Source organism: Pseudomonas sp. 34 E 7, assembly GCF_900005715.1.
In the GTDB taxonomy this organism is placed as follows: Bacteria; Pseudomonadota; Gammaproteobacteria; order Pseudomonadales; family Pseudomonadaceae; genus Aquipseudomonas; species Aquipseudomonas orientalis_A.
Genome location: NZ_CVTX01000150.1, coordinates 37,812 through 146,754, shown reverse-complemented (window position 1 = coordinate 146,754; position 108,943 = coordinate 37,812). Strand labels below are relative to the sequence as shown.

Here is a 108,943-nt window from a genome sequence, read left to right as displayed (position 1 = left end):
CGGGCGACTACGCGGATGAGGAGATTCTTGCGGCCATCGCCCAAGTGGCGCCGGCGTTCGAAATCGCCGACTGCCGCTGGCAAGGCTGGCGTTTCGGGCTTGGCGCGTTCCTGGCCGATAACGCCGCCGCCGCACTTTACTGTGTAGGACCGCATGTGCCGTTCGACCCTGTGCGGCATGCCTGCGTGGCGTATCACCTGGAACATGAGGGTGTGTATCTGGGGAGCGGCGATACCCTGGACCGAGAAGACACGCCCCTGTTCAACCTGTGCTGGCTGGTGCGACGCCTGCTGGCCGATGGTCATCGCGTGGAGGCCGGGCAGGTGGTGCTCTCCGGTGCGCTACTGGCGCCGATGGATATTCAACCGGGCACTTATCATCTGCACATGCTTGGCACGGAACTGGCTTTGGTTTTCCAGGCGGGCGTTGTGCCTGTCTAACGCCAACCAATGTCACGGACGACTGAGCCCCTTCGGGCCAATAGCAATAACCCGGCGGCCGAGGAGTGACGAATATGCTCGCTGAAGTCCGAACCTTCAATGACTCCCAACAGCACGCCGGCTCGATCCATGGCTGGCAGCAGGTGTATGACCAGCTCGGTCGTGGCTGCCTGACCAGTGAGCTGCGGCAGCTGTCCGGCGATCGCTTCCAGATCTTCCAGGAGGTGCTGGACAAGCGCGTGGTGCAGCATGGCCGCTCGCCCCAGGGCCGCTTGTGCGCAGCCATGTCACTGGGCAACCCTCCGGTGGTCCAGGGGCAGCGGGTAAGTGCGCAGAGCGTGGTGCTGCTGCGTGATGCCGAAGAGTTCGTATTGCATGCGCCGGAAGGCACGCATTTTTTCGCGTTCAACGTCGATGCCGTGCGTTTCGCCAAGCTGGCGGCCTTCGAGTTATCCAATGAGCAACTCAAGCGTTTGACCAGCGTGCCCGCGCTTAACGTGGATGAAACGTTACTGCTGCGCATTCGTCAGCGCATTCACCCCTTGTTTCGTCACTTTCTGCAACACGCGGACGCCATCAGCCCGGCGTCGGAAAAAATCCTCGAAGACGAGCTGCTTGGTGCGTTCCTCGACCTGTTCAGTCACGCCAGCGATGAAGTCCGTTGCCGGCGTGGCAATTTTGCCGTCAGCGCCTATCTGGTCAGGCGCAGCCAGGAATTGATCATCGCCAGTGGCGATACCCCGTTGAGCATCCTGGACCTGTGCGAGCAGTTGCGTGTCAGTCGCAGGACGCTGCAGAACAGTTTTCAGGCGGTAACCGGCATGCGGCCGGTTGAATACTTGCGCAATTTGCGCCTCAACGCGGTCAGGCGACGCCTGATCGAAACCTGCCCGAGCCAGAAAAACGTCGGAGATATCGCCGTGGCCATGGGCTTTTTTCACCTGAGCCATTTCGCCACGCATTACCGCGAGCTGTTCGGTGAATCGCCCTCCGAAACGCGCAGGTCACCGCGCTGAATCACGCCAGGCCTGGGTCCACGCGCTTGCCGATATCCTTGAGCCGCGCCAGTTGGTCGATCATCGAGGGGGCTTCATCCAGGCAACTGACGAAGGTCCACAGGTAGGTCATCACCGCATAGATATGCCCGGCTTTCACCGCCGGCGCCAAGGCCAGTTGGGTGATCGCGACCACGAACAGCAGCGCCGCCAGAATGCCGATGGACAGGAAAGCCACGGCTTCACGATCCGATAGCCAGATGCGCAGCCGCGACAGCACCTGATAGTGGCGGTGCAAGGTGTGCGCACCGACCGTTTCCACCAGGCCGATTTCCTTTTCCAGTCGATTGTTCAGGCGTTCATGCAGGCGTTGATTGCGTCGCGCAAAACCCGGCATGAGCGTGACGCACAGCAGCAGCGCCAGCAGACAGGCCAGGCCGACCCAGGGCTCGATCACCAGCAGCATGCCCGCCGCCCCGACGATTGACACCAGCGCGGTGGCGATTGTCGGCACGTGCTTTTCAAAAAAGTCGACGAAGTCCCGTGCCAGCACGACCCGCGCCGCCGCCTTGGAGGTGCTGTGGCGCTGCAGGCGCTGGTTGAGAATCACCGGCACTGCAAGGTCGGCGTAGATGCGCGTAAAGGTCCGCGTGTCCAGCGCCCGCCGCGCCGCGCCGACTACCCAGAAGCCAAGGACCACGGCGGCATACCACAATGCACTGGCGGCATCGCCGCGGATGATCGAGTCCACGGCAAACCCGGCGAACAGCGGGTAGGCCAGCAACAGCGCATTTTCCAGTGCGACAAGCGACAAGGTGCCGAACAATTTACCGGGGTAGGCCCGGGCGATGGCCTTGAGCGTCTGGCTGGCGGATTGCTGCCCCAGCTTTTTACTTTCTTCGAGCAGAATCGGCGGTGTTACGGATGCCATGGTGCACCTGTGGCGCGCGTTGCGCGTTGATCATCGTCGCGGGAGATGCCCAGGCGATAACGCGCTTCATCGGTCATCAACAACAGATCGGTCTGGACTTCTTCGATAATGATTTCCAGGGTGATCAGGATGCAAATGGCCGGCGCCATCAACAGCCAGTGATAATAGGACTGAGTGATCAACGACGCACAGACGCCCACCAGCCACAGCGCCAGGACACACGACGGCGCATGCCGCTGCAATGGAATCCAGAAACGCTGCAACTTTCTGAGTTTGAACGTATAGAGCATCAATGACGCTTCCAGTTGTTTAAGGGTAATAGTGTTGCGAGCTGAATGCATTGTAGGCATAACAGTTATCCACGCTAGAGCGTTAAACAAGGGAGCCGGGCGTTACACAGTGCGGTTATTCGCTGCCTGGCGTTCCAGTTCAGGCAGCGTTTTATTGAGCCAGGCGAGATTGACTGCTTCGACTTCCACCCAGTCACCCGGGCTTGGTACTCCTTCGCAACTCATGAAAGCGATACAACGTCCGTGTATGTCCAGTAAGGCAAAGTGGCGATATTTAGTTGCTCTTTTGAATAGGGAAATACACAGGCGCATGCCATCACCTTGGTGAGTGCTGATAAAGCAAACCTCGCTCTACGGTTGTCAGGATTGGATAGTCAAATGGGTGCCGTTGGCCAACTGAGTTCAAATAACGTGCCGCCATGTACAAGTGTTCGACAGGCCACGGCGCCGCCATGGGCCAGTGCAATCGAACGCACCACGGCAAGGCCAAGGCCACTGCCGCCCTGGGCCCGGGAACGCGAACTGTCGCCGCGTTGAAACGCATCGAAAATAAGCTCGGCGAACGGTTCGGCGACCCCCGGCCCCTCATCCGCAACCCTGAGGAAATGACCGCGCTCGTCACTGCCGAGCTGGACGCTGACCTTGCCCGGCGTGGCATGCCGGCGCACGTTGTCCAGCAGCGCGAGCAATGCCTGGCGAATGCGGGCAGGGTCGCAGTTCACGGGGCCTTTGCGCAGGTCCAGCAGCAGCACGAACCCGGCAGCGTTCAGGCTGGGTTCGAACAACCGCGCTTCGGCCTCCAGCGCATCGGACAACTCGACTTGCCGGATTTCAAGTTTCAGGTAGCCGTTATCCCCCATGCCCACGACACGTAAGTCTTCGACCATGCGGGTCAAGCCTTCGACCTGGCTCAGCAGGCTGTAGAACTGCGCGGTGTCCGGCTCGAATACGCCCTCGGCCAACCCCTGCAAACGGCCACGCAGGATGGTCAGCGGGGTGCGCAGTTCATGACCAATCGCGGCGTTCCAGAAGGCTTGTTCTTCGGCCATGCGTTTCAATCGGTTCGCCATGCTATTGAAGTCATTCACCAGCCGGGCGGCTTCGCCCGGAGAAACGTCGGGCGCCACTGCCCGTGCATCCAGGTCGCCGTCAGCCAGGCTGCGCAGACTGGCCGCCACCGAGTTCAGCGGCATGAGAATGCGTCGGGCCAATTTGACGGCCACCGCCACGCCGACGCCCAGGCTGACGCAGGTGATCAAGCCCATCCAGGCCCATTCCACGCCGCTGGGCAGCCATTCATCCGACTCCAGCTCCAACTGCGTCGGCGGCGACAGCGCCCACAGCAACGAATAGAACACGTAGGTACCGACGACCGCGAGTGCGATGACGCAGAGCACCACGGCGGTCATCGACAAGATAATCTGGCGGCTCATGCCGCTGCCGACGTTCATGCCTGGCTCCCGAAGCGGTAACCGACGCCACGGATGCTGGTCGGTACGCCGCGCAGGCCGAGGTCTTCGATCTTGCGGCGCAGCTTGCTGATATGGCTGTCGACCGTGCGCTCCAGGCTGTCGCTCTCGGGGGAGCAGAGCACCAGCAGTTCGGCTCGGCTGAACACGCGACGCGGCGACTTTGCCAACTGCGCGAGCAACCTGAATTCGGTCACCGTCAGCTGCAACGGCTGTTTTCGCGTGCCGATGCGCACGCTCACCTCATGGTTGTCGATGTCGATCTCGAAGGGGTCGACGCGCAGCACACTGTGGCCACCGCCATGCCCCTGGTCGGCGCATCGACGCAGCACGGCCTGGACCCTGGCGATGACTTCCGCCGGGTTGAAGGGTTTGACGATGTAGTCATCGGCGCCTATGCGCAGCCCCATGAGCTTGTCCATGTCCTGATCCTGGGCCGTCAGCATGATCACGGGCGTGTTACCGCGATGACGAACTTCGGCCAGCACCATCCAGCCGTCCAGCTTCGGCATCAGCACATCGAGCAGCAACAGATCGGGCTTGAGCGTCTGATGCAGCTCCAGCGCGCGCCGCCCGTCCTGAGCATGCGCGGTTTTAAAGCCGGCGCGCTTGAGGTAGGCCGAGAGGATGTCGGCAATTTCCGGCTCGTCTTCGGCGATCAGGACCAGTGCCTGGTTGGAGCTCGATGCAAGGAGTGATTCAGTCATGGTGTGCTCGGTCGATGTGCTGGGCGGTGGCTCAATGCTGCAACGGCGCGCAGGCGTTCAGCAACGGATAGGATGATGCCTCGTCAGCATGCACGTTCAGCGTAGGATTTATGGAGAAATGATGGAGGCGCTAAATAATTTTTTCGGCGAGGGCAGGGGACAGGGATTCAGGCGAAGCAGATGCGGTCGTTATAGGCGTTTCGCAGCATTTTGCGTTGGTATTCGCAGGGCGTGGTACTGACCAGTTTCTTGAAGTCGCGCAGGAAGTGCGACTGATCGGAAAAGCCCAGGTCCAGGGCCAGTTCCGAGAACGACACATCGTGTTGGGTATTGAGGGTTTCCAGCGCCGCCTGGCAGCGGATGATCCGGCAGAAGGTCTTGGGCGACAGGCCCGTGTCCTGGCTGAACTGACGATGAATGGTGCGGCTGGTGTAGCCACTGAGGTGTTCCAGCTGTTGGATGCGCAGGTCGCCGCGATGGGCGAGCGCCTGTTGAATGACCATGGCCGTCAACTTCGAGGTCCTGCCCATCAGGCGCGGGATCAGATAGTCGTTGAACAGCTTCATTTGCTCCTGCAACTGCGGGGCCTGGACGATGCTCTCGAAAATGCGCTGAGCAAACGCAGACACCTCCAGCAGGTCCCATTCCCGTTCGGTCAGGTCCTCGGCCATTACGGTGATAAAGCCGGGAATCACCCCCGGCGAAAAGCGCACGCCAAAATAATGATGACCCTGCAGCAACTCCACGCGCTGCGCCACCAACGGCGTGCCGCAAATCCTCACGCTGGGGCGCGTGGGGTCACAGTCGAACACGATGTCCACACAGCCATCCGGAACCGCCAGCAGGTCGGCCGAGTGGGCAACGTCGAAGGCGTAAAAATGCGAGATCGCCGGGTGATCCGAAGGCATTACCGAATAGCGCGATGAATTGAGTACGAACCAGGGTTGTTCGTATGCAGTGTGGTGCTTCAGCGGCGCACACAGGTTGACCATGACCGGACCTTTAAATGGTGTTATGCGCGAATATTCAGGCATTTATCGCGCCAATTCCTGCGCGCGGAATAGATGTCGATGTCCGAAATTTACAATACCGCCCAAGTTCGCCCGCTGATACTCAAGGTCGATAGCGTGGAGCCGCGCCTACCGCGGTGATATCACCTTCAGTCCGAGAATAATTATGTCCATTACTACAAAAATAGACTTCATCTACTTGTCCGAGCAGGACATGATCCGCGCCGGCGTGACCGACATGCTCGCCTGTGTGAACACCATGGAAGAGATGTTCGCGCTGCTGTATAGCGGCGACTATCGCATGGCTGGCCCGAACAACGATTCCCACGGCGCAATGGTGATATTCCCCAAGGAATCGCCGTTCCCGAACATGCCCAAGCCCACCGCTGACCGGCGCATGATGGCGATGCCGGCCTACCTGGGCGGCAGTTTCTGCACCGCAGGCGTCAAATGGTACGGCTCCAATATTGCCAACCGCGACAAGGGCCTGCCCCGCTCGATCCTGATGTTCACCCTCAACGACCCCGACACCGGAGCACCGTTGGCGCATATGTCCGCCAACCTGCTGTCGGCCTATCGCACCGGTGCGATCCCCGGTGTGGGTGCACGCCACCTGGCGCGCAAGGACTCGAAAGTGGTCGGCCTGCTCGGCCCGGGCGTGATGGGCAAGACCACGCTCGCCGCATTCATCGCCGTTTGCCCGTTAATCGATACCTTGAAAATCAAGGGCCGTGGCGAGAAGAGCCTGAATGATTTTCTTGCCTGGGTGAAGGACACCTACCCGCAGATCACCACGATTAAAGTGGTCGACAGCCTCGAAGAGGTGGTCCGTGATTCCGACCTTGTTACTTATTGTAGCTCCGGTGAGACGGGCGACCCCTCAAAGTACCCAATTGTGAAGCGCGAGTGGGTCAAGCCGGGTTGCTTCATGGCGATGCCGGCGGCCTGCTCGCTGGACGAAGGCATGGAGCGCGCCGACGTGCGCAAGGTGCTGGACAACACCGGCCTTTACGAAGCCTGGTTCGAAGAACTGCCCAAGCCTGCGCACCACAACGTGCCGGTGATTGGCGTGCGGTTCATGGACATGATCGCCGAAGGCAAGATGCAGCTCGAGGAGCTTGAAGACATCGGCAAGATCATCGCCGGCGATGCCCGGGGCCGCCGCAACGATGAAGAAATCATCATCATGTCGGTCGGCGGCATGCCGGTCGAAGACGTGGCCTGGGGCACGGTGGTGTACCGCAATGCGATCGAAAGAGGCATCGGCGTGAAGTTGAATCTGTGGGAAACCCCGGAGCTGCGCTGAGCCATTCCCTTTACAACTGACGAGACCTTCGACATGACAAAAATCATCAAGCTCAAGACCGGTTCCCCGTTTGAAGACCAGGCCAGCTATTCGCGCCTGGTGGTGGTGGACAACTGGATCTATGTGTCCAACACCGCCGGCCGCAACCCGCAAACCAAGCTGATCCCCGAAGACATCCTCGAGCAGACGCACCAGGTGTTCGCCAACATCGAGTCGGCCTTGAAGGCAGTCGATGCCAGCCTGGCCGATGTGGTGTGCTCGCGGGTGTTCATCCAGGACCCCAAGGATGTGCCGGCGGTAATGGCCTTGATCGGCGAGAAGTTTCGCGGCGTCGACCCTGCCAGCACCGTCACGTGCCCGCCGCTGGGCTCGACGGTCTACAAGGTGGAACTGGAAGTGACGGCTTATCGCAACGCTTCCAAGGCGCAAGTCGAAGTCATTCGCCTGTCGCAGTAACCCGTTATGCGGCCGTGCGTGTGCGCGGCCGACCTCTATTGCTTATCGAGTCTTGATCATGGCCCCGACGATTGCGCCCGTGAATACGTCCACCGAGTTTCCCACCGCGACCAGCGTCGTCATTATCGGCGGCGGCATCATTGGCCTGACGGCTGCACTGACGCTGGCCGAACGCAATATTCCGGTAGTGGTGCTGGAAAAAGGCCGTATCGCCGGCGAGCAGTCCTCACGCAACCTGGGCTGGGTGCGCAAGACCAGCCGCCACGCGCACGATATTCCGCTGGCCCTGGCCGCAGACCGTTTGTGGGCACAAATGCCTGAGCGAGTGGGCGCGGATGTGGGCTACCGGCAAGAGGGCATCATGTTCGTCGCCCGCAACGACACGCAGCTGGCCATGCATGAAGGCTGGCTCAAGTCGGTCGACCACCTGTCCCTTGATTCTCGGATGCTGAGCAAACGCGAGATCGAACAGTTGGTGCCGGGCGGCGCGGGCAATTGGTCCGGCGGCATCTACACGCCGTCCGACGCGCGTGCGGAGCCGACGCTGGCCAGCAGTGCGATTGCCAAGGCCGCCATGGCCCTGGGCGTGGTCATCATCGAGCAGTGTGCGGTGCGTACGTTGCAGATGTCTGCCGGCAAAGTCAGTGGCGTGGTCACGGAAAAAGGCGAGATCCGCTGCGACCAGGTATTGCTCGCGGGCGGTATGTGGTCGCGGCGCTTCTTGGGTAACCTCGGGGTGTCATTGCCGACCCTGGCCTTGACCTGCTCGGTGTTGCGTACCCACCCGATGGAGGGCCCGACGGAAATTGCCGTGGGCGCTCCGGACTTTTCGTTTCGCAAACACAAGGATGGCGGTTTCATCGTTACTCAGCGAGGCAAGCTGGACGCTTTTCTGACCCTCGATCACCTGTTGCTTGCCAAGCAATACATGCCGCAATTTCGTGCGCAGCGCAGCGTGTTGAACGTGTCGCTGGGCAAGTATTTTTTCAACGACCTGGCGCTGCCCAGGCGTTGGTCGGCCGACAGTGTCAGCCCGTTCGAACGTGTACGCATGCAAGACCCCGCCGCCAACCCGCGGCTCAACAATGATGCGATGAACAACCTCAAGGCGGCCTGGCCGGTATTCGAGCAAGCCCGGATCGCCCAGACCTGGGCAGGCACTATCGACGTGACTCCGGATTCCAACCCGGTAATAGGCCCGGTCGCACAGATTCCCGGGCTGACCGTGGCGACCGGTTTTTCCGGGCACGGCTTTGGTACTTCACCGGCGGCGGGTCACCTGGCGGCGGATATCGTCAGCGGGCACACGCCCATCATCGATCCAAGCCCTTATCGTTTCGACCGTTTCTAAGTCGACCCAGGCCCCTGATGCCACTGTAGGAGCGAGCTTGCTCGCGAAGAACTCAAATGCACCGCGTTCATACAGGATGCCCGCGTTATCGTTGACGTTTTTCGCGAGCAAGCTCGCTCCTACAGGAAAATCTTAACTGTACTTACGGAGCAAACCCATGTCCCCAGACAGCCGCTTTTTCATCAATCGCACCGGCTTGCGTTTGCATTTTCTACGTTGGGGCGATCCGAGCGGCGTGCCGCTGGTGTTGTTGCATGGCTTGCGCGCCTATGCACAGACCTGGGAGTCGCTGGTCGAGGCCTTGGGTGCCGGTTATTGTGTCTACGCGCTCGACCAGCGCGGTCGCGGCCTGAGTGACTGGGGCCCGGCCGCGAGCTATCACACGCAATCCTATGTCGAGGACCTGCAGGACTTCGTCGCTGATGTCGGCTTGCAGCGCTTCGTGTTGCTGGGCCATTCGCTGGGCGGCGCCAATGCCCTTGAGTACGCACGGCAGGCACCGGGACGCTTGATGGGGCTGATCATCGAAGACATCGGCCCCGGGTCGTCGAGCCAGGGCGACGGTGCGGCGCGCATCCGCCGCGAGATGAACCAGACCCCCCTGCGGTTCGACGACTGGCAAGCCGCCCGCGCTTTCTGGCAGGCGTCCCGCCCGGGCTTGTCGGAGCAGGGCCTGGCGTCACGCCTGGCGCATTCGATGAAGGAGAGCGAGGGCGCGATCATTTGGCGCCACGATCAGCAAGGCATCGCCGAGGCGCGCCTGAGCATCGAACCGACGGACTTGTGGCCGGCGGTGCGCGCCCTGGATTGCCCGACCCTGTTTATCCGCGGCGCGCGTTCGGATTTCCTGCCGGCGGCGACGCTGCAAGCGATGCGTGACTGCAATGCACAGGTGCGCACCGCCGAAGTTGCGGATGCCAGCCATTATGTGCATGACGATCAAGGCGAGGTGTTCAACGCGCTGGTCATTGAATTCCTTGAAAGCCTGGCGACGCCGGCCCCGTCAGCGTAGGTATCTATTTACAGCGCTCCTGGTCCAAATGTGGGAGGGGCGGTGCGACGATTCGACTTGCTCCCAATGGCGGCCTCAGAGCCGACCAGGATTTTGAGTCGATCCTGGCTCAAATGTGGGAGGGGGCTTGCTCCCGATGGCGGCCTCAGGGCCGACCAGGATTTTGTGTCGATCCAGGCCCAAATGTGGGAGGGGGCTTGCTCCCGATGGCGGCCTCAGAGCCGACCAGGATTTTGAGTCGATCCTGGCTCAAATGTGGGAGGGGGCTTGCTCCCGATGGCGGCCTCAGAGCCGACCAGGATTTTGAGTCGATCCTGGCTCAAATGTGGGAGGGGGCTTGCCCCCGATGGCGGCCTCTGGGCCGACCAGGATGCTGGATCAGTCGAGTACATATCCGTTGCTGCGGTAACGGCCACTTAGGGTTCCGCCCTGACGGCGGCTCACTTTTGAAAAGCGCAAAAGTCCAGGTTCTATCGGTTCGACCTACGTGCACGGCCTGGATGTGGAAGAGAAATACGCCTTCGGAGATCGGGCTGAGCGCAAGGGCATGAACGTCTACAGCATCCGTGGACAGGGCAATGCCGGGATCGAGAACGCCGATTTTGCGTTCGAAGTGGCCCGTCAGGAAAAGCGTTCGGGCTCGCAGCGGGCGATGTTCTTCGACGCGGGTTACACCTTCGTCGACAAGCCATGGCAACCGACCGTCAGCTATCGTTATTCGCGCTATTCCGAAGGCTGGGACTTCCTGTTCCAGGGCGGTTATCGCAAGCGCCTGCAGGGAGAAATCGGGCTTAATTATGCGGGCTCCGTAACCTCGAATATGGAGATCCACGACGTGCTCCTCTCGGTCAAGCCGAGGCGTTCAACTATCACCAGCTGTCCCGTCGCCATGAGTTGGACTTCGCTGCGCAGGAGGTCGATTTTTTTGTCGATTGGGCGGTCACGGAGAACATCACGCTGTCGCCGCTGATTGGCTTCTACAAACCGGAGAAGTGGCTGGGCAACGGTGGCCGGCAGAGCGGCGACGCCTCAACCAACACCTACATGCAGTTCATTGTGTGGGCGACGTTCTGAGTCGTCTGAGTCGTCATTGAGGGCTGGTGCAGTCAGGGCAGGCGTTGACGTTTTGCGTCAACGCCTCCTTGCGTTCATGCCCATGGTTTCTCGAATCTGCTCAACCCCTTCTCGTGTCAGCTCAACCCTTCGGCGCGGCAATAGCCGCGCCGCTGCGGTCCTGCAAACCCCCTCCCAGAGACTTGTACAGCGCGACTGTGTTGACGATATCGTCACGTCGCAACTCCAACAACGCCTGGCGTGCGGCGTAGAGCAGGCGCTGTGCGTCCAGCAGCTCCAGCCTGCCATCCAGCCCCGCCTGATAGCGCAGGGTTGACAGCCCAAGGCGGCGTTCCGCGGTCTTTACGGCACGTAGTTGCGCTTCGATTTGTCTATCGAATGTCGCTGTACCGGCCAAGGCGTCCGCGACCTCCCGAAAAGCCGTCTGGATGGTGCGCTCATAGAGGGCAATGGCTTCGGATTTACGCACCTTGGCCAGGTCCAGTTCGGCGCGCAGCTGCCCGGCCTGGAACAGCGGTTGGGTCACCTGAGGCACGAATCTCCAGACCTGCCGCGAGGGGTCGAACAAATCCCCGATTGATGAGCTGGCATAACCAAAAGAGGCAGTCAGTGAAATTCGCGGAAAGAACGCCGCACGCGCGGCGCCGATATTGGCGTTGCTGGCGATAAGGTGTTGTTCGGCCTGGCGCACATCGGGACGCGTCAAGAGCACGTCAGCCCGCAGTTCGGCGGGCAGTCGTGCGATGACGGGTTGCCGTTCCAGCGGCAGTGCCGAAGGCAGATCGTTGGGCAGCTCGCTGCCGACAATCAATTGCAGGGCGTTGCCGGCCTTGGCAAGCGTACGCTGACGTGCCTGCAAGTCGGCTTCGGCCAGTGCGACCTGGTTTTCGGCCTGGGCGACGTCCAACTCACTGCTCTGCATCGACGTCTTCATCAGGCGAGCCAGTTCCAGGGACACTCGCCAATCCGCGAGTGTGCGCTCGGCCAGTTGGCACTGCTCACGGGCCAGTTGCTGTGCGAAATACGTCTCGGCAACGGCACTCACCAGGATGATCTGAGCAGCGTCACGGCCATTTTCACTGGCGAAGTAGCGTGCCAGCGCGGCATCGGAAAGTGCCCGTACACGTCCGAATAGATCCAGCTCGAACGCATTGATGCCCACGTTCACACCCACCTGCTGAGTGACTTGGCGATTTTCGCTGCCCTGGCCGCTCACGCCTGCGGCCCGCTCGCGAGTGGCGCTTGCATCGGCGGACACGGAAGGAAAACGTCCGGCGATTTGAATCTGTGACATGGCCCGGGCGGCTTCGACATTCAGCGTAGCCAGACGCAGATCACGGTTGTTCTGCAGCGCCAGGTCAATCAACCGCTGCAAACGCAGATCGCCGAACATCGTTCGCCAGCCCAGGGCTGCAGCCGCCAACGAAGCGCCTGAGTTCATCGCGGCCCCTTCCTGCAGTGGAAAGTGCGAAGGAACGGGCAGCGCCGGACTGTCCAGCTTGGGCGTCAGCACACAGGCGGACAGGCAGCCAGCCAGGGACAAGCAAACCAACAGGCGCATGTTTAATTTTCCGGGGTCATGGTTGAGGTGCTTTTGGAGCGTCGTGCACGCCATGCCTGGAAGCGTTCCTGGCTGCCGATTACGAAGACGAAGAACGCGGGCACAAAGAACACCGCCAGCAAGGTGCCACTGAGCATCCCGCCGAATACGCCAGTGCCGATTGCATGCTGGGTTTCCGCGCTGGCGCCCGAGGCGAGCATCAGGGGGACAACGCCGAGAGTGAAGGCCATGGACGTCATCAGAATCGGGCGCAGGCGTAGCCGAGAGGCGGTGACTGCCGCGTCGATCAACGTTCGGCCTTCAGCATGCAACTGGCGCGCGAACTCTACGATCAAGATGGCATTTTTCGCCGACAAACCAATGATTGTGATCATCCCGACTTTGAAAAATACATCGTTGGGCAAGCCTCGCAGCATCACTGCGGCGACTGCCCCGAGCAGGCCCAATGGCACCACCAGCACCACTGAAAGAGGAATCGACCAGCTTTCGTACAATGCCGCGAGTACCAGGAAAACCACCAACGCTGACAACAACATCAACAACGGCGCCTGCGCCGCCGACTGTTTTTCCTGTAGCGATTGGCCTGTCCACGCCACGGCGAAGCCCTGGGGCAACTGCGCGACCAGGCGCTCCATTTGCGCCATCGCCGCTCCGCTTGAGACACCTTCGGCAGCGCCACCGGTAATGCGCACCGCCGGGAAACCCTGGAAGCGCATCATTTGCTGGGGGGACTCGGTCCACACCGGCGTCACCACTTCGCGCAACGGCACCATGCCATTTGTCGAGTTGCGTACACGCAGGCTCAGTACGTCTTCCAATTGCATACGCGCAGCGGCATCGGCTTGCAAAATGACGGATTGCAGGCGTCCTGCGTTGGGAAAGTCGTTGACGTAGAGTGAGCCCATGGCCGAAGACAACGTGCTGTTCACGGCGGCGAACGACAGGCCCATTGATTCGGCCTTCTGCCGATCAATCTCCAGTCGGACGCTCTCGCCAGGTGGCAGGCCATCGGCGTAAACGCCGCTGACCAGCTTGTCCTGCGCGGCCAGTTTCAGCAGTTGCGCCTGGGCCGCCAGGAGCGCTTGCTCTCCACGATTTGCCCGATCCTGTAGAAAAAAGGTGTAGCCGGACGACGTGCCCAGGTCATCTATCGGCGGCGGCATCAGGCTCATCGTGGTGCCTTCGACACTGTCGGTCATCGCGCTCTGGGCCAGCGCGGCCTCATTGCTCGCTGTCGCACCATTGCGTTGATTCCAGTCCTTGAGCATGGTGAACGCCATGGCCGTGTTGGGGCCGGAACCTGCGAAGCTGAAGCCCTGCACCACCAGGTTGGCGGCAAGCGCCGGACGTGACGCCACATGGGCTTCGAACGCCTTGACCACATCCAATGTGCGCTCGCTGGTTGCGCCGGTTGGCAATTGGATCGATGTCATGAAATAGCCCTGATCCTCCTCAGGCAGAAACGAGGAGGGCAACTGCGCCATGGCAACGGCCAATACGGCGCATATCGCCGCAAAAATCAGCATCATCCTGCCGCTGCGCCCGACCATTTGGCCTACGCGCTCGCTGTAGCGGCCAGTGAGTCGCTCGAAGGCTCGGTTGAACGCACCGAAAAAGCCGCGCTTGTCGTAATGACCAGGCGTGACCGGGCGTAGCAGCGTTGCGCAAAGCGCGGGCGTCAGGGTCAACGCCAGCAGCGCCGAGAACAGGATCGATACCACCATGGACAGGGTGAATTGCTGGTAGATGACGCCGACGGACCCGGTGCCGAATGCCATGGGTATGAACACCGCCGTGAGCACCAGGGTGATCCCGATCACCGCACCGCTGATTTCCTTCATGGCCTGGGACGTCGCCGCTCTTGGCGATAACCCCTGGGTAGCCATCAGGCGTTCCACGTTTTCCACCACGACGATGGCATCATCGACAATGATGCCAATGGCCAGCACCATGCCAAACATGGTCAATGCGTTGATCGAGAACCCCGCCAGCAACATCACGGCGAAGGTGCCGAGCAGGGCGATGGGTGCAACGATGGCGGGGATCAACGTGTAACGTACTTTTTGCAGGAACAGGTACATCACCAGAAATACAAGGACCATGGCTTCGAGCAAGGTATACACGACCTTCTCGATAGAGACCTTGACGAAGGGTGCTGTGTCGAAGGGGATGGAGTACGACATGCCTGTCGGCATGCTGGGTGCCAGCTCGGCCAATCTGTCGCGCACCGCCTGGGCGGTGCGCACGGCGTTTGCGCCTGGCGCGAGCTGAATGGCGGCGCTGGTCGCGACCTTGCCGTTTTCTCGATTGGAGAATGCGTAGGATTGCGCACCCAGCTCGACACGCGCTACGTCGCCAATCAGCACTTTTGAACCGTCCACATTGGCGCGCAGTACGATAGCCGCAAACTGCTCCGGGGTTGATAGCTGCCCTTGCACGGTCAACGGGATTGTCAGGCGCTGGCCGGGCAGTGTGGGTTCGTCACCCAATCTACCCGGGGCGATCTGCGCATTCTGCTGCTCGACTGCCAGGGCCACATCACTCATGGTCAAGCCGAACGCCGTCAGCTTGGCGGGCTCCACCCAAATACGCATGGCCTGTTCAGCGCCGAATAACTGCACGCGACCCACGCCTTTGATCCGTCGTAGCTCCTGCACCACATTACGTGCCAGGTAATCGTTGAGGGCGAGTTCACCGAAGCGCAAGTCGGGCGATGTCATGCCGATCATCATCAGAAAACCCGACGCCGCCGACTCGACCTGCATGCCGTTCTGACGCACCACCTGCGGCAGGCGTGTTTCGACCGCCTTGACGCGATTTTGTACATCGATCTGGGCCATTTCGGGGTTGGTGCCAGGCACAAAAGTGGCGCTGATCTGCGCGGTGCCCGATGCGTCGACAGCGGATTCGAAGTACAGCAGATTCTTCACGCCTGATAGTTCACGCTCAATCAGGCTGACGACCGAGTCGTTAAGCGTTTGCGGCGAAGCCCCCGGATAACTGGCCGTCAGGCTGACTGACGGAGGCGCTACCGAGGGGTAACGCGCGATCGGTAGTTGCGGAATGGCAATAAGGCCGAACAATACAATGAACAACGCGATCACCCAGGCGAACACCGGGCGATTGATGAAAAACTGAGACATGAGGGGGTTCTCTGCCTAACGCGCAGTGGCGTTGAGTGGGAGCGCAGCGGCATTCGCCTGCCAGGAGGCGGCGCTGACTTGCGCGTTTTCGGTCAGGCGCTCCAGACCCTCGATGACCACGAGCTGTCCAGCGCTGAGCCCGGACACCACGCGGTAGCGGCGATCGACCAGTTCCCCCAGTTCGATTGCGACAGCGTGTGCCTGCTCCTTGGCATCTATCACCCACACGCGTGCCTGGCCGCCGCTACGCAGTACGGCTTGCTGCGGTACGCTCAGCGCCTGCGGATAATCGGCCAGTGGCACCCGCGCTTGTACAAACAGGCCTGGCAGCAGCTGGCGATGGGGGTTGTCGACCAGTATGCGGAGCAACACGTCTCCGGTACCTGCATCTACATTAATCCCGGAGAACAGGATGCTGCCGTTGAGGCCGGTGGGGTTGCCGGAACTGTCGAGAATCTCTACGGGCAAGCCAGGCGCGCGTTGACCGTCCTGGGCGCTGAGTGATTCACGCAGCGAGCGCAGTGTCGATGCGGTTTGACGAACATCGACATACACTTGGTCAATCTGCTGGATTCTCGCCATCGGTGCGCTGTCAGTTGATGACACAAGCGCGCCTTCGCTCACCAGGGTCTGGTCAATGCGTCCGGCAATCGGCGCGTCGACTGTCGCGAACCTCAGGTCCAGCCGGCGTCGAGCCAGGGTTGCCTTGGACTGGGCGACATCCGCCTCAGCCTGATCGCGCAGTGATATGGCGTCGTCGTAGACTTGGCGGCTGACTGCCTCGGCGTGCATCAAAGGCGAAAGCCGTTCGGCCTGGATACGTGCGCGTTTCAATGCAGCCTGCGCTTTGAGCACCAGCGCTGCAGCGCTATCGACTTCGGCTTTGAAGGGGGCCGGGTTAATCTGAAACAAGGCCGTGCCGGCAGTCACTTCAACGCCCTGATCAAATAGACGCTTGTTCACGATGCCGCTGATCTGCGCGCGAATGTCGGCAGTGCGAACTGCCGAAACACGGCCAGGCAGTACCTCGCTGACTTTTATGGAAGCGGGTTCAAGGGGCATTACGGAAACCTGTGGGATAGGCACGTCGTCGGCGACTTGCCCCTCGGGGTGACACCCGGTTAAGGCGAACATAAAAAGCCCGATCCATAAGGGACACGGTCGCCTGGATCTAAAAGACATACCTGAATAACCTCATTAAAAATATTGCCAGGCTCAAGGCCATGGCGCTCGAATGGAATGTTCAACTAAAAGAGTTGGGATTCATTCGACGTTATGTGTAGGTAGTGTGGATTTTGAAACTAACGTGGCGGGCGGTAATGATGTTCGGAGTATCCGAAAACAGTAGCGTGGTTAAATCTCCATCAAAACTCCATCGTTTCTCCACACGGTCTTGGCATTGTTCATGGAGCATGCGTTATATATAAATAGCCCCTGAAAACCTGGCGCTGAATCGATCTGGCTGTTGGCAATAACGGTTGAGTCAGGGTGCGCAGAGGCAAGTTGGCACAGGTCGATAGAATGAAATTTGATGGTTTTAATCAGCGGCTTAGACAGGCGATTGGCGGTGAAACAATTTATTCATTCGCGAAGAAAAGTGGTATTTCCGAACCCTTGTTGCGCAAATATTTGAGTGGTGAATCTGTCCCGAGTCTGGAAAAAGCCTGGAAAATGGCCGTCACGGCCAATGTCTCGCTTGATTGGTTGGCGGGGAAGGGAGCCCCGCACGTTATCCAGCAATCAAGCAGTATGGTATCCCTGGATCACAACTCACAACGTTTGAGCATTCCTCCTGGTGACGGCGCTGTCAAAGAATTTGGCGGGTTCAGCGCACGCTTGAAAAAAGCGCTGGGCGATGAAACACCCCACGCATTTTCAAATAAATGCGGAATTGCTAACAGTTCGCTATACAGTTATCTAAAAGGACGGGTTGTACCTAATATTGAAAGGGCCTGGAAAATGGCTGTCGTCGCCAACGTATCACTTGATTGGTTGGCGGGTGGGGGCTGTAAGGAGAGTCAGCCCGATCAAAATGGAGCAGGCAGTGGGGATAATGACGCCTACGTCTATATTCCACTTTACGAGCCTGTTTTGCGTGGCCGTAAGGGTCCAGGGAATCTCAGCGCAAACGTTCTCACCCACCTTGCGTTCCCCGCCGACTCATTGCACAAACAGAAACTGTGCCCGCAGCAGCTTTTAGCGATTCCAGTAATGGGTGATTCGATGGCTGGAATATTGAATGCGGGCGATATCGTAATGATTGACCTGGAACGCAACCAGCTCGATGCCGATGCCCTCTATGTGATTCGGTTGAACGACCAGTTGTATGCCAAGCGGTTGCAGCGACTTTCGGACGGTTCGGCATGCATCATCAATGAAAACAAGGCATACCGTGATGTGCTCGTAACAAAGGCTCAGGTCAATGATATTGACATTATGGGCCGTGTGATATGGACCTCCAGCTGGATGTAGGCGCTCAATATCGGGAAGCCTGCGTAGCGGCGTTGGCGCACAAGCGACATGCCGCAGGCAGAAGCGAGTGCGTTATTCCGCATCAGCGGGAAAAGGGCTATGGAAGCGTTTGCGCTGGCTGCGATCAACGCCAAAATGTACCAACATCCTTTGTCCTATACGTACGGAAGCGGGCACCGCCTGATCGAGCACCAATATGCATTCGACGGTACGCAGATTACCGCGTGTCTGCGGATCGTCCTCAAGCGTGCTATTACCAAACACAGGGCTGACACGCAGTACATGGGCAGATATGGCCGGTAGTCCGCTGCCGGTATCATCGGTGACTTGTGCCTTCATACCCGGGACAACGATGCCGATAAATGACTCGTTCAACTCGGCCCGTATGATGCGCTCTGTAGTGGGCAATAATATGAATGCGGGTCCTGATGACGCGGAGAGAGACGCGCCCAGTTGAACAAAACTACGAACAATCTGCGCATCCGCGGGTGAAACAATATTGCGCTGTTCCAGTTCATAGCGCGCACTGGCCAGTTTTCTCTTGGTGACGGCTGCGTCCGCGTCATTATCTTCAATGCGATCGTGCAACTGCTGCGCAGCTTCACGCGCATCGTCAGCACTCTGTTGATCGCCGGCCCCGACGCTTGCAGCGGTCGTCAACCGTTTGGCCTTTAGATCAGCGGCCTTGAAGTGTCTGGCCAATTGCTTGGCGCGAACCTCGAGTTGTTGTTGCTCGGCCTGCGCCGCACTGACGGCCAGTTGCGCAAGTTCGCTGTCCAGGGAGGCTAGCAATTGGCCTTTACGTACCTGATCGCCCTCGCTTACCCAGATTTTTTTCACGACACCCTCTCGCTGCGTGCCAAGCTTCAAGACCCCGCCTTCAACATCGAGACGGCCGCGCGCGATGGCCAGGTAGGGAGGGGCGGCAGGCACTGCGCCTGAAGAGGTGTCTTCCATACCGCAGCCGGTAAGACCCAGGGCGAGAACCAGTGCCAGCAATGGCCGAAACGAACCCGGATTCATAACACATGTTCCTTTTTACTGACGATGTTGATTGCGTGGGAGAAAGAGGCGTGGTCAGCCAGGATTCGACCGTCTTCAATGGTCAAGACACGGTCGCTATGATTTATCAGTCGTGGGTCATGGCTTACGCACAACACCGTTGTGCCTCGATTGCGCGCAATCTTGTGCAGTATGTCGATAATGATCTGGCCGTTGGCCGCATCCAATGCGCTGGTGGGTTCGTCGGCGAACAGCAGTTCAGGTTCCTTTGCCACGGCTCGCGCAATGGCGACGCGCTGCTTTTCACCGCCGGACAACTCGGAAGGACGCAGGTGCATGCGCGGCCCCAGGCCAACGTCTTCCAAGGCTTGGGTAGCACGTCTGGTGACGTCCTTGGCCGAGAGACCGAGGTAGCTCAGGGGCAGCTCGACCTGTTGCAGCGCATTCAAGGCAGGAAACAGATTGAAACCCTGGAAAATAAATCCCGTGTGTTGCAGGCGAAATTTTTCCAGCTCATGGGTATCGAGTTTCCCAAGGTCATGCCCCAGCGCGGTAACGCGGCCTTGTTCCGGCCGTTGCAAGCCGCTGAGAATTGCCAGTAACGTACTCTTGCCACAGCCGGACGGTCCTGAGATCAACGTCAGCTCGCCTGGCCTTATCGCCAGATTGACATCATGCAGCACAGCCGTAGTCACGCCACCCGCTATAAAGGATTTGCGAATATTGCTTGCCTGAAGTGTGGCTGGAATTGCTGATCTTAACGGTTTCATAAGGCCTATCTCAGAAGACTCGCCGGATCGGCTTGACGTAAGGTTCGAATGGCTGCCAGTCCGGATACCAGCGCCAGAATCATGCTTAGCAGCAGGCAAGCCCCCACCGCAGCGGGTGAAATTTCCACGGGAACGTTGAAATGCCAGGCGATGGCGAACAATCCGCAAGCCAGGATGCTGCTGCCCAGCAGGCCGATCGCCCCGACCCAGAACGCTTGCTCCATCACCACTTTGCGCAGCGCGTTGACGCCGACGCCAAGCGCGTTCAAGGTCGCGTATTCACGAATGGAACCGGCCACTGCGGCCACCAGGGTTTGGCTGGTAATCACCGCACCGACCAAAAATACGATGGCGGCCATGAACAACACCCCAGCCCCGGCCCCGGTGTCGAAAATCCAATACATCTGTGAGCGATGAGCAAATTGCTCTGCAGTCCAGACCGCGTAGCTGCCGAACGCCGTCGCCCCTTCGAGACGACCGGCAACCGCATCCGCCTGGGCCGGATCGCGCACTTTGGCCACCAGGTAGGTGGTGCGGTCACTGGCGATGGCGGTATCGAGTAGCCGGGCGGTGGACAACGACGTCAGCACATTCACACCCCCCAACGCCCGCAGTCCGCCGGTGATGCCCACGACGTGCACGCGACGGCCGTTAATGGTGGCCACGTCCCCCAGATTGACGCCCAGGGTGACCAGGTCGGCGCGGTCGACGATGACGGCTCCCGGCTCGTTCAAAAGCGCGCGTAGCGGCGTAGCCAGTAGTTGCTGAAACATCAATCCACGTGGCCCTGTCTCAATACCAGAGACAAATACCGAGACACCGCCGGTATCGCGTGCGCCTCGCCAATCGGCATCCAGCCATTGAAATTGCTCAACCCTGGTGATGTCGGGATCCATGCGCAGACGCATCTCCACGCCGGCGTCTATCGTTCGGCCCAGGTTGACGCTTTGAGTGCCTGGGAATCCCACCCAGAGATCAGCGGCGGAGCGGGTGATATAAACACTGGCGCTACTGAAGATTCCCGTCACCAGACCCACCTGGAGCAATTGCAGCAATCCGGCAAAACCCACCGCAATAATCGCGGGAAGGAACCGGCGCCATTCGTAGAGGAGCGTTTGACGCGCAAGGGCAACCATCAGTCAATGTCCTTCAGGGTATCTGCCGGCAATGGCGCACCGCCTAATGCTTTGTACAACGTGATGTAGGCCAAACCTCGCTCGGCGTTGGCGCGAGCCACCTGTTGCTGGGCGTTCAGCTTCTCAATCCGCGCATCGTCGATGTCCAGTTCACTCAGTAAACCCAATCGAGCGCGTTGCTCCAGCGCGTCAAGGTAAGCTTGAGATTCGGTTAACGCGTGCAGGGACGACTGTTCATACACACGCAACTGTTCGAGGTCTCCCAGCGCGGTTTCGGTTTCAGCGACGCCCTGTAATACGGATTGTTGATAGGCCAGGACCGCGGCCTGCAGTTGATGGTCCTTGGCCTGTGCATTGGCCAATCGCTGACCCCAGTCGAACAACGGGATACTTATCCCAGGTCCGGCCGAGAAGATGCTGTCGCCACTGCGCGTTCGTTTGCGGTTGCTGGCAATATTGACTGACCACTGCAATGACGCACCCAAACTGATACGCGGATAGATATCGGCCCGACTCATACCCAGTTCGCCCGCGGCAATGAGTACCTGAGCTTCGGCAATACTGATTTCAGGCCGCGTTCGCAATAGGTCAGCCGGTAAGCTGGTCAGCTGCCAAGGCCCCAGTTTGGGTGGGGGGCCGGGCTGCAGCCACAGCGGATCCGGCTCGCTTTGTCCGACCAGTAGCGCTAACTGTTGCGCGCTTCGGTTTATGGTTTGTCGTGGTGCATTCAGCGCCATTGTGGAACGCGCCAGTTCGGCACGCGCCTTTGCAATTTCAGTCGAGGCGGTGAGATTCAGGTGCTCGCGAACAAGCAATAATTCCAGCTTTTTACGTTGCACTTGCTCAATGGCGCTCAAAGTGGCTTCAAGCTGCTGCGCCGCGCGCAGTTCGATCCAACGACTGCTCACCTCTGCGACCAATGACACGCGTACCGTGCGTAAGTCGCCCGTCATCAGCGCTTCATGGCCATGGGCAAGACGATCGGCACTCTGTTTTGCCCCAAACAACGGGAGCTCCCATTGTGCGTCGAGCCCCAGGAGCAAGTAAGACGTGCTGGTGTCGGGGCTGACGGCATCGGTGGTTTTTATTCCCAGTGCGGGCAAATAGGGCGACTGCGCGCGCTGACTGAGTATTCGTGTTGCCCGTAATCGCTCTGTTGCCTCGGCAACATCCAGGTTTTTCTGTAAGGCGCGAATCACCAATGCGTCCAGCTCGGGATCACCGAACGCATGCCACCATTGCTTGAACTCCGGGTGTGCAGGCGCGGTGTAGGGACGTGAGTTACGCCATGCGTCAGGCGGCGCCGGGTTCAGCGGAGGCAGCGGCGCCACGGAGCAACCGGCAAGCACCAATAGCACTATTAGCGAAAGAGCCAACCTAGTCCTACTTGTTCTAAGTCTGATAAAAGGCTTGATGTTCTTCACCTGGTAGTAAATGGCTGTTCGAAGCTTTAGGGGCATGTGGTTAATTGCAAGAACCGCATCGTAGGTAGCGGTTCTGTATGGTTATTTTATTTTTTCAATAAGGATGGATCTTCTGAGCGCAGAGGTAGGGTTTTGCCCGCATGCTGATAGTTGGGTTTTAAGCGTTATCGTTGCAAATGGCGGATGTCCCGCAGCGGATGCAATGGTACTTACCCAATGTGTGCTTTTGCGCAAGGCTTGATGGAGAGTTTGTGGAGAAAGTGCTTTTGATTAGCGAGGCGGTGTAGTGATATGGGGTATTACAGGAACCGGCATGGAGCCGCGTCAGAAAAAAGTGAGCCATAAATTGTCTGAAGAATTTCCAGAATTCTCGCTCAGGAGAATCAAGCTGAGAAAAGTCCGCCCTGGGGATGTTGCCTCTGTTTACGCAGGACTGTCGGATCCCCGTGTGGTCGCTCAGTACGGTGTTTCCTATGCAAGCCTGGCTGCTACCGATGAGCAGATGAGGTGGTTCGAGCACATAGTCGTGCAGAAGACTGGAATGTGGTGGGCTATCGCCCTGAAGACCGATGACGCAATGATCGGAGCATGCGGCCTGAATGATTGGTGCCACAAGCACCGCAAGGCTGAAATCGGCTATTGGTTGATGCCAGAGCACTGGCGACAAGGCCTTCTGACTGAAGCTCTGCCGTCAGTTGTGCGGTACGGCTTGCGCAATATGGGCCTCCATCGTATCCACGCAGACGTAGAGCCCGATAACGAGCCCAGCTGCGCGCTTTTGAAAAAACTTGGGTTTCACCTTGAAGGAACGCTTCGTGACGTTGAGCTGAAGGAGGGCAAGTTTTTAAGCCTCCACCAGTTCAGCTTGCTTGCATCAGACGCGGGTGCAGAGCGGTTCCTGGATTAATTAGCGCGACGGGTTATGTGGGTCTAATCATCGCGGAGCACAAAAGATAAGGGCCTGCCCAGGTTTCCCCGGCAAGCCCTTGATATCTATGGTGCCCGAACCCGGAGTCGAACCGGGACGCCTTTACAGGCGGGGGATTTTAAGTCCGCAATTTAATCGTTTAAAAACAAGCATATAGCGTCAATTCTGCACCGCTATGAGTTATATTCCTCACCCTTGCAGCCCTTTGTTTTCAAGGGGGCGAAAATGATTGCGGTGCAGAATTCACCTCGTCGGCGTGACCTTTTTGCCGATCCTTTTGCGGATGTAGTTCTCGGTCATGACCACGGTGGTGTGCCCGAGCTGATCACGAGCTTGCAAAATGTCGCCGCTCGATTCTGCCTTGTCGGTACCTGCCTTAGCGCGCAAGTCGCGCATCTGAAAATCTCCTTTCTCAACACCGGCTGCTTCCCGTGCCGCGTCAAACCTTCCGCGCAGCATGCTGCTGGTCATTGGCTGCCCGTTTTCCATAACGATGAGCCTGCTTGTCCTGATCTGGTACCCATCCTTCCTGGCCATGATTCGATCAATCACAACCTTCAGCTCACCCGTTATCTCAATTCTCCTTTTTGCATTGGTCTTGCCTTGCTTTACGGCCAGCCTGTTGTCGCGGATGTCTCGCTCATCCATTTTCAGGGTGTCAGCGATGCGCTGCCCGGTCAGGTAGAACAAATCGAGCGCGTCCCGTAGCGGCTGTTCAGCGTGCTGATACACCAGGGCGAACATCTCGTCCTCGATGTATTGATCTCGTCCAGATTCCTTGTGACCCTTAACGCCGGCGCACGGGTTGGCCAAGGCCGTATAGCCGCTGCTGCGGGCAAAGTTCCAGATGGCGCTAAGTAACGCCTTCTCGCGATTGGCTCGCACTGGCGCAGTCTTGCCGCGCTGGCGCAGGTACTGTACGACGTGCTGCGGCTCGATCGCTTCCAGCGGTGCTGGCGGATCGTCGAAGAACTTCAGCAGTTGCTTCAGCTCTCTGGCGTTATCCTTCTGCGTGGCCAACCCTTTGGTGGGCACCACCTCGAGCATGTAAATGTTCGCAACGTAGGCAAAGGTGAGTATGCCCTGTACCAGGGCCGAGGACGCGCGGCTCTTTTCGAGCTTTGCGTACTCCACGATAGCTATTCCGTAGTCGCTGCCCAGGGCGATCTCTTTTCTGGGCGTGCCTCCGAGATCGTAGTAGTAATAGATGGTCCCGCTGCGTTGCTTGCGCTTCCTGAGGCGTGTGACGCTGTCAGGGTTTGTTGGCTTCCTTCCCATTTAACTCACCAGGCGTGGCTGCCATTTCGGTTTTTCTGCTGATGCTGCAACCGGTTCGCCGGTGAGGGCGTTGGCAATGACGCAAGGCCAGCCGCTGCGCTTGATGGTGTGGCGAATTCCGTTTCTTTTGAGAACCTGCACCTGGCCAGCTTTAGTTTTTGCGCCCGTGAGCGTGCAAACTTCCTCGTGCGACAGAAAATGAATATCCATACTCTACCTCGCTCCGGCCGTGGGCCGCGCTGTCTTGATGATGTGGATTGCCATGCCGAAGCTGATCAGCAGCCAGGTGATGAAGCCGCCAAAGGCCGCGATGATTTCCGCTGTTCCGCCGGATTCGAGCAGGGCAGGGATGCCCACGACAAAGCCTACGACGGTGCAGATTAGGTACACGGACAGCCCCAGCAGGATCAGGGTGAGTTTGATTGCGAACATGTGGTGTCCTTGCCGCGCTGGGCGGCAGAAGGTGGGTTAGATTTTGAATTCGGCAGCTGGGGTGAGTTTTCTGGCGTAGTCCAGTAGGTCAGCAGACCAGTTCCGACCTACGCCGTCATCGAAGGCGAACAGCATCCCGCTCAAGGCTTTTTTCAATTTCAGGTTTTCATCCATGTGGTCGGTGCAGATCCTTACTGCATCCAAACTTGCACTGGTGAGCGCTGCAACTTGCCCTTTCAGAACGGCATGCTCTTGAGCGATTTCGATAAGCTGCTCCATCGACTTAATGATTTGTTCAGACATAGGAATACCTCGCCCGCCGCTCACCGGCAGGCATATAGGGGATTGGAGTAATGGCGTTTTGCCCGGATATCTGTGTCTTTTGGATGGGTGTAAAACGGATATTCATTCCACCCAGTCGCCAGGAGGGCGCGTGCCCCATCAACTAGATGCGCCAATTGCGCACGCGTACCGCGGCCAAACGATGTTTCTCAAGTTCGTCTGGCGGCGCCCTAACGACAAAGCACCGGTCGCTGCGAAGATCATCGAGCCGGCGCCCATTCATGGCCTGGGCGAAGTCGCAGCTGAGCTGATGGGACCTTGGCCCGACTACCCGTCCGCTATTGATGATGCGATGGCGGCGGCTGAGCGATGGGTCGATAGTCAATTGCCATGAAGTACCGCACCGGCAGGTATGTAGGGGGATTGGGGTTAGTCGCCGCAGAAGCAGTCGATGTCTTCGGCGAGATAGTCAAAATCGAAGTCGGTTTGCCTGGCGCGCTGCTCAGCTGACCAGCCCATCGTTTTGTAATCGGCTCGGTCTTGGCGGAACACCTGGCCGAAGCGTTCTTCGGTGCCCGACCACCAGATCACCCGGGACGGGTCGTCGATGATGGTCTTTATCAGCTTTCCTTCGCTTTTCTTCCAGCACAGGTCGCAGTTTCCGAAGTCAGAATCCATGCCCAGATCGAACGGCTGAGCTTTCCAGAACTCCGCAACGTCCTCCTTCGTGATGCCTGCGGTGTAAGAGGGGCAAAGGTTGTCCCATCGTGTGCCGCCGCGTTCGTTGGCAGCCATCATGCGGTGATAGCGCTTAGGCTCGTCGTAGCGGATGCCAACAACGCAGTCCCACTCGTCGTAGCCCAGGGCGCGCATGTGCTTCTCGCCGATTTTCACCTTCAGGTAAGCCGTGCACATGTTGTTCGAGAAGTTCGGCAACACCGGAGGAAGGTTCTTGACGTCTTTTCGGTATGCCGCGTAGTACTCGAGCATCATCGTGAAGGGCTCGCCATTGCGGCTGGCCGTCTCGAAATTAACCAGCTTGTACCACGGCGCATCGTCAGGCTGGCCGTACACTCGGCACCACTCCATCCAGACGATACCGACGTTCCATCGCTTGTCTATCTGATCAATGAACACCAACGTTTTTTCGCTCTCCTTACCGGTATTCTGGAAGAAGGCGTGAACATCAGCAGGGAGCTTTCCGCCGTGGGCGTCGAGGATCTTGCGTAGCATCTGCCCGCTGGTTCGGCCTCCGGAGACGCCGATCTGTGCCGGGCCGGTGATCAGGAAGGGATTCATGGCCTTGGCCCCTTGTAGATGAAGACGTAGGCGAACCAGAGGGTGGCGATCATAGTAAGTGCGCTCCTGCTTCCAGTAGGCCGTCCCGGTCTAAGCGCAGGTTTTCGCGCTCATGCCTGAGTTCGTCGCGCTCCCTTATCAAAGCCTTTATTGCCGTTGAGATGTTCCGGTGGCCGAGGGTGATTGTGATGGCCTGGGCTTCGTCGAAGAGCTTGACCTTCTGGTCTCGGTCGTCCGCTGCTCGCGCGGCCAGCTCTTTTTCGTGGATCTTGAGGCAGCGCTTGCAGGTGACGTACCGCCAGTCATTGGTGAGCTGTTCGTCGGCCATGTCGCCGTCTGTGCCGCAGTAGACGTGCTCCGGCGGATCCTGATCTGCCTCGGTTCCGCCATCCCATGGGTATAGGTGAACCGCGCGCCCGCTCATCAGCATTCACTCCAGTTCATGGCCTGGATGTATTCGCAGGGAATAATCAGGCGATCAGTCGGCACGGCGCTTTCGGTCTTGGCGTCGCCGAAATACGCGATGGCCGCCTGAGCTCGCTCGATCGACAAATGGGCATGCCGCAACTGCCAGGACTTCCGGGCTTTGTACGAGCGCAGCGCCAGAGCCCTGTTGGTGTAGGCGAATCGCCGCCCGTGATCGCCACCATCCTTCAGCACGCGTTTGCGGTACTGCTTCAGCATCGATTCACGATGCGGGCCGCCGAAGAGGTTGTTGTGGAATTCCTCCACGATGTACCAGCACTGATCGGTTTCGCCGATAACCACGTACTTTTTGCAGGTGACTTCCAGGCCTTTCGGGTCGAGCTCGTCGACGTAGCGATAATGGTCCGGGCCGAGTTTTATCTTTTCCATGGTCGAGCTCGTCCTTGCCGCTATAGCGGCTGACTTTGAAGGGGGAGGGGTTACAGGTTTTGCGGGTGGAGTACGGATGTACTCTTTTCAGGATTTAGCGATTACTGCAGCCCTTGCCTGCCAGCCAACCCAAGCTCGCTGGAGAGCTTCGTCGCAATACTCGCCGTAACGCGGGTCGTCTTTCGGCAGCAGGTCGCGAACATTGCTGAGTGGCGCCTGCGGCCACTCTTGGCGCACCCAGGACACGAATTCATCTCTCTCGTCTAGCACCGCTGCTATCGGCGCGAGCTGCTCGGCGCCGAACGCCAGATACGCAACCCACAGACCCTGCACATACTCGTCGGCGTAACCGGTTCGGTCGTCTCCACGGGCCAGGGATCGACCATCGAGGAAACCGTAGACCGGGTGCTTGGTTGCCATCACCCACTTCTGGAATCGCTCACGCTTACCTTCAACTTGCGATTTTGCGCAAGGTGCCGATTCAGCCTCCAATAGGGCGCGCAGTCGATCCCAAGCTTCTTTAGACTCGGTGGTCGAATGCCCGTGGATCAATACCAGCTCCAGATCCTCACGCAGAACGCCGTCAATCGTTTGGTTAGACATAAAGCCCTGCTCCTTTAAATGCCATGTCGCGACGCGATTCCCGGCAGCAAGTTGGGATAGGCGTTTCTTCAGCGACTGGAAAAATGGGTTGATTGATCCGTTTTTTGCAGGTGCGGCATTCGTAAAAAAAATGGGTTGGCTTCGGCGCACTCGCCATAAATCACCTCAGCAAATCAGTTGTGCCAGTGCCAGCAGGCACCAGCATTAGGCGGGGAGTTGGGTTTCACTGCTGGTTCCCGTCGCCTTGCATCAACCATTCAAGGCCTTCCGCCGTGAGCGGGTCTTGCGCACGCGTTCGGCTTTTTGCGGAGCGGTGGGCTACGCAAAACGGCGAGCTGGCACGCCTTGCAGAATCGCAGCCTGGGCAGGCGCAAGGCTTGCCGTCACCATCTGCTGGCTTGAAGAACTTGGCGATATCCCTTTCAAGGTCCGCCCACCCGCCACCCTCAATGACTGCGCGTGCGCGCCGGATCAGGTCAATTGCCAAGTCATTCCTCTCATTCGCTGCGGTCAGGCGCTGCTGAAGGGCGTCACGCTCCCGGATCGCCTGAGCATGCTTGCCGCGCCAGTGCAGCACGGCGTCCAGCTCTTCAACTGTTTGAATTGGCTTACTCATGCTCATGACCTCAATTGTCTGTGCCGGTGTAGGTGCGCCATGGCACCTTCACGCCGTTGACCAGAAAGCCCCAGTCACCACGCCACTTGCTGGTGATGAAGAGGGTGTAGACGCCGCCGGGTGAGACTTCATCGATTCGGTGGTACTCACCGTGCCGCAGGCTCGCGGTATCGCCAGGCTCTCGCCAGTAATTAATATCGGTGTGTCCTCCGGACTCCCATGTATGCCGGCGCTGCTCTTTGTAGAAGCCGCGCAGGATGACGGTGCGGGCGTTCCAAGGGTGGTCATGCAGGTCCTGGTCTTGGTCGTGCCGCATGATGTGGTGGATGCGGAACGACCACGGGCACCACCACAGCGCGGGCTTGTGCGTTTCGCGGGAGTAGGGGTTGAACAGCCACCAGCGGCCCATGTACATCTCAGTGCCGTCGGCGGACATGATGTGCAGGTATGGGGTGCGTTGGGCGCGGGCGATGAGCCAGGCGGCAACCGCCGGGCGCGCAAGCAGCTTGGCGACAAAGCGCCAGAACAGGTTGATCACGGGTAGTCCTTGCCGGGCCATGCCCGGGCGGTTGAGTGGGGGAGTTGGAAAAAACCCAAGAGGAAGGGTCGGCCGAGCTTTGAATTAATTGGGCACTTATAGACTACGAAGCCATATCGTTGGCTTTGAGTCTTCCAAGGAAGCTCAAGATGAAAAAACTTACCAAAGTGATAGACCTGGTCATCGCCATTATTCGGCTGGTCGATATGATCATCCGTACGGGCTGGTTGTGATCTGATGCAGAAGGCGCCTGCCGATCCAGCGAACCACGGTGACGGCCTTGCTGTTGCCGATCGCCTTGTAGCGGGGGCCGTCCGGGCATTCGCTGGCCGGCGCGAACATAGTCAACTGCATCTGCAAGCTCCACGTATTTGATGGTGAGGGCGCCGCGCGGGTCGGTGAGGCCTTCCCGCATACCGGCGACCGAGAAAGCCTGGCATGGGGTGCCGCCGACCAGCACGTCCGGCGCCGGTATCTTGCCGGCCAGCACCAGGGCGGCCAACTTGGTCATGTCGCCGTGGTTCGGCACGTCGGGGTAGTGGTGGGCCAAGACCGCCGAGGGGAAAGGCTCTATCTCGGCGAACCAGGCGGCCTTCATGCCCAGCGGGTGCCAGGCTACTGTCGCTGCCTCGATTCCAGTGCAGACGCTGCCATAGATAATGGGCATAAGGTATCCTTGATATCTATAAACATCGGGTGAATGTCCATGGGCGAAGTAAGTGATGAAGCGATGGCCGATGCCATACGAAGAATTCAGAGCGAAACGAAAGGTGACTCACATGCCCAACTATTTGGGACGGAGCATCTGGAAGGACGTAGGTTGGATTACGAACAGAGGTTCAGGAGTGTAAGACTTGCTACACTATCCGTCGCTCTTCTAGGTGTTCTTTCATCAACGATAGCCGTCACTTACCAGTTTCTAAACTGGGATAAAAAGACATCCGCCTTAAGTGATCTGATGGGCGGTGCGTTGCCGAAAAAATTTGCGACATCAGATCAAGTTGACAAACTAAGGTCCGAAATTCCAGATTGGGAAAGTGTTTTTAAGAGAGCCAAGACGTTGATCGCTAAACAGCGGGAGACTGATAATTCTCAAGGTCTTGATTACTTGCAGTATTCCGCGCTTGAGTCAAGCGTCATAAAAATCGACTCGAGACTTTCAGTTTTGGAACGTTCAATCTCTGATAATCCCGAAAAAGCATTATCAATTCCAATGCTTCGCAAGGATCAAGAAAATATGGCGAAGTCTATCGAGGCTAATAGAGTGGCAGTTGCTGTAGAGGTTGATCGTATCTACGATATGCAAAAGTGGATCTTAGGGGGAATTGGGACTGTTCTTTTTGCCGTTGTTACGGCGCTGTTTGCTGCTCTCTACAAGGCGGTGATGGGCAAGAGGGATGCCGATGGATAGTAGATGTTATTTATTAGCTCTCCATTGGCACATAACCCTCGCCAATCTGGCATTATATCGCTGATATGGGGTATTACGGGTGACCGGCATGGAGCCGGATCGAGGAGAAACAGATGGGTGCAGTTGAGTGCCTCTATGAGAAAGAAATTCTTAAACATAGGAGGTGGTTCATTTTTTACACTCTATTGGCGTTAGCCACTCCAATCGCCACGCTAATACTGGTTTCCACTCTGGATAAACCGAGTCTTTGGATTTCCCGGTCTGGCGCAGTAATGGCGGGTATTGCGTTTCTTGCTCACTTAAAATCAGCGGACATGATGGGGGTCTTGACCCCGGGCATGATGGTTGACAACAGCTATACAGCCACGCGAGCACGGTACTATTCGCAGCTTGTCTGGTTCGGTCGAATCGCGATCGCGGTGGTACTCATCGGGACAGCGGTATGGGGGTTTGGAGATTTGCTCCCGATTGGATCAGCGCCCACTCTATAGGCTTAATACACTCAAGGCGTGTTGCTTGCCCCGCAGTTCCGGCAGTCTTCGCGATAGCGCTGCATGTCGCTGACGAAACGGCCGCAACCGCCACAGTTGAAAACTTCTCCCCGTGGTTTTTTCGGTTTCGCTAATTTGATGCCGGTGCCTCGGAGTGCCTGCTTAAGATCAACGTCCTGGCGCCAAACCAACCGTCGGCGAATGGAATCTATGTAGTCGGCAGACCATAGTTTTCGCGTTCCGGCTGTGAGTTCGGCGGCGAACTCAATCCGCGATTGTTCCAGATTCAGATTGCAGGCGCGGCCAAGATCGGCGGTGACTTGACCCCTGCTCCAGCCGATCCAGTAGACGTCATTGCCGTTCCAACTGCCTGGCACTTGCAGGTAGACGCGGCACCCTGGCTCCAGCATGGAGTTGCTGGCTTGTTCGTCCATCAACTGGCAGTCGACGCCATAATGGGCGCGTTCGTCGATGTACTGCTTCGGCCATGGGATGTCGGTGTCACGGTGCCCGCAGGCCTTTTCTTTGGTGTACAGCTCGCACTTGTCCAAGTCGGTGTAGTAGCCGCGGTGCTCCTTTCCGTGGAAGGTCAGGCCATCACCGACGTGACTGCGGCTGTCTTGTAGGTAGAACTGATCGTCCATGGATTATCTCCAGTCAGGCGCCGCCCTCCGGTTACCGGATGCAGCGAGTAGGGTGGGTTATGCTGGTTCGATACCGGTCTTGCTGAATTCTTCAAGCTGTCGCGACTGCTTTTCTGTTATCTCGAAATCAGGTCGCGACATGTTCACGAAACGGGCCGACACTTCGGCGGGTGCTGCCGCCAGATTGATCAGGAAGGTTGATACCGTTTCCTGCCATTCCTCAAAGTCGTGACGCTCACCCAGCACTTGAAGCGCGTCATCGAGCGCTTTCGAGACAATCAGCGTTCGCTTCTCGGCGCCGATCCTGTCGAGCAGCGCCTTCTCTTTCAAGCGCTTGTCCCGCTGGATCTGCGCGTTGTCCTTGGCCATGGCCTACCCCTTCGATTTCATGTGCTGGCAAATCAAGCCATGCCTGCCGCCGGCGTTGTCGCACTTGGTTGTTGATCCGCCTCATGGGGTGTCGGCGAACTTGAAGCCGTTCTCCTGGGCGATCAGTGTCACGCGCTTGATGTGCATCTTCAGGTTCTTCGCTGCCACGCTGGCTACGACACCCTTGGCTGCTTCTGCGCGTACGGACGGTGCCAGCTTGTCGCGTTCTTTGCGCAGGCGCTCATGGTGAGCCGTGGTGCCGTTGTAGGGACCATCGACGCCAACACCGTTCGGGATGACCTGGTCTGTCTTGCCTGAACCGAAGAAGGCGTCCAGCTGCTGTTTCAGCTCGTCGATGATCGACCGCCGTGGATCCGGCATTGGCTCGCCGATCATGGCTGTGCACCGTAGTAGGCGAACAGCACAAGCAGCGCCGAGAAGCCGGCCGTCCAGCGCGCCATTCGCCATCCGAAGCGCTTCGACGTGGCCGTGACTGCGCTGAAAAAGTCAGCGTTGCGCTCGAGCTGATCGGCGTACTGGCAAGCACCGTCGTGGCCGGTACGTGCACCGCGGGAAACGCCTGTGGAGCGCTCCACCTCATCGAACAGGTTCTTGCCGAGCGGCACCACGTTGAAGCGCGGCACCTTCACTGGCTGTTCGCGACCGATCTTCATGTACATCTCCGAAGTGGAAAGCGAAACACGTTCCCGCAGGGCCTGCAGAACGGCTTGGCTTTGTTGGATGGCTGGGTTCATGCCGACTCCTTGGTTGTGGTTGCGTTTATTCGTCAGCACCCTGACCGCCTGGCGGGTGCCGGTGGGCCCAGGGGAGGGTGCTGACGGGTAAAGGCCAGTCGTAAAAAAGCCCAGTCGAAACCGGGCTTTCAGTGCGCTTCGTAGACCTCCCTACGTCACGCGGTCGACGCTGTGGCGTCTAGGGTTCGTTGTGGTTCACATGGCTGCCAATCCTCCCTCTGTTCGCTCACTGGGCTGGCAGTGGCTACCGTTCTCTAGGCTTGTTGGATGCAGGTGGCCGGCGCGTGCCGTATGTTCGTCCGCATCGGGGTGTGATCTGTCGTCCGGTCTGGGCTGCCCGGCTTACTGGCTTTCGCCTCCCATATTCCTCCGCTCCGGCTTCCCATTACTGGGCCCACCCATTGCGGGGCAAACAGATCACATCCCGATGCGGCCTGGTGCTGGGGAGTACCAGGTGCTCGGGCAGTTAACGACAGGCTGTCGTGGCGCTGGTTGTTTAGGCTGCGCTTTCCAGCGCGCAGCATTCCGCGTAATGCGCCATTGCAATAGGCATGTGGTAGCTATCGAGCGGCCACTTGTTGACTTTGCACCCCTGTCCGGCAGGGCAATAAAAAACAAACAGTTCACCCGCGTTCTTGTCCATCTCCATGCTTACCTGTGCACCGCCTGCGAACTCATCTTTGATGATGATCATCTCTTCTTGCCCTCGTTTTTCATCCCGCTGCCCACTCGTTGAATGGGCAGAAGTGATGCTTATTCGGCCTGTAGCGTTTCGATTGCCTGGCGGTAGTCGGCAGCGTTGGAACGGTTGGTGGCGGCACTTTCGTGTTCGCCTTCGCGCTCCTGGATGGCTGCGTTGTTTTCGCAGTTGGATGCGTGGGTTTCGAGCTGGGAGATTGCTGTTGCGTGCTTCATGGGCTGTTACCTCTCGGTTGTCATCCCGCTGCACCCTGTTTCCAAGGTGCAGAAGTGATGCTTTCCCTCCTATTGCCGCCGGAAGGGGCGGGGCGCATTGCTTGCCGGGTCACTCACTCGGTTCAGGCGTTTCACCATCGAGCAGCCGTACAGGGTTTTCCCTATCGTTGGCAGGCTTTCGGGCCTGTCTGCTCGCCGGTCGCCGGTAGAGGCAATGCGGTCTGTTGTTTGTTGCGCTGACTGTTAAAGAGCGGTTCAGGCCTTGAGGCCCTTCGCAGTCCCTCGTTAGTCGCTGCGATGTCGCCAATTTAGAAAACTAAACAAAATTCGTCAACATATATTTTAAGAAAACTAAATAGGCAGGCCGAAGCTTGCCTTTGAGATATGTCGGTAACTAGTGGTTTACGTGTGGGAAAACAGCAGGGTATGATCGCCAAATTACTGTATAAAAATACAGCTATAAGGGACTTAGAAATGGCAAAAAAGAAAAGACAGGAACAGCAGGAGAGGGTGGTAATGACTGGTCTTGAGAGTCTCGGGCTGCGCGTATCATCAATGATTAATCACCCAATCGCCCAGCAGCAGCGCTGGGTAACTATCCATCGCCTGGACAACGACGGCGAGCGGGAGTGGGACGAAGTGATGGGGCTGCTATCGGATACCGACGGCATAGAAATGACGTTCAATGACGACGGCGCCGTCACCTTGAAGTGGGAAGCGTCTACTGAGAATGACCCGGCCGTTCAGCAACATGAAGAGCTTTCGGTAGTTGAAGAAGAGCCAGCGCCTTTTTGAAAGGCGCAAAAAAGCCCGCTCTCGGCGGGCTTTCAAGATCAACGCTGGTCAGAACAGTGGAAACAGCGTGCCGTTTGGAAGGCGAGAAACCCCTTTTACCATAGCGCCGTTTTGGAACAGGAATTGATATCCCTCGGCGCCTGTGTAGCCGCCATAGCTATTCTTCGCATTCACGTTGACGGAGATAAGATAGCCAGCGTAGAGCTTACGACCGTCGAAGACATTACCAACCATGTACCCTTTCTCCACTTGGGAAAATTGGTACTGGGCAGAGTAGGGGTCTTTAAGAGTACGGCTGAAATACTGTTTGATCCGCGATTCCGCTTGATCCTGCTCAACCGGGAAGCCGTAGTCAGCTTGCGCGATATCTTGCGGGGTCGGACCAGCAGCACAACCAGCCAAGGTTGCGAGCGCTAGGATCGCGAAAAATTTCTGAAGCTGAAAAAGCATTGGCATCCCTCCCATAGAAGGAGGTAATTCTAGCACCAGGGCCAATTGCTATCACGCCTTCTTGGCGTTCCAAATTAATAAAACTTTCGCGTGGATCGTAACGTCGTCAATGCGCGCAGTCTGGTTTTCATAGTGCGGGTTGTCGGATATAAGCCGGTAGTGGTATTCGTCCAGTCGCATCATTCGCTTAATGTATAGCTCCTGGTGCCAGGTGACCACATAGATACCCTCGCCGATGAATTCGACGATTCCACGATCCACAATGACCAGATCCTTGTCGTTGATTGTGCCTTCCATGCTCTGACCCCAGCCGGTGATCATCGCCAGAGCTGTGGTGGACGTATAGGTTACGCCTTTCTCGCGCAGCATCTCCTCTCGCACCACCAGGTTACGCACCGCCTCGTTATAGTCGGCCGGCACTTGTCCATGGCCCATGGCCCCGCGTACGTCGTACTGGGGAATCAGGATCTCTTCTTTGAGCGGGCGCAGCGACGCAATATTCGCGGGAATGTAGGACTGATCATTCGCATCCGTGATATCAGCCTCGACCGCTGCGGCCAGTACCATTTCTCGCGCCTTGTTCGATAGGTTTTTACCCGCCTTAGACGCCAGCATGTGTGCTACCAGCTCCGCGCTGGATGAGCCGGCCTTTGGTCCATCGACCGCCACGGCATCACCCGGCTGACCTGTCCCTTCCGATAGCCAGTCCGGCGAGCACTCCAATGCCTTCGCCAGGGCGAGCAGATTCTTGCCCTTGGCGCCATTAGTTCCGCCCACCCAAAAACTGACCGTGGCCTTTGATACACCAGTCAATTTGCTGATATCGGTAGCGGTGAGGCTCAGCTCCCTCATTCGCTTAGCAACTCGATCTTTGAATTCCATATTTAGGATTCTAAACAGTTCCCTGTTTAGATAACTTGCCTTGTGTTGTTAAGAACTCTAAACTCGCCAAAGACCCTGGAGACGAACCATGACCTACGACGAAGCCCTGAAATATTTCGGCACTGGCCGCGCTATCGGCGACGCCCTTCGCGTGACCGGTAGCCGGGTATCGCAGTGCCGTACGGCGGGAGGCTTTTCCTACCCAATGCAATGCGTTCTCGAAAAAGAGTCTGCGGGTCAACTTGTTGCCCGACGTGAAGACGACCCAGCTCAGCCGATGAACGACTCGGCGGCCTGATCGATGAGCCAATGATCGCCCGAGTATCTCAAGGGCGCCACGGAAACAAATTTGAGGTTTTACGAATGGAAGATTTCTTGAGGGCTTGCCACACCACCATCAAGGAAAGTGGGGCAGAGGAGCTGGCGGGGAAGATGTGTCTTGCGCATGTGAGCCTGCTGCAGCGCTCGAACCCGGATAACTCCGCTCACCACCTGACCATCGAGCATCTGTTCGGTGTCTTGCTGCATACCGGCGACATGCGGCCCTTGATGGCACTCGCGGACAAGTTTGGTTATGAGCTGGTCGCCCGTGAGAAGCCTGCGGCCAAACCGTTGATGATGGCCCTGGGCCACCTGTCCGCCGAGTGCGGTGACGTCGGTCGATTGATCTTCGATGCGGCCGCTGACAACCACATCAGCCAGCACGAAAAGGCACAGGGCGAGAAAGCAATTCAGGAAGCAATCGAAGCGCTGCACATCCTTCGCGAATCGCTGAAGGCCGCCTGAATCGCAGGCATAAAAAAACCGCCTGGCAGGGCGGTCCTTTCAACAGCAAAAAAACTTGTGGGGCCATTATGAACACACTTGTTGCTCCAAGCAATACCGTCACCATGTCGAGCCGTGAGATCGCTGATCTCACTGGCAAGCAACACAAGGACGTCATTCGTGATATCCGCGTGATGCGTGATGCACTTCAGAAAGATGGCGCAACTTTGCTCCATCTTCAGGAAGAGAAGGATGGGCGCGGCTACACCGCCGAGTTCCTACTCGACCGCATCCTCACTGAAAACCTACTGACCGGCTACAGCATTCCGCTTCGTCATCGTGTCGTGACACGACTTGGCGAACTTGAAAGCGTGTCGCGACACTTAGCTATTCCTCAAACTCTTCCAGACGCCCTGCGTCTCGCGGCAGACCTGGCCGAAAAGAACGGTGAGCTACAGCGCCTGGTTTCAGTCCAGGCGCCAAAGGTTGCGGCTATCAAACGTTTGGCGGCCGCTGGCGGAGCTATCTGCATCACTGACGCGGCCAAACAGCTTGGCATTGCACCATCTCGGCTCTTTGCATGGCTCGAACAGAATCGTTGGATATTCCGCCGCCATGGATGCAAGCGCTGGGTTGCGTACCAGCCGCGCATCACTTCCGGACATATGACCCATAAGGTCACTGCCCTGAAGCCTGATCCAGAGACCGGCCTAGAGCGCGCCGCGTTCGATCCAATGATCACCCCAAAGGGGCTCACACGCCTCGCTGAACTTCTGCAGGAGGCCGCGTAATGGCCGGCGACTGGATCAAATTCGAACTCACCACCTTGGACAAGCCCGAGGTCTGCCAGATCGCTGACCTGGCCGATATCGACCCCGATGCTGTAGTCGGAAAGCTGATGCGCGTATGGGGCTGGTTCGACCAACAAACAGAAAATGGTAACGCTCCAAGCGTTAGCAAAAAGTTACTTGATCGTCTGGTTGGGGTTATCGGTTTCTGCGAACACATGAAATCGGTGGCCTGGATGATCGAGGTGGACGGTGTTATCAGCCTTCCTCATTTCGACCGTCACAACGGCAAGACCTCTAAAAACAGGCTTCTCACGGCAAAGCGTGTGGCAAACCACAAGGCAAGTAACGCAAAAGGTAACGGTTCAAGCGTTAGCGGCGCGTTACCTAAAGAAGAGAAGAGAAGAGAAGATCAAAACCCTATCTCTGCGCAGGAGCCTGTTGACCCTCGAATGCCCAGCGAGATGACGCTCGACTGGGTGCCGGACGAAAAGTTACTGACCACCTACGCATTCCACCGTGGCCTGGCACTCGACCTGTTCACCGAAGAAGTGCGCATCGCGTTCACTGCTCACTACGAACCGCAACACCAAGTAAACACCCAGGCCGAATGGGTGAGCATGTTGGTCAAGTGGGTGAACAACGACAAGGTCCGCGCTGCAGCGAACAACGTCACGCCCATTCGGCAGAAGACCGTACCAGCCTCCGACTTCGACGATGACAGCACTGACTGGCAGAACGGGGTGCAATCATGATGAAGCAAGTATCCGCCGTAACCCAGGGCCTTTGGGCCAACCCCAAGGCAGGCGAATTTATCTCGGCCGACGAAAGCGCTTCGCCCCAGGACGAAGGCCGCCGCCAAATGGCCTCCGCGATCAACGACCTATTCACTGAGCTTCGCCTGATCCGCTCAGCCTGGCGCCAAGCATGGCCCGACAAGGAGACCTACCGCGCAGCCAAGGTCCAGTGGATGCAAGCGTTCCTTGACGAAGGCATCCGCACTCAGGGGCAGATCGAATTCGGCATGATCAAGGCACGCAAACAGGTATCTGATTTCATCCCGAGCCCTGGGCAATTCATCGAATGGTGCAAGCCGTCTCCCGAAATGCTGGGTTTGCCATCGCTTGCAGCTGCTCACCGCGAAGCCGTGCGAAATGCTCACCCGAGCATGGCTGGCCAGGGTAAGTGGTCACATGACGCGGTGTGGCACACGGCCAAGGAGTGCGGGTTTGAGAGCCTGAACAGGCTCGAAACGGCGCTAAGCCTCAAGCTGTTCGAGCGCAACTACACGATAACAACTCGGCGCCTGCTTGACGGTCTGCCACTTCAGCCAATGCCCAAGGCGCTGCCAGCCAAGGTTGACGGGCGAATCACGCCTGAGGTGGGTAAGGGGGCTCTGGCCGAGCTTCGCGCCAAGCTCGCGGGCGGTTCGCGATGAGTCGCCTGACCAAAGCGGCCCGCGACCGTGACTGCCAGGTTCGGTTTCCTGGCTGCTCTTGCGAACCGTCCACCACTGTCCTGGCGCACTACCGCCTTGGCGGCACCTGCGGTATTGGCATGAAGCCGAACGACTTCCAGGCCGCCTGGGCATGCGGGTACTGCCATGACATCGCCGACGGCCGCCTGCGATCGCCAGTTCAGTTGACCCGAGATGAGGTTCGCCTCTACCTAGCAGAGGGCGTGATGCGCACCCAGGACATCCTCATTCGCGAAGGGAAGGTGAAGCTTTGAAGCCGTTCACCGCGAAGCCATTCAGCTCGAAGCCCACGCGCGCCAAGTCAGTGGACCGCGAGGGGCTTGAGCAGGCCGCGCTGATCAAGGAGATCAGCCTGCGCTATCCGGCCGCCGCCAAGTTGATCTACCACGTCCCGAACGGCGGGCACCGGCACAAGCTGGTGGCAATGAAGCTGAAAGAGCAGGGCGTGAAAGCGGGCGTGCCTGACCTGGTGTTGCCGATGGCCCGCGGCGGGTACTTCGGGCTGTACATCGAATTCAAGGCCACGGCGCCGCATGACGCCGCCGTTTCCCCGGCCCAGGACGCATACCTGCAGGCGCTGACCGATCAAGGTTACCTGGCCATCGTCTGCCGTGGGCACTTCGACGCCATTGAGGCCATCCGCGCCTACCTACTCCAACCACAAACCAGGGCTGCGGCATGACCCAGACAATGCTCACCTCGTTTACCGACGCCGAGATACGGCGCCAGGCCGGTAATGCCGGTATCCGTGACCTGCGGGATGCTCGGTACCCGGGCGTGTATTTTCGCTTCCATCAAAACCGCGAGCGCGGCACCTGGTACCTGGTGACGGGCAACAAGTGGGACAAGATCGCCGGGTTTCCGCAGCTGCCTGTGAAGGGGTTGGTCGGCGCGCTGCCCAAGATTCGCGAGCGCCTGGCCGCCGATCCCAAGGCATCCGCCGCTGCCGGTACGCTGCACACCGTTGGCGAGCTGCTCGACTGGTTCACTGGCCGCCAGTCCGTTGATCGCAGCCTCTCAGCGAAGCGCCGCTCCACCAACACATCGATCATCTCATGCCATCTTAAACCACGGCTCGGCACCTTGGTGGTGGAGGACGTTGACCGGGCCACGCTCGACAAACTGGTTATGTGGCCGATGCAGGCCGAAATGTCGCTGTCCTATGTGCGACTGATGTGGGGCGTGCTGGTCGTCGCCTTCCGCCAGGCTGAGAAGCTGCGCCTGATCACCACCAACCCCATCGCCGGGTTCAAGTTCACCGACTTCACCAAGGCCCGCATTCAGCCGAAGCCGTCTCGCTTGCGTGCGGTGCAGCTCGAGCAAGTCATAGGCCAACTGGCCGACGGCTTCGATCAGCACCCGCAGGACTGCATGCTGGCCTTGATGATGCTGTGCCATGGCACCCGCGCCGGCGAGACCCGGCAAGCACAATGGTCCCACCTGACCCTGGGTGAGCAGGGCGAGTGGTTCATTCCCACCGAGAACACCAAGACCCGCTGTGAGCATCACCTGCCGCTCACCCATCAGGTTTGTGCGCTGCTGGAGCGGTACCGGGACTGGCAGGCGTCCAAGGGCTACAAGGGCACCTACCTGTTCCCCGCCCGTATCCGTGGCCCGATGAGTGATAGCCAGGCCTGCGCTGTGTTCACGCGCCTGGGTAAGGGTGAGTGGACGAGTCACGACCTGCGCAAGGTGGCCCGAACCGGCTGGACTGACCTGGGCGTCGACTTCCTGATCGGCGAGATGCTGGTGAACCACACGATGACCCGCAACGTGCAGACCTACATCCATACCTCGGCGGAACTGCTCAAGCGTGAGGCGCTGAACAAGTGGCACGACTGGTTAGACGGGAAGGGTTTCAACCTGATTCACCGCTCGACCATGACTAGAAACGGAAATTCGCACAATGGCGCCGAGGCCTTAAATGGCGCGGCCTCTAGCCAAATTCAGAAACCATAAAAGGCGAGGTTTAAAAATGATGATTTTGCTCGAAAGGCACACCGGCCTCGCCGTGAATCCCGCCGATGTCAGTTCGGTGGTGATCCGCAGTTCGAACGGCTGGCAGGTTCTCGACGTGAAAATGTCGACGGGCGATCGGCACTTGGTCAGGCACACCGCCCATTGTTCGGACGGTGACGACATCTACGCGCTGCACAAGCTGCTGCTGGAGTCCAAATGAAGAAATCCCACGGCCCGGCATTCCGCCGCACCCTGATTCCGCTGGAGCATTGCAAGTCCTGCAAGGGAAAGGCAGTGGTCCAAGGCCTCTTTCATCACCTGGACTGCATTGACTGCCACGCCTCGGGTTGGGTCCGGGCGGATGGCGGTGAGCCGCTTTCACTTCAGGATTTGGTGACCCAATTGAGTTTCAACCTGAATGCCGCGCATGACATGTTCTTAGCGAGCAAGAGCGACCTAAAGCCCGTGGGCCTTCTCAACTATTACGACCAGAACAACCGCCGCGGCGCCGGCGGCACCAACTACACAGGGGATTGAGCCATGGCCTTCACGCCGACATTTAAAGAACGCACCGCCGAGGATCTGCTGGAGCATTGGGGCCGCTGGGTTGTGCTTGGCTCTGGCGTGGCTTGCTGTGCGTCCCGCGAGAACACCATTCTTTCGCCGATGATCACCGATGACGATGCATTGATGATTGACGGATTGATGGGCCGCCTGCTCAAACGCTACCCGGAATGCGGCCAGGTGCTGATGAAGTACTACACCACCCGCGACAGCTCGCTGATGGAGGTCGGCAAGAAAATGGGCTTCGGCGAAGAGAAGACGCGCGGGCTCTGGAAGGCGGGTATCGCGTGGATTGATGGGGCTTTAGACATTCGCCGTCAGGCCGCTTGACAGCCCCGGTCCCTGCATATAGATTTCAGTTACTTTGCGGTTTTTCCGCGAGCAAAGCCCGACTCTAAAGTTGGGCTTTTTGCTTTCTTATGCAGCGAAGCATTGAGGTTGATTGCAAGTTGGTGTGGTGGCATGGTGATGGCTGATTATCGGTAGCCTAGAAGGATGTGCGTCATGCCTGATCTTTTCCTGAAGACCCTCAATACAACAGTAAATAACCACAACTATTCATTTGGCATAACGCTTGTCATCGCTGGTGGAGTGATTACCGGGACGTTGATCTCTGCCAAAGATTTCTTCGATGGTTTTGCCGACTCGCTTTCCCAGGCCTGGCCCAGCGGTCCAAATGAGGATATTCGTTCGAGCTTCGCGGAGTGGGGTCAACCTGAGGCGGCGAGTCTTCACGAAGACTTTATTCACCTCAAAGATGCTCGATACGTCAGTGGTAGAGATATGGTTCCAGCCATGCCTGAGGGGCTTTTGTGGCGAGGTCGCCTCGATGCTGTTAGTGGCTTCTCGCTAGGAACGTATAGCCAACCCTAATTTCTGATTCCCATAGTTTTTTAACTGAGCCTCGGCATTTGCCGGGGCTTTTTCGTTTTCGGCCCCACCACACCCATCGCCCCGACCTGGGAGTGCTGCTGGAGCCGGACCTATCACGCTCCCCCAAAGGGAGGACTGCCGGATGTCCTCGAACATGCCTGAGAAAAACCCCGACTTCTGGGCCCAGGTCTGGCTGGTCCTCTCGAACCCACTGTGGCAGGGCGCAATCATGGCCTTCACGATCACGCTGTTGCGCGTGCTGTACGACGCCAAAGAGCCGAACTATTGGCGCATCTTGTTCGAGGCGCTGCTGTGTGGGGCCTTGAGCCTGTCAGCCAGCAGCATCATCGAATGGATGGAGTGGCCGCCGAGCTTGTCGGTGGCGGCTGGTGGTGCCATTGGCTTCATCGGCGTCACGGCGATCCGTGACCTGATCATTCGGTTCCTGGGCAGAAAGGCGGACTCAGCATGAAGGCGATCGCAGTAGCAATCATCGTCGCCCTGGTGGGCCTGTTGCTTGTCGGCATCCAGCAGATGCGGGTCGAGGATCTGCGAGACGAAAAGCTCGTTGAGACCCAGGCGAAGGTGGACGCCATCAAGGCCAACACCGAGAGCCAGGCCACCATCACAACCCTGCGGGGCGAGGCCCAGCGCAACGCTGACTACCTGAAAGACTTGACCAAGCGCATCAGGGCCAGCGAGAAGAAAGCCGACAAGGCGAGGAAAGACTTTGAAAATCTCAAGCGCAACAGCAAGCATGTTCGTGACTGGGCTGCTCAGCCTCTGCCTGACGGCCTGCGCGGCAAAGCCGGCGGTGGTGACAAAGACCCAGGCCGTAAGAATTGAAGCGCCCGAACTGATTCCCTGTGAGCGGGTGGACCAGGCCGAAGCCGACCTTCGCATCAATGGCGATGTGTGGGAGTTGAAGGACAAGGCCATCAAATTGCTGGATACCTGCGCTGACCAGGTGGATGCGCAGATCGTGCGCAGCCAGAGCAAGTAGTTCGCGCCACGATTTCGAATGCGCCTAATCGTGGCGCGCAACATGAGGATTCACCCATGGACAACCAGCACAAGAAAATCACCGGCTATCGCGACCTGAACCAGTCCGAAATCGATGGCATGAACTCCATCAAGGCGCTGGAAGCTGACACCGGCGAACTGTTCAAGCAGATCGGCCAGATTGAGGGCGTCGACCAGCGCCTGCTGGCACTGGCCAAGACGAACTTGCAGCAGGGATTTATGTGGTTCGTTCGCTCGATCGCCAAGCCTGCCGATCCTTTCAGCTGATGTGCCTGTCCCGCCACGCTGAACGCCTTCCACCGCCCACAACTGAAAGGCACGGGCGGCCGTCGCCTCTGCCACCAACCATGCGCACACCCCGGCCCGCATCGATCATCCCAAGCATCGGCTCGATGCTGTTGGTCCTGGTCTTTATCGCTGGTGTGGCTGTAGGCGCCAAGATGGCAGGAGGCTGGTGATGAGCAGGTTGACTAGCATCAAGCCTCGCATGAGTGCAGCAGAGTCCCGGCCCTTCGCTTTGCCAGTGGCACCCGAGGGTGTCGATGGTTGGGGTTCCGGTCGTGGCGGTCGTCCTTGGCGGCGAATACGTGCTGCGATTCTTCTCAGGGATAACTACACATGCCAGGCGTGTGGCGTTATCACTCAGCAGCTTGAGGTTGACCACATCCTCAACAGGGCCAGGGGCGGCACGAATGATGATGCGAACCTCCAGGCGCTCTGCATCCCCTGCCACAAGCTGAAGACTGCTTCGGAGTCAGCTGAAGGCTTGGGGAAGGCGCGCTGATGGAGCGGCGCGCGTAAATGAGAACCCATATCGTTTTGGTGTATGTAGCACGCCAGTACCCCATGGGGCGGGTCTAAACCGTGGAAGGTTTTGTACAGGACACCGCCCCCGATCTCATGTAGAGATTTTTTCCCTCTCACAGGTTTTTTGTTAATGGCGTTAACAACTAAACAGCGCGCATTTGTCGAGGCTGTTAGGAGAGGTGCGTCCAATCGTGACGCGGCAATAGCCGCAGGATACGCAGCTTCCAGCGCTTCGGCCGCCGGATCTAGGCTGGCTAAGCATCCAATGGTTATGGCTGCGTTGGCAGGCGCCCCCGTTAACAAGAATGTTAATGGCGGTGCCACCGCCCATGTCCCTAAACAGGCCCCCCTTGATCTGGATGAGGGCGCCGAAGCGTTCTCATTTGATGCCGCCAGGGTGTTGTCATTTTCCGACCCGAAAGATTTCTTGTTGGCCACCATGAACGACTTCAGCACCGAGCCGAAGTTGAGAGTTGATGCCGCCAAAGCATTGATGCCTTTCGTGCATCCGCGCAAAGGCGAAGGAGGCAAGAAGGACGAAAAGGACCAGGCCGCGAAATCGGCGAGCAAGGGCAAGTTCGGTGCTGCCGCACCACCTCAACTGAGATCGGTGAAGTAAATGAGCGAGCCCGTCTGGAGTACCAGTTGCCCAGATTGGGAAACGAAAATTGTAAATCGCCAGTCGCTGGTGCCTTTTGCGCCACTGTTTCCTGACGAGGCCCGGGCCTGCATGCAGGTCATGGGCGATCTTCGCATTGTGGATGCTCCAGGCAGCCCGCTGATCAGTCAGTCATGCGCCCCATGGATTGATGATTTAGGAAACGCAATTTTCGGTGCATACAACGCTGAAACCGGTGAGCGCCTCATTAAGGAGTTCTTCCTGCTCATCAGCAAGAAGAACGCAAAAAGCACGATTGCCGCTGCAATTATGCTTACGGTGCTGATCCGCAATTGGCGGCAGTCCGCAGAGTTCATCATTTTGGCGCCCACCATTGAGGTAGCCAATAATGCATATGCCCCTGCCAGGGATATGATCAAGCACGACGAGGAACTGAGCGCGCTGCTGCACGTTCAGGACCATGTTCGAACGATCACACACCGCGAATCGGGCGCGACCTTGAAGGTCGTAGCCGCTGACCAGAATACAGTTGGCGGTAAGAAGGCTGCGGTTGTCCTGGTCGACGAATTGCACCTGTTCGGCAAGAACCCACATGCGGCGAACATGCTTCGAGAAGCGACGGGTGGATTGGCTTCCCGGCCAGAAGGTTTCGTGATCTACCTCACGACTCAGTCGGACCAGCCGCCGGCGGGTGTTTTTCGCGAAAAGCTGATGTACGCCCGTGGCGTGCGAGACGGCACGATTGTTGATCCGAACTTCCTTCCGATCATCTATGAGTTTCCGAAATGGATGATTGATGCCGGAGCGCATCGTTCACCCGAGAACTTCTACGTGACCAACCCCAACATGGGTTACTCGGTCAGCGAAAAATTCCTGATTCGTGAAATGGGCAAGGCTGAGGAGGCGGGTGAGGCCGAGGTGCTTGGTTTTATGTCCAAGCACTTGAACGTTGAAATCGGTCTTGCGCTGCGCTCTGATCGCTGGGCTGGTGCGGATTTTTGGGCTGCTGCGGCTATCCCTATTTTGACCTTGGACAAGCTGATCGAAATGTCCGAGGTGATTGCGGTGGGTATTGATGGCGGTGGGCTTGATGACCTTCTTGGGTTTGCCGCCGTAGGTCGTGACAAGCGAACACGCGATTGGTTGGTCTGGACTCATGCCTGGGCTCACCCGTCAGTGCTCGAGCGGAGAAAGGCCGAAGCCCCACGGTTTAAAGATTTCGAGAAGGACGGGAATCTGACGCTATCTGAGCGAATTGGTGATGACGTAGCGGATGTGGCTGACCTGGTAGAGCAGGTAGAGGCATCCGGGCTCCTCGACAAAGTGGGCTGCGACCCAGTCGGTATTGGCGCGATTTATGACGCAATGATTGAACGAGAAATTCCTCCGGAAAAGATCGTTGCGATCAGTCAAGGCTGGAAGCTCGGCGGGGCGATCAAGACCGCAGAGCGGAAGCTGGCCGAGGGCGGTATGAAGCACGGGGGGCAGGCGATGATGGCCTGGTGCGTGAGTAACGCAAAGGTTGAACCCAGAGCCAACTCAATCCTGATCACTAAGCAAGCCAGCGGGTCGGCCAAGATCGACCCCTTGATGGCTCTATTTAACGCCGTGACCCTGATAGCTCTGAACCCTGAAGGCAGGGGTAATGACGACTTCATGGCTGCCATTCGGAATCCAATAATCGTATGAATCCATTGCACGTATTTGTTGCCGCCGCTCTGTGCGGATTCGCCCTGGCCGTCGCGGGGATTTACGTTCTTGCTGGTTTAGGTTGGTCCCTGCTCGCGGGATCGGTGGCATTACTTCTCATCGCTGGTTTCGTGCGCAAGGGGCTAACAGATGGCTAAGTCTCTTTCGTCAGTCATTGGGAGCGCCGCGCGAAAGCCAAGCGCCTCGGTCACTGACTGGATCGGCAAGACGATCAAATTGACGGATGGTGGCTTCTGGGGGCAGTTTCTTGGGGGGCAGTCCAGTTCTGGCAAGACAGTAACGGTCGATAATGCAATGCACCTGTCTGCTGTTTGGGCGTGCGTTCGTATTATCTCCACCTCCGTAGCCGGTCTACCACTAGGGGTGTATCAGCGGGATGCTGACGGCGGGAGAAAGGATGCCCGTGACTTCGCAATATATGACGTTATCCATAACAGCCCCAACGAGGATATGACGGCGTTCCAGTTTTGGCAGGCAATGGTTTCGGCAATGCTGCTGCGCGGAAATGCCTTTGCAGAAATTCTGCGAATTGGTGGCCGAGTTGTAGCTCTGGACTTCCTGTTGCCCTCGCGGGTCGACTTGGATCTGGATGGCGATGGAAGAATTGAGTATTGGTATTCGCCTCGCAAAGGGCCCCGTCGCAAAATTGAACGCTCCGATATGCTGCATATTCCAGCATTCAGCCTTGATGGGCGGGTGGGGCTGTCGGCAATTCGTTACGGTGCTGATGTATTCGGGTCAGCAATGTCTGCTGATGACGCTGCCAACGGCACCTTTAAAAACGGTTTGCTTCCCGCGGTCGCTTTCAAGATTGATCGGACTTTGAAGCCTGAGCAGCGCGAAGAGTTTCGTGACTACGTCAAGCAGGTGTCTGGCGCCCTAAACGCCGGCAGGTCGCCCGTGCTTGAACAGGGCATCACGCCGGAAACGATCGGCATCAATCCTGTGGATGCACAGCTCCTGGAGTCGAGGGCCTATAGCACTGAGGAAATCTGCCGCTGGTTTGGTGTTCCGCCCTGGATGGTTGGCAAGACGGATTCAGGCAGCAACTGGGGTACCGGCCTTGAACAGCAGATGATCGCATTCCTCACGTTCAGCATCAGTTCGGTCACTAACCAAATTCAGCAATGTATCAACAAGCGCCTGCTGACACCGGTCGAGCGCCGCACCTATTACTCGGAGTATGCGCTGGAGGCCTTCCTGAAGGCTGACAGTGCAGGGCGCGCTGAGTGGTACAGCAAGATGACCCAGAACGGCGTGATGACCCGCGACGAATGCAGGGTCAAAGAGAATTTGCCACGGCACGGAGGAAACGCCGACGTGCTCACGGTGCAAACCAACTTGGCGCCGATTGATCAACTCGGCAACAAAACCGATGGCCAAGCCGCGCAGGCTGCCTTAAAAAGCTGGCTCGGCCAGAGCGAGGAGTAAACATGCCGAAATCAATCAAGGCGAACAGCATGCGTTGTGAAATTACGCCGCGTGCACTTGAGATGTGGAACCCAGGCATCCAAGCGGCCCTTGAGGCCGACACAGACACCATCACTATCTACGGAATCATTGGTGAGGATTGGTGGGGTGAGGGCAACACTGTAAAGCGTGTCGACGCAGCGCTTCGTGTCATCGGCGATAACCCGGTCACCGTTTACATCAACTCGCCAGGTGGCGATATGTTTGAGGGTATCGCGATTTACAACCGCCTGATGGAGCATTCTCAGGAGGTCACCACGAAAGTTCTGGGCTTGGCTGCCTCTGCCGCTTCAGTGGTTGCCATGGCCGGCGCCAAGCGGGAAATTGCCAAGAGCGCTTTCTTGATGATCCACAACTGCTGGACTTACTTCGCCGGAAACCGACACGCGATCCGCGAGCTCGCCGATACGATGGAGGAGTTCGACCAAGCTATGGTCGGTGTATATGCCGATACGAGCGGCCAAGACGAAAAGGACATTGAGAAGATGCTCGATGCCGAAACCTACTTGAATGGCACCACGGCTCTCGAAAAGGGCTTTGCCACCGGGTTAATTTCGGCGGCAGAAGTCAAAGAAACAACGGATGAGTCCCGGGCTCAAGCGCAAGCTGCGCGCAAACTCGATGCAGCCTTGGCCAAGTCAGGGATGCCGCGTAGTGAGCGACGAAAACTGATTTCCGAAATCAAGACCGGCATGCCTAGCGCTGCTGGCGGCGACACGCTTCGCGCTGTCGTGCCGGGTAAGCCTCGCGCTGCCCTTGATGTATCCGCGTTTGAAGAAACCGCAACCCAGGCGTCAGCACTACGGGACCTCCTTCCCATTCGCTAGACGACTGTGTCAGCAACCCGATTAGTAACCGCCCAAGTGGCGGTTTTTTCATTTTTGAAGGAAACAAACCATGCCAGTAGATCTGTCCCAAATCGAAGCGTCTCAGAAGCAAACCCAGTCTGACCTGAAAGCCGTCGGCGATCAGATCAAGACTTACGCCGAGCGGACCGAGAAGGAAATCAAAGCCTCCGGCGAGATGCAGGCCGAAACCCGTGCCAAGGTGGATGAGCTGCTGACCAAGCAAGGGGAGCTGCAGGCTCGTATGCAGGACGCCGAGCAGAAACTGGTCAATGCAGGCAAACCGAACGAGCCGGAGACTCAGCAGTCTGCCGGCCAAATGGTTGCTGCCAAAATGCAGGAGGAGGGCGTAAGCAGTTCTTTCCGAGGTTCTCGACGTGTCGAGGTACCGCGCGCAGCAATTACTTCGGCACCAGCTTCCGGCGGAGCTCTTGTTCCTGCTGAACGGGTTGGTGTGATTTTGGCTCCCCAGCGTCGACTCACCATTCGTGACCTGGTAGCGCCGGGTACTACTGGTGCAAACGCCGTCGAATATGTCCGCGAGACGGGCTTCACCAACAACGCAGCCATCGTTGGCGAGGGCTTGGCCAAGCCTTATAGCGAACTGACCTTTGGTCTCGAAAATGCGAACGTGCGCACTATTGCCCATTTGTTCAAGGGCAGCCGGCAAATTCTGGATGACGCCGCCGCGCTGCAAAGCTACATCGATGCCCGCGCTCGTTACGGCCTGCTGCTGGCTGAAGAGGCTCAACTGCTTTACGGCAACGGTACCGGCAATAACCTGCACGGCATCATCCCCCAGGCCCAAGCATATGTGACCCCGGCAGGCATCACGGTAGCGGCTGAGCAGCGTATCGACCGCATCCGCCTGGCCTTGCTGCAAGCCACCCTGGCCGAGTTCCCGTCTACTGGCATTGTGCTCAACCCAATTGACTGGGCGGCAATTGAGCTGCTCAAAGACGGTGAAAACCGCTACATCATTGGCAAGCCGCAGGAAGGCACCTCGCCACGCCTTTGGAATCTACCGGTGGTTGAGACCCAGGCAATTGTTCAGGGCCAGTTTCTTACCGGCGCCTTTAGCCTTGCAGCCCAGATCTTTGATCGGATGGGTATCGAGGTTCTGGTCTCGACTGAGAACGACAAAGACTTCGAGAACAACATGGTCACCATCCGGGCCGAGGAGCGATTGGCCTTCGCGGTCTATCGTCCAGAAGCTTTCGTTACCGGCCCTCTGGTTGCTGCTCCTTAACTTGCTACCGGTTCAGGTCTCAATGGGAGGCCTGGATCGATTGGAGAATTGTTATGAGTCGAGCAAGAAAGAACGAGGCAACTCAGCAAAATAATGAAGCGGAAAAGACGCTGACTGCAGATCAAATAATTGTTGCCAGTCAGTCGGCCAGCGCCCAGCCTGACGCTGCTGACGCTGCTGACGCTGCTGACGCTGCTGACGCTGCTGACGCTGCTGACGCTGCTGACGCTGCTGACGCTGCTGACGCTGCTGACGCTGCTGACGCTGCTGACGCTGCTGACAGCTTCATTACCATCTATCCACTGAGAAGCTATCTAGACGGCAAGGAAATTCGTAATGCTGGAGGTGACGGCTATAGATCACCGAAGCATGAAGCGAGCCTTCTGATTGCCAAAGGATTGGCTACAACACTCAACCCGAAGTCCTGAAATGAACGTCATTCCGACCGATGAAGCGATGCGACACCTGCGAGCCGAAGAGGACGATCGTGCGGATGTTGAGTTGTACCTTGCTGCGGCCGAGGACAGCGCGGCGCAGTTTATGAATCGTCGTTTTTACGCTGATCAGGGGGCGCTGGATGTGGCGATCGCAGAGGGGTCTGCAGGGGATCGCCCGATCCTGATCAATCCAACCATTCGCGCCGCCTGCCTGCTCATTGCCGGCAACCTTTACGGAAACCGAGAAGATGTTGTTGTGGGCACAATCTCTTCAGAGCTTCCTGGCGGATCCCGATCGTTGCTAACGCCATATCGTATTGGCTGGGGGGTTTAATGCGCGCTGGACGTTTGCGTCACTCTTGCAAGATGTTCAAGCCGGTGCTGACCAAGAATAAATCCGGCGGCTTTGATACCACATGGGCCGAGATCGGCAAGCTGTGGGCAGAGATCGCAGTGCCAACTGGACGTGTATCACCCGTTGCCGAGCAACTGAAAGCTGTGATCACCGCCGAGATTCGCATCCGGCCCCGGGCTGATGCTGTCGCGGGCAATCGTCTTGTGCACGCGGTGAAAGGAGTCACCACAACTTACTTGATCGGTGCAGCGCTGCTCAATAATGAGCGCGACATGCTTCGATTACTTTGCTCAAACGTACCCAATCCATAGAGGTGAATCATGAAAGTAGTTGCCCTGGGCACTCTTTCCGGCGCTGCTGGCGACCGGGAGAAAGGCGAGGAATTCACGGTGGACGCCAAGCTTGGCGCCGAACTGATCGGTCGCGGACTAGTTGAGTCTGCTCCTGAGTCGCCCGCCGCCGAAAAGGCCGGAAAGGTCAAGGAGTAGAGTATGGCCGCCCGCCGCTCGCGTATGTCGGGCGACTTCAAGCTTCGCCGTATGCTCCACACAATCCACCAAACCATGGATAACGAGCTTGCCCCGGCTATGCTTGATTCCGCAGACCGCATCTTAACTACCATGAAAGAGTTAGTCCCGAAGGACACGGGTGCCGCCGCGGCAGCTCTCAAAGTGTTCGTTTCGAAAAGTGGCCTTGATGCGCAGATTGGTATTCGCGGAAAGCGAGACAATAGTCGATTTTTCTACCTAAAGTTCATTGAGTATGGAACTAAGGGTTATACGGGCGGGAAGCGTTCTGGCGGGCGGAATCGTCGCGACACAAACAAAAGTGATGGAACTCACTTCTTTGGTAAAAACCCAGATATTCCAGCTCGTCCAGCGCACCCGTGGCTTCGACCTGCAAAGGACGTGAACCGGGAATATGTGATTGCCAATATCCAGGCAGCAATAGGCCGGACGCTCAGCAAGGCTAGCAAGGGGCTATCTAATGGCTGATCCGTCTGTTGCGCTGCAGGAGGCGCTCTACGCTCGGTTACTTGCCGAGGTGTCATGCCCTGTCTACGACGGCGCCCCCATGAACTCACCGATGCCATATGTCTCCTTTGACCGGGAGATATCCACCAACATCTCGCCTATTGCCGGTAGGAAGCGTGAGCAACGGCTGATCTACCTGTCGGTCTGGTCTGACGCCCATGGCCAGGCCGAGGTGAAGCGCATCCTCGGCGAGGTTGCTGCTGCTCTGGACGAGCGCCGCCTGCCGTTGACCGTCGGGCGTGCTGTATCGGTCCGCGTCGAGCAGGCCGACGCCCAGCGCGATGCTGATGGCGTCACATATCAAGGATCGGTAACGGTCCGCGTCATCACCACTCACTAATCCCAACACCCGGCCGCACCGCGGCTTTATCCAATGTGCCCTTGGAGGAACCCCCATGGCCGAAGACAACCTCAACACAGCCGCCGGCTGCCGAATCGGTATCGGCAGCAAAAACGGCGCTAACACTGAAGCGCTCTATAAGGCGGACACCTATGTCGATATCGGGGAGGTAGAAGACCTGGGCGAGTTCGGCGACACGTTCAGCTCTGTGAACTTCACGTCGCTTCGCGATGGGCGCGTGCGCAAGTACAAGGGCACGGCGGACGCCGGCGACCTGACCCTGGCCGTCGGCCTGGACAACGGCGACCTGGGCCAGGCCAAGCTGAAGATCGCTCACCGCGATCGCAGCAAGGGCGATTACAACATCAAGATCACCCTGAACGACGGCGACCCTTCCGCTACCCCGCCATTGCTGCCGACCACGTTTTACATGCGCGGCAAGGTTATGAACAACACTGTCGCAGCGGGCGCAGCTGACAACGTCGTCCGCCGGAACGTCACTATCGGCATCAACTCCGATATTTTCGAAATCGAGCCAGAGCCGGCCGCCGCTTAATCACGGGGCTTCGGCCCCGAATCCTAAGGATTCGACACATGAGCAAAACCCTTTACGGTACCGTCGACATCAAGTTGGGCGACGAAACGTACACTTTGACGCCTACACTCGGCGCCGTACGTGCGATCGAGGCCCACTTCGGCGGTCTGCGCGGTGCGTCCCAGGCCATCAATGCATTGAGCATCGTTGGTTGCGCTGTGATTATCGCCGGTGGTGCTGGCTTGAATGGCAAAGACGCCGAGGCCGTGCCTGATCTGGTGTGGAAGGCGGGCGTGCTGAACGTTTCCGTGCAACTGAACGCGTACCTGGTGGCGCTGTACAATCCGAAAGACCCCGATGCGGGAAAGGAAAAGCCGGCGGCGGCGTAAGTGCTGTCGAGGACGACAGCTACGTCGACCGGCTCTACGCTGTAGCCACCGGCTGGCTTGGATGGCCGCCACACATTGCCTGGTCCACTCCTATGCCCGAATTGTTCCTGGCCATGGATGCCAAGATCGAGTGGGCGCAGATGACCAACCCGTTTGGCACCGGCAAGACAAAGACCAAGTCTGAGAAGCCATCGGCGTCTACCGTGGCGGATAAGCTGCGCCAGGCGCTCACAGGTAGGCAGGCTCAGTAGTACGAGAGTAGCAATAAGTGCTTTTTGAGATCAGGCAGTGGTAAATTCCCTGAAATACAGGGAGTGAAGCGATGCGTGTTTCTATTTTGATTGCTGCAATGGCAGTGTTGTACGGGTGCTCAGGTCCACAGCCTGCTGTACGGTCTTCTGCGGGCAGCGCCCAGGTTTCGCCTACTCAAAAAGAGGTGTTCATAAAGTTCGACCCTGCTGGAAAAAACGTTCAAGCCAAAAGCTTTTCTTCCGCCAAGGACCTCTTAGGGGAGATAAAAAGGCTCGGCGGTCCGAGAGGGGAGTATGAGACCGACGCTGAGTTCGCTAGCAGAATGGCTTCGTTTGGAAACTTTTCCGTAAACGGGGTCGTTCTTCCATCATCGATCAAGTTTGATAGGGTTACCGGTGAGTTCTCGTTGCGTGTCTCAATGCATGACGCTCAGGCGAGGGGATTTAAGAGTGGGCTGGATGCATTGAAGGCGGCCAATACAGACTATCCGGCGTTCGATCTGGGGGAGAACACGTATTCTAGAGGTACCTATTCTGGACAGAACTCTTTCGGGGCGACGGCGCTGATCGAGAAGCAGAAAATTGACCGATATTTTCTAGTGTTCAACCCTGTCCCTAAACCTCCTGGAACCATATTTTTCTACAACGTTTCAGGGAAGTTGAAAATATCTGCAAAAGAAATGGAGAGCGAGCGGGACAATATTCGAGTCAATTTTACCGTGATGCCGGTACCGGGATTTGTGCAGACCGCCAGGAACTATCACGCGCCAACTATCAGTAGTCCGCATGAATCGGAGATTGATAGTTACTTTTTCCAAACAAAAGTTTTTTGGATTAAGGTCGTAAATATCAGAACTGGCCAAGTTTACGACGAAGAAGCAAAAATGAGTATCGAGACAATCTGATTTAATTTATTCATCAAGAAAACCCACTTCGGTGGGTTTTTTATTGCCTGGAGAAAAGCATGGCTGATACCGACGTACAGGGGATGCTCGTCCGCATCGAGGCGACCACCGCCCAGTTGCGTCAGGAAATGGCGCGTGCCGATTCCAGTGTTGCTCAAGCCTCGGGGAAGATCGATAAAAGCTTGGGCCGCGTTGATTCTGCCTTCGATCGTATCGGAGAGCGGGCTCAGCATGCTTCAGGATTGATAAAGGGGGCACTCGCTGCAGCAATTGGTGCTGCTGGTATTGGCAAGATCATTGAGGCGGCCGACTCCTACGGCCAGATGTCTGATCGTATCGGTATGGCGACTGCGAGTGTGGGCGAATACGATCTGGTGCAGCAGCGCCTGCTTGATACCGCAAAGCGCACATACCGACCGCTCGCAGAGGCCCAAGAGCTTTACATCCGAACCTCGGATAGCCTGAAGTCAATGGGTTACAACACCAGCCAAGCGCTGGACGTGATGGACAGTTTCAGCTTTCTGCTTGTCACAAACTCAGCATCAGCTGACAAGGCCGGCGCCGCTATTGATGCGTATTCGAAAGCGCTTCAAACGGGGAAAGTAGAGGCGGACGGTTGGCAATCCATTCTCGCGGCCATGCCGACTGTAGTCGACACCCTCGCAAAAGCCACCGGTAAAAGCGCTGAAGAGATCCGAAGTCTCGGCGCCCAGGGAAAGCTCGGACTCGATATCCTGACGGAGGGTCTTCAGAAGGCTTCAAAGGCGAATGGTGAGCTTGCAGATGCGATGAGCGTAGCTGTTCACGATGCAGTACAAAACCTCTCTAATGCGTTCAGCGTATATGTCGGAAGGCTGGACGAGACGATTGGGTTTACTGGCGTTCTTGGCAAAGCCATCGGCGTGGTGGGTGAGAATTTCGAAACCATCGCCGATGTTGCAATCATGGCCGCCATCGCTGCTCTTGGGCGGTATGGCGCCCTATCTGTCTCATCTGCTGCGTCAGCCACATATTCGGCGCTCAAAGACGTTGCCGCCAGAAAGGCTCAGGCCACAGCTGTGTTGCTGGTGGCGCAGGCCGAGCAGCAGAAAGCCCAGACTTCGGTTTTCTTGGCCGAGAAGGAAGCGATCGCAGCGCGCGGTACCGCAGTCCAGACTCAAATGTCGCTTCAACTGGCCGAGGCAAGACTGGCGGAGACGCGCGCCACTAACGCCGTTGCCGCTGCCCAGACCGGTGTTAGTCGTGCAGGCTTCGGTCTCCTCGGTATGCTCGGTGGCCCCGTAGGCGTAGCCGCGCTCGCGATCGGCGCCGCGACTGCTTTCCTGACTCTGCGCAACAATACAAGCGTTTTAGAAGAGAAACTGGGCGATCTGGGGGACCCCCTTGATAAGCTCGTTGAGCGATTCAACAAGCTCAATCGCGCAACTCAGTCGGTCACGCTGCGCGAACTCAAAGCCTCCATTGAGGATGCCGAGGGCGATTTGACCACGGCCGCCGGCTCGATCGCCTTTGAGTTTCAGAGCAGCCTGACCAATGCTGGCCTCGCCGGTGCTTCTGGGTTCATGGCTGGCATCGCTCCTTTGCCGCCGGAATTCCAGTCGGCAATGGACATCATCAAGAAGGCATCGTCCGACCAGTCGGCCGGTATGGTTGTTGACTGGAAGGCTGTTGCCGACCAGGTGCGCGAAGTTCCCGGAGTGACTGCCGAAATGGCAGACGCACTTGAAAAAAGTGGCGGGGCCGCAGCCGAGAAGGCCGAGTTAATCGCCAAGCTCAGGACCGCACTGGCTGAGCTCACCGGTCAGACCGATGAAAATACCAGGTCAGAGCTAGAAAATGCCGCAGCAAAGGCTGCGGCGGCTGGTGTCGGTCAAAAATATCTCGAACTTTTACAGAAGCAATTAGGCGCAGCCCAGGACAAGACGGCTCTCGCGGCGGCCAATCGGTTCATCTCAGAGAACACGCTTCTAACAGAAGAGATGATTGTTGCCATCCGGTCAGCGGCTGCCGCCAAGGATGCCCAGAAAGCGGCAGACGACGCTGCAACAAAGGCCAAACAAAAGAACACCAGTGCCACCGAGTCTGCCGCCAAGCAGCAACTGAAGTCCTTCGAGACGGCTGAGGAAGGCTACAAGCGTCAGATCGAACTGATCAACACCACCGGCGACAAGCAGAAAGACGCCACAGAGGTCATGAAGCTTTCCTTCGAGCTGCAGGAAGGCAAGCTTGGCAAGCTGAGCGAGGCGCAAAAGAAAAAGCTCATGGGCATGGCTGCCGAGCTGGATGCGCTGAACAAGCTAAAGAAGGCCAATGAGGATGACCTTAAGCTGACGGCCTTCAAAAACGCCCAGGCTCTGACAACCCAGACAACGAAGGATGGTTTTGACCAAGAACTGGCCGGCGTCGGCATGGGGGATAAGGCCAGGGATAGGATGCGTGCCGACCTGGCCATGCGGCAGAAATACGCTGCGGACGTGGTCGCACTCAACGAGCAGCGGAATACCGGGCAGATCGGCGCCGAGCTATACGCCAGCCAAACTCAAGTTCTTCAGGACGAGCTGAACAAGCGATTGCTGGCGCAGGAGAACTTCTACGCCGCGACTGACGAGCAGCAAGCCAATTGGATGAACGGCGTTAATGAGGCGTGGGCGAACTACGCCGATGCCGCCCGCGACTACTCGGCCCAGGCTGCGGACATCACCATCACGGCGCTGCAAGAAGGAACCAGCGGGCTTGGCACTTTCTTCGCCGATGTGGCCAGCGGTGCGGAGGATGCCGACGACGCGCTGGGTGACATGGTTGGCAATTTCGCCAAGTCGATGCTCAAGGCCTTGGGCGACATGGCGGCGCAGTGGTTGATCTACCAGGGTGTGCAGCTGCTCGTTGGCAAGGCAACCCAAGCAGGGGCCGCAACCACGCTGGGGGCGAATGCCGCGGCGATGTCGCTCCAGGCCGGGCTCAACGCGTACGCGTCGACGGCGGCTATTCCGATCATCGGGCCAGCAGCTGCGCCTGCCGCTATGGCCACAGCACTGACCGTCACTGGCCCCCTGGCGCAGGCGGTTGGCATGACTGCCCTCTCGGGTATGGCGCACGACGGTATCGACTCGGTTCCAGAAGACGGCAGCTGGTTCCTGCAAAAGGGCGAGCGGGTGACCACTGCTCAAACCAGCGCGAAATTGGATGCAATGCTGTCCAGGATCGACAACAGCCTGAGCGGTGCCCAACCCGTTGCACGTATCGGGGTTGGCAGCTTGGAATCGGCTGGCAATGGCCGGGCTGCGCTGGTCGGTTCTTCTGCTGATCCGGCGCCAAGCGGACCCACGCAGATCGTCTTCAACGCTCCATTCACCGTTCAGGCCCAGCCAGGCATGAGCAGTCAGGATGCGCAGATGCAGGGTGATTCCATCGGGGCTGCATTGGAGGCACGTATGGGCAAGTTCCTGGATGCAGAGATGCGTCAGGGCGGCCGGCTGTGGAGGCGTTGATGGCTGAGACATTTACTTTTGACGTTGAGGTCGGTGCCGACGGCGATGTCAGCCAGCGCACATGGGAGAACCAGTTCGGCGATGGCATGGCCCAGGCCGGGGGGATTGGCATCAACACCAAGAGCCAGTCCTGGAACCTGGTGCACACCGGCGAGGACTATCCCGGCGAGGAATTGCCGGAGTTGATCAAGTTCCTCGATCGACACGAAGGCTACAAGGCCTTCCGCTACTCGCCGCCCGGGGAACCGGAAGGTTGGTACCGAACCAACGGCTACAAGAAGAAAGCGCTGGGCGCGAACATCTACACCGTCACCTTCTCGGTGAAGCAGGTTTTCAACCCCAGCCCCTAACCCTTATCGAGCCCCGCCCTGTGCGGGACTTCTTGTTTGTGGGGCCACATGATTTACAACTCCGACCTTCAAAAGCTGGAGCCTGGCAACCAAATCAGGCTCTACGAGCTGGACGCTACACGTCTGGGCGCCACGATCTGGCGATTCCACGGCCACGCCCATGAGGGCGACATCATCTGGCAGGGCCAGCTGTACTCGCCGTTGCAGATCGAGGCCAAGGGCTTTGACATCCGCGGCGACGGCAGGCCTGCCACGCCCACGCTGCAGGTGGATGACGAGCTCGGCGGGGTGCGCGGCGCAATCACCGCGCTGTGCTTCCAGTTCCGCGACCTGGCCGGCTCGAGGGTCAAGGTCATCGAGACGTTCCGCCACTTCCTGGATGCGGCGAACTTCCCAGAGGGTAACCCGGAAGCCAGCAACCAGAGCAGGACGAACCTCTGGTTTATCGAGCAGAAGCCAGAGGCGCTGCCCAGCATCTCGGTGACGTTCGCGCTGTCGAGCCCCACCGACATGGAGGGGCAGATGCTGCCCGCCCAGCAGATCACCAAGTTGTGCAGATGGGCTTGCCGTGGCGGTTACCGGCAGGAGGCCTGCGCCTATACCGGCACCGCGATGTTCGACAAGAAGAATCAGCCCACGGATAACCCGGCCCTGGACCGCTGCGGCGGCTGGTGGAGCAGCTGCAAGATTCGTGGCAATACCCGCCGCTTCGGTGGATCCATGGGCGCGAGCCTTATCGCAACTTCGAGGTAGCCATGCGTATCAACCAGAAATTACAGGACGAGATTCGCGCACACGCGGAGCGTGTCTACCCCGCTGAAGCCTGCGGCGTGCTGATCAAGTCGGCCGCCGGCCGGGAGTACGTGCCCTGCGCGAATCTGGCCACGACGCCGCGCGAGCACTTCCAGATTGATCACAAGGACATGGCGGCCGCCGAGGATCGCGGCGAAGTGCTGGCGATCATCCACAGCCACCCCGACAAGGCGCCCACGCCGAGCATGGCGGATCGCGTCAGCTGCGAATTGCACGAACTGCCCTGGGGCATCGTGGGCTGGCCGGGCGGAGACTTCGAGTGGTTCAAGCCATCGGGCTTCCAGGCGCCGCTGCTGGGCCGCGACTTCTCCCATGGCCTGCTGGACTGCTGGGCAGCCTGCCGCGACTGGTACGCGCGCGAGGCAGGCCTGGACCTGCCGAACTTCGAGCGCACCGACCTGTGGTGGGAGCAGAAAGACGGACCCAGCCTCTACGAGGACAACTTCGCGGCTGTTGGTTTCTACCAGGTGAGCGAGGCGCAGCGCGGCGACATGCTGGTGCTGCAGGTGCCAACACCGGGCCGGGAATGCTACTTCCCCAACCACGCCGCCATCTACCTCGGCGACCAGCCAGCTTTGAACAGCGAGCCAGCACCGGCGCTCGGCGGCTTTGGCCCGTTCATTTATCACCACATGGCCGGCCGCCCGGCGGCGCGCGAGATCTACGGCTGGTCGATGGCCAGCCGCGTTCAGCTGATCCTCCGGCACAAGGACTACCGCCCATGACAATGCGCACCATCAAGCTCGGCGGGGTGCTGGGCAAGAAGTTCGGCAAGGAATACCAGCTTGATCTGTACGGCATCCACGACGCCATGACCGCGCTCTGCATGATGAAGCCTGGCTTCGAAAAGTACATGCGCAGCGCCGAAGAGCGCGGCATGGTCTTCGCGGTGTTTGTCGACGAGCGAAACATTGGTACCGAAGAGCTCGAAATGGTTGGCCGGACCGAAGGCGACATTCGGATTCAGCCAATCATCCAGGGCAGCAAGCAGGCCGGCCTGTTTCAGACCATTCTCGGCGTTGCGCTGATCGTAGGCGGCCTGTTCACCGGCGGCACATCTTCGGCCTTGGGTATGGGCTTGCTGGCCGCCGGCGCGGCGGTAGGCCTGGGCGGTATGGTTCAGATGCTTTCGCCGGCCACCACGGCCACCACCGACAACCAGAACGACGACGGCAACAACCCAAGCTACGGTTTCGGCGGCGCCGTCACCACCATTGCCCAGGGCAACCCATACCCATTGCTGTACGGGGAGCGCGAGATCGGCGGCGCGGTGGAGTCGGGTGGGATCTACACCCAGGACAACATCTGATCCAGCCACTACCACAACCCGCTTCGGCGGGTTTTTGCATTCTGGAGGGCGCATGAGCGCAGTAGCAAAAAAGGCGCCCCGCGCAATCACCCCCAAGCGCCGCGCCGTGCACGGCAGCAAGGGCGGCCAGGCCAAAGAAAAAAAGCCCAGCATCGCCCAGAACAGCGTGCCTTCGATATCCACCGCGCGCATCGTTTACATGTGGAGCTGGGGCCCCATCGTTGGCCCGGTCAATGGGTTGCGTTCGGTCAAGCTCGACGGAACACCGATCCAGAACGAAGACGGCACCATCAACTACCCCAGCGTTAAATGGCAGTTCCGTAACGGCGAGCTCAATCAGGAGCGGCTGCAAGGCATCACTGAAGCCAGCAACGAGATCGACGTCAAGCAGGAGTTGATCTTTGGCACTCCCTGGCTGCACACCGTCACGAACAAGGTCGCTGACGCGGTTCGAATCCGCCTGAGCTGGCCAGCACTCCGCAGCCAGGACGCCGCCGGCAACATCAACGGCGTGCGCATCGACTATGCCGTGGATATTGCGACTGACGGTGGCCCCTACGTGGAGGCCTTGTTGTCGTTCGTCGACCGGAAGAACGTCACCGAGTATGAGCGGGCTCACCGCCTGGAACTGCCAGACGGCAACCGGTGGACCGTTCGCGTTCGCCGGCTCACGCCGAACGCGAACTCCGATCTGGTGGTTGACCAGATGGTGGTCAAGGCGATCGCCGAGGTGGTCGACAGCGATCAGGAATACCCACTTACCTCGGTCAGCGCTATTGAGTACGACGCACAGACATTCGGCGGCGATATCGCCAAGATCGCGGTCTTGATGCGCGGCCGGATTGTCCGCGTGCCGAGCAACTATGACGCGTCGACTCGCACTTACGCGACGTCGGGCACCGGTACCAGCAACGGCATCTGGGACGGGACATTCAAGGAGGCCTACACCAACAACCCGGCCTGGGTCTTTTATGACCTGGTGCTGCACCCTTACTACGGCCTGGGCGATCGCATCGATGCAACGATGGTTGATCGCTGGTCGCTCTACCGCATCGCGCAGTACTGCGACCAGATGGTGCCGGACGGAAAGGGCGGCATGGAGCCGCGCTTCACCTGCAACTTGTACCTGCAAAAGCAGGCCGAGGCCTACGCGGTGCTGCAGGATTTGGCATCGATCTTTCACGGCCTGGCCTACTGGGACGGGAGCCAGATCGTGGTCAACGCCGATATGCCCGGCGACCCGGTGTACACCTACAACCAAACGCAGGTCCTGAACAACGGCGCCATCAAGTACGAGGGCACCCGCGCGCGAGATCGCCACACGCTGTACATGGTGGCCTGGGACAACCCAGAGCAGGGGTTTGAAACCGACAAAGAGCCGGTCTTTGACGATGAGGCGATGGTCGAACTCGGCGGCATCGTTCGCGAAACGGCCGTAAGCGCTATTGCCTGCACTTCCCAGGGCCAGGCCCAGCGCGCAGGCCAGTGGGCGGCGCTGACAGAAAAGTTGCAAACCCAGGGAGGTGTGTTCCGTGTCGGCCTGGACGGCGGAATTCCAAAGCCTGGGCAGGTCATCGCCGTGGCAGACCCGATGTTGGTGGGCAGAAACAACGGTGGGCGCATCTCAGCGGCCGCCGGCCGTGTGGTGAACCTCGACCGGGATACCGTCGTTCCGGTGGGCGCTCGTTTGATGGTAAACCTGCCCAGTGGGAAGTCCGAAGCCCGGGTGGTCAAGTCGGTGGCCGGCCGCGCCGTTACCGTGATGGCTGACTTCAGCGAGCAGCCGGCGCCAGAGAGCGGCTGGATCCTTGATTACGAAGACCTGAAGCTGATGCAGTTTTACGTCCGCAACGTCACGCGGCCGGAGTGGCACCAGTACCAGCTCGAGGTAATCCAACACGATCCGAGCAAGTTCCCGGCGATCGATAACGGTGCCGTGGTGGATACCCGGCCAATCACCGGCATCCCCGTGGGCACGCAGGATGCTCCGGCGCGCGTGATCCTGAGTCAGCACGTCGTGATAGAGCAGGGCATCGCCGTCACGGTGATGTCTATCGCCTGGGATGCAGCCCCGGGTGCGGTCGCCTATGACGTGGAGTGGAAGTGGGGCGCACGTGAGTGGGTGCCGTTGCCACGCACCGCTGAACTGATGGCCGACGTTCGCGGAATCTACTCGGGTCAGTACATGGCGAGAGTCAGGGCGGTAAGCGCCCTCAACGTATCGTCGATCCCGAAAACCTCGGCCCTGACCAACCTGGAAGGGAAAACCGGGGCGCCGCCGGCGGTGTCGTTCCTGACCACCACCAGCCTGGTCTATGGCATCGGCATTCAATGGGGCTTTCCACCAGGTGCAGAGGACACCCAGCGGACGGAGATCTGGTACAGCCAGTCGGCCGACCTGAGCACCGCGATCAAGCTGAGCGACTTCAGCTATCCGCAGGCGAAGCATGAGATGCATGCCCTGTTGCCTGGCGCGATCCTGTTCTTCTGGGCTCGCCTGGTGGACCGGACAGGCAACGTCGGTCCGTTCTGGCCGATACCTGGTGCAGTCAATGGCCAGGCCAGCAACAAAGAGAGCGACTATGAGGCGTACTACGCCGATAAGATCGGTAAGGGCGCCCTGTACCAGAGTTTGCGCGAAGAGATCGAGCTGATTACAGGCGATGGGCCAGGGTCCGTAAATGAACGCCTTGAGGAAGCCAAGCAGGAGCTGAAAGACCTGATCGATCAGGTGAACGACGCTCTGGCCTACGACCCTGCTAAGCCATATGTGAAGGGTGACATTGTCCGGCTTGATCAGCGACTGTACCAAGCGAAAGGGCCTGTGCCGGTGGGAGCGACGCCGCCCGACGCTGATTACTGGATCGATATCGGCACCATCGTTGAGACCACCGATGCACTGGTGTCTCAGGTCAAGATCATCGAAACCACGATCGAAGAGATCGACGGAAAAGTGCAGGCTACCGCCACCTCTGTGGAGGCGTTGCGCTCTGCTGCTCGTGGTGATGACGGCGCCGGCGATCTGGCCGACGCAATCAAGGGCTGGACTTCGACGGCAGATTTGGCGGTCGAGCGCAAAACGCGAGCCAGCGAAAACGATGCAATGGCTCAGCAGTTGCTCACCCTCGGTGCGCAGGTAGGCGATAACAGGTCGTCGCTCACCGTTCTTGAGCAGGTGGTGGCCAGCAACCGCGAGACGTCTGCGGCGCAGATCACCCAATTGAAAAGCGATCTTTCTGCGATCGATCAAAAGGCGATCGGCAATGCCCAGGCGATCACTAGCCTCGATAGCAAGGTTACCAACCTTGACGGAAAGATCACTTCTCAGGCGTCGAGCAATGAGGCGCTACGGGCTTCCGTCCGTGGCGACGATGGAGCTGGCGATCTTGCGGGCGCTATCAAGGCCTGGGAGTCGACCGCAGCCATCAGCACTGAGAAGAAGGTGCGAGCATCTGAAATCGAGGCCCAGGCCAAGGTTTCGGAAACGCTGCAGTCGAGCATCGGGCAGACGAGTGCTTCTGTGCAGGCGGTGAGCGAGACGGTTGTCCGGCTGGACGGGAGAGTGTCGGCACAGACCACCATGAAGGCCCAGACCATCGTGGATGGGAGGAAGGTGGTGTCGGGGCTTGCGTTTGGATCGAACGGAGAGCAGTCGGAGTTCTTGATTTTTGCCCAGCGGTTCGGCGTCGTTAACGAGGTTAACGGCAAGATTGATCCGATGTTCGTCATCGAGAATGGCCAGGCTGTTTTCAACACGGCGATCATCAGCAAGGCGATCATTCAAGAAATTATCCTGGGCATGGTGCTTCGTTCGCCTACGGTGGATTCGCTTGGGCGCCCCCTTCTGGAAATCAATATTCCTGCTGGTACGTTCACGCTGCGAAGCGCGGGCACTGGTGGCTCATCGTTGCTCAATAACGACGGATTGACGGTGTTTGATGCGGGCGGTGTCGACCGGGTTGTGGTCGGGAGGACTTCAGTATGACGTTCGGAATGAGGATCAAGGGGGCTACTGGCCTTGTTGAACTTGATGAAACGTCCTTCACAATGAGGGTCGTGTACTCCGAAATAATCACCCCTCAAACATGGGGGGCAAAGTTTATAGATATACCGATTCCGGGGATTACACCGCAAAACGCCGCTGCTTTTCCCACGCCAATACAAGCGGTCGATTCTCGATATGATGCGCAGGTAGAACCGGAGGTTCTAAATGGGATGGTGCGAGTTTGGAGAACCATTAAAGGCGATCCGTACAACACCTCGGCCATTACTATTACGAGGCAGCGACTGACAGTTGTGAGGTTTAAATGATATGGCAGAATCGTATGGCCTTGTGTTTAAGGCAGGAGACGACAATCGAATAGTACTTGATTCAGAATATTCGAGACTTGTTGTTATGTACAAGGGGAGGTATGTGGGAACCGAAGAGGATGGAAACTCATCTTCAACGTACTTCCCTTCTCCCATCACAACTCAGGAACAGCCCCTTGTTTTCATTAGGCCCGATAGTGCAAACGGCATCATCGGGATGAGTAACCTTGAAATATTTGGATCTGCGGGCAACTGGACCGGTTTTAGGGTGCGTATCTTTAACATGTATACGATCAAGCCGGTGGGTCGGTGGTTCGTTGCTGGGTACGTGGCGCAACCGTTGTCCACCTTCGGTGCAAGGCTTCGTGATGCAAACCGAAAATTGCTTTTCGATACGGGGACGCCAGCCGCTCAATTTGTCAGGGCAAGTAACACTTGGACTTACGCAGGCAGCAGCACTACCAATCAGGGGTTGACGATAACCTACTTCAACTCTCAGTTTGATCTGAATGAAAACGAGTACATGCTCATAAACAATTTGTGCATGCAAGCGGTCACAATTGCCGCAGGCACCGCAAATCGACAGATTGCAGCTATGTGGAACTACCCCAGTAGGATACTTACTCTCGGGATGATATCTCTACAGAACGCAGTTGTTACAGGTGTAACTGTGATGATCGGCAGGATCGCTCAGTAGTATCCGGCGGTATGTTCGATATAATTTATCAATTTATGGGGAAACCTATGCCATCTTGGTTTACAGAAGGAACGGTAACAGTCACTAACGGTAACGCCGTGGTGAATGGTGTCGGCACTAAGTTTTCTAACTGCCGATCTGGCGATATGTTTGTCGGGCCTGACGGCGGAATCTATCAAGTCGGCAACCCGTCCAGTGACGTGTCTGTGTCAATCATCCCGGCCTATCGTGGCGCTACTGTTGCCGGAGCCTCTTACGGCATCGTCCCCGTGAACGGCTATCCCAAAGCGTTGGCTGATGCAGTCAACCTTATGGTGCAACAGTGGGGCGCAACCCTGGCCGGCCTTGGCCCGGTCGCGAGCATGACCACTGTGCCCGTGGCAAACGGTGGGACCGGGGCTACAAATGCCGCAACTGCCCGAACTAGCCTCGGGCTTGGCTCGGCCGCTACACGTTCGGTGGGCGTCGTAACGGGCAACCTGCTTGAGGTTGCGGCGTCGCCGGCTGTGGTGGGCAACTCATCATTTGCAGTCGATGGAAGTCGGTTTACCTCCTACTTGGACGGCACCACGACAGGCGGGGCACCTGGTTCTCCTAACTCCGTCGGGATTCGTTCTAGATTTGCGGACAATAGTTTGTGGGCAATGGACATTGTCGCGGGCGTGTACCAGACCGCCGCAGGCCTGTACTGGCGTCAGGTGAACGCAAGCGGTGTGTCTCTGGGCTGGCGGCAGATATACGACACCACGAACACCACCCGTGCCCAAGACGGCACCCTCAAGGCGATCTAATCATGGCAAGAGCAGCAATCAACATCGTGGGCGAAACCGGTGCCCTGTTTGACATCACATCGCTCGGTGGCAAGGATGTGGACAGCTACCGGTCCGGTGTGGGCGTGTACTGCGTCACCGGCACCCTGGGCATGGTTCCATTTCCGCCATTGGACCAGGGCTGGGGATACTCGCTGCATCCTTCGGAGAACACCGCGAAGGTCGATATCGTTTTCGCTGAAGGCCTTTTGATCGTGACCGTCACCATGGATGGCGAGCCCTACGATCTGAAAACGATGGTCACGCTTCATATTCTCGTTCCCGATATTCCGCTGGAGGAAGTACCGCCGCTGCCACCAGTCGTGGTGGATCCAGTGGAGGTCGCCCAGGCAGAGATCGTGCGCCTGCGGGCCATCGCGGATTACTCCATCGCGCCGCTCCAGGATGCGGTTGATGTCGACGAAGCCACCGATGCAGGCATGGCCGCCCTGAAGGCGTGGAAGAAATACCGCGTGGCGCTGAGCCGAGTTCCCGAACAACCGGATTACCCTCAAACGATTGAGTGGCCGCACGTCCCCGCGTAAACCCTGGAGCAGATCACCAGCCGCCTTGTGCGGTTTTCTCGCCTGGAGAGAGCAATGGCAGGCGCATCGGCCCAGACTTCGTGGCTTTAGACTTTATTCGAACAGACCGCCGAAGTAGCATGCAGTGACGCCTGCCGCCACCAAACAAATAAAAATTAATCCGACCCTCAGAGTCATGGGTTTTTCGTTGCCGTCAAGGTTGAACATTTCTTCCATTGCTTCAGCTTCTTCCGAGTCTGTGGGCTGGTGCCTCATGGTAAATGCATCCTTTTCTGTTTGATTGAGCGGAGGCTACGAGCGAGCCTAGCCCACGCCTATGACGACACATAAATCATTATTGGCGCCATTCGCCGAGATGAACAGCGGAAAACGGCAGTAATCTGCTGAGGTGGCTCGCAAGCGAGCAGTGATTTGTGAGGCGAGCTATGTACAATGCATGCCTCGAATACGGAGGTTCCGATGCGCAACGCAGTTTTGATGCTTATGATGCTTATGTCTACTGTGGCCCTGGCTGAAAAGAGCCAGCTTGATGAGAACGTGTATTGCCCTAAGCCAGTCAAAGGAACCTACCGGGTTTTATTTGTCGGTGACAGCATTACTCGCCACGCTGTTAACCCATCGACTGTGAAAGATTTGAATTGGACGCATGTCTCAGGCATGGCCTCGTCTTCGCCAAAGTCCGATTTTGTCACCCTGTTGTCGGCAAAAATATCAAAAGACAGAAAACAAAAAGTGGTTGCGTGCTTTCATACCTATGGCGGTGGCGGATCAGTTGCAAGCCGTGTCGCAGGAATGCCGATGGTTCAAACCACAAGTCCTGACTTGGTTGTGATCCAAATCGGGGAGCATGACAGCGCTCTAAGCGATCCTGTCTTGTTTCATCGCCAGTTCGCCACGCTCGTTAGAATGTCTAGGGCCTTGCCCAGCAAGCCAAAGGTAATCGCTGTTGGCCCATGGGCATTAGTACCGCTTAATAAAAATGGTGAATACTCGGACCCAGATGCTGCCGCGGTTGATCGAGAGATGTATAACGTCGCCATTGAAGAGTCGCTTGAATACCTGTCGGTCCGGGATATCGCACAAATTCCCGAGGCGCATGGATATGGTACTGATGTCGGCGTGCAGTGGCACCCGAACGACTTAGGGCACGCAATGTACGCCGCCCGTTTGTTCAGGCTATATAAAGCAGTCGAACAGTAACTAAACGAAAGCACCGAGCCCGGCCACTGCGCCGGGCTTTTTTTCGCCTGGAGAAAAGCATGCCTATCACCGAGCAGCAGTTGCTGCAGATACTCCCAAGCGCCGGCCGCAATGCCGGCGTTTTTGTTCCTGTGCTGAATGCGGCCATGGGCCGGCACGCGATCGTGACCCCGCTGCGCATCGCCGCATTCATCGCCCAGGTCGGGCATGAGTCGGGCCAGTTGCGATACGTGCGGGAGATTTGGGGGCCAACGAAGCAGCAGGCCGGATACGAAGGCCGGGCTGATCTGGGCAACACCGTGAAGGGGGACGGTTCCAAGTACCGTGGGCGCGGCCTGATCCAGGTCACCGGGCGCGCCAATTATGCCGCTTGCGGCGAGGCCCTGGGCCTGGACCTGATCAACAAGCCTGAGCTGCTCGAGATGCCGCAGCATGCCGGCATGTCAGCGGCTTGGTTCTGGTCCACCAAGGGCCTGAACACGCTGGCGGATCAGCGGCAGTTCGAGAAGATCACCAAGCGCATCAATGGTGGGCTCACCGGACAGGCCGACCGCCAGGCGCTGTACGACAAAGCGCTGAAGGTGCTGGCATGACGCCGGTGCAGAAGCTGTCCGGCCTGGTCGCGCTGATCCTGCTGCTGATGGCGAGTGCCGCCGGCGGCGCCTGGCAGATTCAGGACTGGCGCCTGGGCAAGCAGCTTTCGGAACAGCTATCCGCGCAAAGCGCCGCGCACCATATCCAGCTCGACGCCATCACCAGCGAGGCCTGGCGGCAGCAGAAGGCCGAGCAGGAAAAGCGCCTGGTCACCGAGCCGCAGATTGCGGTGCAGGACCAACAACACGCTCAGGAACTATCCAATGCCCAACGCCACCAAGCTGCTCTGCGTGATCGTCTTGCCACTGCTGATGTTCGGCTGTCAGTCCTTCTCGACGCCTCGGACACAGCCAGTCGCTGCGACGTGCCTGCCACCCCCGGCGCCGCCGGCGTGGTTCATGCAGCCCGCCGAGCCCAACTTGACCCAGCGCATGCGCAACGAATTGTCGCCATCACCGACGAAGGGGACAACGCCATAATCGCCTTACGTGCGTGCCAGGCATATGTCAGGGCTATTGCGCGCTGATCGCGCTGAACTACTCTTTCACGGCACTCTAGTATCGCGATCATCGGAGGGGGGGCGACAGGGCATCATGGATAAGCGGCTCGCAGGCCTTTCATTTCTGCTCACCCTTTGCTGGGTGGTCGCCGTCATATCTGTGATTTGGTATTTCTCCTAAGCTAGGCGATAGGCACTATCAATTCGCGGCCTTTGTTTCTGACGTTACCAACGGCTGTGTCAACCTTGAACCACTCAAACACCTCAGTCGGCTCGCCCTGGTGCAACACCATCTGTTCGGCGCGCTCTTTAGGCGTGGCAGGATTCAGCCATTCCCGGGCGAGGTCAGCCGTCAGCACTACGGGCCGTCGGTCGTGAATGTCCACCATGCCCCCGGCGCTGTCCGCGGTGATGATCACAAAACCGTCATGCTCGCCTGGGCCTTCATCGGCATCCGGCAGTTGGCCGATGGCAGCACAGAATATCGGCCCACCATCCCGCCGGCGGATCAAGTAGGGCTGCTTCTTGGGGCTTCCTTCATCCACCCACTCAAACCAGTTGTCGATAGGCGTGATTGCTCGGTGCGGCCAGATCGCCCGAAAGAAGGGGCCGTGGGCGACCTTTTCCACACGCGCGTTGATCGGCGCGGCGCGGTCCTTGGCCCAATGCGGTCGCCATCCCCAACGAACCGGGTCGGCGTGCAGCAACTCGCCTTGCAGGCGTAGCAGCGCCACGGCGGTCGTCGGCGCCACGTTGTATCGCTCTATCGGCTCGTCGCCCAAGGAGTTCGCCAGAGCATTGGGCATGCTTAGCGCCGCAACGAAGTCATGAATCCCGCTGTATTGTGAAAGCCTTCCGCACATAGGCGCCGCTCCGTCTGTCGAAATCCCCTACAGAAAAATTGACCACAAGCCTTCTGCAAAGTTAACTGTACATTCATACAGTTCGTGTAAAAGGCTGCATCATGAGCTTCACCATTTTAGGCCCTATATCCGAAGGCGGCACGAAGCTGCCTTTCTGCTCGTTTCGGGTGCCAGCTGGGTTTCCATCACCAGCAGCCGACCATATCGAGCAGCACATCTCATTGGATGAGGTCCTAAATATCCGCGCGCCTCACGTTTACTTGATCGCCATTACCGGCGAAAGCATGCAAGGCGCTGGCATTTTCGAGGGCGACCTGGCTGTTGTGGACCGCTCTATTGAGCCAGCTCACGGGCATATAGTCGTGGCCCTGCTCAATAACGACCCGATGTGCAAGCGCCTGTGCAAGCGTGGGGCCGAGGTTATCCTGCTGTCAGAAAACCCTAAGTACCCAGCGCGCTACATCCTCGAAGGTGACGAGCTATCCATCTGGGGCGTGATCACCAGCACCGTGCGTAGTCATGTCTAACCCGCCGGTCTTTGCCCTTATCGATTGCAACAGCTTCTATGCGAGTTGCGAGCGGGTATTCCGGCCCGACCTGGCCAAAACACCAATTGTCGTGCTGAGCAACAACGATGGCTGTGTGATCGCTAGGAGTTATGACGCCAAGCCATTTATCAAAATGGGCGAGCCGTACTTCCAAATCAAGCACAAGCTCAAACAGCACGGCATCGTGCCTTTCTCCTCGAATTACGCGCTTTACGGCGATATGAGCGAGCGCGTGATGACGCTGATCGAGACACTGGTACCTGCGGTTGAGATTTACAGCATAGATGAGGCGTTCGCCGACCTTACGGGTGTATCGGGGCTGGATGCCCTGGGGCGACAGATCAGGGCACAGGTATTGCGCTGCACTGGTATCCCCGTCGGCGTCGGCATTGCAAACACCAAGACCCTGGCCAAGCTGGCCAACCACACCGCAAAGCGCCTACAGGCGCAGACCGGCGGGGTGGTGAATATCACCGATCCGGTCAAGCGCGATTGGGTGCTGCGCAACACTGACGTATCGGAAGTGTGGGGTGTGGGCCGAAAAATGAAACTGCACCTCGATGCGATGGGCATCAAGTCAGCTATGGACCTTGCCAAAGCAGATCCCTGGACGCTACGCAAAAAATTCAGCGTTGTGATCGAGAAGACGGCCCGAGAACTGGCCGGTACGTCCTGCCTGGAACTGGACGAGCCAGACCCGCCGAAGCAAGAAATTTGCTGCAGTCGGATGTTCGGCAAGCGCCTGACCGAGCTGCCCCCCATCAAGGAGGCGGTCGCCACCTACATGATGCGGGCTTCGGAAAAGCTCCGCGCCCAGAACTCTCTTTGCAAGAAGGTCCGCGTCTGCATTCGCACAGGGATGTTCAACCCCGAGGAGGCGAAGTATGCCAACGGCGTGGTGGTCGATATGCCGTACCCTACCGATGACGTGCGCCTGCTCACGAAAGCCGCTGTCGATGCGCTCGATAGGATCTTCCGACCGGGCTTCAAATACAGCAAGGCCGAGGTAATGCTGCTCAACCTGTGTCAGCCAGGAGAATACACGGACGATCTGTTCGCTATATCGCAGGCGGCCGAGGCAACCCGTGTAATGACCGTGCTTGATCAGATCAACGAGCGGTGGGGCAGAGGTACGCTTCGGTCTGCCAGCGTGCCGACCAACCCCGACTGGGGGATGCGTCGGGAGATGATGAGTCAAAGCTATACCACCAAACTGGACCAGTTATGGACTGTTGCCTGCAAGTAGAGCTCATTCCGGAGCCTGCAAAACCGCCAGGGTCATTTTTATGAATTCTTCGTTGTGGCCGATGGTGAAAAGCGCGCCGCGGACGTTATCAGCAACCTCGGCAGAACCGTGCTGACCCACCCAATTCGAAAGTTCCAAAATGGCGGCTTCGAGGGCGAGTTGGTTCTCGTAGAGCTTGGAAAGCAGGGAAGGGAGTAAATCTGTGTTCGGCATCATTGTTCCTCCGTGGAGTGAACAGAGTAGCAGGCAAATCATGGGTTGGAAGATAGGTCGGCAGGACGCCGAAGGAAGGGAATTGCGGAGCGGGCTCTAAAATTGCGGAGCAAAAACGATAAGGGCCTGCCCAGATTTCCCCGGCAAGCCCTTGATATGTATGGTGCCCGAACCCGGAATCGAACCGGGACGCCCTTACGAGCGGGGGATTTTAAGTCCCATGCGTCTACCAGTTTCGCCATTCGGGCGGTAGCGCGGTGCAGCAGGGTTGCGAATATATAGATCCAGACGCTTCGGTGCAACCTCGATGCATCCTTTCCTGCACAAACACAGGTCTGAAAAAACCTGCCAGATCAGTGATCTACGCTGCTAGGCAGGCTCCGCTCAGTCAATCAGCGCGAGCAGGTCGGTATCACCCACGTCCACGCCGGCTTGACTCAATAATGTGGTGACCTGGCCGCGATGATGGGTCTGATGGTTGAAGAAGTGCATCAGCAGGCCGAAAAACGGTTTTTCAGACGCTACGCCGCCCATGGTGTGATAACTCAATCGCAGGTCCAGGTGAGCGTCGCGCAAGCTGTGGGCCCAATCGAGGATGAGTTGATCCAGCCAGGCCCGATGGGCCGAGAGTTCACGGATGTCTGCGAACGCCAATTGCCTGAGGTCGCCGGGTGTGGCGATGGCGTTCAAGGGCGCCAACGCGCTGAACCCGGCCGGGTGCTGGGCAAAGCGTTTGAGCCAGACGGTGTCGCCCAGTGCCAGGTGATTGAGGGTGCCGAGGATCGAGCCGAAAAATGCCTGGCGGTCCGCAGTCAACGCCGCGTCTGTGAGGGTGCCGGCAGCCTCATAGACCTTGCGATTCATCCATTGATTGTAGTTGGCCATCAACCCGATGTGCTCGATGCGGTTCACCTGGGTTCTCCCTTGAGGTTGTTGTGGCGCCATCATAAAGCTTGCCCGCCCGGCGGTCATGGTGTTCCATCAAGGGCGGACTAAGGTTGATTAACGCCACTACGTACCTGGGAGGGCGACACCATGAATACCGGCGATTTACTGGAGCAATTGTTGCGCGGCGCAGGGCAGGGCGGTTCGGGCGGCGGTTTGGGCGGGGTGCTTGGAGGACTGCTCAAGGGCAACCGCGCCGGTAATGCTTCGGGCGGCGGCCTCGGCGATTTATTGGGTGGGCTCGGCGGCATGCTGGGCGGTGGCGCGGCTACGCGTCCAACACAAGGGCGCGCGGGTGGGATGAACTATGCCGCGTTGGCGTCTCTCGGGATGATGGCCTACAAAGCGTATCAGGCCTGGCAGAGCCAGCAGGCGAGCCAGGCACAACCAGCGTTCCAGACGGCCGACCAGCTCTCGGGCGCGCAAGTCGAAGCGCACAGCCATGCAGTGCTGCGCGCACTGATCGCTGCCGCCAAGGCCGACGGCCACATTGATGAAAAAGAGCAGCAGCTGATTTCCAATGAGCTGGGCAAGCATACTGACGACCCGCAATTGCAGCAGTGGCTCGACGCTGAAGTCGCCAAGCCGCTGGATGCTGCGGATTTCGCCGAGTTTGCCGCAGACCCGGCGGTGGCGGCCGAGGTGTATCTGGCCAGTGTCCTGTTGGTCGATGACCAGCAGGATGCAGAGCGCAATTACCTGGACGACCTGGCGGGGCAGCTGCACATCGATCCGCAGTTGCAACTGCACCTGGAGCAGCAGGCCAAGGCTTAAAACCTCAGGGTTGCCGCCGTGGTCAGCCACTGGTCACGCTCACCGATCAGGCTGCGCCCGAGTACCAGGTCCACGTCGACACGCTTGCCGACGTGGAATCGCGGCCCGGCCTGCCAGGCCTGATCGCCGCCTTCCTGGCCGTAGCGCTCGGCGAGCAGCGTAAGGACCTCGGCCACGCGATATTCAAACCCCGCGCCCCAGGTCAGCCGGTGCTGCTGGTCGCCATCGTGGTAGGCATGAGTCCAGCCGGCATTCAGATTCAGGCGTAACGCGTCCAGGGCTTGCCACGTCAACGGCAGGTTGAAGTCAGCACCATCGAATGTGTGCTGCCTGTCCAGGGCAAAGTGCGCCCCGGCGGCAACCGCCAGTTCAAGCCCCCAATCGTCCCGCGACAGCACCTGTACCTTCACTTGCGGACTGATTTGAGTCTCGCCCTTGCTCTCGGCAGTTGCGCGCGACAATGCCGTTCCCCACTGCACCGATTGCATCTCGTTGAACGTACAGGCCGGCGACAGCGTTTCGTTATGGGTACCGCCAGCGTGCCGGTTGGCGGTGTACCAGGCGTCGACATTACATTCGCCCGGGGCATTGATGGCGCCATCGTCGACCACATAGGCGCCGCCTGCCGCATGAGCCTTCGCAAAAAACACCATGAGCAGGACAACGCCCAGGCTCACCCCGATAAATATCAGATTGCGCTGCAGCGCCCGGCGCCTGGCCGGCGGCAACAGCAGCAGGCTGGGACGTGCGGGGCGCGAGTGACGCGCGCGGTATTTGGCAAACCCGTCCGCCTGCTTTGGTTTGTGAGGGTTGTGCATGATGCACCTCGCTTGAATTTCAGTTTTCTACGCTCAGCACCGAAATGCCGCTGGCTTTGGCCTGGCAGACCAGCTCCGAGGTGTCATCACCGCCCGGCAGGGCGATGATCACGTCGGGGCGGCTGTCGGCCAGCATGAAATGATTGCGCTGGCGTTCCGCCTGCTTGCCGTGGCGTTGCCAATTCGGCGGATAGCGCACCACGTCAATCGCGTTTTCGCGGGCCCATTCCTCGATGTCGCTGCCCAGGAACTGGTTGCCCCCATGGATCAGCACCTGCACCGGGCGCAGGCGGTGGTAAGCGTCCAGCACCTGGCGGGACTTTTTGCTGTCGGCGTAATGCCGACCTGCACAGATCAACACGCGCATGAGTAAATCCTTGTGTTGCACGGTGAGGGCCGGGCGGCCTTCACCGTTTGAACGGAGGGGGTCAGTACCACTGCTTGAAGCGGCGGATGTAGATCGTCTTCATCAGTTGGGCGACGCAGCAGTAGGCGAGCAGGGTGCCCACCAGCCATGGGAAGTACGCCAGCGGCAGCGGTTGCAGGCCCACCAGGGTGCCCAGGGGCGAGAACGGTACGTAGATGCCCAGGGCAATGACGATGCAGGTCATCATCAATACCGGCCAGGCGGCCGTGCTCTGGAAGAACGGGATCTTGCGGGTGCGCAGCATATGCACCACCAGGGTTTGCGAGAGCAGGCCCTCGATAAACCAGCCGGACTGGAACAGGGTCTGCATTTCCACGCTGTTGGCCGAGAACACGTACCACATCAGGGCAAAGGTGGTGATGTCGAATATCGACGAGGTTGGCCCGATCCAGATCATGAAACGGCCGATGTTCTTCGCATCCCATTTACGCGGCTTGGCCAGGTATTCCTTGTCCATCTTGTCCCACGGCAGGGCCAGCTGGGAGATGTCGTACATCAGGTTTTGCAGCAACAGGTGAATCGCCAGCATCGGCATGAACGGAATGAACGCACTCGCCACCAGCACCGAGAACACGTTGCCGAAGTTGGAGCTGGCGGTCATGTTCAGGTACTTCATGATATTGCCGAAGGTCTCGCGGCCTTTTAGCACGCCTTCTTCGAGCACCATCAGGCTCTTTTCCAGCAGGATGATATCGGCCGACTCCTTGGCGATATCCGTGCCGCTGTCCACCGAAATGCCCACGTCGGCATCGCGCAGGGCGGGCGCATCGTTGATCCCGTCGCCGAGGAAACCGACGGTGTGGCCGTTGGCTTGCAGCGCCTTGAGCACCCGCGATTTCTGCAGCGGCGTGAGCTTGGCAAACACCGTGCGTTGTTCCACGCAGCGCAGCAGCGTCGCGTCGTCCATCGCTTCGATTTGCGGCCCCAGCAACGGTTGGCCGGGTTCGAGGCCGACCTGGCGGCAGATCTTGCTGGTCACGACCGCGTTGTCGCCGGTCAGCACTTTGACCGCCACACCGATTTGTTGCAGCGCTGCAATCGCCGGGCCGGCGGTTTCCTTGGGTGGATCAAGGAACGTCAGGAAGCCATGGATCACCAGGTTGCGTTCATCGGCGGTGGTGTACTGCTGGCGCGCCAGCGCTGCAGGGATAGTGCGGGTGGCGACGACCAGTACGCGAAAGCCGTCTTCGTTGTAGTCATTGGCGATCGCCAGCAACTGCTCGCGGCGGCGCTCATCCAGCGGTACGGCGGCGCCGTTTTCCAGGGTGTGGGTGGAAATGCTCAGCATCTCTTCCACGGCGCCCTTGCACACCAGCAGATGATCGCCGGCGGCGTCCTTGACCATGATCGACAGGCGCCGGCGGACGAAATCGAACGGCAATTCATCGACCTTGCTGTAGGCAAACGGCACTTCGAACCTGGGATTCTGCGCAGCGAACTGCACCACGGCCTGGTCCATCAAGTTCTTCATGCCGCTCTGGTGAAAGCTGTTGAGCCAGGCCAGGGACAGCACCGCATCATCGCGCTGGCCGCAGGCGTTGACGTGATGCTCGAGGATAATCTTGTCCTGGGTCAGGGTGCCGGTCTTGTCGGTGCACAGCACATCCATCGAGCCGAAGTTCTGGATCGCATTGAGGCGCTTGACCACCACTTTGCGCCGGGCCATGGCCGTGGCGCCCTTGGCCAGGTTGGCGCTGACAATCATCGGCAGCATTTCCGGGGTGAGGCCTACGGCAACGGCAAGGGCGAACAGGAAGGCATCGCCCCAATCGCCTTTGGAGAAGCCGTTGAGCAAGAACACAATCGGCACCATCACCAGCATGAAGCGGATCAGCAGCCAACTGACGCTGTTCACGCCACGGTCGAACGCGGTTTGCACCCTTGAGCCGACAATCGCCTTGGCCAGCGAGCCGAAATACGTGCGCGGCCCGGTGGCGACCACCACGGCTGTCGCCCGGCCGCTGACCACATTGGTGCCCATGAAGCAGATGTTCGGCAGGTCCAGCAGGTTGTCCGGGTCGGCAGACAACGGGGACGCGGACTTTTGCGTGACATCGCCCAGGGTGTCGTATTTTTCCACCGGCAAGGCTTCACCGGTGAGCACTGCCTGGCTGATAAACAGGTCGCGGGATTCGATCAGGCGGATATCGGCGGGGATCATGTCGCCGGCCGACAGGTGCACGATGTCACCGGCGACCAGCTCGCGCATCGGCACTTCGCGCAGGGTCGGCTGGGCGCCTACCTGTTCGCGGCGCAGCACCGTGGCGGTGGTGCGCACCATGGCCTTGAGCGCCTCGGCGGACTTGGCCGAGCGGTGTTCCTGCCAGAAACGCAGCAGGCTGCTGAGCAGCACCATGGTCATGATAATGATGACCTTGGTCGGGTCGGCTGCTTCGCCGTCCTGCATCGGCAGCCAGCAATCGGTGATGAAACTGATGCCGCCCAGGGTCAGCAATACATAGATAAACGGATTGTTCAGTGCCTGCAGGAACTGGACGAGGGCGTGAGGCGGCTTGTCATGGGCCACTTCGTTGTAGCCTTCGCGATGCAGGCGTGCCGAGGCGTCCAGCTCGGTCAGGCCATCCTGGGTGGCGCGCACGTTGGCCAGGGTGGCGGACAGGCCGTTGCGGGCCTCACGGGCGGCGCGCATCGACAGTTTGGGGGTGCTGCCGTCGCTGCCTTTTTTGTGCTGCAGTGGCGTGTTTTTTACGGCGCTCATGGTGGGTACTCCTGTCGCCAACTCTCGACGCAACATGCCCGATACTTGCCTGATAACAGGCGAGCGAAAGCACGCCGAGCCGCGAACTTCGCGATCGGTTTAAATAAGGTCTGGACAACCCTTAATAGTAAATACTGGCGGCGCGTTAATTAACGTGCGCGCAGCCATCCACGACTGGGAAAGTTCATGAGGAACTCCAGTGCATCAATAAGAAAGTTGCTGTTTCCAGTCAGGTCAGGCGGCGCGAGCGCTCAAGTAAAAACCGAGCATCACGTCAGCCTGGGCCAGGCTGGAAACGATCGGTCTCTGCGGGTCCTGAGGGTCGGCGTGATCCCACTGCTGCACCAATTGGCCGCTTTGCGGGCAGACACGCCAATGCGCCAGCGGGCGGGCCGGACGCACTTGGAGGGAGGATGAATCAAAGGCCGCGCGGGCAGGGCGCAAGCCAGTAGGCGCACGACGCAGCTTGGCGCGCAGGGCCGCGGCCAGGGTGCATACATCAGGTAATACAAGGGTTTGCAAGGTCATAACACACCTCGGGACCGGACACGCGACCGGCGAGGCAGTTACGGTGGAGCATCAAGCTCTAGCGCAGCTTACCGGGCCTGGAGGGCAAGTCCCGTCATGTTCTGGGTTTGGCGCCCGACGCCCGCTGAGGCGGTGCTCGGACAGCGACTAGATACTGTGTCCATTGGCTTCTTTTGTGAGGTTTAAAAAAGGCCCCTGTTGCGGGCAGGGGCAATTTACTCAGGCAGTTACAGAATGTCAACGCATGGTTAATTAAATGAGTCGATATTCAGAATTTATTCAGATAAGTGGCGGCCTATGTAACTTCAAATACTCTGTGCCGCGAGGACTGCCAAATAAATCAATACAATACCGCAAGCGCCATAGCTGATGCGTTGCCAAGTCGGCGAAGCATTCTTGCGCAGCAAGTTGACCAGCGCGGCAGTAAGAAAGCAGGACAGCACCGACGCAAGCATAAAGCCTGCAAAAAACATCAGCGTTTGCCCATGGCTCGGAGTAGCACCAACGATGCCCGACAACGCGCTGCCCAAGGCGCCCCAGTAAACGATGTTCTTGGGGTTGGCCAGGGAGATCGTCGCGCCCACGACCAGTGCGTTTTTTGCCGAACTGGCGGGTGCGCTTTCGACTTGAGGTAGCTGCCAGGCATCGATCAGGCTGCGGATGCCCAGCCAGGCCAGGTAAAGCGCGCAGATCACCGTCAGCGGCACGCGTACCGCCTCATGCTGGATCAATAGCGCGATGCCCGTCAGCCCGATCACCGCCCAGACGGCGTCGCCCACCAGCGAGCCAACCTGTACCAACAGGGCCGGTGTGAAACCGTGGAGCAAACCACGGCGCAGGGTTTCGGCGAGCACTGCGCCGGGAGACAGGCAAAATACAAAGCCGAAAACCAGCGCGTAGAAAAAGATCGTCAGCATGCCCGTGTCCTTTCGAGAAAGTGCGAAAGCATACGTCAGTCCGAGGGCAGGAAACCATGCAGCATTGAATGTGCAAGAGCGGGCGCCTAGCTCTTGCTCGCGAAAAACTCATAGGCACCGCGTTCATTTAGAAAGCACGCGTTATCGTTGACGTTTTTCGCGAGCAAGCTCGCTCCTACAGACGGCCGTATACGCTCAACTGAATGGCATTCCTCAGACACTCAGGCGCAAGGCGAGGGCGGCGAGGGTGATCAACAGCACCGGCACGGTCAGCACAATCCCGACCTTGAAGTAGTAGCCCCAGGTGATGGTGATGCCCTTGCGTGCCAGGATATGCAGCCACAGCAGGGTGGCGAGGCTGCCGATAGGGGTGATTTTCGGGCCCAGGTCGCTGCCGATCACGTTGGCGTAGATCATTGCGTCCTTGACCACGCCCACGGCATGGCTGGACTCGATGGACAGCGCGCCGATCAACACCGTTGGCAGGTTGTTCATCGCCGAGGACAACAGCGCGGTCAGCACACCGGTGCCCATGGCCGCGCCCCACACGCCGTGGGCGGCGAAGGTGTCGAGCCAGGTGGCCAGGTAATCGGTCAGGCCGGCGTTACGCAAGCCGTACACCACCAGGTACATGCCCAGGGAAAAGACCACGATTTGCCATGGCGCGTCTTTCAAGACCTTGCGCGTGGAAATCGTGTGGCCCTTGGCGGCGATCACCAGCAACAGCACGGCGCAGACCGCGGAAATCGCGCTGATGGGAATGCCCAGGGGCTCCAGCGCGAAGCAGCCGACCAGCAGAATACCCAGCACCCACCAGCCGGCACGAAACGTCGCACGGTCGTGGATGGCACTGTCGGGTTGTTCCAGGTCGGCCGGGTCGTAGCTCTGCGGAATATCGCGGCGGAAAAACCACAGCAGCACCGCCAGGGTCGCGGCGACGCTGACCAGGTTCACCGGCACCATCACGGCGGCATATTCGTTGAAGCCGATCTTGAAATAATCCGCCGAGACGATATTCACCAGGTTCGACACCACCAGCGGCAGGCTCGCCGTGTCGGCGATAAAGCCTGCGCCCATGACGAATGCCAGCGTCGCCGCCGGAGAAAAGCGCAGGGCCAGCAGCATCGACATCACAATCGGGGTGAGGATCAACGCCGCGCCGTCATTGGCGAACAGCGCCGACACCAGTGCGCCGAGCAGCACCATATAGGCAAACAGGCGCCGGCCTCGGCCACGCCCCCAGCGCGCCACATGCAGCGCGGTCCAGGCAAAGAACCCGGCTTCATCCAGCAACAGGCTGATGATGATCAAGGCGACAAAGGTGCCGGTGGCGTTCCAGATGATGTGCCACACCACCGGGATATCCGCCAGGCTGATCACCCCGCAGGCCAGGGCCAGGATCGCGCCCAGGCTGGCGCTCCAGCCCACGCCCAGGCCCTTGGGTTGCCAGATGACCAGCACGATGGTGACAAGGAAAATCGCAATTGCGACAAGCATGAATTAACGCTCCGATGGCTCAGCAGCAGGTGCTGGCCGGTTATGGTCTGTCGCCCAGTGCATCCGGACGCGGCGCGTCGTTCTGCCAGCAGGGCCGGCTGTCATCCAAGGCATGGATCAGTTCGCCTACGTAAAGTTCGCGCACGCGCAGGATTAATAGCGTCGGACGTGCTCAGGCGGCAGCGGCCAGCATTTGAACAGGATTGCGGATAAAGGGCCACGTAGGTCAAATCCTGATTTCGGTTGACGTGGATCAACTGCCCGATGATCGACCACAAGTGATTGAAATTAAAATGAAACATCAATGTCCTAAAGTGCCCGCCCATTGCTGATGAAGGAAGCTCCCGCGTGACCCGAGCCACTCGTAACCTGCGCAAAACCCTGGATTCCGTCGCGGATAATAACGAAACCGCGGCGTTTGACCTGATGCGTGCCGTCGAAAAACTCGGCGATGAAGTGCTGCGCCAGCGCCTGCTCAACACCATCCACCGGTTGAACCAGGACGCCTACGAACTGCGCGAAGCGCGCGACTCGGTGGAACTGGTCTCGGTAAAACTGGCCTGAGCAAGATCGTTCAAGACAAGCCCCCGCGTGCACCGGCATGCTGGCCGACTGTTTGTCGATGAGCCCCGTCCATGCCTGCTGCCCTCCCTTATGACGCGTTCACACGTGGCGCGATTGCTGTCATTCCGTTATCCCTGGCCTGCGCCCCCTGGGGGTTGCTCGCCGGCTCCATGGCCATCGATGCGCAGTTCACGCCGCTGCAAGCCCAGGGCTTGTCCGCCATCGTGTTTGCCGGCGCGGCCCAACTGGTGGCGATCGGCATGGTCAAAAGCGGCGCCAGCCTGATCTCCATCGTGCTGACCACCTTGCTGCTGACTTCCCAGCATTTGCTCTACGGCATGCACATGCGCCCGACGCTGTCCTCGCTCAACACTCGCTGGCGCATGAGCCTGGGTTTTCTGTTGACCGACGAGTTCTTTGCCCTGGTCAACCACTATGACCGCCAGACCTTCAATCGCTGGTATGCCCTGGGTGTGGGCCTCACGTTCTATATCATCTGGAACCTGTTCACCCTGGCAGGCATTGTGCTGGGCAAAAGCATTCCCGGCCTCGACCAGTTGGGGCTGGAGTTTTCGATTGCCGCGACCTTTATCGCCCTGATCACGCCGGTAGTGCGCGACGTGCCGACGCTGGTCTGCGTCGCCGTCTCGCTGTTGTGTTCGGTGTGGCTCAGTTACCTGCACTGGGAATCGGCGGTGGTGGTCTCGGGCGTATTGGGGATGAGTGCAGGGTTCGCCTGCAAACGCCTGGGAGTCGGGCAGCGATGATCTACCTGATGATTGTGGCAATGGCGCTGGTGGTGTTTTTCAACCGCTACCTGTTTATCGAGCCGCGCCTGCCGGTACGGCTCAATCGGGGGACGCGTGAGTTCCTCGGGTTTGCCGTACCGGGCATGCTCACCGCGATTTGCGGGCCGATTATTTTCATCAAAGACCACCAGCTAGACCTGAGCCCGAGCAACCCCTACCTGCTGGCCGGGATCTGCGCCGTGGTGTTGATGCTGTGGACGCGCAGCGTGCTGGTCACGGTGCTGTCGAGCATGGCGCTGTTTTATCTGCTGCGCTGGTGGTTGTGAACCGCAGGCGAAAAAAAGCCCGCGGGAGGGCGGGCAGAAGGGAGACTTCTAAAAATGAGCGTGGCCACTATAAGCGGCCGGCTTTGCCTTTACAGTGAAACAAAGTTCATGGGCGCGTCAGTTGGCGGCGGCGCAATGGTAGAGTCACGGTTTTTCCAAGGAAGCACAGGCATGTACAAAGTGGTGATAGGCGCAGTGGTACTGGCGACGCTGGCCGGCTGCGCGGGTTCGAAGATGAAGGAGGCGCGCGCGGGCAGCCCTTACAAGACCATGGCGTCGGACAAGGCCACTCTGGTGGTCGCCCAATGCATTCAGTACGGCTGGCAGGACGAAGGCGTGTTCGGCGTCGATGCCGGCGGCTTCAAGGAAGCCACCGAGGCCGGGGGCTTTACGGTGTACACCACGGGCGGTGATTACTTTGTGGATGTGCTGAGCACGGGCGCAGGTTCTACCGTCAAGTATTACGCCGCAGAGGACACGATGCCCGCCAAACGTCGTCTGGCTGCGCTCGCCACTTGTCTGTAATACCTTGCCTTAGTCATATTCAGAAACGCCCGGCGGGACAGCCGTCGGGCATTGGCTTATTATTCACCGGCTCGCCCGACGTGATGGCTCTTTACCGGTACACGGATGTCGAGGCCGAAACGTCGGGCGGGCACCTTTTTTCCATACCCTGCTGTTCAGCGTGGCATGAAACCCAACTGCCAGCGCCGGGGTATCGCCAGGGTCGCCAGGCCCAGTGACCCCGCCAGCGCGCCACTGACCCACAGCGCGCGCAGCCCGATCTGCTGTTCCAGCAGCGCCCCGATCACCGCGCCGACAAACATCCCTGCCCACGGCACCAGCTGCATGCGCCAGCCATTGCGGCGTTCGCCCATCAACCAGCGGCCCAGCCCGCGACCGAAGCGTGAGAGCGCCCCGGTGACATAGGTGAGCCCCACGGGCACGCCATTGACTTGCTCGACGGCCGCGTTAAGCATGCCCATGGCGATAATCGCCGCCAACAGCGCGGGCAGCTTATCGGACCATGGCAGCAGGGCCGCACCACAGAGCAGGGCGCCGATGCTGAGCAGCAGGGGCAGCGCGTGGCGCTTGCTCAAGCGGCTGACAATCACCCCCAACGCGTTGCCGATGATGAAGGTGGCAACCAGCAATACCAGGCGTGCGGTCAGCCCCCCGTCGCCTGCACTGATCGCGACCGCCAGGCGCGTGGTGTTACCGCTCATGAACGAGACAAAATCGCCGCTGGCCATGAAACCAATGGCATCGGTCATGCCGGCAAGTACCGACAAACCAGCCACCAGCAGCAGGCCCACGCGTCCACGCCAGCGTTGTCGATGGGCGAGCGCGGCATTGGCGTAAGGCTTGACGGGTGAAGGCAGCATCGGCCGGTTTCCAGTGAGATTATCCGGCCACTACCCTAGGACGCTTTGCGACGGCGTGCAATCAGATCACACAGGCTCCAGGCGCCACCCGGTGCTGTACCAGCTCAAGTAATGGCTGGGTTGGATCGCCTGCAAGAACGCCTCGTCGTGGGACACCGCCATCAGCGCGCCAGTAACCCCCTGCAAGGCCTGTTCAAAGGCCATCACCGTCTCCAGGTCCAGGTGATTGGTCGGTTCGTCCAACAGCAACAGTTGCGCCGGTGCCCCGCGCCATAAAGCGATCGCCATCGCCGCTTTCAACCGCTCGCCACCGCTGAGTTGCCCGGCGGGTTGGGTCACGCGCCGGGCATCCAGCTGCTGCAAGGCCAAGCGTGTGCGCAGTTCAGCTTCCATCAGCGGCGTGTCGAGCAGGTTGAGCTGTTCGACGATACTGCGCTGGTCGTCCAGCAGCTTCAGGTGCTGGTCGATATAAGCGCAGGGCACCGTGACCGCGCAGGTGCCACTGACGGCGTGCCATTGCCCGGCAAGCAGCTTGAGCAAGCTGGATTTGCCGCAACCGTTCGGCCCACGCACTGCCACGCGCACCGGTCCGGTCAGGTCCAGGCTCAGGTAGGTCGAAGGTGCACGCGGGTCCAGCCAGGGCAACTGCGCCTGGTGCAGGCTGACCACCTGGCGACCGTTGGCCAGCGCCGAACCGGGCAGGGCGAGCAGGGTCGGCGTCTCGTCCACCACACGTGCGTAGGCCTGGCGCACCTGCGCGTCGAGGGTGTCTTTGTGATCGCGATGGGCGCTGCCCCGTGCGCTGACGATTTGCGTGGCCGCGCTCTTCCAGCGCGCCCTGGTAAAGCGGTCGACGTTGGCAATCTCTGCCTGTTTGCGTGAGCGCGCCGCGTGGCGCTGCAGGCTGTCATGGGCCTTTTGCAAGCGTTGACGTTCGCGGCTGCGCTGCTCGCGGGCGTATTCCCACGCTGCGGTAGCCGCCTGCTGTTGCGCGTCGCGTTGCTCAAGATAGGCGGCGTAGTTGCCGCCGTAAGCCTGCACACCGAGGGGCGACAGTTCGATGATCCGGCCCATGGTGTTAAGCAACTGCCGATCATGGCTGACCACCACCAGGCCACCGCGCCAGGCGGCCAATTGCTGCAGCAGCCAGGCCCGCCCGCCACTGTCGAGGTGGTTGCTGGGCTCATCGAGGATCAGCAACGGCGGCGCCGCGAGCAAAGCACCGATCAGCGCCACCCTGGCCAGTTGTCCTCCGCTGAGTTGATCGACCCGGGACGCGGCGCTGAGCGATGGCAACCCCGCCGTATCCAGGGCCGTGCGCAGACGTTCGGCCAGGTCCCAGCGCTCATCGATCAGCGCCAGGTCGCCGGCCACACCCACGCCCTGATGCATGCGTTCAAGGGCGGCCAGGCACTGGGCGGTACCGGTGAGGTCCGCGACGCTCGCGCCGGGTCGCACCACCACCGCCTGAGGCACGTACGCCACATGGGCCGGGGCCTTCAGCGTACCGGAGGTGGGCTGCAGGATGCCGGCCATCAATTGCGCCAGGATACTTTTGCCGCGCCCGTTGCGACCGACGATTCCGGTGGGGGCCCGGTCTATGGACAGATTGAGGTCTTCCAGCACGGTTTCGCCATTGGCGAACTGGAAACACAGGTGTTGCAGGGAAATCAATGCGGGCAGCCGGTTGACGTGAGTCATCAGCACCTCCAGGAAAATGTCGAACAGGCCAACAAGCGCGCCAGGCGGCTCGTTGCAGATGCATTTTTGGAAGGCTTAGTTGTTCACGTCGGCAATCATCCCGAGAGTCATAGGGGCTTTGGATGCTAACCCACCTTGGCGGGCTTGGGCAAGTCTGCGACCAGTTGCTCAAGGAACATCGCCAGGGCGACTTCTTCGGCCTTGAGGCCCTTGCGCACCCTTGGCTTGGGCAGCTTGGACAGCTCACCCAGGCTGAAATGCTCGAGCACCGCCGGGTGGATATAGCACTTGCGACACACCGCCGGCGTATTGCCCAGTTGCCGTGCGACGTCCTTGACCATCGCCACCACATGGCGCTTGGCGTCGGACTCCGGTTGCCACGCCAATTCGCGCAACACCGCCAGCGCCATGGCCGTGCCGGCCCAGGTGCGGTAGTCCTTGGCGGTGAAATCCTCGCCGGTCAGGCTGTGCAGGTACGCGTTGACGTCCTGGGAGCTGACGGTATGGCGCTCGCCGTTTTCGTCCAGGTACTGGAACAGGTTCTGCCCGGGCAGTTCCATGCACCGCTTGACCACACTGGCCAGGCGTCGGTCCTTGACGCTGATCTGATGCTCCACGCCGCTCTTGCCGCGAAACTGGAATTTTATCTCGCTGCCCTTGATGTCCACGTGACGGTTGCGCAGGGTGGTCAAACCGTAGGATTTGTTGTCGCGGGCGTACTGGGTATTGCCGACGCGGATCAGCGTGGCATCAAGCAACATCACCACCGTGGCCAGCACCTTGTCGCGGGTGAATCCGGGCTGGGCGATCTGTGCTTCCAATTGTTTGCGCAACTTGGGCAAGGCCGCGCCGAACGCCTGCAGACGTGCGTACTTGTCGCTGTCACGCACCTCGCGCCAGCGCGCATGGTAGCGGTACTGCTTGCGACCACGGGCGTCGCGGCCGGTGGCTTGCAGGTGACCACGCGGGTCGGCGCAGATCCACACATCGGTGTAGGCGGGCGGCACCGCCAGCGCATTCAGGCGCTTGATCTCATCGGCATCGGTGATGCGCTCGCCGTCGGGACGGAAATACTGGAACTTGCCGCGCAGCTTTTTGCGGCGAATGCCGGGTTGGCTGTCGTCAACATAGTGCAGGTCGCGGGGCAGATCGGCGGGCAGCGAAGAGTCGGGCATGGTGCGGGTTCCTTGGCAACGGATCAGGCCGGTATGTCTGATTGACCGCGTCGTCCTGCGGTCGTGCCAAATGGTTTAGGCGAGCACCGCCACCGCCTTGATGTGCGCCCACAGCACTTGCCCCGGCTGCACATTCAACTGGTCCCGCGAGAACCGCGTGATGCGTGCCAGCAACGGTGTGCCGGCGGCATTCAGGCGCACCAGTACATGGGCGTTGTTATCCGCTGCGACGTCCTGGATGACCGTCACCGGCAGGCGGTTGAGGATGCTGCTGTGCGCTTGCGCCTGGTGGCTGAGGCTTACGTCCCGTGCCTGAATCTTCACCCGCAACTGTGTGCCCAAAGCCATCGGCGTGTGGGCTACGCGTATCTGCAAGAGGCAATCGGGCAGTTGCAGGGTGAGCAACTGATAGTGCTCGTCGTAGGCAATCACGCGGCCAGTGACGACCACACCGGCATCGTCGCCCCGCGCCAGGGGCAGGTCGAGGCGCGCCAGGGTTTCGCCGATGGGGCCGCTGGCCAGGGCCTTGCCGTCGCCGAGCAGGACGAGGTGGTCGGCCAGGCGCGCCACTTCGTCCTGGGCATGGCTGACGTACAGCACCGGAATATCCAGTTCGTCGTGCAGGCGTTCGAGGTAAGGCAGGATTTCGTTTTTGCGCTGGCTGTCGAGGGCCGCCAGGGGTTCATCCATCAGCAGCAAGCGGGGACTGGTGAGCAGGGCGCGGGCGATGCCGACGCGCTGGCGTTCACCACCGGACAGGTGCTGCGGGTCGCGCGCAAGCAAGTGAGCGATACCCAGCAGCTCAGTGGCCTGGGCCATATCCACGCGCCGCTGCGCACGTGGGATGCGCTTGAGGCCGAACGCCAGATTGGCCTGCACCGACAGATGGGGAAACAGGCTCGCCTCCTGGAAGACGTAGCCCAGGGCGCGTTTGTGCGGCGGCACGAACACCCCGTTACGGCTGTCTTGCCAGACCTCGTCGTTGATCTGCACAACGCCGTCATCGGCGCGCTCCAGGCCGGCGATACAGCGCAGGCAGGTGGTCTTGCCGGAGCCGGAAGGGCCGAAAAGGGCGGTGACGCCACGGCCCGGCAATTGCAGCTCCACGTCCAGCGCAAAGCCTGTGTACTTCAGGTGCAGGCGTACCTCAATCATCGCGATCAGCTCCAGCCCATTTTGGTTTTACGGCTGGAGTAGAGTGCCAGCAATACAAGGAACGCGAACACCACCATCGCCCCGGCCAGCCAGTGGGCCTGGGCATATTCCATGGCTTCGACATGGTCGTAGATCTGCACCGAGACCACCCGGGTCTTGTCCGGGATATTGCCGCCGATCATCAGCACCACGCCGAACTCGCCGACGGTATGGGCGAAGCCGAGAATCGACGCGGTGATAAAACCTGGGCGAGCCAACGGCAGGATCACCGTGAAAAACGTATCCCACGGGCCCGCACGCAAGGTCGCCGCCACTTCCAGCGGGCGCGTGCCGATGGCCGAGAACGCGTTTTGCAACGGTTGCACCACGAAGGGCATGGAGTAGATCACCGAGCCGATCACCAGCCCGGCGAAGCTGAAAGTCAGAGTGCCCAGGCCCAGCCACTGGGTGAACTGGCCGACGTAGCCATTGGGCCCCATGGTCAACAGCAGATAGAAGCCGATGACCGTCGGCGGCAGCACCAACGGCAGTGCGACGATTGCGCCGATGGGGCCGCGCCACCAGGAACGGGTGCGCGACAGCCACAGGGCGATTGGCGTACCGATCAGCAGCAGGATCACCGTGGTCAGCGAGGCCAGTTTGACCGTCAACCAGATCGCGGAAAAATCAGCACTCGTGAGCGGCATTTACAGTTCATAACCGTAAGACTTGATTACCGCAGCGGCCTTCGGGCCTTTCAAATAATCGACCAGGGCCTTGGCGGCGGCGCTGTCCTTGCCTTTGGTGAGGATCACCGCGTCTTGTTTGATCGGGTCATGCAGGGACGACGGCACGATCCACGCCGAACCGCTGGACAACTTGCCATCCTTGTAAATCTGCGACAGCGCCACGAAGCCCAACTCGGCGTTGCCGGTGGACACGAACTGATAGGCCTGGGTGATGTTCTGGCCTTCGACGATTTTGTCCCTGACCTTGTCAGTCAGGCCTTCCTTGGCCAGCACCTGAGTGGCGGCCAGGCCGTACGGCGCGGCTTTCGGGTTGGCGATGGACAGGTGCTTGAACGCATTGCGCTTGAGCACTTCACCCTGGGCATCCACGTAGCCTTCTTTCGCCGACCACAGGGCCAGGGTGCCGACCGCGTAGGTGAAGCGCGAGCCCTTGACGGTATCGCCTTCGGCCTCGAGTTTTTGCGGGGTGGTGTCGTCGGCACTGAGGAACACCTGGAACGGCGCGCCATTCTTGATCTGGGTATAGAACTGCCCGGTGGCGCCGAAGGACGCGACCAGTTTGTGGCCGGTGTCTTTCTCGAAGTCGGCGGCAATCGCCTGGATCGGCGCGGTAAAGTTGGCGGCGACGGCCACTTGCACTTCATCGGCCTGCGCCGAACCCAGGGCGAAGACGGCAAGCAGGGGGGCCAGGCGCGCGGCGCGGATCATCATGAAGCAACTCCTTGAGGGTGTACGGCCGATTGCCGCTATGTACGAGAATATATAGCGGTTACCGGCTGCCGGTACAGTACGAAATTGCGCCACGTGCCGACAGGCCTAGCGCAGCCTGGCCAATGCCTGCTCGGCCAGGTCGCGGGTCAGGTCATACGTCGAGCGGTCGTGACCCAGACGCAAGGCCTGGCCCGCCCACAGGTTGCTGAAGCCGGCTTCGTCCCTGGCCTTCAGCGGCAGCAATGCGCCACCGGCCCGTGGAAAGGCAGGCGCGGCGGGGTTGATCGCGCCCAGCTCGCGCATCACGCGGTTGACAATGCCCCGTGCCGGGCGCCCGGTGAACAGGTTGGTGAGGGCCGTTTCGCTGGCCTGGGCATGGCGCAAGGCATGGTGGTGGGAAGCGCTGACGCTGGCTTCGGGGGTGAACAGGTACGCCGTGCCGATCTGCACCGCCGAGGCGCCCAAGGCAAACGCGGCGAGCATTCCGCGCGAATCCGCGATACCACCGGCCGCGATCACCGGCACGCTGACGGCGTCGACGACTTGCGGCAGCAGCGCCATCAAGCCGATCTGGCTGTTGAGGTCGTCACTGAGGAACATGCCGCGGTGGCCACCGGCCTCAAGGCCCATTGCGATAATCGCATCACAGCCGTGCTGTTCCAGCCAGATCGCTTCCTCGACCGTCGTCGCCGATGAAAGTACCTTGGCTCCGGTGGCTTTTACCCGGTCCAGCAAGGCTTTTTCCGGCAGGCCAAAGTGAAAGCTGACGACGTCGGGGCGAAAGGTTTCGATCACTTCACACGCCGCTTCATTGAAGGGCGCACGATTGGAGACCGGGGTCGGCGCATCAAAATCGGCGCTCAGCTCGCGGTAGTAGGGCTCCAGCAGCGCTTTCCAGCGCCGCTCGTGTTCCTCGTTCGCTGCGGGCGCCTGGTGGCAGAAGAAGTTGACATTGACCGGGCGGGTGCCGGCCTGGCGGATGGCGGTCAACGCCTCACGCAGTTGCTCGATGCTCAGCGCAGCGGCAGGCATGGAGCCCAGTGCGCCGGCCTGGCTGGCGGCAATCACCATGGCGGTGGTGGTCGCGCCCGCCATGGGGGCCTGGATGATGGGCAGGTCGATGCCCAGCAGGTCGAGAATGCGCGTGTCTGGCCAGGTGCTCATGGGGTGCGTCTCCAGCGTCAGTGAGGCTTTTCGCTGTTTTAACAGGCCCCTTGGCACCCGGCCACTCTGTTTTATTCACTGGACGAGGGCAGTGCTTTATGCAGCCGGGTCAGTCCGAGGTTTCCCGCGCCAGCAGCGTGCGCTTGCGCTCTACGCCCCAGCGGTAGCCGGACAGCGCGCCGTCGCTGCGCACCACGCGGTGGCAGGGGATTGCCACCGCCAAGTGGTTGGCGCCACAGGCCTGGGCCACTGCGCGAAATGCCGTGGGCGCGCCGATACGCTGGGCAATCTGCGCATAGCTGGCCGTGCTGCCCACCGGAATATCCCGCAGCGCCTGCCACACCCGTTCCTGGAAGGCCGTGCCGCGTAGATCCAGCGGCAAGTCCAGGCCCAGGGCGGGCGCTTCGATAAAGCCCACGACCTGGGCGATCAATTGTTCGAAATCCCGGTCCGCGCCGACCAGTTCGGCGTTGGGGAATTGGTCCTGCAGGTCGCGCACCAGCGTATCCGGATCGTCACCCAGCAAAATCGCACACACGCCGCGTTGACTCTGCGCCACCAGAATCGCCCCCAGCGAGCATTGGCCCACGGCAAAGCGAATCAGGTTGTTGGCACCGCCGGCCTTGTACTCCTGCGGCTTCATGCCCAGCACCTGGTCAGCCGCCGCGTAAAAGCGGCTGTTGGAATTGAAGCCGGCGTCGTACAGCGTATCGGTGACCGACTGCTGCGCCTTGAGCCCATCACGCACCTTGCGCGAGCGCAGGGCACCGGCGTAGCCCTTGGGGGTGAGGCCGGTGACGGCTTTGAACACGCGATGGAAATGGAACGAACTCAAGCCGGCCTGGCGGGCGAGTGCCTCCAGGCTGGGTGGTGTTTCGGCCTGTTCTATCTGGCGACACGCGTCGGCGACCAGCTTTGCATGGTGGGCGGCCAGTTGAGTCTGGTCGCCGGCGGCGCGGCGGCTGGGACGATAACCGGCAGCTTCGGCGTGTGCCGGGGTGTCGAAGAATTCGACATTTTCCGGACGCGGCAAACGTGAGGCGCTGCTGGGGCGGCAGTACACGCCGGTGGTTTTCACAGCGTAGACAAACAGTCCATCGGCTTTGGCATCGCGGGCAACGATGGCGGCCCAGCGTGGGTCTAGTGAGTGGTTCATGGCCTGCACTCTTGAGTGGTGATCGGCAGATTAACCCTACAGTTGGCGCTCGACACTCCGAAGCTTGCGGTCAAATCAGCCGGCGGTGCGAAAGGTCAGGTTGATGCGTTGAGGTCCCATGATCGGGTGCTCGCGTTGCTTGATCGGCATCACGCCATGGAAGCGCAGGCGATCCACCCCACCCCAGACCACCACATCACCGTGGAACAGCGAGACTTTTTGCGTCTTGTCACTGCGCTGATGGCCGCCGAACAGGAAAATCGCCGGCAAGCCGAGGGACACCGACACCACTGGCGCGTCATAGCGCTGCTCGTTCTTGTCCTGATGCAGCGACATTTTGGCGCCGGGTACGTAGCGGTTGATCAGGCAGGCATCCGGCGAGAAATCGCTGAAACCCGCCGCGTTTGCCGCCGAGATGGCCAATTCGCGCAGCGCGTCGGGCATTGCCGGCCAGGGTTGCTGGCTGCGCGGGTCGAGGGCGCTGTAGCGGTAGCCGCGGGTGTCGGTGGTCCAGCCCAGCGCGCCACAACTGCTCAGCGCGGCCGACATGGTAAAGCCGCCGGGCGTGACCATTTGCCGAAACGGCGACTGGGCCAGGACACGCCGCAATTCGGGCAACAAACGCTCAATCCAGGGCAGGGCGTAACCTCCCAGGACGTAAGACTCTTCGCCAATCTGTTCGCGCCTTGCCGGTTGCTGCAAGGCCTCATCGGCGAACAGGTCAGCGGTAGGCCCGGCCATGGCTTACAGCGCCTTGCTCACGTTGATGTCAGTAATCTCGTCGCTGGCATCGTGGATTTTCGCCAGGGCTTGCCGGGCCTGCTCGACGCTGTTGCTGGTCAATTGGGCAAATTCGAAGCGACGTTCGCCGTTGAGCTTGTACTTGATGACGTATTTGGTGGTGTTCACAGCTTTTTTCCTTACGGTGTTCAGGTCAGCTCAGCTTGGTGCTGGTGCGACGAACGATGCGAATCTTGTGGGACAGCGCCGGTTTGCGGGTAACGCTGATGGCGCGGCGCGTGACCACATCCAGGGTGATGTTCCAGAAACCGGTGCTGGGCGCGGTGATTTTCGCCGGGAATTTATCGAAGGCGCCACCGTGGTAGGTATGCCGGCCACCGTTCTTGAAACTGCGAAAATTCGCATCGCTCATTAGACGAATATTACAGGTCTGTGAGCATTCGATGACGACAATGTCTCCCTCGTTGAGGTGCTCACGCTGGTGGATGAATTTCATGGGGTGTCTCCAGAAGGGCTTTTTCTGAAAAATCAGAACGATACGTAGGTTAAGATGGAGTTTATCAGCCCCAGCGCGTTTATTATCGGGCCGTCGTCGACGACTTCGACAATTTAAAACAGTTATTTACCGAGTTTTTAGAGATAAATCCTACATTGGCGGGAGAAATTTCCTATGCCCGCTGTCGTAGGGTCTTTATCGGAGGTTTTAGTATGAAGTGGAGTGTGTTGGTGCTGGCCTTGGCAATCGCTGGGTGTGCTTCGGTTGCAGATATCAAGCAGACCCCACCCACGTTGGTGGTCATTTCCGGGAAAAAGCCGCAGGAGTATGCGGCGTGCGTCGTGCGCAAGTTGGAGGCGACACGTCGTCCGCCACAGATCGAACCGCATAAGGAAGGTATTCAAGTGATCGTGCCGCAGAAATTTTCGTCCGATCCATCAGCGATCTTCGAAATCGAGGACCGCTCCAGCGGCAGCAGCATCAAGCTCTATGAAAGCATGTCCAACGTGCCGATTCGGCCGGGCGACGTGAAAAAAGCCGGGGAGGATTGCATTTCCGGTTAAGCCAGGGCGTATGTCCACGAACTGAATCCGATGAGAACCCCACCCGGCAGGACGAGCCTCTTCGCGCCTGCCCGGTGGGGTTTTTTATGCGTTATTCGGTATTGAGGCTATAAAGCCGAGCGTGCTGATGAGAAGGCCCAATGGCGTGTCGATCGGCAGAGCATCCGTTAAACTGTCGGTCACTGCCTACAAGAATGCCGCTCAAACCCATCTGGGCAGCATCGCACCGCCTGGAATATCCCATTATGAAGCGAGAACACGTCAAAGCCCGCCATGCCGAAGGTCAGATCACGGCGACCCACGTCATCCAGAACCCTGCCGACCTGGGCGAGTGGATTGTCTTCTTCAAGAAAAGTGACGGCCGCAGTTACTTCCTGGTGGACGATCAGGATGAGGTCGAGTCATTCCCGCGCCTCGATGACTTGATCGAAACCCTGCGCGGCCTGGGGATCAAATTCGCCGAAGTTCACCTGTAACACCAAGGCTTACTTGCACACCACCACGACGCTGCGGCCTTTGAAATTGCCTACATCCTTGCCCAGGGTCTGCTCGCTTTCCTTGAGTGACGGAGTGCCGTCGGTGCCGACGATGCGGTAACCGGTGCCCGCGCAGGAGGCGTCGGCTTTCTCATAGCAACTGGCCCATGAATTGGCTTCGCCCGAGCAGTCGATGGTCAGGCCTTGTTCACCATTTTTCAGGTAAGTGTCGGAGGTGGTGGTGCAACCGGCCAGCGCCAATACCGCAGTGAGTGCCAGGATCTTGTTCATAGCCAGCATCTTGTTCATAGAGAGTCGTCTTCGAAGGTGTGGGGGAGAGCGCTGACACGGACGTGGGGCGTTGGCGGAAGATTATAGCGAACTGCCATCTAGGTACAGCCAAACACAAAAAAAGCCCCGCTCTGCGGGGCTTTTGCTGCAAGACCGCGTGGCTTACTTGCCCTTCGGCCGCTTGCTCGACGCGTGACCGGCTTCATCCACGAATACCTCAGCCACCGCAATCGCCATGCTTTCAGTCTCGAAAACGCCCGCGACGCTGTCGCCATGGAAGTTGATCAAGTGCCAACCGTCCGCACGCTGGGTGATCAGGTAGCCGTTTACGCCTTTGGGTTCTGACATCTAATTAGCAATCTCGTAAGCTGATTCAAGGGTGCAATGATAGCCGCAAATACCCCGCCGTTGCCCAAGTAATTCCAGCCCGGTGCCAGGCTTGGAAAAGCGTGCTACAAAGGATCAGGCCCTTTGGAAAATCAACACTTGAGCGCCGGCCAGCCTGCCGGTTGAAAGATCAGCGGAACTTACGCCGACATTTTTTCTCTATGATGACATCGCGGCGCCAGCAGGACCCATTGTAAGGTGACTGCGGCCTGATTAGACTGCGCCGAATTCCGTACGCACAGCCCTTTGTAAGGACTCATATGATCAAGAAATGCTTGTTCCCGGCAGCCGGTTACGGCACTCGCTTCCTGCCAGCGACCAAAGCCATGCCCAAAGAGATGCTGCCGGTGGTGAACAAGCCACTGATTCAGTACGGCGTCGAAGAGGCACTGGATGCCGGCTTGAATGAAATCTCCATCGTGACCGGCCGCGGTAAGCGCGCACTGGAAGACCACTTCGACATCAGCTATGAGTTGGAAAACCAGATCAAGGGCACCGACAAGGAAAAATACCTGGTTGGTATTCGCAAGCTGCTCGACGAGTGCTCGTTCTCCTACACCCGTCAGACCCAGATGAAAGGCCTCGGCCACGCCATCCTCACCGGTCGCCCGCTGATCGGTGACGAACCGTTTGCCGTGGTACTGGCCGATGACCTGTGCGTAAACCTGGAAGGCGACGGCGTGCTGACCCAGATGGTCAAGCTCTACCAGAAATACCGCTGCACCATCGTCGCCGTAATGGAAGTCAACCCGGCGGAAACCAACAAGTACGGCGTGATCGCCGGCGACGACATTGGTGATGGCCTGATCCGCGTGCGTGACATGGTCGAGAAGCCAGCGCCGGAAGATGCACCGTCGAACCTGGCGATCATCGGCCGCTACATCCTGACCCCGGACATCTTCAAGCTGATCGAAGAAACCGAGCCAGGCAAGGGCGGCGAGATCCAGATCACCGACGCCCTGCTCAAGCAGGCCAAAGATGGTTGCGTGATTGCCTACAAGTTCAAGGGCCAGCGTTTCGACTGCGGCGGCGCTGAAGGCTACATCGAGGCGACCAACTTCTGCTACGAGCACTTCTACAAGACTGGCAAGGCGTACTGATTTCACGCTTGCCGATCTGTTTCAACTGAAAGCCACCTTCGGGTGGCTTTTTCGTTTTTCAGCCCCATGTAAGTCAGTATGCTGGTGTCCTGCCGAGGAGAATGAAATGGCCTATGATTTTGACCTGTATGTAATTGGCGCCGGTTCCGGCGGTGTTCGCGCGGCGCGCTTTGCCGCAGGTTTTGGCGCCAAGGTGGCCGTGGCGGAAAGCCGCTACCTGGGCGGTACCTGTGTGAATGTCGGCTGCGTGCCGAAGAAGCTATTGGTGTACGGCGCACATTTTGCCGAGGACTTCGAACAGGCCAGCGGTTTTGGCTGGTCGTTGGGTGAGGCGAACTTTGACTGGGCGACCCTGATCGCCAACAAAGACCGGGAGATCAACCGTCTCAACGGTATCTATCGCAACCTGCTGGTCAACAGCGGTGTGACCCTGCACGAAGGGCATGCGCGCCTGGTGGATCCACACCAGGTGGAAATCAATGGCGAGCGCTTCACCGCCAAGCATGTCCTGATCGCCACGGGCGGCTGGCCGCAAATCCCCGACATTCCAGGCCGCGAACATGCCATTGGCTCCAACGAAGCGTTCTTTCTCAAAGAGCTGCCAAAGCGCGTACTGGTGGTAGGCGGTGGCTATATCGCCGTTGAGTTCGCGGGCATTTTCCATGGTTTGGGCGCGCAGACGTCGTTGCTGTATCGCGGTGACCTGTTCCTGCGCGGCTTCGATGGTTCGGTGCGCAAGCACTTGCAGGAAGAGCTGACCAAGCGCGGCCTGGACCTGCAGTTCAATGCCGACATCGAGCGCATCGACAAGCAAACCGATGGCAGTCTCAAGGCCACCTTGAAAGACGGTCGGGTGCTGGAAGCCGACTGCGTGTTCTACGCCACCGGCCGGCGCCCGATGCTGGACAACCTGGGCCTGGAAAATACCGGCGTCACCCTCGATGAGCGTGGCTTCGTCAGCGTGGACGAGCTGTATCAAACCAGCGAGCCGTCGATCCTGGCCATTGGCGATGTGATCGGCCGTGTCCAATTGACCCCGGTCGCCCTGGCCGAAGGCATGGCGGTGGCGCGTCGCCTGTTCAAGCCCGAGCAGTACCGTCCGGTGGATTACGCGATGATTCCGACGGCGGTGTTCAGCCTGCCGAATATCGGTACGGTGGGCCTTACGGAAGAGGAGGCGAAGAAGAACGGCCATAAGGTGCAGATCTTCGAGAGCCGTTTCCGGCCGATGAAGCTGACCCTGACGGACTGTCAGGAAAAGACCCTGATGAAGCTGGTGGTCGATGCCGACACCGACAAAGTGCTCGGCTGCCACATGGTCGGGCCCGATGCCGGCGAAATCGTGCAGGGCCTGGCGATCGCGCTCAAGGCCGGCGCGACCAAACAGCATTTCGACGAGACCATTGGCGTGCACCCGACGTCGGCGGAAGAGTTCGTCACCATGCGCACGCCTGTGGCGGACTGATCAGGTTTCGCCGGTTGCCTCTGGCGTCTTTGCAACGACGGCGGCCAGACGCAACGCCTCAATACTGGCCTGGGCCTTGAGAAGGTCCAGCTCCAGCGCCTTGTTGGCCTGCTGATGCTCAGTCAGCGCTGCATGGCGTGACTGGCTTTCCAGCAGCGCCACCCGCAGGCGCTCCTGAAGCAGTGTGCGCTCGCTGTCGACCTGGCTGATCTTCTCGTTCAGCTCGAGCTGCAAGGCCTGGTCTTTGCGCCGTTGCTCCTGCAATGCGTTCAGCTCCTTCGCGGTCACCCGGTGTTCGATCAACAAGCGTTCGTTGTCTCGATGCAATTGGGTGATTTCGTCCTGACGCACCAGCGCACTCTGCTGGGCCTGGCGCAGCTCGGCTTGTACCTGCTGCAACTGGCCTTCATGACGGCGCTGCTCCTGTTCACGCTGCTCCTTGACCGCATTGCGGTAATGCTCAAGGGCATCGCGGGCGTGCAGGTGCTTGTCTTCCAGTGAGCGAATCTGCTCGTCCTTGTCCTTGAGCCTCAGTTCGTAATCGCTGCACGCCTGGCTGAGCCCGGCGTTGCGCGTTTGCTCGGTCTGCAGGCTGGTGCCGGCGGTTTGCAGGGCGGCGCTTTCCTCGGCGAGGGCGGCGGCCTGGATGTCGAACTGCTGTTGCAGCTGATCATGGGCTCCTTGCAACGTTTCAAGCTGAGTGAGCAGGGCGCTTTTGTGCTGCTCAAACTGCGCCAGGGCGAGGTCGATGGGCTCTTGGGCCTTCTCTTTCAGGCGCTGGGCGAGCCGTGCCACCAATTCGCCAAGCTCCTCATCAATGGGGGCTTCGGTGATGGTCTGGCGGGTCTCGCTTTCGTCCAACTCCTTGAGGTAGCGGTGAATGGTGGTTTTCGAGCCGGTATTGCCCATTTCGATGCGCACGGCGTCGATGCTGGGGTTTTCGCCACGGGCGAGGATCGCCAGGCGTGCCGTCTGAACGACTGCTTTGTTTATGCCACCACGAGCCATGGGGTCTCCGTCGATTTCGTACTGTGGTACAGGGTATGTATTTACATACTATATCACAGCTAAAAACTGCTTTAAATTCATGATTTAACAGATGGGATATTGGCGTATTATCCCGTGTCATCAGCATTTTTAGCGTCGAACCAGGCGTTCGCAGTACGAATAGGCCCTGCCATGAGTGATCTTGATCGTTACCTCAACGCCGCGACCCGTGACAACACGCGCCGTAGCTATCGCGCGGCCATTGAGCATTTCGAGGTCAGTTGGGGTGGCTTCCTGCCCGCCACCAGCGACAGCGTGGCGCGCTACCTGGTTGCGCACGCGGGCGTGCTGGCCGTCAACACGCTGAAGTTGCGGCTCTCAGCACTGGCGCAGTGGCACACCAGCCAGGGGTTTGCCGATCCGACCAAGGCGCCGGTGGTGCGCAAGGTACTCAAGGGTATCCGCGCCGTGCACCCTGCGCGGGAGCGGCAGGCCGAGCCGTTGCAGCTCAAGCACCTGGAGCAGGTGGTGGCGTCGCTTGAGCGTGAAGCCAGCGAAGCCCGTGACAAGCAGGACCGGCCTGGGTGGCTGCGCGCCAAACGCGACACGGCGCTGATCCTGCTGGGGTTCTGGCGTGGCTTTCGCAGCGATGAGCTCTGTCGCTTGAGTGTCGAGCATGTCCAGGCGGTGCCGGGAGCCGGCATCAGCCTGTACTTGCCGCGCAGCAAAAGTGACCGCGACAACCTCGGCAAGACCTACCACACACCCGCACTGCTGCGCCTGTGCCCGGTACAGGCCTACAGCGAATGGCTCAGCGCCTCGGCACTGGTGCGCGGCCCGGTGTTTCGCGGGATCGATCGCTGGGGCAACCTGGGGGAGGAGGGGCTGCACCCCAACAGCGTGATTCCACTGCTGCGCCAGGCGCTTGCGCGCGCGGGCATCCCGGCCGAGCAGTACACCAGCCATTCCCTGCGACGCGGCTTCGCGACCTGGGCTCATCGCAGCGGCTGGGACCTGAAGTCGTTGATGAGTTACGTCGGCTGGAACGACATGAAATCGGCCATGCGCTATGTTGAAGCGACGCCTTTTCTCGGCATGACGCTGGCGACCCAGCCGCTGCTATGAGATTTCTTCTATTAATACAGTCATCTGATAGAGAAACCCAATCGTCAGCATCAGGTTTGCCAATGAGCCATCGTCACAGAGAGTGGGTAGGATTCACCCCATCAACTTGTTAAGCCCTTCTACAAACCCTGACGGAGAGTCAACGATGCCTATCATCAACAGCCAAGTAAAACCGTTCAAAGCCACCGCGTTCAAAAACGGCAGCTTCCTCGATGTGACCGACGCTGACCTGAAAGGCAAGTGGTCTGTGGTGTTCTTCTACCCAGCCGACTTCACCTTCGTTTGCCCAACCGAGCTGGAAGACCTGGCTGACAACTACGCCGAATTCCAGAAACTGGGCGTAGAAATCTACAGCGTGTCCACCGACACCCACTTTGCCCACGCTGCCTGGCACAACACTTCGCCAGCCATCGGCAAGATCCAGTACACCATGATCGGCGACCCGACCCTGACCATCTCGCGCAACTTCGACGTGCTGATCGAAGAAGCCGGTCTGGCGGACCGCGGTACGTTCGTGATCAACCCGGAAGGCCAGATCAAGATCGTTGAACTGAACGACGGCGGTGTTGGTCGTGACGCGTCCGAGCTGCTGCGCAAGATCAAGGCAGCCCAGTACGTTGCTGCCCACCCTGGCGAAGTGTGCCCAGCCAAGTGGAAAGAAGGCGAGGCCACCCTGGCACCGTCCCTGGACCTGGTCGGCAAGATCTAAGTCTGTGAAGTCTCAAGGGCGGGTATCCGCACCTACCCAGTAAGCTGCAACCGCCCTCAAAAACGCCCGGGCGAGATTCGCTCGGGCGTTTTTTTTACCCAGAATTAAAGGAAATCGCCCGTATGTTGGACGCCAATCTTAAAGCTCAGTTGAAGTCATACCTGGAGCGGGTTACCCAGCCGATCGAGATCGTCGCCTCCCTCGATGACGGCGCGAAATCCCAGGAAATGCTCGCTCTTTTGCAGGACGTAGCCAGCCTCTCCACGCTGATTACCCTGCACAGCGATGGCAATGATGCGCGCAAGCCGTCGTTCTCCATCAACCGCCCGGGTGCCGAGATCAGCCTGCGTTTCGCCGGCATCCCCATGGGCCATGAATTCACGTCCCTGGTGCTGGCCCTGCTGCAAGTCGGTGGCCACCCATCCAAGGCCAGTGTCGAAGTGATTGAACAGATCCGTGCCTTGAAAGGCGAGTTCAGCTTCGAGACTTACTTTTCGCTGTCGTGCCAGAACTGCCCGGACGTGGTCCAGGCGCTGAACCTGATGGCCGTGCTCAACCCCAGCATCCGCCACGTAGCCATCGACGGCGCGCTGTTCCAGGCTGAAGTCGATGAGCGCCAGATCATGGCGGTGCCCAGTGTCTACCTCAACGGTGTGAACTTCGGCCAGGGCCGCATGGGCCTGGAGGAAATCCTCGCCAAGCTCGACACCAGCGGTATCGAAAAGGCCGCCGAGAAAATCAGCGCCAAGGATGCCTTTGATGTATTGGTCGTCGGCGGTGGCCCGGCCGGTTCATCGGCTGCGATCTACGCTGCCCGCAAAGGCATTCGTACGGGTGTGGCCGCCGAGCGTTTTGGTGGTCAGGTACTGGACACCATGTCCATCGAGAACTTTATCTCGGTACAGGAAACCGAAGGCCCGAAACTGGCCGGTGCCCTGGAAGCCCATGTACGCCAGTACGACGTCGACATCATGAACCTGCAGCGTGCCAGCAGCCTGGTGCCGGCGAAAAACGCCGGTGAGTTGCACGAAATCCGCTTCGAAAGCGGTGCGACGCTCAAGTCCAAAACCGTGATCCTGGCCACTGGTGCGCGCTGGCGTGAAATGGGCGTGCCGGGCGAGCAGCAATACAAGGCCAAGGGCGTGTGCTTCTGCCCGCATTGCGATGGCCCGCTGTTCAAGGGCAAGCGCGTAGCGGTGATTGGTGGCGGTAACTCAGGCGTCGAAGCCGCCATCGACCTGGCCGGTATTGTCAGCCATGTCACGTTGCTGGAGTTCGACAGCAAGCTGCGCGCCGACGCTGTGTTGCAGCGCAAGCTGTACAGCCTGCCGAACGTCGACGTAATCACCAGCGCATTGACCAGTGAAGTCAAAGGCGATGGTCAGAAAGTCACCGGTCTTGCCTACAAGGATCGCGACAGCGGCGAGTTCAAGACCCTCGACCTGGAAGGCATCTTTGTGCAAATCGGTCTGTTGCCCAACACCGACTGGCTCAAAGGCACTGTGGAACTGACGCCTCGCGGCGAGATCATCGTCGATGCACGTGGCGAGACCTCATTGCCGGGTGTATTTGCCGCCGGTGACGTGACGACTGTGCCGTACAAGCAGATCGTGATTGCCGTGGGCGAGGGCGCCAAGGCTTCCCTGAGTGCGTTCGACCACCTGATCCGCACGTCCGCCCCTGCGTAAAATCCGAAGCGCAAATAAAAAACCCCATGAGTGATCATGGGGTTTTCTCGTTCTCGTTCCCACGCTCCGCGTGGGAATGCCTACCGTGACGCTCTGCGTCACACGGCGTTACATCGGTGCTGGCTGAATGATTTCAACCCAGTACGCATCCGGGTCCTTGATAAAGGCCAGGCTTTTCATGCGGCCATCGCTCAGGCGCTTCTGGAAATCGCAGCCCAGGGCTTCGAAGCGTTCGCACGCCGCAACGATGTCCGGCACCGAGATGCAAATGTGGCCAAACCCACGAGGGTCGGTGTTGCCGTTGTGGTAGGCGAAATCGGCATCGTTTTCGGTGCCGTGGTTGTGGGTCAGTTCCAGAATGCCAGGGATCGACTTCATCCACTGGGTGCGCTCAGCCGCGTCAGCCGGGATCTGGGCTTTGTCCACCAGGGCGAGGAAATACAGGCTGAATTCGGCTTCCGGGAAATCGCGTTTTTCAACCAGGGAAAAACCCAGTACGCGGGTGTAGAAATCCAGCGACTTGGTGATGTCCTTGACCCGCAGCATGGTGTGGTTGAACACGAAGTTCGCGGTGGCGGTATCAGGTTGGGCAGTAACGCCGGGGAAAGTGTTCAGTTCGTGCAGGCTCATGGGCCCTCCAGAAAAAAATGGGGCAATGCGGTCCCTTGGCTTGCGGCAAGCATCCGTGCAGATGGGCCATGATACGCAAGGCTTGCCGGTCACGCCAAATGAAAAAGCTGACGCAACCCTTGCGAGCTGTGGGTCCGGGGCCGCAAACTTTGGCGCTGGAACCCTGGATGCTTTTTGCAATGATCGAGTTTCGTAAACCGCTGTTGAGTACCGTGTGTCTACTGCTGGCGAGCCCGCTCGTATGGGCGACCGACCCCGAGATCCATTGGCCTAGCGGTTGGCAGGTGGAGGAAGTTGAACCCGACGCCGCCGGAAAGAGCCAGGCCGTGACGCGTCAACGTGCGATCAAGAATGACGAAAATGGCCAGACCTTGATGGTGATGGAGTTGACCGGTACGCCAATTGAGGCCGGGCACCAAGTCAATCTTCAAGGCGTGTTGCTGGAGATGCGCAAGTCCATTCAAAAAGATTTTGCCCAGGGTGGTTATCAAAGCGTGTGCACCAAAATGCACGCCGCTACATTGAGCCGCCTTGATGCGCTGGAAACTACCTGTGTGATTACCGAGAACGGTCGGCATGTGCTATCGCAGACACTAGTGGGCGCGGTGGATAAGGAAAAGGCCTACGTGTTTTCATATGCGGGCCAGGCGCAAGCGTATGAGGCCAGTCAGGATGAAGTCAATTCAGTACGTGACAGCCTGAAACTTTGAATGGGTGTATGCGAAAGAAAGTGAACTTTAATTTAAGTTCGCTTGCGAACCTGAAAACGAAAAAGCCCCGCGTGAGCGGGGCTTTCTATTAGTGCATGTTAATCAACCGCGAAGCCAGGAATCTACAGTGGCAGCGCCGTGCTCTTCTTTCCAGGCTTTCAGGCCGCGATGGTTGCCGCCTTTGGTCTCGATCAGCTCACCGGTGTGCGGGTTCTGATAGACCTTGACCACGCGGGCGCGGCGCTGTTTCGGTGCGGCCGCAGGCGTGGCGCCGCGCTTGGCCGGGTTTGGATCAAGGATGGAGATCACATCGCGCAGGCTCTTGTCGTAGCTGCCCATCAGTTTTTTAAGTTTTTCTTCAAATTCGATTTCTTTCTTCAGCCCGGCGTCGTTCTTCAGGGATTCCAGCTGGGCAAGCTGCTCTTGAAGGGCTTTTTCTGCTGCGCGAAATTCGGCGAGTCTGGACAAAATCTGTACTCCAATAGTGTAGTTAGCTGATATCTACTGCGAAGAAAGCCTTAAGCCAAGAGGGTTAAGCTAACTCAAACGAAAACACCTGACTGTGAGTGTATCGCCGGCAAGAAAAATTGTAGTAGTTAATCCACTTCGAGTAAATCATGTCTTTTGTCTAAATAACGTGCTGGCCGTGAAGGCAGTCGGTGACTGTTCACTGACGGGTCACCGACTTAATGAATTCATCGCCGGGTAATGGACGCCCGAACAGGTAGCCTTGCAGGAAGTCCACGCCTTTTGCGACGAGGTAATCACACTGTTGCGCTGTTTCCACACCCTCAGCCACGATGCCCAGGTCGAGTTTGACGGACAGTTCGATGATGCTGTCCAGAATATGCCGTGAGAGGGCATCCGCACCGATCATGGCGACAAAGCTTTGATCGATCTTCAAGTAGTCCACATTGAAGTGACGCAAGTAGCCCAGGCTGGAATGCCCGGTGCCGAAGTCATCTATGGCGATCATCACGCCCAACTGGTGCAGCGCGTCGAACAAGCGCCGTGTGATGTCGGTGGGCTCGATCAACTCACGCTCGGTCAGTTCCAGTACCAGGGTTATCTGGCCGGGCGGGAAGGCCGCAAGGAACGCTCGGCAGTCGTCCACCAGCGCCAGGTCCTGGCAATGACGCGCGGTGATGTTCACGCCGATATGAAACCCCGGGCTGAAGCGCTCGGCGTGCGGCGCCAGTTGCGCGGCCGTCTGGCGCAGCAGGGCGCGTGTCATGGGCACGATCAGCCCGGAGTGCTCGGCCAGGGGAATGAACAGGTCCGGTCGCACCAGGCCTTCCTTTGGGTGTTGCCAGCGCATCAGCACCTCGCAACCGGCCCATTGGCGTGTGTCGCCGCGCACCACCGGTTGAAAATACGGGATGAACTCATCGGCGCCCATAGCACGTTGCAACTCGTGGGTAGGCGCCGAAGAGCGCTTTTGCAGCCAATGGGCAAGGAGGCCGGCCAGCACACCAAAAAACACCACCAGGCTGAACACGGCCGGATAGCGCGCCTGCATGTAACGCCAGACCTCGCCCTCGGGCATGCCCGCGTCGACGCTGTATTGATAGCGGTTGGAGGCCAGGAAGTGAGGGGCTATGGCAAACTTCGGCGGCGCGTCGGTATGGACCTTGCCGTCGGCGTCCAGCCAGTTGGGGCCCACCTTTAACACCAGGGAGGCGTAGCGGCTGATCAGGCGCAGGGCATTGGTGAGGTGGTAACCGTCAATCGAGGCAAACGCGCCTCGATCACCGTCGACCAACCGGTACACCAGCAGTGCGGTATCCGGCGTGACGGGGTTGCCGTTCATCAACCACAAACGCCCGCCGACGTAGTCGTCCGGGTTGACCGGCGAGTTATGCCGGCTGCCGAACAATGAACTGCAATAAATCTTTTTCTGCCAGGACAAGGTGGTAGCGCGCACGAACGGCCGGCGGGTGACCTGTTCACGCAGTGCCAGCGTTGCCGCGTTGTCACACGGCAAGCCGGCCAGCGGCAACAGGTCCTGGGCGGCGAGGGCGGTGTTGTCGAGCATCAAGTCGAACTGACGCACCGCTTCCCTGGCCGTTTGCGCAGTGCTTTGTTCAAGCGTGCGCTCGGCTTGCCAATAAAGAATCACGACCCCCAATAAAACGGGGAGCAGGCCGCAGACGATGCTCAGGCAATAACGGGCAACTCGGCTTCGTGGGCCTTGGGATGTAAAGGGCATAGAGGAGCGGCCGTGCAAAAAAAAGAAGGGGACAATGCCGATGATAGATGGCATTCACACAAGTCGCTCAGCAAAACGTAACAGCGTCTGCCCGGGTGACAAAGCCCTTGCGCGCGGCAAGGCAATGGGGATTTGATAAGCGTACGGGCAAATAGAGCGCGGACAAAAAGTGTTACGCTGTGTAGAATCGATTTACGCATACAAGAATATGGACTTGCGCTCACGCAAGCCTCGCCGTCAGAGACTGATGACACCATGAAGCAACTCGGTTCTCCCCTGATTTTTGGTGACTTCCTCGCCCGCAGTGTGCGAGGCCTTTCCTGTGCGCCCCCCGCCGACCTCATCCTTGCCGGTAAATAACCAGTTGTTAATCCAAGCATGATGAGGCACCCGACATGACCGACCAATACGAAAACCCGATGGGCCTGATGGGCTTTGAATTCATTGAGTTCGCATCGCCGACCCCGGGCATCCTGGAGCCGATCTTCGAGATCATGGGCTTCACCAAGGTGGCGACCCACCGTTCCAAGGACGTGCAGCTGTTTCGCCAGGGCGAGATCAACCTGATCCTCAATAACGAGCCCAACAGTCTGGCCTCCTACTTCGCCGCCGAACACGGCCCGTCGGTGTGCGGCATGGCGTTTCGGGTGAAGAACTCGCAGCAGGCCTACCAGCGCGCCCTCGAACTGGGGGCCCAGCCGATTCATATCGAAACCGGTCCGATGGAGCTGAACCTGCCGGCGATCAAAGGCATCGGCGGTGCGCCGCTGTACCTGATCGACCGGTTTGGCGAGGGCAGCTCGATCTATGACATCGACTTCGTCTACCTCGAAGGCGTAGACCGCAACCCGCAAGGCGCCGGCCTCAAGGTCATCGATCACCTGACCCACAACGTCTATCGTGGCCGCATGGTCTACTGGGCCAATTTCTACGAAAAACTGTTCAACTTCCGTGAAGCGCGCTACTTCGACATCAAGGGTGAGTACACCGGCCTGACGTCCAAGGCCATGAGCGCGCCGGATGGCATGATCCGCATCCCGTTGAACGAAGAATCGTCCAAGGGCGCAGGCCAGATCGAAGAGTTCCTGATGCAGTTCAACGGCGAGGGCATCCAGCACGTGGCGTTTCTCACCGATGACCTGGTCTCGACCTGGGACGCGTTGAAGAAGATCGGCATGCGCTTCATGACCGCGCCGCCGGACACTTACTACGAAATGCTCGAAGGCCGCCTGCCCAACCACGGCGAACCGGTGGACCAGCTGCAGGCCCGCGGCATTTTGCTGGACGGCTCGTCGATCGAAGGCGACAAGCGCCTGTTGCTGCAGATTTTCTCGGAAACTCTGATGGGCCCGGTGTTCTTCGAGTTCATCCAGCGCAAAGGCGACGATGGGTTCGGCGAAGGCAACTTCAAGGCGTTGTTCGAGTCGATCGAGCGCGATCAGGTGCGTCGCGGTGTGTTGACCGCCGACTAGGCAAAAAATAAAGCCCGGCTTCGGCCGGGCTTTATTTTGCCTGGGATTCAGGCTCTGCGCTGACGCACCAGGTGCTTGAAACCTTCATACATCAGCACCATCACCGCCAGCCAGATCGGGATATAGGTCAGCCATTGCCCGCCCTTGATGCCTTCACCCAGCAGTAGCGCTACGGCGAGCAACAACACCGGCTCCACATAACTGAGCAGGCCGAACAGGCTGAAGGCCAGCAATCGGCTGGCGATGATGTAGCTCACCAGCGCCGAAGCACTGATCAAGCCCAGCATGGGAATCAACGCGTACAACTTCGGCTGCGCATCCAGTACCGCGAAACCCTGCTCGCCGCTTTGTACAAACCACCAGGCCACCGGCAACATCAGCGCCATGTCCAGCCACAGGCCGCCCAGATGGTCGGTGCCCAGGTACTTGCGCACCACGAAGTACACCGGGTAACCGATGATCACCACCAGCGTTGCCCAGGAAAACCCGCCAGCCTGATACAACTCGTTGAGCACGCCCAGCGTGGCAAACACCACGGCGATCTGCTGCAAGCGCGACAACTGCTCGCCGTAGACCAGCCGTCCGGTCAGTACCATGGTCAGCGGCAACAGGAAATACCCCACCGACACGTCCAGGCTGCGCCCATTGAGCGGCGCCCACATGAACAGCCATAACTGCACGCCGAGCAGCGCGGAGGACCCCAGCACGCCGCCGATCAAGCGCGGCCTGGTTGCCAACATGCGCAGCAACTCCCACGCCCGTCGCCATTCGCCGCTGACCACCATGAAGACGGTCATGCAGGGCACGGTCAGCAACATGCGCCAGCCGAAAATTTCCAGGCCACTCAGGGGGGTGAGCAGCGACGTAAAGTAATACATCACGGCAAACAACACCGAGGCCGATACCGATAACACAACACCTTTAGACACGCAGTCCTCGCGAAAGCCGATTTGAGATAAACAGGAAGAATCGAGAGGCAGATTATGGTGCTTTTGGTGGCTCAGGTGCGCTGATTTGGGGCAAAAGGCGGAAAAAGGTTGAAAATGGTCGTTTTACACGCTTGGGCTCAAGGGTTGTCTATGAGCGCACCGTACGACCCGAGACAAAGTGACTCACATCATTGAACCCCGGCGTGGACGAGTGCCCAGGGGTTACCAGCGAATCGATGAATGCTTCATCTTCCGCGCTGATCTTCACCTCAAGTGCGCCGGTATAGGCATCCCACTGCGCCTCGGTGCGCGGGCCGACAATCGTCGAGCTCACCGCTGCGCTATTGAGCACCCAGGCAATCGCAAACTCGACCATGCCCACGCCACGCCCCTGGGTGTATTGCTGGATCTGCTGGGCGATGCGCAGCGATTCGACGCGCCATTCGGTTTCCAGGATGCGTTTGTCCTGGCGTGCAGCGCGGCTGCCAGGCTCGGGTGTCAGGTCCGGCGCGTACTTGCCGCTGAGCACGCCCCGCGCCAGCGGGCTGTACGGCACCACCCCCAGGCCATAAGCGGCAGCGGCGGTGATCTGCTCGACTTCGGCCTGGCGATTGACGATGTTGTACAACGGCTGACTGATGATCGGCCGGTCAACGCCCAGGCGTTCGGCCACGCGTATAACCTCGGCAATACGCCAGCCGCGGTAGTTGGACAACCCCCAGTGGCGAACCTTGCCCTGGCGAATAAGGTCGCCGATCGCTGATACCGTGACCTCCAGCGGAGTGTCGGGGTCCTCGCGGTGCAGGTAGTAGATGTCCAGGTAGTCGGTGTCCAGGCGGCCCAGGCTGGCCTCCAGCGCGTTGAACATACGCTTGCGGCTCAGCCCGTTGCGGTTGGGCATGCCATCCGCCGGGCCCATCCCGACCTTGGACGCCACCACCCAGTCCTGTCGGTTGCGCGCGATGGCCTCGCCGACGATTTCCTCGGAGCGTCCGCCGGTGTAGACGTCGGCGGTGTCGATAAAGTTGATGCCTTGATCCCAGGCCTTATCGATGATGCGCAGCGAGTCTTCAGTGTTGGTCTGTTCGCCAAACATCATGGTGCCCAGCGTCAGGGCGCTGACCTTTAATCCGGACTGGCCCAATGTGCGGTAAATCATGCAGAGCTCCTCATGGCAGGCAAACGTGTGTCATGCAATACCAGACACGAGCGCTTTGGAACAAGCGCTGTGTGTGTTTTTTCATGCACTCAGCAGTGGCTGGCAGCGCTTCTGTAAAAACCGCTGCGGCATTTTCATCCGTTCCGAGACTGGCAGGCGGTGGGGACACTTCAGGTTGAACGGCGCCGGCTGACGGATGCTTCACAATCCAAATGTGGGAGGGGGCTTGCTCCCGATGGCGGCCTCTGGGCCGACCAGGATTTTGTGTCGATCCTGGCCCAAATGTGGGAGGGGGCTTGCTCCCGATGGCGGCCTCTGGGCCGACCAGGATGTTGGATCAGATCGAGTACATATCCGTTTCTGCGGTAACGGCCACTTAGGGTTCCGCCCTGACG

Annotated in this window: 133 protein-coding genes, 1 tRNA gene and 1 pseudogene (1 of these 135 running past the window's edge); 73 read left to right on the top strand and 62 right to left on the bottom strand. The window is 59.0% G+C overall.

Annotated features, from left to right (window positions below; all coding sequences use genetic code 11):
• Positions 1-440, top strand: partial view of a 2-keto-4-pentenoate hydratase gene (locus BFP96_RS18095; RefSeq protein WP_065891973.1) — the 3' portion only. It extends 340 nt beyond the left edge of the window; 440 of the gene's 780 nt are visible here — the last part of the coding sequence; its start codon lies beyond the left edge, outside the window; it ends in the stop codon at positions 438-440.
• 74 nt (positions 441-514) lie between these two features.
• Complete coding sequence (locus BFP96_RS18090) at positions 515-1,456, top strand: helix-turn-helix domain-containing protein (protein ID WP_065885629.1); 942 nt, start codon at positions 515-517, stop codon at positions 1,454-1,456.
• A 1-nt stretch (position 1,457) separates the two neighbouring features.
• Here BFP96_RS18090 and BFP96_RS18085 read toward each other — a convergent pair whose 3' ends face one another.
• The 6 genes from BFP96_RS18085 to BFP96_RS18065 form a co-directional block, all read right to left on the bottom strand.
• Positions 1,458-2,366, bottom strand: coding sequence for an ABC transporter six-transmembrane domain-containing protein (locus tag BFP96_RS18085; RefSeq protein ID WP_065885630.1), 909 nt, complete (start codon positions 2,364-2,366; stop codon positions 1,458-1,460).
• Complete coding sequence (locus BFP96_RS18080; RefSeq protein WP_065891971.1) at positions 2,354-2,716, bottom strand: hypothetical protein; 363 nt, start codon at positions 2,714-2,716, stop codon at positions 2,354-2,356. The genes BFP96_RS18085 and BFP96_RS18080 overlap by 13 nt, the downstream gene beginning before the upstream one ends.
• A 42-nt stretch (positions 2,717-2,758) precedes the next feature.
• A complete protein-coding gene (locus BFP96_RS29325) occupies positions 2,759-2,968 on the bottom strand; it encodes a hypothetical protein (protein ID WP_083203298.1) in 210 nt (69 codons plus the stop codon).
• A gap of 62 nt (positions 2,969-3,030) precedes the next feature.
• Positions 3,031-4,107 (bottom strand): sensor histidine kinase, encoded by a 1,077-nt coding sequence (locus BFP96_RS18075; RefSeq protein WP_065891970.1) that lies wholly within the window; start codon positions 4,105-4,107, stop codon positions 3,031-3,033.
• Positions 4,104-4,832, bottom strand: a complete 729-nt coding sequence (locus tag BFP96_RS18070; RefSeq protein ID WP_065885633.1) for a response regulator — start codon at positions 4,830-4,832, stop codon at positions 4,104-4,106. The genes BFP96_RS18075 and BFP96_RS18070 overlap by 4 nt, the downstream gene beginning before the upstream one ends.
• A gap of 167 nt (positions 4,833-4,999) precedes the next feature.
• The gene (locus BFP96_RS18065) at positions 5,000-5,824 is read right to left on the bottom strand and encodes an AraC family transcriptional regulator (RefSeq protein ID WP_065898012.1); all 825 of its coding nucleotides are present in this window, start codon (positions 5,822-5,824) and stop codon (positions 5,000-5,002) included.
• A 184-nt stretch (positions 5,825-6,008) separates the two neighbouring features.
• Here BFP96_RS18065 and BFP96_RS18060 point away from each other — a divergent pair, with 184 nt between their 5' ends.
• From BFP96_RS18060 to BFP96_RS18040, 5 genes are all read left to right on the top strand, one after another.
• Positions 6,009-7,148 (top strand): tyramine oxidase subunit B, encoded by a 1,140-nt coding sequence (locus tag BFP96_RS18060; protein ID WP_065897949.1) that lies wholly within the window; start codon positions 6,009-6,011, stop codon positions 7,146-7,148.
• Between the two features lie 33 nt (positions 7,149-7,181).
• The gene (locus tag BFP96_RS18055) at positions 7,182-7,604 is read left to right on the top strand and encodes a RidA family protein (protein WP_065891967.1); all 423 of its coding nucleotides are present in this window, start codon (positions 7,182-7,184) and stop codon (positions 7,602-7,604) included.
• Positions 7,605-7,662: 58 nt separating this feature from the next.
• Positions 7,663-8,955 (top strand): NAD(P)/FAD-dependent oxidoreductase, encoded by a 1,293-nt coding sequence (locus BFP96_RS18050; RefSeq protein ID WP_065891966.1) that lies wholly within the window; start codon positions 7,663-7,665, stop codon positions 8,953-8,955.
• 157 nt (positions 8,956-9,112) lie between these two features.
• Positions 9,113-9,967, top strand: coding sequence for an alpha/beta fold hydrolase (locus tag BFP96_RS18045; protein ID WP_065936743.1), 855 nt, complete (start codon positions 9,113-9,115; stop codon positions 9,965-9,967).
• Positions 9,968-10,454: 487 nt separating this feature from the next.
• Complete coding sequence (locus tag BFP96_RS18040) at positions 10,455-10,937, top strand: alginate export family protein (RefSeq protein WP_256549107.1); 483 nt, start codon at positions 10,455-10,457, stop codon at positions 10,935-10,937.
• Positions 10,938-11,162: 225 nt separating this feature from the next.
• Here BFP96_RS18040 and BFP96_RS18035 read toward each other — a convergent pair whose 3' ends face one another.
• Genes BFP96_RS18035 through BFP96_RS18025 form a run of 3 tightly spaced genes read right to left on the bottom strand, consistent with a single transcriptional unit; the run spans position 11,163 to position 16,807 of the window.
• Positions 11,163-12,602, bottom strand: a complete 1,440-nt coding sequence (locus BFP96_RS18035) for an efflux transporter outer membrane subunit (RefSeq protein ID WP_065936742.1) — start codon at positions 12,600-12,602, stop codon at positions 11,163-11,165.
• A 2-nt stretch (positions 12,603-12,604) separates the two neighbouring features.
• Positions 12,605-15,745, bottom strand: coding sequence for a multidrug efflux RND transporter permease subunit (locus tag BFP96_RS18030; RefSeq protein WP_065936741.1), 3,141 nt, complete (start codon positions 15,743-15,745; stop codon positions 12,605-12,607).
• A gap of 15 nt (positions 15,746-15,760) precedes the next feature.
• Positions 15,761-16,807 carry an efflux RND transporter periplasmic adaptor subunit gene (locus BFP96_RS18025; protein ID WP_240997019.1) on the bottom strand — a complete coding sequence of 349 codons (1,047 nt, stop codon included), beginning with the start codon at positions 16,805-16,807 and terminating at the stop codon, positions 15,761-15,763.
• Between the two features lie 459 nt (positions 16,808-17,266).
• Here BFP96_RS18025 and BFP96_RS18020 point away from each other — a divergent pair, with 459 nt between their 5' ends.
• Positions 17,267-18,217 carry a helix-turn-helix domain-containing protein gene (locus tag BFP96_RS18020; protein WP_083203300.1) on the top strand — a complete coding sequence of 317 codons (951 nt, stop codon included), beginning with the start codon at positions 17,267-17,269 and terminating at the stop codon, positions 18,215-18,217.
• A 72-nt stretch (positions 18,218-18,289) separates the two neighbouring features.
• On the opposite strand, the gene BFP96_RS18015 is transcribed toward BFP96_RS18020, so the two are convergent.
• The 4 genes from BFP96_RS18015 to BFP96_RS18000 form a co-directional block, all read right to left on the bottom strand.
• On the bottom strand, positions 18,290-19,240 hold the full coding sequence (locus BFP96_RS18015) for an HlyD family secretion protein (RefSeq protein WP_065892124.1): 951 nt from the start codon (positions 19,238-19,240) through the stop codon (positions 18,290-18,292).
• Entirely contained in the window at positions 19,237-19,914 is a 678-nt protein-coding gene (locus BFP96_RS18010; protein ID WP_256549102.1) for an ABC transporter ATP-binding protein, read from the bottom strand. The genes BFP96_RS18015 and BFP96_RS18010 overlap by 4 nt, the downstream gene beginning before the upstream one ends.
• A gap of 80 nt (positions 19,915-19,994) precedes the next feature.
• Positions 19,995-21,125, bottom strand: a complete 1,131-nt coding sequence (locus tag BFP96_RS18005) for an ABC transporter permease (RefSeq protein WP_065936739.1) — start codon at positions 21,123-21,125, stop codon at positions 19,995-19,997.
• The gene (locus tag BFP96_RS18000; RefSeq protein WP_065936738.1) at positions 21,125-22,585 is read right to left on the bottom strand and encodes an efflux transporter outer membrane subunit; all 1,461 of its coding nucleotides are present in this window, start codon (positions 22,583-22,585) and stop codon (positions 21,125-21,127) included. The genes BFP96_RS18005 and BFP96_RS18000 overlap by 1 nt, the downstream gene beginning before the upstream one ends.
• 277 nt (positions 22,586-22,862) lie before the next feature.
• On the opposite strand from BFP96_RS18000, the gene BFP96_RS17995 reads away from it, so the two are divergent.
• Positions 22,863-23,456 (top strand): GNAT family N-acetyltransferase, encoded by a 594-nt coding sequence (locus BFP96_RS17995; RefSeq protein ID WP_065936737.1) that lies wholly within the window; start codon positions 22,863-22,865, stop codon positions 23,454-23,456.
• Between the two features lie 264 nt (positions 23,457-23,720).
• Here BFP96_RS17995 and xerC read toward each other — a convergent pair whose 3' ends face one another.
• The 4 genes from xerC to BFP96_RS17975 are packed head-to-tail and all read right to left on the bottom strand — an operon-like array spanning position 23,721 to position 25,490.
• The gene (xerC, locus tag BFP96_RS17990) at positions 23,721-24,755 is read right to left on the bottom strand and encodes a site-specific integrase (protein ID WP_065936736.1); all 1,035 of its coding nucleotides are present in this window, start codon (positions 24,753-24,755) and stop codon (positions 23,721-23,723) included.
• Positions 24,756-24,965, bottom strand: a complete 210-nt coding sequence (locus tag BFP96_RS17985; protein ID WP_065869984.1) for a DUF4224 domain-containing protein — start codon at positions 24,963-24,965, stop codon at positions 24,756-24,758.
• A gap of 3 nt (positions 24,966-24,968) precedes the next feature.
• Positions 24,969-25,187 (bottom strand): hypothetical protein, encoded by a 219-nt coding sequence (locus BFP96_RS17980; RefSeq protein WP_065936735.1) that lies wholly within the window; start codon positions 25,185-25,187, stop codon positions 24,969-24,971.
• 36 nt (positions 25,188-25,223) lie between these two features.
• Positions 25,224-25,490 (bottom strand): hypothetical protein, encoded by a 267-nt coding sequence (locus BFP96_RS17975; protein WP_065936734.1) that lies wholly within the window; start codon positions 25,488-25,490, stop codon positions 25,224-25,226.
• A gap of 130 nt (positions 25,491-25,620) precedes the next feature.
• Here BFP96_RS17975 and BFP96_RS17970 point away from each other — a divergent pair, with 130 nt between their 5' ends.
• On the top strand, positions 25,621-25,863 hold the full coding sequence (locus tag BFP96_RS17970; protein ID WP_065887091.1) for a hypothetical protein: 243 nt from the start codon (positions 25,621-25,623) through the stop codon (positions 25,861-25,863).
• A 35-nt stretch (positions 25,864-25,898) separates the two neighbouring features.
• Here the strand turns inward: BFP96_RS17970 and BFP96_RS17965 are convergent, their stop codons facing one another.
• The 7 genes and pseudogenes from BFP96_RS17965 to BFP96_RS29315 all read right to left on the bottom strand — a co-directional run.
• Entirely contained in the window at positions 25,899-26,768 is an 870-nt protein-coding gene (locus BFP96_RS17965) for a hypothetical protein (RefSeq protein ID WP_065936733.1), read from the bottom strand.
• A 49-nt stretch (positions 26,769-26,817) separates the two neighbouring features.
• Positions 26,818-27,192, bottom strand: coding sequence for a hypothetical protein (locus tag BFP96_RS17960; RefSeq protein WP_139113419.1), 375 nt, complete (start codon positions 27,190-27,192; stop codon positions 26,818-26,820).
• A complete protein-coding gene (locus BFP96_RS17955) occupies positions 27,192-27,623 on the bottom strand; it encodes a hypothetical protein (protein WP_065936731.1) in 432 nt (143 codons plus the stop codon). Before BFP96_RS17955 ends, BFP96_RS17960 begins: the two co-directional genes overlap by 1 nt.
• Positions 27,624-27,710: 87 nt before the next feature.
• Entirely contained in the window at positions 27,711-28,376 is a 666-nt protein-coding gene (locus BFP96_RS17950) for a hypothetical protein (RefSeq protein ID WP_139113418.1), read from the bottom strand.
• Between the two features lie 73 nt (positions 28,377-28,449).
• Positions 28,450-28,842 carry a hypothetical protein gene (locus BFP96_RS17945; protein ID WP_065936729.1) on the bottom strand — a complete coding sequence of 131 codons (393 nt, stop codon included), beginning with the start codon at positions 28,840-28,842 and terminating at the stop codon, positions 28,450-28,452.
• Positions 28,843-28,852: 10 nt separating this feature from the next.
• Positions 28,853-29,380 (bottom strand): hypothetical protein, encoded by a 528-nt coding sequence (locus BFP96_RS17940; RefSeq protein ID WP_065936728.1) that lies wholly within the window; start codon positions 29,378-29,380, stop codon positions 28,853-28,855.
• Between the two features lie 316 nt (positions 29,381-29,696).
• Positions 29,697-30,047 (bottom strand): annotated as a pseudogene (locus tag BFP96_RS29315) (DNA cytosine methyltransferase); the annotation flags it as partial.
• Positions 30,048-30,086: 39 nt separating this feature from the next.
• Between BFP96_RS29315 and BFP96_RS17930 the strand changes: the two are divergent.
• Positions 30,087-30,791, top strand: coding sequence for a hypothetical protein (locus BFP96_RS17930; RefSeq protein WP_139113417.1), 705 nt, complete (start codon positions 30,087-30,089; stop codon positions 30,789-30,791).
• Between the two features lie 502 nt (positions 30,792-31,293).
• Here the strand turns inward: BFP96_RS17930 and BFP96_RS17920 are convergent.
• The 6 genes from BFP96_RS17920 to BFP96_RS30935 form a co-directional block, all read right to left on the bottom strand.
• On the bottom strand, positions 31,294-31,926 hold the full coding sequence (locus BFP96_RS17920; RefSeq protein WP_065936724.1) for a hypothetical protein: 633 nt from the start codon (positions 31,924-31,926) through the stop codon (positions 31,294-31,296).
• Between the two features lie 57 nt (positions 31,927-31,983).
• A complete protein-coding gene (locus BFP96_RS17915; protein ID WP_065936723.1) occupies positions 31,984-32,295 on the bottom strand; it encodes a hypothetical protein in 312 nt (103 codons plus the stop codon).
• 81 nt (positions 32,296-32,376) lie between these two features.
• A complete protein-coding gene (locus tag BFP96_RS17910) occupies positions 32,377-32,691 on the bottom strand; it encodes a hypothetical protein (protein WP_065936722.1) in 315 nt (104 codons plus the stop codon).
• Positions 32,688-33,050 (bottom strand): hypothetical protein, encoded by a 363-nt coding sequence (locus tag BFP96_RS17905; protein WP_065936721.1) that lies wholly within the window; start codon positions 33,048-33,050, stop codon positions 32,688-32,690. Before BFP96_RS17905 ends, BFP96_RS17910 begins: the two co-directional genes overlap by 4 nt.
• 496 nt (positions 33,051-33,546) lie before the next feature.
• The gene (locus BFP96_RS17900; RefSeq protein ID WP_065936720.1) at positions 33,547-33,744 is read right to left on the bottom strand and encodes a hypothetical protein; all 198 of its coding nucleotides are present in this window, start codon (positions 33,742-33,744) and stop codon (positions 33,547-33,549) included.
• A gap of 59 nt (positions 33,745-33,803) precedes the next feature.
• Positions 33,804-33,965 carry a hypothetical protein gene (locus BFP96_RS30935; protein WP_170876026.1) on the bottom strand — a complete coding sequence of 54 codons (162 nt, stop codon included), beginning with the start codon at positions 33,963-33,965 and terminating at the stop codon, positions 33,804-33,806.
• 474 nt (positions 33,966-34,439) lie between these two features.
• Between BFP96_RS30935 and BFP96_RS17895 the strand changes: the two genes are divergently transcribed.
• On the top strand, positions 34,440-34,760 hold the full coding sequence (locus BFP96_RS17895) for a DUF1654 domain-containing protein (protein ID WP_065936750.1): 321 nt from the start codon (positions 34,440-34,442) through the stop codon (positions 34,758-34,760).
• A gap of 48 nt (positions 34,761-34,808) precedes the next feature.
• Here BFP96_RS17895 and BFP96_RS17890 read toward each other — a convergent pair whose 3' ends face one another.
• Both BFP96_RS17890 and BFP96_RS17885 read right to left on the bottom strand, forming a co-directional pair.
• A complete protein-coding gene (locus BFP96_RS17890; protein ID WP_065936719.1) occupies positions 34,809-35,210 on the bottom strand; it encodes a hypothetical protein in 402 nt (133 codons plus the stop codon).
• 51 nt (positions 35,211-35,261) lie between these two features.
• Positions 35,262-36,092: a S24 family peptidase gene (locus BFP96_RS17885; RefSeq protein ID WP_065936718.1), complete on the bottom strand. Its 831-nt coding sequence runs from the start codon at positions 36,090-36,092 to the stop codon at positions 35,262-35,264.
• Positions 36,093-36,180: 88 nt separating this feature from the next.
• Between BFP96_RS17885 and BFP96_RS17880 the strand changes: the two genes are divergently transcribed.
• The 42 genes from BFP96_RS17880 (at position 36,181) to BFP96_RS31585 (ending at position 66,809) form a co-directional block, all read left to right on the top strand.
• Complete coding sequence (locus BFP96_RS17880) at positions 36,181-36,390, top strand: hypothetical protein (RefSeq protein ID WP_065936717.1); 210 nt, start codon at positions 36,181-36,183, stop codon at positions 36,388-36,390.
• 65 nt (positions 36,391-36,455) lie between these two features.
• Complete coding sequence (locus tag BFP96_RS17875; protein WP_065936716.1) at positions 36,456-36,878, top strand: phage regulatory CII family protein; 423 nt, start codon at positions 36,456-36,458, stop codon at positions 36,876-36,878.
• A gap of 68 nt (positions 36,879-36,946) precedes the next feature.
• Positions 36,947-37,648: a phage antirepressor KilAC domain-containing protein gene (locus tag BFP96_RS17870; protein ID WP_083216657.1), complete on the top strand. Its 702-nt coding sequence runs from the start codon at positions 36,947-36,949 to the stop codon at positions 37,646-37,648.
• On the top strand, positions 37,648-38,400 hold the full coding sequence (locus BFP96_RS17865) for a DnaT-like ssDNA-binding domain-containing protein (protein WP_065936714.1): 753 nt from the start codon (positions 37,648-37,650) through the stop codon (positions 38,398-38,400). Before BFP96_RS17870 ends, BFP96_RS17865 begins: the two co-directional genes overlap by 1 nt.
• Complete coding sequence (locus BFP96_RS17860) at positions 38,397-39,083, top strand: replication protein P (protein ID WP_256549100.1); 687 nt, start codon at positions 38,397-38,399, stop codon at positions 39,081-39,083. Before BFP96_RS17865 ends, BFP96_RS17860 begins: the two co-directional genes overlap by 4 nt.
• Entirely contained in the window at positions 39,080-39,376 is a 297-nt protein-coding gene (locus BFP96_RS17855) for a DUF1364 domain-containing protein (protein WP_065936713.1), read from the top strand. The genes BFP96_RS17860 and BFP96_RS17855 overlap by 4 nt, the downstream gene beginning before the upstream one ends.
• Positions 39,373-39,804: a VRR-NUC domain-containing protein gene (locus BFP96_RS17850; protein WP_065936712.1), complete on the top strand. Its 432-nt coding sequence runs from the start codon at positions 39,373-39,375 to the stop codon at positions 39,802-39,804. The genes BFP96_RS17855 and BFP96_RS17850 overlap by 4 nt, the downstream gene beginning before the upstream one ends.
• The gene (locus BFP96_RS17845) at positions 39,801-41,081 is read left to right on the top strand and encodes a tyrosine-type recombinase/integrase (protein ID WP_065936711.1); all 1,281 of its coding nucleotides are present in this window, start codon (positions 39,801-39,803) and stop codon (positions 41,079-41,081) included. Before BFP96_RS17850 ends, BFP96_RS17845 begins: the two co-directional genes overlap by 4 nt.
• A gap of 16 nt (positions 41,082-41,097) precedes the next feature.
• Positions 41,098-41,301, top strand: a complete 204-nt coding sequence (locus tag BFP96_RS17840; RefSeq protein ID WP_065936710.1) for a hypothetical protein — start codon at positions 41,098-41,100, stop codon at positions 41,299-41,301.
• Entirely contained in the window at positions 41,298-41,618 is a 321-nt protein-coding gene (locus BFP96_RS17835; protein WP_065936709.1) for a hypothetical protein, read from the top strand. The genes BFP96_RS17840 and BFP96_RS17835 overlap by 4 nt, the downstream gene beginning before the upstream one ends.
• Before the next feature lie 3 nt (positions 41,619-41,621).
• Positions 41,622-41,975 carry an antiterminator Q family protein gene (locus BFP96_RS17830; RefSeq protein WP_065936708.1) on the top strand — a complete coding sequence of 118 codons (354 nt, stop codon included), beginning with the start codon at positions 41,622-41,624 and terminating at the stop codon, positions 41,973-41,975.
• 174 nt (positions 41,976-42,149) lie between these two features.
• Positions 42,150-42,518, top strand: a complete 369-nt coding sequence (gene gvpU / locus BFP96_RS17825; protein ID WP_065936707.1) for a gas vesicle accessory protein GvpU — start codon at positions 42,150-42,152, stop codon at positions 42,516-42,518.
• A 154-nt stretch (positions 42,519-42,672) separates the two neighbouring features.
• On the top strand, positions 42,673-42,990 hold the full coding sequence (locus tag BFP96_RS17820) for a phage holin, lambda family (protein WP_065936748.1): 318 nt from the start codon (positions 42,673-42,675) through the stop codon (positions 42,988-42,990).
• Positions 42,987-43,364, top strand: coding sequence for a hypothetical protein (locus BFP96_RS17815; RefSeq protein WP_065936706.1), 378 nt, complete (start codon positions 42,987-42,989; stop codon positions 43,362-43,364). The genes BFP96_RS17820 and BFP96_RS17815 overlap by 4 nt, the downstream gene beginning before the upstream one ends.
• Positions 43,336-43,521 carry a hypothetical protein gene (locus tag BFP96_RS17810; RefSeq protein ID WP_065887119.1) on the top strand — a complete coding sequence of 62 codons (186 nt, stop codon included), beginning with the start codon at positions 43,336-43,338 and terminating at the stop codon, positions 43,519-43,521. Before BFP96_RS17815 ends, BFP96_RS17810 begins: the two co-directional genes overlap by 29 nt.
• 56 nt (positions 43,522-43,577) lie before the next feature.
• Complete coding sequence (locus BFP96_RS17805) at positions 43,578-43,808, top strand: Acb2/Tad1 domain-containing protein (protein WP_065887120.1); 231 nt, start codon at positions 43,578-43,580, stop codon at positions 43,806-43,808.
• 190 nt (positions 43,809-43,998) lie between these two features.
• On the top strand, positions 43,999-44,325 hold the full coding sequence (locus tag BFP96_RS17800) for an HNH endonuclease (protein WP_065936705.1): 327 nt from the start codon (positions 43,999-44,001) through the stop codon (positions 44,323-44,325).
• A gap of 153 nt (positions 44,326-44,478) precedes the next feature.
• Positions 44,479-44,967: a terminase small subunit gene (locus BFP96_RS17795; RefSeq protein WP_065936704.1), complete on the top strand. Its 489-nt coding sequence runs from the start codon at positions 44,479-44,481 to the stop codon at positions 44,965-44,967.
• Positions 44,968-46,656, top strand: coding sequence for a terminase large subunit (locus BFP96_RS17790; RefSeq protein ID WP_065887122.1), 1,689 nt, complete (start codon positions 44,968-44,970; stop codon positions 46,654-46,656).
• Entirely contained in the window at positions 46,653-46,814 is a 162-nt protein-coding gene (locus tag BFP96_RS30930; protein ID WP_170876025.1) for a hypothetical protein, read from the top strand. The genes BFP96_RS17790 and BFP96_RS30930 overlap by 4 nt, the downstream gene beginning before the upstream one ends.
• Positions 46,807-48,108 carry a phage portal protein gene (locus tag BFP96_RS17785; protein ID WP_065936703.1) on the top strand — a complete coding sequence of 434 codons (1,302 nt, stop codon included), beginning with the start codon at positions 46,807-46,809 and terminating at the stop codon, positions 48,106-48,108. The genes BFP96_RS30930 and BFP96_RS17785 overlap by 8 nt, the downstream gene beginning before the upstream one ends.
• A gap of 2 nt (positions 48,109-48,110) precedes the next feature.
• Positions 48,111-48,974: a head maturation protease, ClpP-related gene (locus BFP96_RS17780; RefSeq protein ID WP_065936702.1), complete on the top strand. Its 864-nt coding sequence runs from the start codon at positions 48,111-48,113 to the stop codon at positions 48,972-48,974.
• Positions 48,975-49,044: 70 nt separating this feature from the next.
• The gene (locus tag BFP96_RS17775; RefSeq protein WP_065887125.1) at positions 49,045-50,241 is read left to right on the top strand and encodes a phage major capsid protein; all 1,197 of its coding nucleotides are present in this window, start codon (positions 49,045-49,047) and stop codon (positions 50,239-50,241) included.
• A 129-nt stretch (positions 50,242-50,370) separates the two neighbouring features.
• Positions 50,371-50,547 carry a hypothetical protein gene (locus tag BFP96_RS30925; protein WP_170876024.1) on the top strand — a complete coding sequence of 59 codons (177 nt, stop codon included), beginning with the start codon at positions 50,371-50,373 and terminating at the stop codon, positions 50,545-50,547.
• Positions 50,548-50,670: 123 nt separating this feature from the next.
• Positions 50,671-51,012 (top strand): head-tail connector protein, encoded by a 342-nt coding sequence (locus BFP96_RS17770; protein ID WP_065887127.1) that lies wholly within the window; start codon positions 50,671-50,673, stop codon positions 51,010-51,012.
• Entirely contained in the window at positions 51,012-51,344 is a 333-nt protein-coding gene (locus tag BFP96_RS17765) for a head-tail adaptor protein (protein WP_065936701.1), read from the top strand. The genes BFP96_RS17770 and BFP96_RS17765 overlap by 1 nt, the downstream gene beginning before the upstream one ends.
• A gap of 9 nt (positions 51,345-51,353) precedes the next feature.
• Complete coding sequence (locus BFP96_RS30920) at positions 51,354-51,521, top strand: hypothetical protein (protein WP_170876023.1); 168 nt, start codon at positions 51,354-51,356, stop codon at positions 51,519-51,521.
• Between the two features lie 3 nt (positions 51,522-51,524).
• The gene (locus tag BFP96_RS17760; RefSeq protein WP_065936700.1) at positions 51,525-52,028 is read left to right on the top strand and encodes an HK97-gp10 family putative phage morphogenesis protein; all 504 of its coding nucleotides are present in this window, start codon (positions 51,525-51,527) and stop codon (positions 52,026-52,028) included.
• Positions 52,021-52,407 (top strand): DUF3168 domain-containing protein, encoded by a 387-nt coding sequence (locus BFP96_RS17755; RefSeq protein ID WP_065887129.1) that lies wholly within the window; start codon positions 52,021-52,023, stop codon positions 52,405-52,407. Before BFP96_RS17760 ends, BFP96_RS17755 begins: the two co-directional genes overlap by 8 nt.
• 55 nt (positions 52,408-52,462) lie before the next feature.
• Entirely contained in the window at positions 52,463-52,963 is a 501-nt protein-coding gene (locus BFP96_RS17750) for a hypothetical protein (protein WP_065887130.1), read from the top strand.
• Positions 52,964-53,001: 38 nt separating this feature from the next.
• Entirely contained in the window at positions 53,002-53,331 is a 330-nt protein-coding gene (locus BFP96_RS17745) for a hypothetical protein (RefSeq protein ID WP_065936699.1), read from the top strand.
• Between the two features lie 92 nt (positions 53,332-53,423).
• On the top strand, positions 53,424-53,582 hold the full coding sequence (locus tag BFP96_RS30915; protein WP_170876022.1) for a hypothetical protein: 159 nt from the start codon (positions 53,424-53,426) through the stop codon (positions 53,580-53,582).
• A gap of 71 nt (positions 53,583-53,653) precedes the next feature.
• Positions 53,654-54,487: a hypothetical protein gene (locus BFP96_RS17740; RefSeq protein ID WP_065936698.1), complete on the top strand. Its 834-nt coding sequence runs from the start codon at positions 53,654-53,656 to the stop codon at positions 54,485-54,487.
• 59 nt (positions 54,488-54,546) lie between these two features.
• Complete coding sequence (locus tag BFP96_RS17735) at positions 54,547-57,975, top strand: tape measure protein (RefSeq protein ID WP_065936697.1); 3,429 nt, start codon at positions 54,547-54,549, stop codon at positions 57,973-57,975.
• Entirely contained in the window at positions 57,975-58,325 is a 351-nt protein-coding gene (locus BFP96_RS17730) for a phage tail protein (protein WP_065936696.1), read from the top strand. Before BFP96_RS17735 ends, BFP96_RS17730 begins: the two co-directional genes overlap by 1 nt.
• Before the next feature lie 48 nt (positions 58,326-58,373).
• Positions 58,374-59,078 (top strand): phage minor tail protein L, encoded by a 705-nt coding sequence (locus BFP96_RS17725; protein ID WP_065936695.1) that lies wholly within the window; start codon positions 58,374-58,376, stop codon positions 59,076-59,078.
• 2 nt (positions 59,079-59,080) lie between these two features.
• Positions 59,081-59,863 carry a C40 family peptidase gene (locus BFP96_RS17720; protein ID WP_065936694.1) on the top strand — a complete coding sequence of 261 codons (783 nt, stop codon included), beginning with the start codon at positions 59,081-59,083 and terminating at the stop codon, positions 59,861-59,863.
• Complete coding sequence (locus tag BFP96_RS17715) at positions 59,860-60,447, top strand: tail assembly protein (RefSeq protein WP_065936693.1); 588 nt, start codon at positions 59,860-59,862, stop codon at positions 60,445-60,447. Before BFP96_RS17720 ends, BFP96_RS17715 begins: the two co-directional genes overlap by 4 nt.
• 52 nt (positions 60,448-60,499) lie before the next feature.
• Positions 60,500-64,432: a TipJ family phage tail tip protein gene (locus BFP96_RS17710; RefSeq protein WP_065936692.1), complete on the top strand. Its 3,933-nt coding sequence runs from the start codon at positions 60,500-60,502 to the stop codon at positions 64,430-64,432.
• Positions 64,433-64,759: 327 nt separating this feature from the next.
• Positions 64,760-65,455: a hypothetical protein gene (locus tag BFP96_RS17700; RefSeq protein WP_065936690.1), complete on the top strand. Its 696-nt coding sequence runs from the start codon at positions 64,760-64,762 to the stop codon at positions 65,453-65,455.
• Positions 65,456-65,466: 11 nt separating this feature from the next.
• Positions 65,467-66,246 carry a hypothetical protein gene (locus BFP96_RS17695; protein ID WP_065936689.1) on the top strand — a complete coding sequence of 260 codons (780 nt, stop codon included), beginning with the start codon at positions 65,467-65,469 and terminating at the stop codon, positions 66,244-66,246.
• 2 nt (positions 66,247-66,248) lie between these two features.
• Positions 66,249-66,809 carry a tail fiber assembly protein gene (locus tag BFP96_RS31585; protein WP_065936688.1) on the top strand — a complete coding sequence of 187 codons (561 nt, stop codon included), beginning with the start codon at positions 66,249-66,251 and terminating at the stop codon, positions 66,807-66,809.
• Positions 66,810-66,902: 93 nt separating this feature from the next.
• On the opposite strand, the gene BFP96_RS30910 is transcribed toward BFP96_RS31585, so the two are convergent.
• Complete coding sequence (locus BFP96_RS30910) at positions 66,903-67,064, bottom strand: hypothetical protein (RefSeq protein ID WP_170876021.1); 162 nt, start codon at positions 67,062-67,064, stop codon at positions 66,903-66,905.
• Positions 67,065-67,268: 204 nt separating this feature from the next.
• On the opposite strand from BFP96_RS30910, the gene BFP96_RS17685 reads away from it, so the two are divergent.
• From BFP96_RS17685 to BFP96_RS17675, 3 genes are read left to right on the top strand one after another with little or no spacing between them, the layout of a single operon-like run.
• Positions 67,269-68,009, top strand: coding sequence for an SGNH/GDSL hydrolase family protein (locus tag BFP96_RS17685; protein WP_065936687.1), 741 nt, complete (start codon positions 67,269-67,271; stop codon positions 68,007-68,009).
• 59 nt (positions 68,010-68,068) lie between these two features.
• Positions 68,069-68,602: a glycoside hydrolase family 19 protein gene (locus tag BFP96_RS17680; protein ID WP_065936686.1), complete on the top strand. Its 534-nt coding sequence runs from the start codon at positions 68,069-68,071 to the stop codon at positions 68,600-68,602.
• Positions 68,599-69,129 carry a lysis system i-spanin subunit Rz gene (locus BFP96_RS17675; protein WP_065936685.1) on the top strand — a complete coding sequence of 177 codons (531 nt, stop codon included), beginning with the start codon at positions 68,599-68,601 and terminating at the stop codon, positions 69,127-69,129. Before BFP96_RS17680 ends, BFP96_RS17675 begins: the two co-directional genes overlap by 4 nt.
• A 155-nt stretch (positions 69,130-69,284) precedes the next feature.
• Here the strand turns inward: BFP96_RS17675 and BFP96_RS17670 are convergent, their stop codons facing one another.
• On the bottom strand, positions 69,285-69,965 hold the full coding sequence (locus BFP96_RS17670; protein WP_065936684.1) for an SOS response-associated peptidase family protein: 681 nt from the start codon (positions 69,963-69,965) through the stop codon (positions 69,285-69,287).
• A gap of 101 nt (positions 69,966-70,066) precedes the next feature.
• Here BFP96_RS17670 and BFP96_RS17665 point away from each other — a divergent pair, with 101 nt between their 5' ends.
• Complete coding sequence (locus BFP96_RS17665) at positions 70,067-70,492, top strand: LexA family protein (RefSeq protein ID WP_065936683.1); 426 nt, start codon at positions 70,067-70,069, stop codon at positions 70,490-70,492.
• The gene (gene umuC, locus BFP96_RS17660) at positions 70,485-71,759 is read left to right on the top strand and encodes a translesion error-prone DNA polymerase V subunit UmuC (protein ID WP_065936682.1); all 1,275 of its coding nucleotides are present in this window, start codon (positions 70,485-70,487) and stop codon (positions 71,757-71,759) included. Before BFP96_RS17665 ends, umuC begins: the two co-directional genes overlap by 8 nt.
• A gap of 3 nt (positions 71,760-71,762) precedes the next feature.
• Here the strand turns inward: umuC and BFP96_RS17655 are convergent, their stop codons facing one another.
• The 3 genes from BFP96_RS17655 to BFP96_RS17645 all read right to left on the bottom strand — a co-directional run bounded on the left by BFP96_RS17655 (position 71,763) and on the right by BFP96_RS17645 (position 72,884).
• Positions 71,763-71,972, bottom strand: a complete 210-nt coding sequence (locus BFP96_RS17655) for a hypothetical protein (RefSeq protein ID WP_065936747.1) — start codon at positions 71,970-71,972, stop codon at positions 71,763-71,765.
• A gap of 161 nt (positions 71,973-72,133) precedes the next feature.
• Positions 72,134-72,220 (bottom strand) — tRNA-Leu (locus BFP96_RS17650).
• Between the two features lie 136 nt (positions 72,221-72,356).
• Positions 72,357-72,884: a DinB family protein gene (locus BFP96_RS17645; RefSeq protein WP_065936681.1), complete on the bottom strand. Its 528-nt coding sequence runs from the start codon at positions 72,882-72,884 to the stop codon at positions 72,357-72,359.
• A gap of 123 nt (positions 72,885-73,007) precedes the next feature.
• Here BFP96_RS17645 and BFP96_RS17640 point away from each other — a divergent pair, with 123 nt between their 5' ends.
• The gene (locus BFP96_RS17640) at positions 73,008-73,691 is read left to right on the top strand and encodes a tellurite resistance TerB family protein (RefSeq protein WP_065936680.1); all 684 of its coding nucleotides are present in this window, start codon (positions 73,008-73,010) and stop codon (positions 73,689-73,691) included.
• Here BFP96_RS17640 and BFP96_RS17635 read toward each other — a convergent pair.
• The 6 genes from BFP96_RS17635 to BFP96_RS17610 all read right to left on the bottom strand — a co-directional run bounded on the left by BFP96_RS17635 (position 73,688) and on the right by BFP96_RS17610 (position 80,597).
• Positions 73,688-74,509, bottom strand: coding sequence for a hypothetical protein (locus BFP96_RS17635; protein ID WP_065936679.1), 822 nt, complete (start codon positions 74,507-74,509; stop codon positions 73,688-73,690). The genes BFP96_RS17640 and BFP96_RS17635 overlap by 4 nt on opposite strands.
• Before the next feature lie 19 nt (positions 74,510-74,528).
• Positions 74,529-74,876, bottom strand: coding sequence for a DUF2493 domain-containing protein (locus tag BFP96_RS17630; protein WP_065892147.1), 348 nt, complete (start codon positions 74,874-74,876; stop codon positions 74,529-74,531).
• Between the two features lie 61 nt (positions 74,877-74,937).
• A complete protein-coding gene (mgtA, locus tag BFP96_RS17625; RefSeq protein WP_065936678.1) occupies positions 74,938-77,655 on the bottom strand; it encodes a magnesium-translocating P-type ATPase in 2,718 nt (905 codons plus the stop codon).
• A 234-nt stretch (positions 77,656-77,889) separates the two neighbouring features.
• The gene (locus tag BFP96_RS17620; protein WP_065936677.1) at positions 77,890-78,183 is read right to left on the bottom strand and encodes a hypothetical protein; all 294 of its coding nucleotides are present in this window, start codon (positions 78,181-78,183) and stop codon (positions 77,890-77,892) included.
• Positions 78,184-78,488: 305 nt separating this feature from the next.
• Positions 78,489-79,100: a LysE family transporter gene (locus BFP96_RS17615; protein ID WP_065892152.1), complete on the bottom strand. Its 612-nt coding sequence runs from the start codon at positions 79,098-79,100 to the stop codon at positions 78,489-78,491.
• A gap of 213 nt (positions 79,101-79,313) precedes the next feature.
• Positions 79,314-80,597 (bottom strand): arsenic transporter, encoded by a 1,284-nt coding sequence (locus BFP96_RS17610; RefSeq protein WP_065892154.1) that lies wholly within the window; start codon positions 80,595-80,597, stop codon positions 79,314-79,316.
• Positions 80,598-80,945: 348 nt separating this feature from the next.
• Between BFP96_RS17610 and BFP96_RS17605 the strand changes: the two genes are divergently transcribed.
• The 4 genes from BFP96_RS17605 (at position 80,946) to BFP96_RS17590 (ending at position 82,761) form a co-directional block, all read left to right on the top strand.
• Positions 80,946-81,161, top strand: a complete 216-nt coding sequence (locus tag BFP96_RS17605; protein ID WP_065892155.1) for a hypothetical protein — start codon at positions 80,946-80,948, stop codon at positions 81,159-81,161.
• A gap of 71 nt (positions 81,162-81,232) precedes the next feature.
• The gene (locus tag BFP96_RS17600; protein WP_065892156.1) at positions 81,233-81,928 is read left to right on the top strand and encodes an AzlC family ABC transporter permease; all 696 of its coding nucleotides are present in this window, start codon (positions 81,233-81,235) and stop codon (positions 81,926-81,928) included.
• Complete coding sequence (locus BFP96_RS17595; protein WP_065936676.1) at positions 81,925-82,236, top strand: AzlD domain-containing protein; 312 nt, start codon at positions 81,925-81,927, stop codon at positions 82,234-82,236. The genes BFP96_RS17600 and BFP96_RS17595 overlap by 4 nt, the downstream gene beginning before the upstream one ends.
• Before the next feature lie 171 nt (positions 82,237-82,407).
• Entirely contained in the window at positions 82,408-82,761 is a 354-nt protein-coding gene (locus BFP96_RS17590; protein WP_065892159.1) for a hypothetical protein, read from the top strand.
• Positions 82,762-82,916: 155 nt separating this feature from the next.
• Here the strand turns inward: BFP96_RS17590 and BFP96_RS17585 are convergent, their stop codons facing one another.
• The 11 genes from BFP96_RS17585 to BFP96_RS17540 form a co-directional block, all read right to left on the bottom strand.
• Entirely contained in the window at positions 82,917-83,621 is a 705-nt protein-coding gene (locus BFP96_RS17585; RefSeq protein WP_065936675.1) for a YoaK family protein, read from the bottom strand.
• 66 nt (positions 83,622-83,687) lie between these two features.
• Positions 83,688-85,322 (bottom strand): ATP-binding cassette domain-containing protein, encoded by a 1,635-nt coding sequence (locus BFP96_RS17580; protein ID WP_065936674.1) that lies wholly within the window; start codon positions 85,320-85,322, stop codon positions 83,688-83,690.
• A gap of 125 nt (positions 85,323-85,447) precedes the next feature.
• The gene (locus tag BFP96_RS17575; protein ID WP_065936673.1) at positions 85,448-86,497 is read right to left on the bottom strand and encodes a DNA topoisomerase IB; all 1,050 of its coding nucleotides are present in this window, start codon (positions 86,495-86,497) and stop codon (positions 85,448-85,450) included.
• 75 nt (positions 86,498-86,572) lie between these two features.
• Positions 86,573-87,652, bottom strand: a complete 1,080-nt coding sequence (modC, locus tag BFP96_RS17570; RefSeq protein ID WP_065936672.1) for a molybdenum ABC transporter ATP-binding protein — start codon at positions 87,650-87,652, stop codon at positions 86,573-86,575.
• Between the two features lie 5 nt (positions 87,653-87,657).
• The gene (gene modB / locus BFP96_RS17565) at positions 87,658-88,338 is read right to left on the bottom strand and encodes a molybdate ABC transporter permease subunit (RefSeq protein ID WP_065892172.1); all 681 of its coding nucleotides are present in this window, start codon (positions 88,336-88,338) and stop codon (positions 87,658-87,660) included.
• Positions 88,339-89,091: a molybdate ABC transporter substrate-binding protein gene (gene modA / locus BFP96_RS17560; RefSeq protein WP_065936671.1), complete on the bottom strand. Its 753-nt coding sequence runs from the start codon at positions 89,089-89,091 to the stop codon at positions 88,339-88,341.
• 105 nt (positions 89,092-89,196) lie between these two features.
• A complete protein-coding gene (locus BFP96_RS17555) occupies positions 89,197-90,255 on the bottom strand; it encodes an NAD(P)H-dependent flavin oxidoreductase (RefSeq protein ID WP_065936670.1) in 1,059 nt (352 codons plus the stop codon).
• 109 nt (positions 90,256-90,364) lie between these two features.
• Positions 90,365-91,411 (bottom strand): bifunctional DNA-binding transcriptional regulator/O6-methylguanine-DNA methyltransferase Ada, encoded by a 1,047-nt coding sequence (gene ada, locus BFP96_RS17550; protein WP_065885674.1) that lies wholly within the window; start codon positions 91,409-91,411, stop codon positions 90,365-90,367.
• Between the two features lie 75 nt (positions 91,412-91,486).
• Positions 91,487-92,152, bottom strand: coding sequence for a DNA oxidative demethylase AlkB (gene alkB, locus BFP96_RS17545; protein WP_065936669.1), 666 nt, complete (start codon positions 92,150-92,152; stop codon positions 91,487-91,489).
• 3 nt (positions 92,153-92,155) lie between these two features.
• On the bottom strand, positions 92,156-92,320 hold the full coding sequence (locus BFP96_RS30905; protein ID WP_170876020.1) for a hypothetical protein: 165 nt from the start codon (positions 92,318-92,320) through the stop codon (positions 92,156-92,158).
• A gap of 25 nt (positions 92,321-92,345) precedes the next feature.
• A complete protein-coding gene (locus BFP96_RS17540; RefSeq protein ID WP_003173824.1) occupies positions 92,346-92,648 on the bottom strand; it encodes a DUF1883 domain-containing protein in 303 nt (100 codons plus the stop codon).
• A 212-nt stretch (positions 92,649-92,860) separates the two neighbouring features.
• Here BFP96_RS17540 and BFP96_RS17535 point away from each other — a divergent pair, with 212 nt between their 5' ends.
• A complete protein-coding gene (locus BFP96_RS17535; RefSeq protein ID WP_065885676.1) occupies positions 92,861-93,211 on the top strand; it encodes a hypothetical protein in 351 nt (116 codons plus the stop codon).
• A 245-nt stretch (positions 93,212-93,456) separates the two neighbouring features.
• A complete protein-coding gene (locus tag BFP96_RS17530) occupies positions 93,457-93,687 on the top strand; it encodes a hypothetical protein (protein ID WP_065885677.1) in 231 nt (76 codons plus the stop codon).
• A 9-nt stretch (positions 93,688-93,696) separates the two neighbouring features.
• On the opposite strand, the gene BFP96_RS17525 is transcribed toward BFP96_RS17530, so the two are convergent.
• Both BFP96_RS17525 and BFP96_RS17520 read right to left on the bottom strand, forming a co-directional pair.
• On the bottom strand, positions 93,697-93,978 hold the full coding sequence (locus BFP96_RS17525) for a hypothetical protein (RefSeq protein WP_065885694.1): 282 nt from the start codon (positions 93,976-93,978) through the stop codon (positions 93,697-93,699).
• Positions 93,979-94,140: 162 nt separating this feature from the next.
• A complete protein-coding gene (locus BFP96_RS17520; protein WP_003173828.1) occupies positions 94,141-94,326 on the bottom strand; it encodes a hypothetical protein in 186 nt (61 codons plus the stop codon).
• 299 nt (positions 94,327-94,625) lie between these two features.
• Here BFP96_RS17520 and galU point away from each other — a divergent pair, with 299 nt between their 5' ends.
• Positions 94,626-95,465 carry a UTP--glucose-1-phosphate uridylyltransferase GalU gene (gene galU, locus BFP96_RS17515; protein WP_003230743.1) on the top strand — a complete coding sequence of 280 codons (840 nt, stop codon included), beginning with the start codon at positions 94,626-94,628 and terminating at the stop codon, positions 95,463-95,465.
• Positions 95,466-95,571: 106 nt separating this feature from the next.
• Complete coding sequence (gene gorA, locus BFP96_RS17510) at positions 95,572-96,930, top strand: glutathione-disulfide reductase (protein WP_065892179.1); 1,359 nt, start codon at positions 95,572-95,574, stop codon at positions 96,928-96,930.
• Here the strand turns inward: gorA and BFP96_RS17505 are convergent, their stop codons facing one another.
• Positions 96,931-97,938 carry a DNA-binding protein gene (locus tag BFP96_RS17505; RefSeq protein WP_065936668.1) on the bottom strand — a complete coding sequence of 336 codons (1,008 nt, stop codon included), beginning with the start codon at positions 97,936-97,938 and terminating at the stop codon, positions 96,931-96,933.
• Positions 97,939-98,109: 171 nt separating this feature from the next.
• Here BFP96_RS17505 and BFP96_RS17500 point away from each other — a divergent pair, with 171 nt between their 5' ends.
• The 3 genes from BFP96_RS17500 to ahpF all read left to right on the top strand — a co-directional run bounded on the left by BFP96_RS17500 (position 98,110) and on the right by ahpF (position 101,439).
• Complete coding sequence (locus BFP96_RS17500) at positions 98,110-99,042, top strand: site-specific integrase (protein ID WP_065936667.1); 933 nt, start codon at positions 98,110-98,112, stop codon at positions 99,040-99,042.
• A 145-nt stretch (positions 99,043-99,187) separates the two neighbouring features.
• Positions 99,188-99,751, top strand: coding sequence for an alkyl hydroperoxide reductase subunit C (gene ahpC, locus BFP96_RS17495; protein WP_005788226.1), 564 nt, complete (start codon positions 99,188-99,190; stop codon positions 99,749-99,751).
• A 122-nt stretch (positions 99,752-99,873) separates the two neighbouring features.
• Positions 99,874-101,439, top strand: a complete 1,566-nt coding sequence (ahpF, locus tag BFP96_RS17490; protein WP_065936666.1) for an alkyl hydroperoxide reductase subunit F — start codon at positions 99,874-99,876, stop codon at positions 101,437-101,439.
• A gap of 108 nt (positions 101,440-101,547) precedes the next feature.
• On the opposite strand, the gene gloA is transcribed toward ahpF, so the two are convergent.
• Complete coding sequence (gene gloA / locus BFP96_RS17485) at positions 101,548-102,069, bottom strand: lactoylglutathione lyase (protein ID WP_065892185.1); 522 nt, start codon at positions 102,067-102,069, stop codon at positions 101,548-101,550.
• 179 nt (positions 102,070-102,248) lie between these two features.
• Here gloA and BFP96_RS17480 point away from each other — a divergent pair, with 179 nt between their 5' ends.
• Positions 102,249-102,779 (top strand): DUF4946 domain-containing protein, encoded by a 531-nt coding sequence (locus BFP96_RS17480; RefSeq protein ID WP_065892201.1) that lies wholly within the window; start codon positions 102,249-102,251, stop codon positions 102,777-102,779.
• A 102-nt stretch (positions 102,780-102,881) separates the two neighbouring features.
• Here BFP96_RS17480 and BFP96_RS17475 read toward each other — a convergent pair whose 3' ends face one another.
• Together BFP96_RS17475 and BFP96_RS17470 are read right to left on the bottom strand one after the other, a co-directional pair.
• The gene (locus BFP96_RS17475) at positions 102,882-103,247 is read right to left on the bottom strand and encodes a histone-like nucleoid-structuring protein, MvaT/MvaU family (RefSeq protein ID WP_065892186.1); all 366 of its coding nucleotides are present in this window, start codon (positions 103,245-103,247) and stop codon (positions 102,882-102,884) included.
• A 199-nt stretch (positions 103,248-103,446) separates the two neighbouring features.
• Entirely contained in the window at positions 103,447-104,988 is a 1,542-nt protein-coding gene (locus BFP96_RS17470) for an EAL domain-containing protein (RefSeq protein ID WP_065936665.1), read from the bottom strand.
• Between the two features lie 395 nt (positions 104,989-105,383).
• Between BFP96_RS17470 and hppD the strand changes: the two genes are divergently transcribed.
• Positions 105,384-106,460: a 4-hydroxyphenylpyruvate dioxygenase gene (gene hppD / locus BFP96_RS17465; RefSeq protein ID WP_065892196.1), complete on the top strand. Its 1,077-nt coding sequence runs from the start codon at positions 105,384-105,386 to the stop codon at positions 106,458-106,460.
• Positions 106,461-106,507: 47 nt separating this feature from the next.
• Here the strand turns inward: hppD and rarD are convergent, their stop codons facing one another.
• Both rarD and BFP96_RS17455 read right to left on the bottom strand, forming a co-directional pair.
• The gene (gene rarD / locus BFP96_RS17460; protein ID WP_065897971.1) at positions 106,508-107,389 is read right to left on the bottom strand and encodes an EamA family transporter RarD; all 882 of its coding nucleotides are present in this window, start codon (positions 107,387-107,389) and stop codon (positions 106,508-106,510) included.
• 148 nt (positions 107,390-107,537) lie between these two features.
• Positions 107,538-108,548, bottom strand: a complete 1,011-nt coding sequence (locus BFP96_RS17455; protein ID WP_065892197.1) for an aldo/keto reductase — start codon at positions 108,546-108,548, stop codon at positions 107,538-107,540.
• Positions 108,549-108,943: the final 395 nt, after the last annotated feature.

Coding starts and splice junctions, on each gene's coding strand:
- BFP96_RS18090 (WP_065885629.1), top strand. CDS start 515: ATGCTCGCTGAAGTCCGAACCTTCAATGACTCCCAACAGCACGCCGGC.
- BFP96_RS18085 (WP_065885630.1), bottom strand. CDS start 2,366: ATGGCATCCGTAACACCGCCGATTCTGCTCGAAGAAAGTAAAAAGCTG.
- BFP96_RS18080 (WP_065891971.1), bottom strand. CDS start 2,716: ATGCCTACAATGCATTCAGCTCGCAACACTATTACCCTTAAACAACTG.
- BFP96_RS29325 (WP_083203298.1), bottom strand. CDS start 2,968: ATGCGCCTGTGTATTTCCCTATTCAAAAGAGCAACTAAATATCGCCAC.
- BFP96_RS18075 (WP_065891970.1), bottom strand. CDS start 4,107: ATGAACGTCGGCAGCGGCATGAGCCGCCAGATTATCTTGTCGATGACC.
- BFP96_RS18070 (WP_065885633.1), bottom strand. CDS start 4,832: ATGACTGAATCACTCCTTGCATCGAGCTCCAACCAGGCACTGGTCCTG.
- BFP96_RS18065 (WP_065898012.1), bottom strand. CDS start 5,824: ATGGTCAACCTGTGTGCGCCGCTGAAGCACCACACTGCATACGAACAA.
- BFP96_RS18060 (WP_065897949.1), top strand. CDS start 6,009: ATGTCCATTACTACAAAAATAGACTTCATCTACTTGTCCGAGCAGGAC.
- BFP96_RS18055 (WP_065891967.1), top strand. CDS start 7,182: ATGACAAAAATCATCAAGCTCAAGACCGGTTCCCCGTTTGAAGACCAG.
- BFP96_RS18050 (WP_065891966.1), top strand. CDS start 7,663: ATGGCCCCGACGATTGCGCCCGTGAATACGTCCACCGAGTTTCCCACC.
- BFP96_RS18045 (WP_065936743.1), top strand. CDS start 9,113: ATGTCCCCAGACAGCCGCTTTTTCATCAATCGCACCGGCTTGCGTTTG.
- BFP96_RS18035 (WP_065936742.1), bottom strand. CDS start 12,602: ATGCGCCTGTTGGTTTGCTTGTCCCTGGCTGGCTGCCTGTCCGCCTGT.
- BFP96_RS18030 (WP_065936741.1), bottom strand. CDS start 15,745: ATGTCTCAGTTTTTCATCAATCGCCCGGTGTTCGCCTGGGTGATCGCG.
- BFP96_RS18025 (WP_240997019.1), bottom strand. CDS start 16,807: ATGCCCCTTGAACCCGCTTCCATAAAAGTCAGCGAGGTACTGCCTGGC.
- BFP96_RS18020 (WP_083203300.1), top strand. CDS start 17,267: ATGAAATTTGATGGTTTTAATCAGCGGCTTAGACAGGCGATTGGCGGT.
- BFP96_RS18015 (WP_065892124.1), bottom strand. CDS start 19,240: ATGAATCCGGGTTCGTTTCGGCCATTGCTGGCACTGGTTCTCGCCCTG.
- BFP96_RS18005 (WP_065936739.1), bottom strand. CDS start 21,125: ATGGTTGCCCTTGCGCGTCAAACGCTCCTCTACGAATGGCGCCGGTTC.
- BFP96_RS18000 (WP_065936738.1), bottom strand. CDS start 22,585: ATGCCCCTAAAGCTTCGAACAGCCATTTACTACCAGGTGAAGAACATC.
- BFP96_RS17995 (WP_065936737.1), top strand. CDS start 22,863: ATGGAGCCGCGTCAGAAAAAAGTGAGCCATAAATTGTCTGAAGAATTT.
- xerC (WP_065936736.1), bottom strand. CDS start 24,755: ATGGGAAGGAAGCCAACAAACCCTGACAGCGTCACACGCCTCAGGAAG.
- BFP96_RS17985 (WP_065869984.1), bottom strand. CDS start 24,965: ATGGATATTCATTTTCTGTCGCACGAGGAAGTTTGCACGCTCACGGGC.
- BFP96_RS17980 (WP_065936735.1), bottom strand. CDS start 25,187: ATGTTCGCAATCAAACTCACCCTGATCCTGCTGGGGCTGTCCGTGTAC.
- BFP96_RS17975 (WP_065936734.1), bottom strand. CDS start 25,490: ATGTCTGAACAAATCATTAAGTCGATGGAGCAGCTTATCGAAATCGCT.
- BFP96_RS17965 (WP_065936733.1), bottom strand. CDS start 26,768: ATGAATCCCTTCCTGATCACCGGCCCGGCACAGATCGGCGTCTCCGGA.
- BFP96_RS17960 (WP_139113419.1), bottom strand. CDS start 27,192: ATGAGCGGGCGCGCGGTTCACCTATACCCATGGGATGGCGGAACCGAG.
- BFP96_RS17955 (WP_065936731.1), bottom strand. CDS start 27,623: ATGGAAAAGATAAAACTCGGCCCGGACCATTATCGCTACGTCGACGAG.
- BFP96_RS17945 (WP_065936729.1), bottom strand. CDS start 28,842: ATGAGTAAGCCAATTCAAACAGTTGAAGAGCTGGACGCCGTGCTGCAC.
- BFP96_RS17930 (WP_139113417.1), top strand. CDS start 30,087: ATGGGCGAAGTAAGTGATGAAGCGATGGCCGATGCCATACGAAGAATT.
- BFP96_RS17920 (WP_065936724.1), bottom strand. CDS start 31,926: ATGGACGATCAGTTCTACCTACAAGACAGCCGCAGTCACGTCGGTGAT.
- BFP96_RS17915 (WP_065936723.1), bottom strand. CDS start 32,295: ATGGCCAAGGACAACGCGCAGATCCAGCGGGACAAGCGCTTGAAAGAG.
- BFP96_RS17910 (WP_065936722.1), bottom strand. CDS start 32,691: ATGATCGGCGAGCCAATGCCGGATCCACGGCGGTCGATCATCGACGAG.
- BFP96_RS17905 (WP_065936721.1), bottom strand. CDS start 33,050: ATGAACCCAGCCATCCAACAAAGCCAAGCCGTTCTGCAGGCCCTGCGG.
- BFP96_RS17900 (WP_065936720.1), bottom strand. CDS start 33,744: ATGATCATCATCAAAGATGAGTTCGCAGGCGGTGCACAGGTAAGCATG.
- BFP96_RS30935 (WP_170876026.1), bottom strand. CDS start 33,965: ATGAAGCACGCAACAGCAATCTCCCAGCTCGAAACCCACGCATCCAAC.
- BFP96_RS17895 (WP_065936750.1), top strand. CDS start 34,440: ATGGCAAAAAAGAAAAGACAGGAACAGCAGGAGAGGGTGGTAATGACT.
- BFP96_RS17890 (WP_065936719.1), bottom strand. CDS start 35,210: ATGCTTTTTCAGCTTCAGAAATTTTTCGCGATCCTAGCGCTCGCAACC.
- BFP96_RS17885 (WP_065936718.1), bottom strand. CDS start 36,092: ATGGAATTCAAAGATCGAGTTGCTAAGCGAATGAGGGAGCTGAGCCTC.
- BFP96_RS17880 (WP_065936717.1), top strand. CDS start 36,181: ATGACCTACGACGAAGCCCTGAAATATTTCGGCACTGGCCGCGCTATC.
- BFP96_RS17875 (WP_065936716.1), top strand. CDS start 36,456: ATGGAAGATTTCTTGAGGGCTTGCCACACCACCATCAAGGAAAGTGGG.
- BFP96_RS17870 (WP_083216657.1), top strand. CDS start 36,947: ATGAACACACTTGTTGCTCCAAGCAATACCGTCACCATGTCGAGCCGT.
- BFP96_RS17865 (WP_065936714.1), top strand. CDS start 37,648: ATGGCCGGCGACTGGATCAAATTCGAACTCACCACCTTGGACAAGCCC.
- BFP96_RS17860 (WP_256549100.1), top strand. CDS start 38,397: ATGATGAAGCAAGTATCCGCCGTAACCCAGGGCCTTTGGGCCAACCCC.
- BFP96_RS17855 (WP_065936713.1), top strand. CDS start 39,080: ATGAGTCGCCTGACCAAAGCGGCCCGCGACCGTGACTGCCAGGTTCGG.
- BFP96_RS17845 (WP_065936711.1), top strand. CDS start 39,801: ATGACCCAGACAATGCTCACCTCGTTTACCGACGCCGAGATACGGCGC.
- BFP96_RS17840 (WP_065936710.1), top strand. CDS start 41,098: ATGATGATTTTGCTCGAAAGGCACACCGGCCTCGCCGTGAATCCCGCC.
- BFP96_RS17835 (WP_065936709.1), top strand. CDS start 41,298: ATGAAGAAATCCCACGGCCCGGCATTCCGCCGCACCCTGATTCCGCTG.
- BFP96_RS17830 (WP_065936708.1), top strand. CDS start 41,622: ATGGCCTTCACGCCGACATTTAAAGAACGCACCGCCGAGGATCTGCTG.
- gvpU (WP_065936707.1), top strand. CDS start 42,150: ATGCCTGATCTTTTCCTGAAGACCCTCAATACAACAGTAAATAACCAC.
- BFP96_RS17820 (WP_065936748.1), top strand. CDS start 42,673: ATGCCTGAGAAAAACCCCGACTTCTGGGCCCAGGTCTGGCTGGTCCTC.
- BFP96_RS17815 (WP_065936706.1), top strand. CDS start 42,987: ATGAAGGCGATCGCAGTAGCAATCATCGTCGCCCTGGTGGGCCTGTTG.
- BFP96_RS17805 (WP_065887120.1), top strand. CDS start 43,578: ATGGACAACCAGCACAAGAAAATCACCGGCTATCGCGACCTGAACCAG.
- BFP96_RS17800 (WP_065936705.1), top strand. CDS start 43,999: ATGAGCAGGTTGACTAGCATCAAGCCTCGCATGAGTGCAGCAGAGTCC.
- BFP96_RS17795 (WP_065936704.1), top strand. CDS start 44,479: ATGGCGTTAACAACTAAACAGCGCGCATTTGTCGAGGCTGTTAGGAGA.
- BFP96_RS17790 (WP_065887122.1), top strand. CDS start 44,968: ATGAGCGAGCCCGTCTGGAGTACCAGTTGCCCAGATTGGGAAACGAAA.
- BFP96_RS30930 (WP_170876025.1), top strand. CDS start 46,653: ATGAATCCATTGCACGTATTTGTTGCCGCCGCTCTGTGCGGATTCGCC.
- BFP96_RS17785 (WP_065936703.1), top strand. CDS start 46,807: ATGGCTAAGTCTCTTTCGTCAGTCATTGGGAGCGCCGCGCGAAAGCCA.
- BFP96_RS17780 (WP_065936702.1), top strand. CDS start 48,111: ATGCCGAAATCAATCAAGGCGAACAGCATGCGTTGTGAAATTACGCCG.
- BFP96_RS17775 (WP_065887125.1), top strand. CDS start 49,045: ATGCCAGTAGATCTGTCCCAAATCGAAGCGTCTCAGAAGCAAACCCAG.
- BFP96_RS17770 (WP_065887127.1), top strand. CDS start 50,671: ATGAACGTCATTCCGACCGATGAAGCGATGCGACACCTGCGAGCCGAA.
- BFP96_RS17765 (WP_065936701.1), top strand. CDS start 51,012: ATGCGCGCTGGACGTTTGCGTCACTCTTGCAAGATGTTCAAGCCGGTG.
- BFP96_RS30920 (WP_170876023.1), top strand. CDS start 51,354: ATGAAAGTAGTTGCCCTGGGCACTCTTTCCGGCGCTGCTGGCGACCGG.
- BFP96_RS17760 (WP_065936700.1), top strand. CDS start 51,525: ATGGCCGCCCGCCGCTCGCGTATGTCGGGCGACTTCAAGCTTCGCCGT.
- BFP96_RS17755 (WP_065887129.1), top strand. CDS start 52,021: ATGGCTGATCCGTCTGTTGCGCTGCAGGAGGCGCTCTACGCTCGGTTA.
- BFP96_RS17750 (WP_065887130.1), top strand. CDS start 52,463: ATGGCCGAAGACAACCTCAACACAGCCGCCGGCTGCCGAATCGGTATC.
- BFP96_RS17745 (WP_065936699.1), top strand. CDS start 53,002: ATGAGCAAAACCCTTTACGGTACCGTCGACATCAAGTTGGGCGACGAA.
- BFP96_RS30915 (WP_170876022.1), top strand. CDS start 53,424: ATGCCCGAATTGTTCCTGGCCATGGATGCCAAGATCGAGTGGGCGCAG.
- BFP96_RS17740 (WP_065936698.1), top strand. CDS start 53,654: ATGCGTGTTTCTATTTTGATTGCTGCAATGGCAGTGTTGTACGGGTGC.
- BFP96_RS17735 (WP_065936697.1), top strand. CDS start 54,547: ATGGCTGATACCGACGTACAGGGGATGCTCGTCCGCATCGAGGCGACC.
- BFP96_RS17730 (WP_065936696.1), top strand. CDS start 57,975: ATGGCTGAGACATTTACTTTTGACGTTGAGGTCGGTGCCGACGGCGAT.
- BFP96_RS17725 (WP_065936695.1), top strand. CDS start 58,374: ATGATTTACAACTCCGACCTTCAAAAGCTGGAGCCTGGCAACCAAATC.
- BFP96_RS17720 (WP_065936694.1), top strand. CDS start 59,081: ATGCGTATCAACCAGAAATTACAGGACGAGATTCGCGCACACGCGGAG.
- BFP96_RS17715 (WP_065936693.1), top strand. CDS start 59,860: ATGACAATGCGCACCATCAAGCTCGGCGGGGTGCTGGGCAAGAAGTTC.
- BFP96_RS17710 (WP_065936692.1), top strand. CDS start 60,500: ATGAGCGCAGTAGCAAAAAAGGCGCCCCGCGCAATCACCCCCAAGCGC.
- BFP96_RS17700 (WP_065936690.1), top strand. CDS start 64,760: ATGGCAGAATCGTATGGCCTTGTGTTTAAGGCAGGAGACGACAATCGA.
- BFP96_RS17695 (WP_065936689.1), top strand. CDS start 65,467: ATGTTCGATATAATTTATCAATTTATGGGGAAACCTATGCCATCTTGG.
- BFP96_RS31585 (WP_065936688.1), top strand. CDS start 66,249: ATGGCAAGAGCAGCAATCAACATCGTGGGCGAAACCGGTGCCCTGTTT.
- BFP96_RS30910 (WP_170876021.1), bottom strand. CDS start 67,064: ATGAGGCACCAGCCCACAGACTCGGAAGAAGCTGAAGCAATGGAAGAA.
- BFP96_RS17685 (WP_065936687.1), top strand. CDS start 67,269: ATGCGCAACGCAGTTTTGATGCTTATGATGCTTATGTCTACTGTGGCC.
- BFP96_RS17680 (WP_065936686.1), top strand. CDS start 68,069: ATGCCTATCACCGAGCAGCAGTTGCTGCAGATACTCCCAAGCGCCGGC.
- BFP96_RS17675 (WP_065936685.1), top strand. CDS start 68,599: ATGACGCCGGTGCAGAAGCTGTCCGGCCTGGTCGCGCTGATCCTGCTG.
- BFP96_RS17670 (WP_065936684.1), bottom strand. CDS start 69,965: ATGTGCGGAAGGCTTTCACAATACAGCGGGATTCATGACTTCGTTGCG.
- BFP96_RS17665 (WP_065936683.1), top strand. CDS start 70,067: ATGAGCTTCACCATTTTAGGCCCTATATCCGAAGGCGGCACGAAGCTG.
- umuC (WP_065936682.1), top strand. CDS start 70,485: ATGTCTAACCCGCCGGTCTTTGCCCTTATCGATTGCAACAGCTTCTAT.
- BFP96_RS17655 (WP_065936747.1), bottom strand. CDS start 71,972: ATGCCGAACACAGATTTACTCCCTTCCCTGCTTTCCAAGCTCTACGAG.
- BFP96_RS17640 (WP_065936680.1), top strand. CDS start 73,008: ATGAATACCGGCGATTTACTGGAGCAATTGTTGCGCGGCGCAGGGCAG.
- BFP96_RS17635 (WP_065936679.1), bottom strand. CDS start 74,509: ATGCACAACCCTCACAAACCAAAGCAGGCGGACGGGTTTGCCAAATAC.
- BFP96_RS17630 (WP_065892147.1), bottom strand. CDS start 74,876: ATGCGCGTGTTGATCTGTGCAGGTCGGCATTACGCCGACAGCAAAAAG.
- mgtA (WP_065936678.1), bottom strand. CDS start 77,655: ATGAGCGCCGTAAAAAACACGCCACTGCAGCACAAAAAAGGCAGCGAC.
- BFP96_RS17620 (WP_065936677.1), bottom strand. CDS start 78,183: ATGACCTTGCAAACCCTTGTATTACCTGATGTATGCACCCTGGCCGCG.
- BFP96_RS17615 (WP_065892152.1), bottom strand. CDS start 79,100: ATGCTGACGATCTTTTTCTACGCGCTGGTTTTCGGCTTTGTATTTTGC.
- BFP96_RS17610 (WP_065892154.1), bottom strand. CDS start 80,597: ATGCTTGTCGCAATTGCGATTTTCCTTGTCACCATCGTGCTGGTCATC.
- BFP96_RS17600 (WP_065892156.1), top strand. CDS start 81,233: ATGCCTGCTGCCCTCCCTTATGACGCGTTCACACGTGGCGCGATTGCT.
- BFP96_RS17595 (WP_065936676.1), top strand. CDS start 81,925: ATGATCTACCTGATGATTGTGGCAATGGCGCTGGTGGTGTTTTTCAAC.
- BFP96_RS17590 (WP_065892159.1), top strand. CDS start 82,408: ATGTACAAAGTGGTGATAGGCGCAGTGGTACTGGCGACGCTGGCCGGC.
- BFP96_RS17585 (WP_065936675.1), bottom strand. CDS start 83,621: ATGCTGCCTTCACCCGTCAAGCCTTACGCCAATGCCGCGCTCGCCCAT.
- BFP96_RS17580 (WP_065936674.1), bottom strand. CDS start 85,322: ATGACTCACGTCAACCGGCTGCCCGCATTGATTTCCCTGCAACACCTG.
- BFP96_RS17575 (WP_065936673.1), bottom strand. CDS start 86,497: ATGCCCGACTCTTCGCTGCCCGCCGATCTGCCCCGCGACCTGCACTAT.
- modC (WP_065936672.1), bottom strand. CDS start 87,652: ATGATTGAGGTACGCCTGCACCTGAAGTACACAGGCTTTGCGCTGGAC.
- modB (WP_065892172.1), bottom strand. CDS start 88,338: ATGCCGCTCACGAGTGCTGATTTTTCCGCGATCTGGTTGACGGTCAAA.
- modA (WP_065936671.1), bottom strand. CDS start 89,091: ATGATGATCCGCGCCGCGCGCCTGGCCCCCCTGCTTGCCGTCTTCGCC.
- BFP96_RS17555 (WP_065936670.1), bottom strand. CDS start 90,255: ATGAGCACCTGGCCAGACACGCGCATTCTCGACCTGCTGGGCATCGAC.
- ada (WP_065885674.1), bottom strand. CDS start 91,411: ATGAACCACTCACTAGACCCACGCTGGGCCGCCATCGTTGCCCGCGAT.
- alkB (WP_065936669.1), bottom strand. CDS start 92,152: ATGGCCGGGCCTACCGCTGACCTGTTCGCCGATGAGGCCTTGCAGCAA.
- BFP96_RS17540 (WP_003173824.1), bottom strand. CDS start 92,648: ATGAAATTCATCCACCAGCGTGAGCACCTCAACGAGGGAGACATTGTC.
- BFP96_RS17535 (WP_065885676.1), top strand. CDS start 92,861: ATGAAGTGGAGTGTGTTGGTGCTGGCCTTGGCAATCGCTGGGTGTGCT.
- BFP96_RS17530 (WP_065885677.1), top strand. CDS start 93,457: ATGAAGCGAGAACACGTCAAAGCCCGCCATGCCGAAGGTCAGATCACG.
- BFP96_RS17525 (WP_065885694.1), bottom strand. CDS start 93,978: ATGAACAAGATCCTGGCACTCACTGCGGTATTGGCGCTGGCCGGTTGC.
- BFP96_RS17520 (WP_003173828.1), bottom strand. CDS start 94,326: ATGTCAGAACCCAAAGGCGTAAACGGCTACCTGATCACCCAGCGTGCG.
- galU (WP_003230743.1), top strand. CDS start 94,626: ATGATCAAGAAATGCTTGTTCCCGGCAGCCGGTTACGGCACTCGCTTC.
- gorA (WP_065892179.1), top strand. CDS start 95,572: ATGGCCTATGATTTTGACCTGTATGTAATTGGCGCCGGTTCCGGCGGT.
- BFP96_RS17505 (WP_065936668.1), bottom strand. CDS start 97,938: ATGGCTCGTGGTGGCATAAACAAAGCAGTCGTTCAGACGGCACGCCTG.
- BFP96_RS17500 (WP_065936667.1), top strand. CDS start 98,110: ATGAGTGATCTTGATCGTTACCTCAACGCCGCGACCCGTGACAACACG.
- ahpC (WP_005788226.1), top strand. CDS start 99,188: ATGCCTATCATCAACAGCCAAGTAAAACCGTTCAAAGCCACCGCGTTC.
- ahpF (WP_065936666.1), top strand. CDS start 99,874: ATGTTGGACGCCAATCTTAAAGCTCAGTTGAAGTCATACCTGGAGCGG.
- gloA (WP_065892185.1), bottom strand. CDS start 102,069: ATGAGCCTGCACGAACTGAACACTTTCCCCGGCGTTACTGCCCAACCT.
- BFP96_RS17480 (WP_065892201.1), top strand. CDS start 102,249: ATGATCGAGTTTCGTAAACCGCTGTTGAGTACCGTGTGTCTACTGCTG.
- BFP96_RS17470 (WP_065936665.1), bottom strand. CDS start 104,988: ATGCCCTTTACATCCCAAGGCCCACGAAGCCGAGTTGCCCGTTATTGC.
- hppD (WP_065892196.1), top strand. CDS start 105,384: ATGACCGACCAATACGAAAACCCGATGGGCCTGATGGGCTTTGAATTC.
- BFP96_RS17455 (WP_065892197.1), bottom strand. CDS start 108,548: ATGATTTACCGCACATTGGGCCAGTCCGGATTAAAGGTCAGCGCCCTG.